Origin of the sequence: Cellulomonas sp. 73-92, assembly GCF_001898175.1 — a bacterium.
GTDB lineage: Bacteria > Actinomycetota > Actinomycetes > Actinomycetales > Cellulomonadaceae > Cellulomonas.
On sequence record NZ_MKTH01000006.1, the window covers coordinates 56,336 to 150,395 of the forward strand.

At 73.5% G+C, this 94,060-nt stretch carries 86 protein-coding genes, 1 tRNA gene and 1 pseudogene (1 of these 88 only partly in view); 37 read left to right on the forward strand and 51 right to left on the reverse strand.

What is annotated here, in order from left to right:
* The 6 genes in view from smc to ileS are tightly spaced (at most 50 nt apart) and all read right to left on the reverse strand, a layout consistent with a single transcriptional unit that may run on beyond the window.
* A protein-coding gene (smc, locus tag BGO37_RS02960; RefSeq protein WP_291752120.1) for a chromosome segregation protein SMC crosses the window boundary here: on the reverse strand, positions 1-1,734 show its 5' end (the start). The gene continues 1,836 nt to the left of window position 1, outside the view; the window shows 1,734 of its 3,570 coding nt (coding positions 1-1,734); the start codon lies at positions 1,732-1,734; its stop codon lies off the left edge, out of view.
* 46 nt (positions 1,735-1,780) lie between these two features.
* Positions 1,781-2,206: a nucleoside-diphosphate kinase gene (gene ndk / locus BGO37_RS02965; protein ID WP_291752121.1), complete on the reverse strand. Its 426-nt coding sequence runs from the start codon at positions 2,204-2,206 to the stop codon at positions 1,781-1,783.
* A gap of 48 nt (positions 2,207-2,254) precedes the next feature.
* On the reverse strand, positions 2,255-2,683 hold the full coding sequence (locus tag BGO37_RS02970; protein WP_291752122.1) for a DUF4233 domain-containing protein: 429 nt from the start codon (positions 2,681-2,683) through the stop codon (positions 2,255-2,257).
* Positions 2,680-3,318, reverse strand: coding sequence for a dihydroxyacetone kinase subunit DhaL (dhaL, locus tag BGO37_RS02975; RefSeq protein WP_291752123.1), 639 nt, complete (start codon positions 3,316-3,318; stop codon positions 2,680-2,682). The genes BGO37_RS02970 and dhaL overlap by 4 nt, the downstream gene beginning before the upstream one ends.
* A gap of 50 nt (positions 3,319-3,368) precedes the next feature.
* The gene (locus tag BGO37_RS02980; protein ID WP_291752124.1) at positions 3,369-4,754 is read right to left on the reverse strand and encodes a folylpolyglutamate synthase/dihydrofolate synthase family protein; all 1,386 of its coding nucleotides are present in this window, start codon (positions 4,752-4,754) and stop codon (positions 3,369-3,371) included.
* On the reverse strand, positions 4,751-8,002 hold the full coding sequence (gene ileS, locus BGO37_RS02985; RefSeq protein WP_291752125.1) for an isoleucine--tRNA ligase: 3,252 nt from the start codon (positions 8,000-8,002) through the stop codon (positions 4,751-4,753). The genes BGO37_RS02980 and ileS overlap by 4 nt, the downstream gene beginning before the upstream one ends.
* An 845-nt stretch (positions 8,003-8,847) precedes the next feature.
* On the opposite strand from ileS, the gene BGO37_RS02990 reads away from it, so the two are divergent.
* Positions 8,848-9,657 (forward strand): helix-turn-helix transcriptional regulator, encoded by an 810-nt coding sequence (locus BGO37_RS02990; protein ID WP_291752126.1) that lies wholly within the window; start codon positions 8,848-8,850, stop codon positions 9,655-9,657.
* 80 nt (positions 9,658-9,737) lie between these two features.
* On the opposite strand, the gene BGO37_RS02995 is transcribed toward BGO37_RS02990, so the two are convergent.
* On the reverse strand, positions 9,738-11,480 hold the full coding sequence (locus BGO37_RS02995) for a glycoside hydrolase family 9 protein (protein ID WP_291752128.1): 1,743 nt from the start codon (positions 11,478-11,480) through the stop codon (positions 9,738-9,740).
* Between the two features lie 62 nt (positions 11,481-11,542).
* Here BGO37_RS02995 and BGO37_RS03000 point away from each other — a divergent pair, with 62 nt between their 5' ends.
* Complete coding sequence (locus tag BGO37_RS03000; protein WP_291752129.1) at positions 11,543-12,208, forward strand: HAD hydrolase-like protein; 666 nt, start codon at positions 11,543-11,545, stop codon at positions 12,206-12,208.
* Here the strand turns inward: BGO37_RS03000 and BGO37_RS03005 are convergent.
* Positions 12,195-12,704, reverse strand: a complete 510-nt coding sequence (locus BGO37_RS03005) for a phosphoribosyltransferase (protein ID WP_291752131.1) — start codon at positions 12,702-12,704, stop codon at positions 12,195-12,197. The genes BGO37_RS03000 and BGO37_RS03005 overlap by 14 nt on opposite strands.
* Before the next feature lie 82 nt (positions 12,705-12,786).
* On the opposite strand from BGO37_RS03005, the gene BGO37_RS03010 reads away from it, so the two are divergent.
* On the forward strand, positions 12,787-13,542 hold the full coding sequence (locus tag BGO37_RS03010; protein WP_291752133.1) for a MerR family transcriptional regulator: 756 nt from the start codon (positions 12,787-12,789) through the stop codon (positions 13,540-13,542).
* 49 nt (positions 13,543-13,591) lie between these two features.
* On the opposite strand, the gene BGO37_RS03015 is transcribed toward BGO37_RS03010, so the two are convergent.
* Positions 13,592-15,430, reverse strand: a complete 1,839-nt coding sequence (locus BGO37_RS03015) for an ABC transporter ATP-binding protein (protein WP_291752134.1) — start codon at positions 15,428-15,430, stop codon at positions 13,592-13,594.
* Positions 15,427-17,160 (reverse strand): ABC transporter ATP-binding protein, encoded by a 1,734-nt coding sequence (locus tag BGO37_RS03020; protein WP_291752292.1) that lies wholly within the window; start codon positions 17,158-17,160, stop codon positions 15,427-15,429. The genes BGO37_RS03015 and BGO37_RS03020 overlap by 4 nt, the downstream gene beginning before the upstream one ends.
* Positions 17,161-17,330: 170 nt before the next feature.
* Here BGO37_RS03020 and BGO37_RS03025 point away from each other — a divergent pair, with 170 nt between their 5' ends.
* The 3 genes from BGO37_RS03025 to BGO37_RS03035 all read left to right on the forward strand — a co-directional run bounded on the left by BGO37_RS03025 (position 17,331) and on the right by BGO37_RS03035 (position 20,577).
* The gene (locus BGO37_RS03025) at positions 17,331-19,013 is read left to right on the forward strand and encodes a cytochrome c biogenesis protein DipZ (protein ID WP_291752136.1); all 1,683 of its coding nucleotides are present in this window, start codon (positions 17,331-17,333) and stop codon (positions 19,011-19,013) included.
* Positions 19,014-19,084: 71 nt separating this feature from the next.
* A complete protein-coding gene (locus tag BGO37_RS03030; protein ID WP_291752137.1) occupies positions 19,085-19,696 on the forward strand; it encodes a sigma-70 family RNA polymerase sigma factor in 612 nt (203 codons plus the stop codon).
* Positions 19,693-20,577, forward strand: coding sequence for an anti-sigma factor (locus BGO37_RS03035; RefSeq protein ID WP_291752138.1), 885 nt, complete (start codon positions 19,693-19,695; stop codon positions 20,575-20,577). Before BGO37_RS03030 ends, BGO37_RS03035 begins: the two co-directional genes overlap by 4 nt.
* On the opposite strand, the gene BGO37_RS03040 is transcribed toward BGO37_RS03035, so the two are convergent.
* On the reverse strand, positions 20,578-21,390 hold the full coding sequence (locus BGO37_RS03040; RefSeq protein WP_291752140.1) for an SDR family oxidoreductase: 813 nt from the start codon (positions 21,388-21,390) through the stop codon (positions 20,578-20,580).
* Positions 21,391-21,550: 160 nt separating this feature from the next.
* On the opposite strand from BGO37_RS03040, the gene BGO37_RS03045 reads away from it, so the two are divergent.
* From BGO37_RS03045 to cofD, 5 genes are all read left to right on the forward strand, one after another.
* Positions 21,551-21,955, forward strand: coding sequence for a nitroreductase family deazaflavin-dependent oxidoreductase (locus BGO37_RS03045; RefSeq protein ID WP_291752142.1), 405 nt, complete (start codon positions 21,551-21,553; stop codon positions 21,953-21,955).
* Positions 21,956-22,198: 243 nt separating this feature from the next.
* Positions 22,199-23,209 carry a putative F420-0 ABC transporter substrate-binding protein gene (locus tag BGO37_RS03050; protein WP_291752143.1) on the forward strand — a complete coding sequence of 337 codons (1,011 nt, stop codon included), beginning with the start codon at positions 22,199-22,201 and terminating at the stop codon, positions 23,207-23,209.
* 3 nt (positions 23,210-23,212) lie between these two features.
* On the forward strand, positions 23,213-24,433 hold the full coding sequence (locus tag BGO37_RS03055; RefSeq protein WP_291752145.1) for a putative F420-0 ABC transporter permease subunit: 1,221 nt from the start codon (positions 23,213-23,215) through the stop codon (positions 24,431-24,433).
* A complete protein-coding gene (locus BGO37_RS03060) occupies positions 24,424-25,248 on the forward strand; it encodes a putative F420-0 ABC transporter ATP-binding protein (RefSeq protein ID WP_291752147.1) in 825 nt (274 codons plus the stop codon). Before BGO37_RS03055 ends, BGO37_RS03060 begins: the two co-directional genes overlap by 10 nt.
* Complete coding sequence (cofD, locus tag BGO37_RS03065; RefSeq protein WP_291752148.1) at positions 25,245-26,231, forward strand: 2-phospho-L-lactate transferase; 987 nt, start codon at positions 25,245-25,247, stop codon at positions 26,229-26,231. Before BGO37_RS03060 ends, cofD begins: the two co-directional genes overlap by 4 nt.
* Positions 26,232-26,280: 49 nt before the next feature.
* On the opposite strand, the gene cofC is transcribed toward cofD, so the two are convergent.
* Positions 26,281-27,000, reverse strand: coding sequence for a 2-phospho-L-lactate guanylyltransferase (cofC, locus tag BGO37_RS03070; RefSeq protein ID WP_291752149.1), 720 nt, complete (start codon positions 26,998-27,000; stop codon positions 26,281-26,283).
* Positions 27,001-27,145: 145 nt separating this feature from the next.
* Positions 27,146-28,498: an HNH endonuclease signature motif containing protein gene (locus BGO37_RS03075; RefSeq protein WP_291752150.1), complete on the reverse strand. Its 1,353-nt coding sequence runs from the start codon at positions 28,496-28,498 to the stop codon at positions 27,146-27,148.
* A gap of 180 nt (positions 28,499-28,678) precedes the next feature.
* Here BGO37_RS03075 and BGO37_RS03080 point away from each other — a divergent pair, with 180 nt between their 5' ends.
* Both BGO37_RS03080 and BGO37_RS03085 read left to right on the forward strand, forming a co-directional pair.
* On the forward strand, positions 28,679-29,245 hold the full coding sequence (locus BGO37_RS03080; RefSeq protein ID WP_291752153.1) for an HhH-GPD-type base excision DNA repair protein: 567 nt from the start codon (positions 28,679-28,681) through the stop codon (positions 29,243-29,245).
* A 239-nt stretch (positions 29,246-29,484) separates the two neighbouring features.
* Positions 29,485-31,104, forward strand: coding sequence for an ABC-F family ATP-binding cassette domain-containing protein (locus tag BGO37_RS03085; RefSeq protein ID WP_291752155.1), 1,620 nt, complete (start codon positions 29,485-29,487; stop codon positions 31,102-31,104).
* 5 nt (positions 31,105-31,109) lie between these two features.
* Here the strand turns inward: BGO37_RS03085 and BGO37_RS03090 are convergent, their stop codons facing one another.
* The 5 genes from BGO37_RS03090 to BGO37_RS03110 all read right to left on the reverse strand — a co-directional run bounded on the left by BGO37_RS03090 (position 31,110) and on the right by BGO37_RS03110 (position 35,374).
* Complete coding sequence (locus tag BGO37_RS03090) at positions 31,110-32,297, reverse strand: glycoside hydrolase family 3 N-terminal domain-containing protein (protein WP_291752157.1); 1,188 nt, start codon at positions 32,295-32,297, stop codon at positions 31,110-31,112.
* Positions 32,298-32,460: 163 nt separating this feature from the next.
* Complete coding sequence (locus tag BGO37_RS03095) at positions 32,461-32,904, reverse strand: hypothetical protein (RefSeq protein WP_291752159.1); 444 nt, start codon at positions 32,902-32,904, stop codon at positions 32,461-32,463.
* A 115-nt stretch (positions 32,905-33,019) separates the two neighbouring features.
* A complete protein-coding gene (locus tag BGO37_RS03100; RefSeq protein WP_291752160.1) occupies positions 33,020-33,397 on the reverse strand; it encodes a YbjQ family protein in 378 nt (125 codons plus the stop codon).
* 73 nt (positions 33,398-33,470) lie between these two features.
* A complete protein-coding gene (locus BGO37_RS03105) occupies positions 33,471-34,283 on the reverse strand; it encodes a coenzyme F420-0:L-glutamate ligase (protein ID WP_291752161.1) in 813 nt (270 codons plus the stop codon).
* Between the two features lie 86 nt (positions 34,284-34,369).
* The gene (locus BGO37_RS03110; protein WP_291752162.1) at positions 34,370-35,374 is read right to left on the reverse strand and encodes a TIGR03557 family F420-dependent LLM class oxidoreductase; all 1,005 of its coding nucleotides are present in this window, start codon (positions 35,372-35,374) and stop codon (positions 34,370-34,372) included.
* 271 nt (positions 35,375-35,645) lie between these two features.
* Here BGO37_RS03110 and BGO37_RS03115 point away from each other — a divergent pair.
* Positions 35,646-36,806, forward strand: a pseudogene (locus BGO37_RS03115) (MFS transporter); the annotation flags it as partial.
* Positions 36,807-36,976: 170 nt separating this feature from the next.
* Here BGO37_RS03115 and BGO37_RS03120 read toward each other — a convergent pair.
* On the reverse strand, positions 36,977-38,059 hold the full coding sequence (locus BGO37_RS03120; RefSeq protein ID WP_291752163.1) for an EamA family transporter: 1,083 nt from the start codon (positions 38,057-38,059) through the stop codon (positions 36,977-36,979).
* A 128-nt stretch (positions 38,060-38,187) separates the two neighbouring features.
* Here BGO37_RS03120 and BGO37_RS03125 point away from each other — a divergent pair, with 128 nt between their 5' ends.
* The 4 genes from BGO37_RS03125 to BGO37_RS03140 all read left to right on the forward strand — a co-directional run bounded on the left by BGO37_RS03125 (position 38,188) and on the right by BGO37_RS03140 (position 44,448).
* Positions 38,188-38,742: a CGNR zinc finger domain-containing protein gene (locus tag BGO37_RS03125; protein ID WP_291752165.1), complete on the forward strand. Its 555-nt coding sequence runs from the start codon at positions 38,188-38,190 to the stop codon at positions 38,740-38,742.
* Between the two features lie 64 nt (positions 38,743-38,806).
* Positions 38,807-39,898: an alpha/beta hydrolase-fold protein gene (locus BGO37_RS03130; protein ID WP_291752167.1), complete on the forward strand. Its 1,092-nt coding sequence runs from the start codon at positions 38,807-38,809 to the stop codon at positions 39,896-39,898.
* 41 nt (positions 39,899-39,939) lie between these two features.
* Positions 39,940-42,579 (forward strand): valine--tRNA ligase, encoded by a 2,640-nt coding sequence (valS, locus tag BGO37_RS03135; protein WP_291752168.1) that lies wholly within the window; start codon positions 39,940-39,942, stop codon positions 42,577-42,579.
* A gap of 48 nt (positions 42,580-42,627) precedes the next feature.
* Entirely contained in the window at positions 42,628-44,448 is a 1,821-nt protein-coding gene (locus BGO37_RS03140; protein WP_291752171.1) for a long-chain fatty acid--CoA ligase, read from the forward strand.
* 13 nt (positions 44,449-44,461) lie between these two features.
* Here the strand turns inward: BGO37_RS03140 and BGO37_RS03145 are convergent, their stop codons facing one another.
* Positions 44,462-45,706 carry a hypothetical protein gene (locus BGO37_RS03145; protein ID WP_291752172.1) on the reverse strand — a complete coding sequence of 415 codons (1,245 nt, stop codon included), beginning with the start codon at positions 45,704-45,706 and terminating at the stop codon, positions 44,462-44,464.
* Positions 45,707-45,760: 54 nt separating this feature from the next.
* A complete protein-coding gene (locus BGO37_RS03150) occupies positions 45,761-46,438 on the reverse strand; it encodes a sigma-70 family RNA polymerase sigma factor (RefSeq protein ID WP_291752174.1) in 678 nt (225 codons plus the stop codon).
* A 146-nt stretch (positions 46,439-46,584) separates the two neighbouring features.
* Here BGO37_RS03150 and BGO37_RS03155 point away from each other — a divergent pair, with 146 nt between their 5' ends.
* Positions 46,585-47,043, forward strand: coding sequence for a hypothetical protein (locus tag BGO37_RS03155; protein WP_291752176.1), 459 nt, complete (start codon positions 46,585-46,587; stop codon positions 47,041-47,043).
* A 12-nt stretch (positions 47,044-47,055) separates the two neighbouring features.
* Here BGO37_RS03155 and BGO37_RS03160 read toward each other — a convergent pair whose 3' ends face one another.
* From BGO37_RS03160 to BGO37_RS03185, 6 genes are all read right to left on the reverse strand, one after another.
* Positions 47,056-47,373, reverse strand: a complete 318-nt coding sequence (locus BGO37_RS03160) for a chorismate mutase (RefSeq protein ID WP_291752178.1) — start codon at positions 47,371-47,373, stop codon at positions 47,056-47,058.
* Positions 47,370-48,635: an ATP-dependent Clp protease ATP-binding subunit ClpX gene (clpX, locus tag BGO37_RS03165; RefSeq protein ID WP_291752181.1), complete on the reverse strand. Its 1,266-nt coding sequence runs from the start codon at positions 48,633-48,635 to the stop codon at positions 47,370-47,372. The genes BGO37_RS03160 and clpX overlap by 4 nt, the downstream gene beginning before the upstream one ends.
* A gap of 179 nt (positions 48,636-48,814) precedes the next feature.
* Positions 48,815-49,522: an ATP-dependent Clp protease proteolytic subunit gene (locus tag BGO37_RS03170; protein ID WP_291752182.1), complete on the reverse strand. Its 708-nt coding sequence runs from the start codon at positions 49,520-49,522 to the stop codon at positions 48,815-48,817.
* Between the two features lie 28 nt (positions 49,523-49,550).
* Complete coding sequence (locus BGO37_RS03175) at positions 49,551-50,168, reverse strand: ATP-dependent Clp protease proteolytic subunit (RefSeq protein WP_291752185.1); 618 nt, start codon at positions 50,166-50,168, stop codon at positions 49,551-49,553.
* A 111-nt stretch (positions 50,169-50,279) separates the two neighbouring features.
* Complete coding sequence (gene tig, locus BGO37_RS03180) at positions 50,280-51,701, reverse strand: trigger factor (RefSeq protein WP_291752187.1); 1,422 nt, start codon at positions 51,699-51,701, stop codon at positions 50,280-50,282.
* Positions 51,702-51,840: 139 nt separating this feature from the next.
* Positions 51,841-52,275, reverse strand: coding sequence for a pyrimidine dimer DNA glycosylase/endonuclease V (locus BGO37_RS03185; protein ID WP_291752189.1), 435 nt, complete (start codon positions 52,273-52,275; stop codon positions 51,841-51,843).
* A 69-nt stretch (positions 52,276-52,344) separates the two neighbouring features.
* Here BGO37_RS03185 and BGO37_RS03190 point away from each other — a divergent pair.
* A tRNA-Gly gene (locus BGO37_RS03190) sits at positions 52,345-52,418 on the forward strand.
* Positions 52,419-52,678: 260 nt separating this feature from the next.
* Complete coding sequence (locus BGO37_RS03195; RefSeq protein WP_291752190.1) at positions 52,679-52,969, forward strand: hypothetical protein; 291 nt, start codon at positions 52,679-52,681, stop codon at positions 52,967-52,969.
* Between the two features lie 145 nt (positions 52,970-53,114).
* Here BGO37_RS03195 and BGO37_RS03200 read toward each other — a convergent pair whose 3' ends face one another.
* The 10 genes from BGO37_RS03200 to BGO37_RS03245 form a co-directional block, all read right to left on the reverse strand.
* A complete protein-coding gene (locus BGO37_RS03200; protein WP_291752193.1) occupies positions 53,115-53,966 on the reverse strand; it encodes a CoA ester lyase in 852 nt (283 codons plus the stop codon).
* Positions 53,963-55,153: a CaiB/BaiF CoA-transferase family protein gene (locus BGO37_RS03205; protein ID WP_291752195.1), complete on the reverse strand. Its 1,191-nt coding sequence runs from the start codon at positions 55,151-55,153 to the stop codon at positions 53,963-53,965. Before BGO37_RS03205 ends, BGO37_RS03200 begins: the two co-directional genes overlap by 4 nt.
* Positions 55,150-57,180, reverse strand: a complete 2,031-nt coding sequence (locus tag BGO37_RS03210) for an SUMF1/EgtB/PvdO family nonheme iron enzyme (protein WP_291752198.1) — start codon at positions 57,178-57,180, stop codon at positions 55,150-55,152. The genes BGO37_RS03205 and BGO37_RS03210 overlap by 4 nt, the downstream gene beginning before the upstream one ends.
* Complete coding sequence (locus BGO37_RS03215; protein WP_291752200.1) at positions 57,177-58,079, reverse strand: ribokinase; 903 nt, start codon at positions 58,077-58,079, stop codon at positions 57,177-57,179. The genes BGO37_RS03210 and BGO37_RS03215 overlap by 4 nt, the downstream gene beginning before the upstream one ends.
* Positions 58,076-59,431 carry an ADP-ribosylglycohydrolase family protein gene (locus BGO37_RS03220; protein ID WP_291752202.1) on the reverse strand — a complete coding sequence of 452 codons (1,356 nt, stop codon included), beginning with the start codon at positions 59,429-59,431 and terminating at the stop codon, positions 58,076-58,078. Before BGO37_RS03220 ends, BGO37_RS03215 begins: the two co-directional genes overlap by 4 nt.
* Entirely contained in the window at positions 59,428-60,603 is a 1,176-nt protein-coding gene (locus BGO37_RS03225) for an ADP-ribosylglycohydrolase family protein (protein ID WP_291752204.1), read from the reverse strand. Before BGO37_RS03225 ends, BGO37_RS03220 begins: the two co-directional genes overlap by 4 nt.
* Before the next feature lie 72 nt (positions 60,604-60,675).
* Positions 60,676-62,001, reverse strand: a complete 1,326-nt coding sequence (locus tag BGO37_RS03230) for an ABC transporter substrate-binding protein (RefSeq protein WP_291752206.1) — start codon at positions 61,999-62,001, stop codon at positions 60,676-60,678.
* A gap of 64 nt (positions 62,002-62,065) precedes the next feature.
* Complete coding sequence (locus BGO37_RS03235) at positions 62,066-62,902, reverse strand: carbohydrate ABC transporter permease (protein WP_291752208.1); 837 nt, start codon at positions 62,900-62,902, stop codon at positions 62,066-62,068.
* On the reverse strand, positions 62,899-63,837 hold the full coding sequence (locus tag BGO37_RS03240) for a carbohydrate ABC transporter permease (RefSeq protein WP_291752210.1): 939 nt from the start codon (positions 63,835-63,837) through the stop codon (positions 62,899-62,901). The genes BGO37_RS03235 and BGO37_RS03240 overlap by 4 nt, the downstream gene beginning before the upstream one ends.
* The gene (locus tag BGO37_RS03245) at positions 63,834-64,817 is read right to left on the reverse strand and encodes a LacI family DNA-binding transcriptional regulator (protein WP_291752213.1); all 984 of its coding nucleotides are present in this window, start codon (positions 64,815-64,817) and stop codon (positions 63,834-63,836) included. Before BGO37_RS03245 ends, BGO37_RS03240 begins: the two co-directional genes overlap by 4 nt.
* A 209-nt stretch (positions 64,818-65,026) precedes the next feature.
* On the opposite strand from BGO37_RS03245, the gene BGO37_RS03250 reads away from it, so the two are divergent.
* The 3 genes from BGO37_RS03250 to BGO37_RS03260 are packed head-to-tail and all read left to right on the forward strand — an operon-like array spanning position 65,027 to position 67,363.
* Positions 65,027-65,662 (forward strand): TetR family transcriptional regulator, encoded by a 636-nt coding sequence (locus BGO37_RS03250; RefSeq protein ID WP_291752216.1) that lies wholly within the window; start codon positions 65,027-65,029, stop codon positions 65,660-65,662.
* A 2-nt stretch (positions 65,663-65,664) separates the two neighbouring features.
* On the forward strand, positions 65,665-66,573 hold the full coding sequence (locus tag BGO37_RS03255; RefSeq protein ID WP_291752218.1) for an ABC transporter ATP-binding protein: 909 nt from the start codon (positions 65,665-65,667) through the stop codon (positions 66,571-66,573).
* 1 nt (position 66,574) lies between these two features.
* Positions 66,575-67,363, forward strand: a complete 789-nt coding sequence (locus BGO37_RS03260) for an ABC transporter permease subunit (RefSeq protein WP_291752219.1) — start codon at positions 66,575-66,577, stop codon at positions 67,361-67,363.
* A 26-nt stretch (positions 67,364-67,389) separates the two neighbouring features.
* Here BGO37_RS03260 and BGO37_RS03265 read toward each other — a convergent pair whose 3' ends face one another.
* Together BGO37_RS03265 and BGO37_RS03270 are read right to left on the reverse strand one after the other, a co-directional pair.
* Positions 67,390-67,863 carry a hemerythrin domain-containing protein gene (locus BGO37_RS03265; protein ID WP_291752221.1) on the reverse strand — a complete coding sequence of 158 codons (474 nt, stop codon included), beginning with the start codon at positions 67,861-67,863 and terminating at the stop codon, positions 67,390-67,392.
* A gap of 161 nt (positions 67,864-68,024) precedes the next feature.
* Positions 68,025-68,711 (reverse strand): helix-turn-helix domain-containing protein, encoded by a 687-nt coding sequence (locus BGO37_RS03270; protein ID WP_291752222.1) that lies wholly within the window; start codon positions 68,709-68,711, stop codon positions 68,025-68,027.
* A 58-nt stretch (positions 68,712-68,769) separates the two neighbouring features.
* Between BGO37_RS03270 and BGO37_RS03275 the strand changes: the two genes are divergently transcribed.
* Positions 68,770-69,528: a uracil-DNA glycosylase gene (locus tag BGO37_RS03275; protein WP_291752224.1), complete on the forward strand. Its 759-nt coding sequence runs from the start codon at positions 68,770-68,772 to the stop codon at positions 69,526-69,528.
* Between the two features lie 98 nt (positions 69,529-69,626).
* Here BGO37_RS03275 and BGO37_RS03280 read toward each other — a convergent pair whose 3' ends face one another.
* From BGO37_RS03280 to mtnA, 7 genes are all read right to left on the reverse strand, one after another.
* A complete protein-coding gene (locus BGO37_RS03280; RefSeq protein ID WP_291752225.1) occupies positions 69,627-69,917 on the reverse strand; it encodes a DUF3040 domain-containing protein in 291 nt (96 codons plus the stop codon).
* Between the two features lie 246 nt (positions 69,918-70,163).
* Positions 70,164-70,586, reverse strand: a complete 423-nt coding sequence (locus BGO37_RS03285) for an RbsD/FucU domain-containing protein (RefSeq protein ID WP_291752227.1) — start codon at positions 70,584-70,586, stop codon at positions 70,164-70,166.
* A 2-nt stretch (positions 70,587-70,588) separates the two neighbouring features.
* Positions 70,589-71,815 carry an S-methyl-5-thioribose kinase gene (mtnK, locus tag BGO37_RS03290; protein ID WP_291752229.1) on the reverse strand — a complete coding sequence of 409 codons (1,227 nt, stop codon included), beginning with the start codon at positions 71,813-71,815 and terminating at the stop codon, positions 70,589-70,591.
* A gap of 21 nt (positions 71,816-71,836) precedes the next feature.
* Positions 71,837-72,922 (reverse strand): ABC transporter permease, encoded by a 1,086-nt coding sequence (locus BGO37_RS03295; protein ID WP_291752231.1) that lies wholly within the window; start codon positions 72,920-72,922, stop codon positions 71,837-71,839.
* Positions 72,923-74,473, reverse strand: a complete 1,551-nt coding sequence (locus BGO37_RS03300) for a sugar ABC transporter ATP-binding protein (RefSeq protein ID WP_291752232.1) — start codon at positions 74,471-74,473, stop codon at positions 72,923-72,925.
* 80 nt (positions 74,474-74,553) lie between these two features.
* Complete coding sequence (locus tag BGO37_RS03305; protein ID WP_291752234.1) at positions 74,554-75,663, reverse strand: substrate-binding domain-containing protein; 1,110 nt, start codon at positions 75,661-75,663, stop codon at positions 74,554-74,556.
* 42 nt (positions 75,664-75,705) lie between these two features.
* Positions 75,706-76,743 carry an S-methyl-5-thioribose-1-phosphate isomerase gene (mtnA, locus tag BGO37_RS03310; RefSeq protein WP_291752238.1) on the reverse strand — a complete coding sequence of 346 codons (1,038 nt, stop codon included), beginning with the start codon at positions 76,741-76,743 and terminating at the stop codon, positions 75,706-75,708.
* A 162-nt stretch (positions 76,744-76,905) separates the two neighbouring features.
* Between mtnA and BGO37_RS03315 the strand changes: the two genes are divergently transcribed.
* The 5 genes from BGO37_RS03315 (at position 76,906) to BGO37_RS03335 (ending at position 81,777) form a co-directional block, all read left to right on the forward strand.
* Positions 76,906-77,622 carry a GntR family transcriptional regulator gene (locus BGO37_RS03315; protein WP_291752241.1) on the forward strand — a complete coding sequence of 239 codons (717 nt, stop codon included), beginning with the start codon at positions 76,906-76,908 and terminating at the stop codon, positions 77,620-77,622.
* A gap of 227 nt (positions 77,623-77,849) precedes the next feature.
* Positions 77,850-79,808, forward strand: a complete 1,959-nt coding sequence (locus tag BGO37_RS03320) for a bifunctional aldolase/short-chain dehydrogenase (protein ID WP_291752244.1) — start codon at positions 77,850-77,852, stop codon at positions 79,806-79,808.
* A gap of 17 nt (positions 79,809-79,825) precedes the next feature.
* On the forward strand, positions 79,826-80,215 hold the full coding sequence (locus tag BGO37_RS03325; RefSeq protein WP_291752246.1) for a cupin domain-containing protein: 390 nt from the start codon (positions 79,826-79,828) through the stop codon (positions 80,213-80,215).
* 24 nt (positions 80,216-80,239) lie between these two features.
* The gene (gene lsrF, locus BGO37_RS03330) at positions 80,240-81,124 is read left to right on the forward strand and encodes a 3-hydroxy-5-phosphonooxypentane-2,4-dione thiolase (protein ID WP_291752249.1); all 885 of its coding nucleotides are present in this window, start codon (positions 80,240-80,242) and stop codon (positions 81,122-81,124) included.
* Entirely contained in the window at positions 81,124-81,777 is a 654-nt protein-coding gene (locus BGO37_RS03335) for a class II aldolase/adducin family protein (RefSeq protein ID WP_291752252.1), read from the forward strand. Before lsrF ends, BGO37_RS03335 begins: the two co-directional genes overlap by 1 nt.
* A gap of 129 nt (positions 81,778-81,906) precedes the next feature.
* Here the strand turns inward: BGO37_RS03335 and BGO37_RS03340 are convergent, their stop codons facing one another.
* Positions 81,907-83,115, reverse strand: a complete 1,209-nt coding sequence (locus BGO37_RS03340; RefSeq protein WP_291752254.1) for an ROK family transcriptional regulator — start codon at positions 83,113-83,115, stop codon at positions 81,907-81,909.
* A 142-nt stretch (positions 83,116-83,257) separates the two neighbouring features.
* Here BGO37_RS03340 and BGO37_RS03345 point away from each other — a divergent pair, with 142 nt between their 5' ends.
* The 5 genes from BGO37_RS03345 to BGO37_RS03365 are packed head-to-tail and all read left to right on the forward strand — an operon-like array spanning position 83,258 to position 87,560.
* A complete protein-coding gene (locus tag BGO37_RS03345; protein WP_291752255.1) occupies positions 83,258-84,289 on the forward strand; it encodes a sugar ABC transporter substrate-binding protein in 1,032 nt (343 codons plus the stop codon).
* Positions 84,286-85,296, forward strand: a complete 1,011-nt coding sequence (locus tag BGO37_RS03350; RefSeq protein ID WP_291752256.1) for an ABC transporter permease — start codon at positions 84,286-84,288, stop codon at positions 85,294-85,296. Before BGO37_RS03345 ends, BGO37_RS03350 begins: the two co-directional genes overlap by 4 nt.
* A complete protein-coding gene (locus BGO37_RS03355; protein WP_291752258.1) occupies positions 85,293-86,129 on the forward strand; it encodes an ATP-binding cassette domain-containing protein in 837 nt (278 codons plus the stop codon). The genes BGO37_RS03350 and BGO37_RS03355 overlap by 4 nt, the downstream gene beginning before the upstream one ends.
* The gene (locus BGO37_RS03360) at positions 86,116-86,796 is read left to right on the forward strand and encodes a nucleoside/nucleotide kinase family protein (protein ID WP_291752260.1); all 681 of its coding nucleotides are present in this window, start codon (positions 86,116-86,118) and stop codon (positions 86,794-86,796) included. Before BGO37_RS03355 ends, BGO37_RS03360 begins: the two co-directional genes overlap by 14 nt.
* Positions 86,793-87,560, forward strand: coding sequence for an SDR family NAD(P)-dependent oxidoreductase (locus BGO37_RS03365; RefSeq protein ID WP_291752262.1), 768 nt, complete (start codon positions 86,793-86,795; stop codon positions 87,558-87,560). Before BGO37_RS03360 ends, BGO37_RS03365 begins: the two co-directional genes overlap by 4 nt.
* 57 nt (positions 87,561-87,617) lie before the next feature.
* Here the strand turns inward: BGO37_RS03365 and BGO37_RS03370 are convergent, their stop codons facing one another.
* The gene (locus tag BGO37_RS03370) at positions 87,618-88,610 is read right to left on the reverse strand and encodes an RNA polymerase subunit sigma-70 (RefSeq protein WP_291752265.1); all 993 of its coding nucleotides are present in this window, start codon (positions 88,608-88,610) and stop codon (positions 87,618-87,620) included.
* A 105-nt stretch (positions 88,611-88,715) separates the two neighbouring features.
* Between BGO37_RS03370 and BGO37_RS03375 the strand changes: the two genes are divergently transcribed.
* On the forward strand, positions 88,716-89,867 hold the full coding sequence (locus tag BGO37_RS03375) for an SDR family NAD(P)-dependent oxidoreductase (protein WP_291752268.1): 1,152 nt from the start codon (positions 88,716-88,718) through the stop codon (positions 89,865-89,867).
* Between the two features lie 23 nt (positions 89,868-89,890).
* On the opposite strand, the gene BGO37_RS03380 is transcribed toward BGO37_RS03375, so the two are convergent.
* The 3 genes from BGO37_RS03380 to BGO37_RS03390 all read right to left on the reverse strand — a co-directional run bounded on the left by BGO37_RS03380 (position 89,891) and on the right by BGO37_RS03390 (position 93,051).
* Entirely contained in the window at positions 89,891-90,838 is a 948-nt protein-coding gene (locus BGO37_RS03380; protein WP_291752270.1) for a sugar kinase, read from the reverse strand.
* Between the two features lie 72 nt (positions 90,839-90,910).
* Positions 90,911-92,221: an alpha-glucosidase/alpha-galactosidase gene (locus BGO37_RS03385; RefSeq protein ID WP_291752273.1), complete on the reverse strand. Its 1,311-nt coding sequence runs from the start codon at positions 92,219-92,221 to the stop codon at positions 90,911-90,913.
* A gap of 74 nt (positions 92,222-92,295) precedes the next feature.
* Entirely contained in the window at positions 92,296-93,051 is a 756-nt protein-coding gene (locus tag BGO37_RS03390; RefSeq protein WP_291752275.1) for a DeoR/GlpR family DNA-binding transcription regulator, read from the reverse strand.
* 219 nt (positions 93,052-93,270) lie between these two features.
* Between BGO37_RS03390 and BGO37_RS03395 the strand changes: the two genes are divergently transcribed.
* A partial coding sequence (locus BGO37_RS03395; protein WP_291752277.1) for an ABC transporter substrate-binding protein occupies positions 93,271-94,060 on the forward strand: 790 nt, incomplete at its 3' end.

Below are 94,060 nucleotides of genomic sequence, written 5' to 3' on the forward strand. Positions count from 1 at the left end.
GGCGTGCGCCTCGGCGTCCGACGACCCGACGAGGAGGGTCGCCCGGCCGGCATCCTCGGTGCGCAGGTAGCGGATCGCGTCGACGGCCGCCTCCACCGACTCCACGGCCACGGCGTCGGCGAGCGGGCCGAGGGCGGCGACGATCGCGTCCTCGTCGCGCTGGTCGACCTGCAGGAGTGCGGCGACCGACCCGATGGTGCCCGTCAGGGCGTCGGCGGCCAGCAGGGCGCCCGCGCCGTCCTTGCGCGACAGGCTGAGCTCCAGCGTCTCGGCACGGGCCGTCAGCGAGCCACGCTCGCGCTCGGCGGCGGCCAGCTCGTCGGACAGTGCCGCGACCCGGGCGTGCGCGTCTTCGAGCGCGGCGACGGCCGACTCGTGCGCGGCGTCGAGGCCTTCCTCGCCCTCCTCCGCGCCCGTGACCTGGGTCTCCAGCTCGGTGAAGCGCGTCGTCGCCTCGTGCGCACGGTTCTCGGCGGCGGCGAGCGTTGCCCGCAGCCGGCCGATCTCCTCGCCGGTCGCCTCCAGGCGGCTGCGGCGCGCGCCCACCTGACCCGCGAGCCGGGCGACGCCCTCGCGACGGTCGGCCGCGGCGCGCAGGGCCGTGGCCAGGTCACGCTCCGCGGCCTGGGCCTCCTGCTCCGCCGCCTGCCGCCCCTCCACGGCCGCCTCGAGCGCGGTGCGCGCGACGTCGACCTCGGCCGCGAGCTCCGCCTCGGCGGCCCGGACCCGCTCCGCCTGCGCGAGCAGCTCGTCGACGTCCTGCCCGGGCGCACGCTCGCCGGCGGACTCGCCGAGCAGGCGGGCGCGGTCGGCGGCGAGCGACGCGGTGCCACGCAGCCGTTCGCGCAGGGCCGAGAGGCGGTACCAGAGCTCGCCCGCCTCGGCGACGTGCGGGGCCGCCTCCGCGGCCTCCCGCTCCAACGCCGCCAGCGTGGTGCGCGTCGCCGTCAGCTGCGCCTCGACCTCGTCGTGCCGCGCGCGCAGCGCGGTCTCGTCGGCGACCTCCTGGGCGAGCTGCGCCTGCAGCTGCGCCAGGTCGTCGGCCAGCAGCCGGGCGCGGGCGTCGCGCAGGTCGGCCTGGACCACCGCCGCCTTGCGGGCGACCTCGGCCTGCCGTCCGAGCGGGCCGAGCTGGCGGCGGATCTCGCCGGTGAGGTCCGTGAGCCGGGTGAGGTTGGCCGCCATGGCGTCGAGCTTGCGCAGCGCCTTCTCCTTGCGGCGGCGGTGCTTGAGGACGCCGGCCGCCTCCTCGATGAAGGCGCGCATCTCCTCCGGCGTCGCCCGCAGGACCTCGTCGAGCTTGCCCTGGCCGACGACGACGTGCATCTGCCGGCCCATGCCGGTGTCGGAGAGCAGCTCCTGGATGTCGAGCAGCCGGCACGTGCGGCCGTTGATCGCGTACTCCGACCCGCCGTTGCGGAACAGCGTGCGGGAGATCGTCACCTCGGAGTACTCGATCGGCAGGTGGCCGTCGGTGTTGTCGATCGTCAGCGACACCTCGGCCCGGCCCAGCGGCGGGCGGGCGGAGGTGCCCGCGAAGATGACGTCCTCCATCGTCCCGCCGCGCAGGGTCTTGGCGCCCTGCTCCCCCATCACCCAGGTCAGCGCGTCGACGACGTTGGACTTGCCGGACCCGTTCGGCCCGACGACGCACGTGATCCCCGGCTCGAGGCTCAGTGTCGTCGCCGAGGCGAACGACTTGAAGCCGCGCAGCGTGAGGGTCTTCAGGTGCACGGGGGCAGCCTAAGCGGACGGGCAGGCGCGATCGGGGAGGCGGGCGTCAGAGGGCGGGGAACCACAGCGCGATCTCGCGGGCGGCCGACTCCGGCGAGTCGGAGCCGTGCACGACGTTCTGGATCGCGGGGGTGCCCCAGTCGCGCGACAGGTCGCCGCGGATGGTGCCCGGCGCCGCCGCGGTGGGGTTCGTCGCCCCGGCGAGCGACCGGAACGCCTCGACCACGCCGTGGCCCTCGACGACGGCCGCCACGACGGGGCCGGACGTCATGAAGTCCAGCAGGCCGGGCAGGAAGGGCTTCCCCGCGTGCTCGGCGTAGTGCTCCTCGAGCAGCTCGCGCGTGGCCGTGCGCATCTCGAGCGCGACGAGCGTGTACCCCTTCGCCTCGATCCGCCGCAGCACCTCGCCGACGTTGCCCCGACGCACGCCGTCGGGCTTGACGATGACGAGGGTGCGCTGCTGCTCGGCCATGGGCTGCACCCTATCGGCCCTGGCCATGGCGCCGGTGCGCGCCCGGGATCAGCGGGGGCGCCGCGGCGACGGCGGCTCGACCGCGTCGGGATGGGCGGCGTCGAACGCCGCGCGCTCCCGGTCGATGCGCCACCCCAGGCGGACCATCGCGACCCACATGACGACGAACACGCCGCCGATGGCGAACATCATCGGCACCACGAACCCGCCCGCCAGCACCGCCGCCTGCGCCACGGAGCCGGCCACGCGGCCGGCCCGGAACCGCTGCAGCCCCGCCAGGATGGCCAGCGCCGCCGCCAGGCCGAGGCCCACCCCCCACACCTCGCCGTTCGGCGCCACCCGCAGCCCGAAGGCCACGAGCGTCGCGAACACGACGAGGAAGGCCTCCAGCAGCAGCATCGCCTCGGCGAAGACGATCGTCGCCGGCCGCTTGCGCCGGATCGCCGGGGTGGACGCCGGCTCCGCGGCGGCGCTCACGTGGACGCCGCGGCCTCGGCGGCCGCCCGCAGGATGAGCTCGCTCGACCGCGCGCCGGGGTCCAGGTGCCCGGCCGAGCGCGGCCCCAGGTAGGACGCCCTGCCCTTGGTGGCCACCAGCGGGATCGTCGCGTGCGCCCCGGCCTCGGCCGCCACGGCCGCCGCGGCGAGCACGCCCGCGGGGGAGGCGCCGTTGTCGGCGGCAGCGACTGCGGCGTCCACCGCGGGCGCCCAGGCGTCGACCATCGTCTTCTCCCCCGGCGACGCGTTGCCGCGCGCGACGATCCCGTCGAGCGCCGCCTCGAGCAGCGCGACGGTCGCCGACGCGTCGAGGTCGGGCAGCGCCGACACCTTCGCGGCGCGCAGGAACGCGGTGCCGTACAGCGGGCCGGACGCGCCGCCGACGGTCGACATCAGCGTGGTCGCCACGAGCCGCAGCACGTCGCCGACCTGGGCGGGTCGCTGCTCGAGGCCGTCGAGCCGCGCCAGCACCGCCGTGAACCCCCGGTCGAGGTTCGCCCCGTGGTCCCCGTCACCGATCTGGCGGTCGAGGTCGATGAGCTCGTCCCGATGCACCGCGACCGATGTCGCCGCGGCGTGGACCCAGTCCAGCGCCCAGCCCACGTCCAGGGTCATGTGGTCCCTCCGGCTCGTCGCATCGACCATAGACGACGAACCGGCCCCGGTCAGGCGCGCCCCAGCAGGACGCGGGCCTCCGCCACCAGGTACAGCGAGCCGGTGACGAGCACACCGGCACCGCGCTCGGCCTCGGCCTCGGCGCGCTCCACCGCCAGCGTGATCGCGTCGTCGAGACGCTCGGCCCGGTGGACCCGGTCGGGGCCGAACACGTCCTCGGCGATCTCCGCCAGCTCGTCGACGTCCAAGGACCGCGACGTCGACGCGTGGGTGACGACGACCTCGTCGAGCACGGGCTCGAGGAGGCCGAGCATCGCCTCGGGGTCCTTGTCGTCCATGATCGCCACGACGCCGACGAGCCGGTCGAACGCGAAGGACTCCTCCAGCGCCGCGACCAGCGCCGCGACACCGTGGGGGTTGTGGGCGCCGTCGACGACGACGGTCGGGCTGGAGCGCACCACCTCCAGGCGCCCGGGCGACGACATGTCGGCGAACGCGGCCTCCACCACCCCGCCGTCCAGCGCGGCGCCGCCGGTCAGCAGGGCCTCGGTCGCGGCCAGCGCGAGCAGCGCGTTGTGCGCCTGGTGCTCGCCGAACAGCGGCAGGTACACGTCCGTGTAGACGCCACCGAGCCCGCGCAGCGTCAGCAGCTGGCCGCCCACCGCCGGCATCCGTTCCACGACGGCGATGTCGACGTCCTCGCGCACCACGCGCGCGCCCTTGGCGGCGGCCTCCGCGAGGATGACCCCCTCCGCGACCTCGTCCTGCCGCGAGACGACGACGGTCCCGCCCTCCTCGATGATCCCCGCCTTGTTGCCGGCGACCTCGGCGAGCGTGTCGCCGAGGTAGCGCTGGTGGTCCATCGCGACGGGCGCGATCACCTGCACCTGCGAGTGCACGACGTTGGTCGAGTCCCACCGGCCGCCCATGCCGACCTCGATGACGGCCACGTCGACCGGCGCGTCCGCGAACGCCGCGAACGCCATCACGGTGAAGACCTCGAAGAAGCTCAGCCGCGGGCCGCCGCGCTCGAGCGAGCGCTGGTCGACGAGGTGGACGTACGGTGCCACGTCCTGCCACACCTCGACGAACCGCTCGTCGCTGATGGGCTCGCCGTCGATCGCGATCCGCTCGGTCACCCGCGTGAGGTGCGGCGAGGTGAACCGCCCGGTGCGCAGCCCGTGCTCCCGCAGCAGCCGCTCGACCATCCGCGACGTCGACGTCTTGCCGTTCGTCCCCGTGATGTGCACCACCTGGTAGTCCAGCTGCGGGTCGCCCAGCAGCTGGCACACCTCGCGCACGCGGTCGAGGGTCGGGTCGATCTCGTGCTCCGGCGCGCGCTCGAGGATCCCCCGGTAGACCTCGTCCGCGGCCTCGCGCGCCCGGCGCTCGGCCTCGTCCCGGTGGTGCTCCGCACCCGACGACGGCTTGCTCATGCGCCCGCGACCTCCAGCTCCACGACGACGTCGTCCGCCTCCCGCACGACGAACGAGGTCGCGAGGGTCTCGCGCGCGACGACGTCCCGGTGCGCCTCGATGGCGGCCACCTGCCCGGCGGGCACGCCGAGCGTGAGCCGGATCCGGTCGGACACGTTGAGCCCGGCGGCCTTGCGGGCGTCCTGCACCGCCCGGATGGCGTCGCGTGCGACGCCCTCCGCCCGCAGCTCGTCGTCGAGCGTCAGGTCGAGCACGACGAAGCCGGCGCCCTCCGGCAGCACGGCCGCCGCCACCACGCGGTCCTGACCGTCACCGCCCCCCGCCACCACGGTGGTCAGCTCGTACTCGCTGGGCTCGAGCGTCACCGGAGAGTCGTCGACCGTGACGACCACGCCGTCGGGCGTCTCGCTCCACGCGCCGGCCTTGGCCGCCTGGATGACGCCCTGCACGGCGCGGCCGAGCCGCGGCCCGGCCGCGCGGGCGTTGACGGTCAGCCGGCGGGAGATCCCGTACCGCGTCGCGGTCTCCTCGTCGTCGTGCACCAGGACCACCTCCTTGACGTTGAGCTCGCCCGCCAGCAGCTCCGTGTAGGCCCGCGACCCCTCCGGGTCGGCGACCGCCACCGTGAGCGTGCGCAGCGGCTGGCGCACGCGGATCTGGTGCGCCTTGCGCAGCCCGAGCGTCGTCGACACGGCCTGGCGGACGCCGTCGATGACGTCCGTCAGCGCCGGCTCGACCGGGGCGACGACGGTCGGCCAGTCGGTGAGGTGCACCGAGCGGCCCCCCGTCAGGCCCCGCCAGATCTCCTCCGCCACCATCGGCGCCAGCGGCGCCATGACCTGCGTCAGCACCGTGAGGGCGGTGTAGAGGGTGTCGAACGCGTCGTCGTCCTCCGCCCAGAACCGGTCGCGCTGCGTGCGGACGTACCAGTTCGTCAGCACGTCCAGGTGCTCACGGACGAGCCCGCACGCGGTGGCGATGTCGTAGACGTCCATCGCGGCCGTCACGGCGTCCACGAGCTCCTGGGTGTGCGCCAGCAGGTACCGGTCCATCGGCCGCAGGCCGGCGGCGCGCTCCGGCGTCACGGTCGTCGCGACGTAGCCGGCGCCGCCCGCCGCCGCACCCGCGTAGAGCGCGAAGAAGTAGTACGTGCTCCACAGGGGCAGCAGCACCTGGCGCACGCCCTCCCGGATGTTCTCCTCGGCGACGACGAGGTTGCCCCCCCGCAGCACGGGCGAGCTCATGAGCGACCACCGCACGGCGTCCGAGCCGTACGTGTCGAACATCTCCATCGGGTCGGGGAAGTTGCGCAGCGACTTCGACGCCTTGCGGCCGTCGTCGCCCAGCACGATCCCGTGGGACACGCAGGAGCGGAACGCCGGCCGGTCGAACAGCCCGGTGGCCAGCACGTGCATGACGTAGAACCAGCCGCGGGTCTGCCCGATGTACTCGACGATGAAGTCGCCCGGGTAGTGGTGCTCGAACCAGTCCTGGTTCTCGAAGGGGTAGTGCACCTGGGCGTAGGGCATCGACCCGGAGTCGAACCACACGTCGAAGATGTCGGTGATGCGGCGCATCGTCGAGCGCCCCGTCGGGTCGTCCGGGTTCGGCCGCGTCAGCTCGTCGATCCACGGCCGGTGCAGGTCCGGCTCGCCCTTGTCGTTGCGTGGCAGCCGCCCGAAGTCCCGCTCGAGCTCGGCGAACGAGCCGTAGACGTCGGTGCGCGGGTGCGCCGGGTCGTCGGACTGCCAGATCGGGATGGGCGTGCCCCAGTACCGGTTGCGGGACACCGACCAGTCGCGGGCCCCGGCGAGCCAGTTGCCGAAGATGCCGTCCTTGACGTGCTCCGGCGTCCAGGTGATCTGCCGGTTCAGCTCGACCATCCGGTCCCGGAACGCGCTGACGCGGATGAACCAGCTCGACACGGCCTTGTAGATCAAGGGGTTCCGGCAGCGCCAGCAGTGCGGGTAGGAGTGCACGTAGGACGCCTGCCGCAGCAGCCGGCCGTCCTCGCGCAGCCGCCGGATGATGGGCATGTTCGCCTCGAACACCTGCAGCCCCGCGAAGTCCGGGACCACCGACGTGAACACGCCGCCCTCGTCGACCGACAGCAGCGTCGGGATGCCGGCGGCGTCGCACGCCTGCTGGTCCACCTCGCCGTAGGCGGGCGCCAGGTGGACCACCCCGGTGCCGTCCTCGGTGGTGATGAAGTCCCCGACGAGCACCCGCCACGCGGTGCCGGTCCCCCAGCGCTCCGCGTCCGCGAAGTAGTCGAACAGCCGCTCGTAGCGCAGCCCCTCGAGCTCGGCACCCCGCAGCTCCCGCGTCGCGGCCGCGAGCGCGTCGGCGGCGGAGGCGTAGCCCAGGTCCTTGGCGTAGCCGCCCACGAGGTCGCGCGCGAGCAGGAAGGGCCCGTCACCGGCGGAGGTGCCGTTCGGGCCGGCGGGCACGACGACGTAGGCGATGTCCGCCCCGACCGCGAGCGCCTCGTTGGTTGGCAGGGTCCACGGGGTCGTCGTCCACGCCACCGCGGACACGCCGGCCAGCCCGAGCGCCTCCGCCTCCGGACCGGCGAACGGGAACGTCACGGAGACCGTCTGGTCCTGACGGTCGGCGTAGACGTCGTCGTCCATGCGGAGCTCGTGGTTGGACAGCGGCGTCTGGTCGCGCCAGCAGTAGGGCAGCACGCGGTAGCCCTCGTACGCCAGGCCCTTGTCGTAGAGGGTCTTGAACGCCCAGATCACCGACTCCATGAAGGTCGGGTCGAGGGTCTTGTAGTCGTGCTCGAAGTCGACCCAGCGTGCCTGCCGGGTGACGTACTCCTGCCACTCCTGCGTGTAGCGCAGCACGGACTCGCGGCACGCCTCGTTGAACGCGGCGATGCCCATCTCGTCGATCTGCGACTTGTCGGTGATCCCGAGGATCCGCTCGGCCTCGAGCTCGGCCGGCAGCCCGTGCGTGTCCCAGCCGAAGCGGCGCTCCACGCGCCGCCCGCGCATCGTCTGGTACCGCGGCACGACGTCCTTGACGTACCCGGTCAGCAGGTGCCCGTAGTGCGGCAGCCCGTTGGCGAACGGGGGTCCGTCGTAGAAGACGAACTCGTTGCTGCCGTCGCGCCCGGTGTCGCGCCCCTCGACGGAGGCGACGAACGTGCCGTCCGCCTTCCAGTAGGCCAGGACGCCGTTCTCCAGAGCGGGGAGGTCCGGCGAGGCGGGGACGGCCTCGGGCCGGTGCAACGGATAGGCCACGGGTGGTTCTCCTCGAGCGTGCGCGTCGGTACTGGGTCGTACTGCCACGCGAGGACGACGAGCCCGACGACAGCTGCGCACCACTCCCGCAGCCGCGCGGCGGACCACCGCGGTACCACCCCGCTTGCCGCTCACGCGGTGTCACCCGCGGTCCCGGCCCCTCTCCGACGGCTGTGACGGGCCTGCCCCGTCCGGTTCTACTGAGGCCGTGTCCCTCAGGCCACGACCCGTTCCTCCGGAGGCTCGCCGGTGATGGCCGGGTCGACGCCTGTGTCGCACAGTCTAGGACCCGTTGCCCGCGCCCCACCGTGACGCGGCGTGCGGCACCGTGCGCAGTCCCGGGCGCCACCGCGACCGGGCGGGATCGCGCACCGGACGACCCCTCCTCGCGACGTCCGCAACGGCGAGTCAACAATGACGCCGCCGCGTTGCGGGTCGCGCGAGAAGACCGCGGCCGCCGAGGACCTGGCTAGTCGGCGCAGATCGCGCACCGGACGACCCCTCCTCGCGACGTCCGCAACGGGGAGTCAACAATGACGCCCCCGCGTTGCGGGTGGCGCGAGGAGCACGAGGTCGACGAGCCGGCCGCCAGCCAGCCAGACGGCGCGTCGGGAACGGCCGAGGGCGCGAGCATCACCGGGCCAGGGGCGCCGACTGCCCACCCGCGGTCGGCGCGGGTCACGGCCGGCGGCGCAGGGTCAGGCCGGCGGCGCGAGGTCACGGCCGGCGGCGCAGGGTCACGGCGGGCGGGGGTAGTGGCCACGCCGGGGCGGAGCCGGCGCCTGTCCACAGGCGCGGGCATCGCTCCGGGAGTCGAGGCCGGTGCATCCGCCATGATCGCCACCATGGACCCTGCGGCCCTGGTGAAGCGGGCTCGCCGTGAGGCGGGTCTCAGCCAGGAGTCGCTCGCGGCACGGGCCGGAGTGACGCGCCAGGCGGTCGCGCTGATCGAGTGCCGCGCGCGGCATCCGTCCCTGCGCATGCTCACCGCCCTTCTGGCGGCAGCCGGGGTGCAGATGCGTGTGGAGCTCGAGCCGCTGGATGCCGACGTTCGCCGGGAGATCGAGGCGCGACGCGCGGACCCGGAGGGCGCGAAGGACGTGCTCCAGGTGTGGGGAAGCCTGTTCGCGATCGACGAGGTCGTCTGTCGGGTCGAGGGTGTCGCGGCTGCGGCCCTGCTCGGCGCTCCTGTCTCGGTCCCCGCGATCGACGTGGCATTCGCCGACACCGACGCGACCTATGCCTGGCTGGCGGACCAGATCCGCAGCGCGGTGAAGGTACGAGCCGACGGGGCGGACCGGCCGATCGACTTCGGGCTGCCGCGCGATGCGCGTCCCGCGGACCGCGAGCGCGACGGCGACCTTGTCCGGGCACGTATCGCGGCGGCGTGCCCGGACGGGCGATTCCTGCTCGACGCGTGGTTCGACACGTTGCGGGCGCGCATGACGACACCTGAGGAGGTGGCACGCCACGTCGTCGTGGCGACGAGCCGAGGCCCGATATCGGTGCAACCGCTCGACGAGATCGTGGCCACGGACGGTGACGTCGCGCGGGTGCTGCGCGTGATGCGGGAGCCCGGGGCTCCCGCGCGCGGCGCACCGGGGTCAGCGCGCGGGACCTCCTGGGCGGGACCTCCTGAGGGCGGGACCTCCTGAGGGCGGGAACCCCCGAGGGCACGAGGAGCCCTGAGGGCACGAGGGCACCCGGGCCAGCGCGCCGGACCGCGGGAGCGGCCTCAGGCGGCGGGCAGGCCGTCGCCCTGGGAGGCCGCGAACGCCACGAGCCACGCGAGGGCCGAGTTCCAGTTGACCGCCATCTCGTTGACGCCGAACGCCTGGACGTCGTCGACGTAGCAGCGCTGCGCGGGGCGGCCGGCGAGGGGTGCGCTGACGGGGTCGGGGACGTCGGAGTTGGGGCCACCCGACAGGGTTCCGGGGGGTGGGTCGGGAAGCGACGGGTCGAGCGACCGGGCGTACCAGCGGGAGTGCTGGTGGTGGGCGTAGGCGCTGCCGTGACCGGTGACGTAGGACAGTCCCATGGCGTTGCGGCCCAGGAGGTAGTCGATGCCGGCGAGGGCGCCGTCGCGCAGGCGGGGATCGCCCGAGACGTCGGACGCCGCGGCGACGATACCCGCGCAGTTCGCCACCATGCCGTTGGAGCCCCACGCGTACCGGCCGTCGGGCGGGGAGTACAGGTGGCCGAACGGTTCGTCGTGAGCCAGGAGGTGCTCGGCCGCGCCAACGAGGCTGACGCGGACCTCGTCGCGCTCGGGCAGCGGCGAGTCGACCACCGCCAGCTGCATCCGCGCCCATGCCGCCACGTCGCGCCAGTCGAAGCCCTGCGGCACGAACGCCGGCTTGGCGCCGCCGAGGTGGTACGGGTTGTCGCGCAGGTCGGCGAGGTAGCCCGCCTCCCCCGTCGTCAGGTACAGCTCGGCGGCGGCCCAGTAGAACTCGTCGTCCACCTCGGAGTCGTTGTACGGCCCGCCGCCGAAGTTGGCGATGACGTTGGTGTCCGGCGCGAGCAGCACCGGGTTGGCGCGGGCGGCCCGGTAGGCGGTGCGCGCCACCTCGAGCATCCGCGCGGCGTACTCGGGGTCGGCGACGGCCATGAGGCGCGCCACCTGCGCGGCGACCGCGGCCAGGTTGAGCGTCGCCGCCGTCGACGGGCGATGCACGAACCGTCGCTGCGGGTCGAGGGCCGGCAGCGTCGGCAGGGGCGTCCAGCGCTCGTCGTGCAGCTTGTGGTGCACCATGCCGGCCAGCCGCAGGCCCGGCGCCACCTGCATGCGGACCATCCAGTCGAGCTCCCAGCGCGCCTCGTCGAGCGCCAGGGCCGCGGGTGTGCCGGGACCGGCGTCCTGGCCGGCACGCAGCGCGCGCTCGACGAGTCCCAGGAGCTGGGCGACCGCGATGCCGCCGTTGACGACGTACTTGCCCTGGTCGCCCGCGTCGTACCAGCCGCCGCTGCCGTCGACCACGTAGTCGCCGGACCAGCCGGCGTACAGGTCGGCGCCGTGGTTGGTGAAGGCCGCACCCCGCGGCAAGGGGCTGACCTGGGTGTCGCCGAGGTTCGGCTCCATCCCGAGGTGCCCCGCGGCGCGCGCGTACTGCGCGCCCGCGACGTCCGCGCCGATCGCCACGCCGCTGCGCTGGAGCGTGAACACCGTGAGCGCGTCGTGCAGCAGGCGGTCGTAGAGGCCGCCGCCGATGGCGAAGGACGGGCTCGTCGCCCCGTCGGCCACCAGGTGCACCCGTGCCGCCGGCGTGCGCACCGCCGAGAAGTCGACGGTGTGCACCCGCGAGCCGGAGCTCGGGTCGAGGCCGCGCGGGACGGTGTCCCCCTCGGCGAGGACCTCGCCGGTCGCGGCGCGCAGCTGCCACTGCTGCGGGGAGTCCTCGGCGCAGACGAGCGTGGCACCCTTGGGGCCGCCGGTGAGGTAGCCCACCTGGTTGACATGCACCCGCGAGGTGATCATCGTCGCGAGGCTACCGGCGCCCCGTGCGGGGAGGCCACGAAAACGCCGAGGACAATGGTGGGATGACCGTGCGGCCCCTCGTCCTGCTCGACCTCGACGGCACGCTGACCGACTCCGCACCCGGGATCGTCGCGTCCGCGCGGGTCGCCTACGCGGCGCTCGGGCTGCCCGTGCCGGACGACGCGACGCTCCGGACGTTCGTCGGGCCGCCGCTCGTCGGCTCGTTCCGGGCGCACGGCGTTCCCGAGGCCAGGATCGGCCAGGCCATCACGGCGTACCGCGCCGAGTTCGCCGCGCGGGGCATGTGGGACAACTCGGTGTTCGAGGGGATCCCGGCGGCGCTGGCCGAGCTGCGGGCCGCAGGAGCCACACTGCTCATCGCCACCTCGAAGCCGACCGTGTACGCGGTGCCGATCGCGGAGCGGTTCGGGCTCGCCGCGGCGGTCGACGGGGTCTTCGGCGCCCCGGCGGACCTGGTGGCGTCGGACAAGGCGTCCGTCATCGCCGCGGCGCTCGCCTCGCTGCCCGCGGTCGACAGCCGCCACGCGCTCATGGTGGGCGACCGCGAGCACGACGTCGCGGGGGCCAGGGCGCACGGCATCGACACGCTCGGCGCCGCGTGGGGCTACGCGCCCGACGGCGAGCTCGAGCGGGCGGGGGTCGTCGGCATCGTCGGGCGGCCCGACGAGCTCGCCGCGGCGGTGCTGGCCCGCCTCAGCGCCGCGTGACGGGCGGCAGCGCGGACCACGGGAAGGTGATCCAGCGGTCGGTGCGCCGCCAGACGTAGTCCGGGTCGACGACCGACCGGGACTTCGCGTAGAGCACCGCGGTGCGCGCCTGCTCGCAGTGCGCCGCGATGAGCCGCTGCACGAGGGCGAGCGTCTCGCCCGTGTCGGCCACGTCGTCGACGACGAGCGCGCGCAGCCCGGCCAGGGCGTCCGTGTCGAGCAGCGGCGGCAGCACCTGCGGCTCGGCCAGCCGCTCGTCGACGCCCGTGTAGAACTCGACGTTGAGCGTGCCCACGGCCTTGGTGCCGAGGGCGTAGGACATCGCACCGCCGACCGGCAGGCCGCCGCGCGCGACGGCGACGACGACGTCCGGCGCAAACCCGGAGTCGGCCACCGCCTGCGCCAGCTCCCGGATCGCGGTGCCGAACAGGTCCCAGTCGAGGACCTCCCGGTCCGCCGGGAGCTCCTGACCCGCCGCCGCCTCCGCGATCGCCATGCCGGAACGGTAAGGCGTCCCGAGGGCCTTCTCGCAACCCCGGCTTGACCTTGACGCGACGTCAAGATCTACCGTCGTCGACATGGAGGCATCGATCCAGGAGGTCGCCCGCCTGGCGGGCACGACGAGCCGCACGCTGCGTCACTACGACGACATCGGGCTGCTGCCACCGAGCCGCGTCGGGGCCAACGGCTACCGCTGGTACGACGACGACGCGCTCGTCCGGCTCCAGCGGATCCTCCTGCTGCGCGAGCTCGGCCTCGGGCTGGACCCGATCCGGCGGCTGCTCGACGAGCAGGCGGACGAGCCGGCGGCGCTGCGCACCCACCTGGAGTGGCTGCGCTCGGAGCGGAACCGGATCGGCCGGCAGATCGCGTCGGTCGAACGGACGATCGCATCACGCGAGAAGGGAGAGGGGATCGTGGCAGAGCAGGTGTTCGACGGGTTCGACCACACGCAGTATCGCGAGGAGGTCGAGGCCCGCTGGGGCAAGGACGCGTACGCGTCGTCCGACGCCTGGTGGCGCGGGCTCGGCGCGGAGGGGCAGGCGCGGCACAGGGCGGTGCAGGAGCAGCTCTCGGCGGACTGGCGCGCGGCCGCGGCGTCGGGCGCCGACCCGGCCTCCGACACCGCGCAGGGGCTCGCGGCACGGCACGTGGCATGGCTGGGGTCCATCCCCGGCACGCCGGGCGCCGGCGGCACCCCGGAGCGGGCGTACATCGAGGGGCTCGCCGACATGTACGTGGCCGACGAGCGGTTCGCCGCGCACTACGGCGGGGCGGCGGGCGTCACATTCGTGCGCGACGCGCTGCACGCCTGGACGGCGCGCCACCTCTGAGCCGGCAGCGGGGCCGCACGACGAGCAGGCGCCGCTCGTCGTGCGGCGCTCAGCGCAGCGACGCCTGCCAGTCGGCGTGCAGGCCGGCGAAGTGGCCGCCGGCCGCGACCAGCTCGGCGGGCGACCCGTCCTCGACGATGCGCCCGTCGTCGACGACGAGGACCCGGTCGACGCCCATGACGGTGGACAGCCGGTGGGCGATGACCACGGCCGTGCGGCCCGCGAGGAGCGTGCGGAGCCCCTCCTGCACCAGCCGCTCCCCCGGTACGTCGAGGGAGCTGGTCGCCTCGTCGAGCACCAGGAGCGCCGGGTCGGCGAGGAACGCCCGCGCGAACGACACCAGCTGACGCTGCCCGGCCGACAGGCGAACGCCGCGGGTGTCGACGAGCGTGTCGTAGCCGAGCGGCATCGCCGCGACGACCTCGTGCACGCCGACGGCCCGCGCGGCGGCCTCGACCTGCTCGCGCGAGGCCGAGGGGTTGCCCAGGGCGATGTTCGCCGCCACCGAGCCGGAGAACAGGTACGCCTCCTGCGTCACCATGACGACCGCGCGGCGCAGGTCGACGGGATCGATCTCGCGCAGGTCGACGCCGTCCAGGCGCACCGCGCCGGACCGCACGTCGTAGAACCGCGCCAGCAGCTTGGCGATCGTCGACTTGCCGGCGCCCGTCTCGCCGACGAGCGCGACCGTCTGACCGGAGGGGATGTGCAGGTCGAGCCGCGGCAGCACCACCGGCCCGGACCCGTACCCGAACTCGACGCCGTCGAACCGGACGTCGCCGGTGGCGACCGGCAGACGCACCGGGCGCGCCGGGTCGGGGACCGTCGGCTCCTCGGCGAGCAGCCCCGCCAGCTTCTCCAGCGCCGCGGTCGCCGACTGGAACGCGTTGTAGAACATGCCGATCTGCGCCAACGGCGCGAAGAACCGCCGCGCGTACAGCACGGCGGCGGCCAGCACGCCGACCGCGAGTCCGCCGTCGAGCACCCTCAGGCCGCCGACGACGAGCACGGCGGCGACCGTGACGTTGCCGATGAGCGTCAGCCCGGTGCTGAACACGCCGTTCACCCGGATGGCCTCGGCGTTCACCGCCCGGTAGTCGTCGGCCAGCCCGTGGTAGACCCGCGCGACCTGCGGCTCGCGGCGGAACGCCTGCACCGCCCGGATCCCGGCGGCGGTCTCGACGAACCGGACGATGAGCCGGGCCGCGGCGGTCCTCGTCCGGCGGTACTGGACCTGCGAGCGCAGCTGGAACCACCGGGTGAGCGCGGCGCCGGGCAGCACGGCGACGAGCAGCACCACGCCCGAGTGCCAGTCGAGGAGCGCGAGCGAGACCGCGGTCAGCAGCATCGACAGCACGCTCTGGGCCAGCGTCGTCACGCCGCCGTCGAGCAGCTCGCGCAGGGCGTCGAGGTCGGAGGTCTGCCGGGAGATGATCCGGCCGGACGTGTAGCTCTCGTGGAACTCCAGCGACAGCCGCTGCGTGTGCCGGAACACGCGGCGCCGCAGGTCGAGCAGGATCGCCTGGCTGCCGACGGCGGACAGGCGCACGGTCCACGCCGTCAGGGCACCACCCCCCAGGGCGGCGACGAGGTAGGTCCCGGCCGCCAGCAGCACCGGCGCGGGGTCACCGGCCCGCAGCCGGGGCAGCGCCGAGTCGATGCCGAACGCGACGAGCGCGGGGCCGGCGACCGCGGCGACCTGCGCGACGACGACGAGCGCAAGCGTGCCCTGGACCAGGCGCTTCACCGGGCGCAGCAGCGAGCCGAGGAGGGCGAGCGAGCGGCGGCGGATGGCGCGGGCGTGCTCCTTGTCACGGCGCTCCTCGCGGTCCTCCGGCAGGCGGGCCGCCGTGGCGCGGCCGACGCGGGGCGGGGCGGGCGCGCTCATCGGGCCACCGCCGGCGTGGCGGCGCCGTCGTGCCCGGCACGCGCCGCCGTCAGCACGTACCGGTAGTGCGCGTGGGTCACCAGCAGCTCGCTGTGCGTGCCGACGCCCGTGATGCGGCCGTCCTGCAGCACGGCGACCCGGTCGGCGAGCGCGACCGTCGAGGGCCGGTGGGCGACGACGAGCGTCGTGGTGCCGGCGAGCACGGTCCGCAGTCGGCGGGTCACCTCGGCCTCGGTGGTGACGTCGAGGGCCGACAGCGGGTCGTCGAGGACCAGCACGCGCGGCCGGGTGGCGATCGCCCGGGCCAGGGCCACCCGTTGGCGCTGGCCGCCGGAGAGGCTGAGGCCCTCCTCGCCGATGACCGTCTCGAGCCCCTCGGGGAGCCGGTGGGCGAAGCCGGCGCGGGCGACGTCGAGCGCCTCGCGCAGGATCCGCTCGCCCTCGGGCGAGTCCGCGACCTCGTCGGGCACGCCCATGAGGACGTTCTCGCGGACCGAGGCGGAGAAGAGGATCGGGTCCTCGAACGCGACGGCGACCGCGGTCCGCACGTCGCGGCGCGTGAGGTCGCGCACGTCGACGCCGTCGATCCGCACGGCGCCGCCGGACACGTCGTAGAGCCGCGGCAGCAGCGCGAGCAGCGTGGTCTTGCCGCTGCCCGTCAGTCCGACGAGCGCGGTCGTGGTGCCCGGCTCGAGCTCGAGGTCCACGCCGTCGAGGACGTCGGCGGCCGACGCCCCGTGCCGGAAGCGGACGTCGTCGAACGTCACGCGGCTGCCGCCGGGAGGCGGCGGAGGCAGCAGCTGCGGCCGGTCCGGGTCGCGGATTCCGGGCGAGGTGTCCATGACGTCGAGGAACCGGTCGGTCGACGCCTTGGCGTCCAGCGTCATCGCCAGGAGCTGGCCGAACGCCTCGACGGGGTTGTTGACGAGGGCCGCCGTGGCGAAGAACGCGACGAGCGCCCCGACCGAGAGCCGGCCGCTCGCGGCGAGCGGGACGCCGATCGCGAGCTCGACGGCGAGGATGCCCTCCGGCAGGGCGCCGAGCGCGAAGGAGACGCGCGACAGCGTGCGGGCCTTGGCCACCTCCGTGTCGCGCAGCTGCTCGGCCTGCGCGACGAAGTCGTCGAGCGCGTCCTCGCCGCGGCCGAACGCCTTGAGCACGCGGATGCCGTGCACCGACTCCTCGACGGTCGTCGCCAGGTCGCCGGCCTGGTCGCGGGCCCGCCGGGCCACCACCTTGTAGTCCTCGCGGAACCGGAACCCGAGCCACACCATGGGCACCGCGCCGGCGACGTAGACGAGTCCCAGCACCCAGCTCGTGGCGAGCATGAGGACGATGCCGATGACCGCCGTCGCGCCCGACACCACGAGCATGACGAGCCCGAACACGAGCCAGCGGCGGATGAGGTTGAGGTCGCTCATGATGCGGCTGAGCAGCTGCCCGCCCGACCGCCGGTCGTGGAACGCCACCGGCATGTCGAGGAGGTGGACGAACATGGCGTCCCGCATCTCGCGCTCCATCGTCGTGCCCGGCGTGGCGATGAGCGCCCGCCGGCACCAGACGAGGAACGCCTCCACGACGCCCAGGCCCAGCACCACCGCGCCGGCCTCGAGGACGGCGGCGCGCGTCCCGGCGGTCAGCAGCGGGCCGTTGACGAGCCGGCGCAGCACCTGCGGCACGACGAGCGAGACGACGCTCGCGCCGAGGGCCGCGACCCCGCCGAAGACCATCGGCCGCAGCGCACCCTTGGTCCACCCGACGAGCCGCAGCAGCACACGGGTCGTCGAGGTCTCGCGGGGGGGCACGTTCGTCACCTTAGGCACGGGGGGCCGGGCGCCGTCCACCACGATCGCGTGCCGGGCGGACCCATCCGATCCGCGGCGGCGTGCGAACGTCCGGCATGACGACCCTCGTCCTCGTCGGCCTCGTCTCCGGCGTCATCACCGCGGTGTCGCCCTGCGTGCTGCCCGTGCTGCCCGTGGTGCTGACGACCTCCGCCGCCGGCGGCGCGGCCTCGCGCCGGCGGCCGTGGTTCGTCGTCGGCGGGCTGGTCACGTCGTTCGGGGTGTTCACCCTGGTCGGAGGCGCGCTGCTGACGCTGCTCCACCTGCCGCAGGACCTGCTGCGGTGGCTCGGCATCACCGTGCTCGCCGTCGTCGGGCTCGGCATGCTGTGGCCCCCGCTCGGGCACCTCATCGAGCGGCCGTTCGCCCGGCTGCGGGTGCCGCGGCTGGACCGCGACGGCAACGCGTTCTGGCTCGGCGCCGCGTTCGGCCTGGTCTTCGTGCCGTGCGCCGGGCCGGTGCTGGCCGCGATCACGGTGCTCGCCGCGACGGCGCGGATCGGCTGGGGTCTCGTGCTGCTCACCGCCGCCTTCTGCGTCGGCATCGCGATCCCGCTGCTCGTCCTCGCGACGGGCGGCCGGGCGCTGGCCGGGCGCGTCCGGGCGGTGCGGCGGCGCACGCCCGCGGTGCGGGCGGTGGGCGGGGTCGTCATGCTCGCGACCGCCCTCGTCATCGCGACCAACGTCGCCGAGCCGCTGCAGCGCGCGGTCCCGGGCTTCCTCTCCTCGCTGTCCGACCGGATCGAGTCCGGCTCGCGCCAGCAGCTCGCGGCACTCGGCGGCGGTGGTGGTGGTGCCGGGGCGCAGTCGTTCGACCAGTGCGCCAACGACCCGACGACGCTGCACGACTGCGGCCCGGCCCCCGAGCTGACCGGCATCACCTCGTGGCTCAACTCCGGGCCGCTGACGCTGGCGGGCCTGCGCGGCAAGGTGGTGCTGGTCGACTTCTGGACGTACTCGTGCATCAACTGCCAGCGCACGCTGCCGTACACCGAGCAGTGGGCCGCGCAGTACGGCAAGGACGGGCTGGTGGTCATCGGGGTGCACACGCCCGAGTTCGCGTTCGAGCACGTCGAGGCGAACGTCCGCGACAACGCCGCACGGCTCGGCGTGACGTACCCGATCGCGCTGGACGACGCCTACGCCACCTGGAATGCGTACGACCAGCAGTTCTGGCCGGCGCACTACCTCGTGGACCGCACCGGCGAGGTGCGGCAGGTGCACTACGGCGAGGGCGACTACGCGCAGACCGACGCGCTCATCCGGCAGCTGCTCGGGACGTCGGCACCCACCGGTCTGCCGACCGAGGTGTCGCCGCCGCCCGACTGGGCTGGCACCACGGCGAACCAGTCGCCCGAGACCTACCTCGGCTCGGACCGGATGGGGTCGATCGCCAACGCCGACGTCACGGTCGGCCGGCCGGCGGTGTTCCACTCGTCCGGCACCCCGGCGCGGGACTCGTACGCCCTGGACGGGACGTGGACCATCCAGGGCGAGCACGCGGACGCCGGAGCCGGAGCCGCGCTGGCGTACCACTTCTACGCGAGCCGGGTGTTCCTCGTGCTCGGCGGCACCGGGACGGTGGACGTGAGCCTCGCGGGCGACCCCGCGTTCCATCGGACCGTGACGGTGGGCGGCGCCCCGACGCTGTACACGCTGTACGACCAGGGCGTCCGCGACGACGTGCTGCGCCTGTCCTTCTCCCCCGGCGTCGAGGCGTACGCCTTCACGTTCGGGTGAACGGGGTGAGGAGGGCCGATGATGAGCGAGACCGCCGGCGGCCGCCGGCGGGACACCGACCGGGGAGCGGCGTGGACGACGACCGCCTGCACGCCGTGCCCGACGCGGCGCCGGGCGCGTCCGCGACGGGCGGCCCCGCCGCGGACCTGCTGCTCGCCCAGGTGGGACGCGGCGACGGCGCCGCCTTCGATCGGCTGTACCCCCTGGTCGCGGGCCCGGTCTACGGTCTGGCGCTGCGTGTGGTGCGCAACCCTGCCCTCGCCGAGGAGGTCAGCCAGGAGGTGCTCGTGGACGTGTGGCGGCAGGCGCCGCGCTTCGACCGGACCCGGGGCAGCGCCATGGCCTGGGTGCTGACCATGGCGCACCGCCGCGCCGTCGACCGGGTGCGGCGGGAGGAGACCCTGGCCCGGGCGACGCGCGCCGCCGCGCTCGCCGTGCCCGACGAGGAGCCGCGGGACGTCGTGGTGGACGAGGCCGAGCGCACGTGGGACGCCGCCCGCGTCCGGCACGCGATGGCGGGCCTGACGGGTCTGCAGCGCGACGCGATCGAGCTGGCGTTCTTCTCCGGGTACACCCACCAGCAGGTCGCGTCGGTGCTCGGCGTGCCGCTCGGCACGGCCAAGACCCGCATCCGCGACGGGCTGATCAGGCTGCGCGACACCCTGGGGGTGGAGCCCTCATGAACGGCGATGCGAACCTGCACGCGCTCACCGGCGCGTACGCGCTCGATGCCCTCGAGCCGGCCGAGCGCGCCGCGTTCGAGGCGCACCTGGTCACGTGCGCGGAGTGCGCGGAGGAGGTCGCGGGGCTGCGGGAGACGGCCGCCCGGCTGGCGGGTGCCGCGCGGCTGGCGCCCCCGGCCGCGCTCCGGGAGCGCGTGCTGGCGCAGGTGGCGCTCACGCCGCAGGTCGCCCCGGCGGCGGGCGTGCCGGCCGAGCCCGCGGCGGTTCCGGGCGGTCCCGCGGTGGCGAGCGGTCCGGCCGGTGCCACGGCGGCGACGGGCTGGTCGCCCGCGGCCGCACCGGTCGGGCTCGCAGCGGGCGACGATGCGTCGGCGGGCATCGGGGCGCCCGCCAGGACGGGCGGCCGGCGGGTGCCCGCGCGCCGGCCCACGTGGTGGGGGTGGGCCGCGGCGGCGGCCGCGGTGGTGCTCGTCGTCGGCGGCGTGCTGGGCGGCTCCCTCGCGGTGCGCCAGCACCGGGCGGACCAGGCGCTGGCCGCGGCGCAGGCGCACATGATGGTCATCGCCACCGCGCCGGACGCGGTGAGCCACCAGGTGGCGCTGGGCACCAGCCACGTGGTGATGAGCCATGCGATGTCGGCGGCGGCGCTCGTCGGGGAGGACGTCCCCATGCCCGGGGAGTCCGGGATGACCTACCAGCTGTGGATGGTGCACGCGGACGGCTCGACGGCGCCCGGGCCGACGTTCGTGCCGGACCGCGGGCGCGTGCTCGCCTTCGTCGAGGGCGACCTGGCGGCGGTGACCGCGTTGACCGTCACCGAGGAGCCGGCGGGTGGGTCGTCGGCGCCGACCGGCCCCCTCGTGGCGAGCGTCGCGCTCTGATCAGACCCCGCGGCGCGCCGTCTTGGTGTTGCTCACCTGGGCGACGGGCCGGACGACGAGCAGGTCGACGTTGACGTGCGGCGGGCGCGTCAGCGTCCAGGCGATCGCGTCCGCGACGTCGTCGGCCACCAGCGGCTGGTAGCCCGCGTAGACGGCGGCGGCGCGCGCCTCGTCGCCCGCGAAGCGGACCAGCGAGAAGTCGGTCTCCACGGCGCCCGGCGCGATCTCGATGACGCGGATCGGCTCCCCCGCCAGCTCCCAGCGCAGCGTCGTCGCCAGCATCCGCTCGGCGTGCTTCGCACCCGTGTAGCCGGCGCCGCCCTCGTACGCGCCGTGCGCGGCGGTGGAGGTGAGGACGAGCACGTCGCCGCCGCCACGCTCGCGCAGCAGCGGCAGCAGCGCCTTGGTGACGCGCAGCGTGCCGAGCACGTTGGTCTCGTACATCCAGCGCCAGCCGTCGACGTCGCTCCTCTCGACGGGGTCGAGCCCGAGCGCGCCGCCGGCGTTGTTGACGAGCGCGTCGAGGCCGCCGTTCGCGCGCACGTGCGCCGCGAGCGCCGCGACCTGGTGGTCGTTCGTCACGTCGACCTCGAGCCAGGTGGCGCCGGTCTCGTCGGCCAGGGCCTTGAGGCGCCCCGCGCGGCGCGCCGTGGCGAGCACGTCCCAGCCCTCGGCCCGCAGCCGACGCACGGTCGCCTCGCCGATGCCCGACGAGGCGCCGGTGACCACCGCTCGACGCGGCCCCCGTCGGCCTGACGCCCCGCTCGTCGTGCCCTCGGTCGTCGCGTCCACGCTCGTCGTGCCCTCGTCCATCTCGTTCCCACTTCCCGGCCGGCGTCGATCGGCGCTCGGGGCGCCAGGTGTGATCGTGCCAGTCCCGGCGCCCGTCATCACGGCCGTCCGTCGACCGCACGGTCGCGCGCCCGCGCCGCCCCGTGATGCGTCGCCGGCGGTCGATGCGCAGGATGGGGCGATGGCCGTCCCCCCACGCCTTCGCCCGCAGGTGCAGCGCTTCAACCGGTTCGCCCGCCGGTTCGCGGTGCGCGTGCCGCCCTTCGTCGTCGTGCACAACGTCGGCCGCAAGAGCGGCCGCGCCTACGAGACCCCGGTCGTGGCCTTCGCGGGGTACGACGGAGGCACCCGCCTGGTCGCCACGCCGCTGGCGTGGGGCCGGGACGCCGGCTGGTGCCTCAACATCCGTGCGGCCGGCTCGTACACGCTGACGCGGCGCAACCACCGGTACCTCGTCGACGAGCTGCGGATCGTCGCGCCGGCCGAGGCCGCACGGATCGTCGGCGGCGGCGCCCGGCTGACGAACGCGGTCGTCCGGCCGCAGGAGTGGATCGTCGGCCGGCTGCGGCGCGCCCCCACCGGCTGAGGCGGGACCCGCCGGAGCGGGGCCGTCGCCGTGACCAGGACTTGCACGGCGGGGCCGGTGCGTGCCTAGGGTTGTCGTGGAACCCCGCCGGCGTCTGGCGTGGGTGGCACCGCCCCGGCATGGGCGGCCTTCCCGGGAGCGACGTGCTCCCGATCCCCCTTCTCGGCGCACGGCCGCGCCCGCCTCCGGCGCGCGCCGGTGGCGCCGGGCCGTGCGGTCGCCGCGTGCACCCCAAGGAGCCCCGTGCCCGTTCGTCGTCCCACCGCCGTCGCCGTCGCCCTCGCGGCGCTCGTCGTCCCGCTGGCAGCGTGCGCCGGCCCGGCCACCGGCGCCGCGCCCTCGGGCGGCACCACGACCACGACGACGTCGACGTTCCGGCCCGTGACCGTCGACAACTGCGGCACCACCGTCACCGTGACGTCCCCGCCGCAGCGGGTGGTGACCATCAAGTCGACCCCGACCGAGATGATGCTGGCGCTCGGGCTGGGGAGCCGGATCGTCGGCGAGGCGTACCAGGACGGACCCGTGCCCGCGCCGTGGGCGGCCGCGGCCGCGTCGATCCCCGTCCTGTCCGACAAGATCCCCGGCCAGGAGTCCGTGCTCGCGCTGAGCCCCGACCTCGTGTACGCCGGCTGGGAGTCGAACGTCAGCGCGAAGGGCGGTGTCGGCGACCGGTCCGCGCTGGCCGCCCGGGGCATCGCCACGTACGTGTCTCCGTCGGCGTGCAAGGAGGCCGCCTACCAGCCCGACCCGCTGACGTTCGACGACGTGTTCGCCGAGATCTCGCAGGTGGGCGACCTCTTCGGGGTGCCCGACCGGGCGGCCGCGCTCGTGGCGCAGCAGAAGGCCGCCCTGGCGGCGATCACGCCCGTCTCGGGGGTTCGGGCGTTCTGGTGGTCGTCCGGCGAGGGCACGCCGTACGCCGGCGCGGGCATCGGGGCGCCGGAGATGATCATGCGGGCGGCCGGCGTCACCAACGTCCTGGCCTCCGTGCACGACACGTGGACCTCCGCCGGCTGGGAGGACATCGTCAAGGCCGACCCGGACGTGCTGGTGCTCGTCGACGCCTCCTGGAACACGTACGACGCGAAGGTCAAGGCCCTCGAGTCCAACCCGGCCCTGTCGCAGCTGACGGCGGTGAAGGAGAAGCACTTCGTGCGGCTGCCCTTCGCCTCGACCGAGGCCGGGGTGCGCAACGTCGAGGCGGCCGCGTCGCTGGCGCAGCAGGTCCGGGCCCTCGGGTTGGGTGGGTAACTGATGGCGAGGACGGAGCCCGACGACCGCGTACGCGGCGTGGCGGTTCCGGGCGTGCGGGCCGCGCCCGACGAGCGCACGACGCGCGACGACGGGCTCGCGCCCGACGCTGACCGGACGCACGCCGGCCGTGTCGCACCGACCGGTCGCGGCGCGCACGAGCAGCCGGCCGGACCCGACCCCGCGGCGGACCGCGGTGGGCGCGGACCGCGCCGGCCGGCGCTCGGGGTGCTCATCGGGACCGGGGCCGCCGTCTTCGTCGTGACCCTCGTCGTCGCGGTCGCGATCGGGCCGGCACACCTCGGCGTGGGCGAGGTGGTGCGCTCGATCGCCGGGCACCTCGGCGCCCGGGTGGCGCCCGTGCCGGCGCTGCACGACGCGATCGTGTGGGACCTGCGGCTGCCGCGGGTGCTGACGGCCGCCGCCGTCGGTGCCGGCCTGGCCGTCGCCGGCGGCGTCATGCAGTCGCTGACGCGCAACCCGCTGGCCGATCCCTACCTGCTGGGTCTCTCGTCGGGCGCGTCCCTGGGCGCGGCGGCGGTGCTGCTGCTGGGGCTCGGCGTGCTGCTGCCGGTCGCCGCGTTCGTCGGCGCCATGCTGGCGCTGCTCGCCGCCCTGACGCTGGCCCGCGTCGGGGGCACGCTCACCCCGACGCGCGCGGTGCTGGCCGGGCTGGCGATCTCGCAGCTCGCGGCGGCGGCGACGTCGTTCGTCATCTTCTGGACCGCCAAGGGCGACTCCTACCAGGAGATCGTCGCGTGGCTGCTCGGCTCGCTCGCCGGGACGACGTGGCAGTCGGTGGCGATCGCCGTCGGCGCGTGCGTCGTCGCCTGCCTCGTCCTGGTCGCGGCCGCCGGCCGGCTCGACGCCTTCGCCTTCGGTGACACGGCCGCGGCCTCGCTCGGCGTCGACCCGAACCGCACCCGGTGGGCCCTCATGGCCGTCGTCGCGCTGCTGACCGGGGCGCTGGTGTCGGTGAGCGGGTCGATCGGCTTCGTCGGGCTCCTGGTGCCGCACGCGGTCAGCCCGGTGACCGGCCCGTCGCACCGCCGGCTGCTCCCCGTCGCGGCGCTGGCCGGGGGCGTACTGCTGGTCTGGGCCGACACGCTGGCGCGGACGGTGTTCGAGCCGCGCGAGCTGCCGGTCGGGATCGTCACGGCGCTGCTCGGGGCGCCGGTGTTCGCGTGGCTGCTGCGCCGGGCGCGGGGGGCGGCATGGAGCTGAGCCTCTCCGGCGTCGGGACGCGGCTCGGCGGCCGCTGGGTGGTCGACGGCATCGATGCGACGCCGCCCGCGGGAGCGGTGACCGGCCTGCTCGGGCCGAACGGCGCGGGCAAGACGACGCTGCTGCGCCTCATCGCCGGGCTGCTGCCGCCCGCGGCCGGGGCGGTGCTGGTGGACGACGAGGTCACGGGCGCCCCCGTCCCGGTCGACTCCCTCCCCCGGCGCCGCCGGGCGCGGCGGATCGCGCTGCTCGAGCAGGAGTCGTCGGCGACGGTGCCGCTCCTGGTGCGGGAGGTGGTGGCGCTCGGACGCGTGCCGTACCGCTCCTGGTGGGGCACGGATCCCGACGACTCCGCGGTGGCGCGGGCGCTGGCGGCCGCCGACGCCTCCCACCTGGAGCACCGGGCCTGGGACTCGCTCTCGGGGGGCGAGCGGCAGCGGGTCCACGTCGCCCGGGCGCTGGCGCAGGAGCCGGAGCTGCTGCTGCTCGACGAGCCGACGAACCACCTCGACGTCTCGGCGCAGCTGTCGCTGCTGACGTTCGTGCGCACGCTCGGGGTCACCACCGTCGCCGCCCTGCACGACCTCAACCTCGCGGCGTCCTACTGCGACCACGTGCTGGTGCTGTCGAAGGGGCGACTGGCCGCCGCGGGCGCCCCGGCCGACGTGCTGACGCCGGCCCTGGTCCGGGACGTCTACCACGTCGAGGCCGACGTGCTGTCCCACCCGCGGACGGGCCGGCCGGTCATCGCGTTCACCGCGCCGACGACGTCCAGCGGCCCCCACCCTGTCCTGGCCACGAAGGGGCACGCATGAGGGTCACGGTCCTGTCCGGCGGCGTCGGCGGGGCGCGCTTCACGCGCGGGCTGCTGGCGCTCCTCGCGCAGCGGCTGCCCGACGACGCCGGCGGCACCACCGCCGAGGTCACGGTGATCGCCAACACCGGCGACGACATGTGGCTGCACGGCGTCCGCGTCTGCCCCGACCTCGACACGCTCATGTACACGCTGGGCGGCGGCGTGCACGAGGGCCAGGGCTGGGGACGCCGCGACGAGTCGAGCCGGGTGAGCACGGACCTGGCGGCCTACGGCCTCGGCTGGGAGTGGTTCACGCTCGGCGACCTCGACCTGGCGACGCACCTGGCACGCACGGAGCTGCTGCGGGCCGGGCAGCCCCTGTCGTCGGTCACGGAGCGCCTCGCCTCCCGGTGGCGGCCTGGCGTCCGCCTGCTGCCGATGTCCGACGAGGAGGTCGAGACGCACGTCGAGCTGGCCGACGGCCGGCTGATCCACTTCGAGGAGTGGTGGGTGCGGCACCACGCGACGGTGCCGGCCCGGCGGTTCGTGCAGGTGGGCCTCGCGGGCGCCGCGCCGGCGCCCGGCGTGCTCGACGCGCTGGCGCGGGCCGACGTCGTCGTGCTCCCGCCGTCCAACCCGGTGGTGTCCGTCGGCACGATCCTGGCGATCCCGGGCATCCGCGACGCGGTGCGCGACGCGCCGGCGCCCGTCGTCGGCATCAGCCCGGTGATCGGCGGGGCGCCCGTGCGTGGCATGGCCGACGCCTGCCTCACGGCGATCGGCGTCGAGACGAGCGCCGCGGCCGTCGCGCGCCACTACGGCCGGCGCGCCGAGGGTGGCGTGCTGGACGCCTGGCTGGTCGACGAGGTCGACGCCGACGCCGTGCCCGGCCTGGCCGACGAGGGCTGGGCCGTCGCCGCGGCGTCGACCCTCATGTCCGACGTGCCCGCCACCGCGGCCATCGCCGCCCGAGCCCTCGCCCTGGTCGACCGTCTGCCCTGATCGCGGGGTGATCTAGGCCGACGATCGTTGCGCTCCGGCCCGTCGTGGATCAGGCGCCCGGCTCCGCGCCGGGCGTGCGACCCGTGGCGGGTAGAAGCCGGTCGAGCAGCCGGGCGGTGCGCGGCCCTGGAAGGAGCGTCAGCAGCGTCCCGAGGTCGGCCGGGAGGTCGATGTCGCGGCGCAGTGTCGACGTCGCCGGGATGTCGAGCAGGACGTAGCCGAGCTCCCGGTGCGCCCGCGCCGAGCCCGCCCCGAACCGCGAGTCGAACGTCGCTGCTCCGGACACCGTCAGCAGCGTCGTGCCCGTCCCGGGCTCGTCGGCCACCATCGCCCGCCCGTGGGGACCGGCCAGCACCAGGGCGGACTCGAGGTCGGCCGGCCGCAGGGCCGGCAGGTCACCGAGCAGCACGGCGACGGGTGCGGCCGGTGCGAGCCGTCGCGCCTGCTCGACGCCGGCCACCGCCGCCGCGTCGAGACCCGAACGAGCCGTGGCGTGCGAGGGCTCGGGCAGGACCTGCACCGCGGCACCCGCCGACGCCCCTCGCGCCGCCACCCGCGCGGTCTCGGCCGCGTCACGCGCGACGACCTCGTCGGACGTCACCACGAGCACGAGCCCCACCGCCGCGCACGCGGCCGCCGCCGCGATCGTGTCGAGCGCCATCGCCCGGGCCAGCGTCGTCCGCGACCGGTCGTCGAGGGCGCCACTCAACCGAGTCTTCCCCGCGGTGGCGTCCTTGACGGGCACGACGACCACCCAACGCCCCGGCACCCGTCCACCCTAAGGTCCACGCGCATCGCCCCGAGGCGGCCGGTCCCGGCGCGGGGTCCACGTCCGTCCGTCAGGTGGGCAGGCCCGAGCCCTTCGGCACCGCAGACTCCTCGTCGCCCCCGCATGCGCGCATGCGGGGACGGCCTCAGAGCGCCGGCTTGGCGCGTCCCATCGACCGGACCTCGCGTGCGGGAGCGGTGCCGTAGTGCCGACCGGTCGGCGAGGTCCAGGTGATGCGCCCTCCGCCGTGATGCTCGAGCTGCCACCCGACCTCGTGCTTCAGGCGGTGGTGCTTGCGGCACAGGTGCTCGAGGTTGTCGATGTCGGTGCGACCGTTCCGGTGCCATGCGTGGGCGTGGTCGATGTCGCAGCGCACCGCCCGGCGGCGGCAGCCGGGGAACCGGCACGTCTCGTCCCGGATCGCCAGGGCCGTCTTCAGGTCGGCGGGTACGCGGTACCGCTCGCGCCCGACGGACAGCACCGCGCCCGTCTCCGGGTGCGTCAGGACGCGGATGAACGACGGCGCCTGCGACGCCAGCCGTCGCGCGGTCTCGATGTCGATCGGCCCGAAGCCCTCCAGCTCGGCCGGCTCGTCGCAGTGGCCGAGCAGGGACAGCACGGGCACCGTCAGGACGACGGTCGGGACGATGCCTCCGAGGCCGTCGCCGACGCCGGCCGATGGCGAGTCCGCGCAGGCCAGCAGCGTGTCGCACAGGGCGTCGGCCCGCAGCTGGTCGAGCGTGCGGGGCTCGTCGGGCCCCGCCGCGCGCGCGGCGACGTCGCTGAGCCGGTGATAGATCGCCATCGCCTGCGCCGCCGGGAGCAGCGCGGTCAGCCAGCACAGGTCGTCGTCGGCCGGGCTCACCGCGACGTGCCGGGCGGCGAGGTTGCGGCGGCGCTCGTCGTCGGTCTTCGGCACGTGCCTGGCGCGCCAGCGCCTGGCGGGCACGCGCAGCTCGGAGGGCGTCAGCTCCAGCGCCTTGCCGATGAGTGCCTCGTCGGCCGCGGCAAGCGCGGCCTCGTCGTCCACGTGGCCGAAGACGTCGAGCATCACGTCGCAGTGCCACGAGGAGACGAGCCCGGCGGCATGCGCCTCGCGGAAGCGCGGGAACGCCGCGAGCGCGGCCTGACGCGCGAGCCGCTTCGCGAGCGTGCCCTCGGGCAGCCGCAGCGCACACGCCAGCTCGGCGAGCATCGCCCGAGCACCCCACTCGCGACGCTCCGCCGGAGGGAGGTCCGTGAGCCGCGCCGCGTACTCGGCGGCACCCTCGCGGTAGGCGGTGGCGACGAGCTCGTCACGGAAGGCGGCGGCGACGGTGGCCAGGCGATCGGCCTGGGCGACGGCGGACGTGAGCCTGCCGATCGGATCCGACGAGGCGTCCTCCGGCGCCATGTCGCCACCGAGGTCCAGGAGCGGCGGCCGCTGCGGGTCGAGCTCGGGCAGCGGCAGGGCGGCGAGCTCGCGGCTCGAACCGGGGACCAGCGCCACCATCTCCATACCGCTACCCCACCACCGACCACTGACATCGCCGCAGGTCAACAGGGGTGTAGATCACCCATTCGGGTGCATGTGGCGTTCGCCCGGAAGGGTGATCTTCGACGGGCCGGCCGGGCGCGCCTCGCGTCGGCGCCGCCGACCGCGCGGGCGGCCCGGCCGCCCCTGCCGCACGATGGACCCATGTCCCTCTGGCTCACGGGCGACGCCGACGCCGACCACCTGCTCGACACCGACCCCTTCGCGCTGCTCACCGGGATGCTCCTCGACCAGCAGGTGCCGATGGAGGCCGCCTTCTCCGGCCCCAAGAAGCTCGCCGACCGCATGGGCGGCCTCGACCCGCAGCGCATCGCCGACATGGACCCCGACGAGTTCGCCGCGCTCGCCGCGCAGCCGCCGGGGATCCACCGGTTCGCCCGCTCGATGGCCGGCCGGGTGCAGGGCCTCGCGCACCACGTCGTCGACGAGTACGACGGCGACGCCAGCCGCATCTGGACCGACGGCGACCCCGACGCCGCCACGGTGCCGCGTCGCCTGCAGGGGCTGCCCGGCTTCGGCGAGGAGAAGTCGCGCATCTTCCTCGCCCTCCTCGGCAAGCAGCGCGGCGTGACGCCGGCCGGGTGGCGCGAGGCCGCCGCGCCCTTCGGTGAGCCGGGCACGACGAGGTCGGTGGCGGACATCACCGACAAGGCCTCGCTGCTCGAGGTCCGCGCGACGAAGAAGGCGATCAAGGCGGCGGCCCGCGGGTAGCGCCCGGGGAAATCCGCTTCCCAACCCCAGGGCCGGCGTGCGTACCATCGGCCGACCCCACTGATCGGCGCCGGGAGACCGGTGTCCGTGCGCGAGGAGTGCTGACATGACAGGCGACGGCTTCTCCGGTTGATCCCGGAGAGCGCGGGCGCGACGACGCGCCGCCGCGCGCCTCGTCGTCCCCTGCCAGCCCCGCCCCGCCTGACGACCGGGCGCGGCCACTCCCCGAGCGAGGACCCATGGCCATCGTCCTGTCCGCCGTCACCTTCGCGTGGCCCGACGACACCCCCGTCTTCCGGGACCTCACCTGGGCGGTCGGCGACGGCCGCACCGGGCTCGTCGCCCCCAACGGCGCCGGCAAGAGCACGCTGCTGCGGCTCGTCGCCGGCGAGATCGCCCCGCGTGCGGGCTCGATCGTCGTCGACGGCCACCTCGGCTACCTCCCGCAGGACCTGCCCTTCACCGCCGACCGCACCGTCGCCGACGTGCTGGGCGTCGCACGGGTGCTCGCCGCGATCACCGCCCTCGAGCGGGGCGACGCGTCCGACGAGGTCTTCACGGCGATCGGCGACGCCTGGGACGCCGAGGAACGCGGCCGCCTCCAGCTCGACCGTCTCGGCATGGCCGACGTCGCCCTCGACCGCACCCTCGGCACCCTGTCCGGCGGCGAGGTCGTCACCCTCGGCCTGGCCGCGCAGCTGCTGCGCAACCCGGACGTGCTCCTGCTCGACGAGCCGACGAACAACCTCGACGCCCGCGCACGCCATCGGCTCTACGACCTGGTCGACGAGTGGCGAGGCGCGCTCCTCGTGGTCAGCCACGACAGGGCGCTCCTGGACCGCATGGACCGCATCGCCGAGCTCCACCCCGGCGACGTCCGCACCTACGGCGGCGGGTTCACCGCGTACGACGAGGCCGTCCGCGCCGAGCGGGAGGTCGCCGAGCGCACCGCCCGCTCGGCCGAGCTCGACCTGCGTCGCGAGCGGCTGCAGCGGCAGGAGGCGCGCGAGCGCGCAGCTCGTCGTGCCTCGACCGCGGCCCGGACCGTCGCGGACGCCGGGCTGCCGAAGATCGTCGCCGGCGCGCTGCAGCGCAAGGCCCAGGTGTCGGCCGCACGGTCCGACGACACCCACGCCGCCCGCGTCGGGGCCGCCCGAGCCCGCCTCGACGCCGCGAACGATGCGCTGCGCGACGACGACCTCCTGGTCCTCGACCTGCCCGACACCGCCATCCCGGCCGGCCGGACCGCCGTCGAGGCCCACGGCCTGCAGCTCCGGTTCGGCGGGACGCCGGTGTTCGCCGAGGGCGGCGTGGACCTCGTCGTGCGCGGCCCGGAGCGGGTGGCGCTCACCGGGGCCAACGGCAGCGGGAAGTCGACGCTGCTGCGCCTGCTGACCGGAGACCTGGCTCCCGACGCGGGCGCCGTCCGGCGCCTCGACGGCCGCATCGCCTACCTGTCGCAGCGCCTCGACCTGCTCGACCCGGACCTCTCGGTCGCGCAGTCCCTGGCCGCGGCCGCCCCCTCCCTCCCGGACGCCGAGCGCATGAACCTCCTGGCCAGGTTCCTGTTCCGCGGACCTGGCGCGCACCGGCCGGTCGGCACCCTGTCCGGCGGCGAGCGCCTGCGCGCCACGCTCGCGTGCGTGCTCCGGGCCGAGCCCGCGCCGCAGCTCCTGCTGCTCGACGAGCCGACCAACAACCTCGACCTGGCCAGCCAGCGCCAGCTGGAGAGCGCGCTGGCCGCCTACCGGGGCGCGCTCGTCGTCGTCAGCCACGACGAGCGGTTCCTCGACGCCCTCGGCATCACGCGCCGGCTCCGCCTCCAAGGCGGCCGCCTGCACGACGAGGCCGCGGCCTGACGCGATCAGCCCAGCAGCTGCGCCTTGAGCGCGAGCACGCGCCGCGCCGACTCGTCCACCCGGGCGGCGAACGCCGGGTCGGCCTTCGCCTTCGCCACGACCGCGGCGACCGCGGCGTGGACCACGGTCGGGTCCTTGGAGAACAGCACCATGTCGCAGCCGGCGGCGATCGCGTCGATGGCCCGGTCCCCCGGCGACCACGCGGCGACCTGCGTCGCGCCCGACAGGTCGTCGGTCACCACGACGCCCTGGAAGCCCAGCACCTCGCGGACCCCGTGCTGCACCACCTTCGACGAGAAGGCCGCCGGCGCGGTCGGGTCCATCCGCGAGTACACGGCCGTGGACATGAGCACCGTGCCGGCCCCGGCCTCGACCCCGGCGCGGAAGACGCCGACCGCCGCCGAGTCGAAGCCGGTCACCGTGTCGGTGACGCCGGCGGTCGCGTCCGTGTTGGCGGTGACGTACCCCAGCCCGGGGAAGTGCTTGATCGCGGTGGCGACACCCGCGCTCGACATGCCGCCGATGAACGCCCCGGCGTGCGTGGTGACCGACGCCACCGTGGTCCCGTAGTTGCGCTGCAGCGCCCCGACGGGTGGGTTCTGCGCGGCCGACGAGGCCGGCACCAGGTCCATCACCGGGGCCAGGTTCCAGTTGACGCCCGCCGCGGCCAGCTGTCGGCCCCAGGCGGCCGCCTGCTCCCGAAGCTGGTCCGGCGCGACCGTGGCCTGCACGGTCGCCGCGGGGATCGTCGAGAAGCCGGGTCCCGAGAGCGACTGGACCTTCCCGCCCTCCTGATCGACCGCCACCAGCATCGGTTCGCCATGGGTCGTCGCCCGGGAGACCAGGGCCGTGAACGCGGCGACCTGGGCGTGCACGGCGGCGACGCCCGCGGTGGACCGGCCGTGGAGGAACACGTTGCCCACGTGGTCGCCGGTCACAGCCTGTGTGCTGACCGGCTTGCCGGCCCCCAGGTCGAGGCCGACGACGAAGAGCTGGCCCACCTTCTCCTCGACCGACCAGCCCGCCAGCGGGTCGGCGGGGGGCGACGACGTGCTCGGCGCCGGCGTCGGCGTGGGCGACGCCTGGGTGGGGCTCACCGTGGGCGTCGACGAGGCGGTCGGCCCCGCCGTCGGCGGCGCCGAGGGGTGGCGCACCGCCGCCCACGTCGCGACCGCCGCGCTCAGCGCGAGCACCGCCACCACCGCCGACGCCCACGTCGCGGTGCGACGACGACCGCGCGCACCACCACCCGGGCGAGACCCCCGTCGAGCCACCTGGCCACCTCCCCGGGCCACGATGCCCGACGAGCCCGGGCCCAGGCGTGCCGACACCCCGCGCGGTCAGCCCGCCGGCGAGTCAGCGGCCGGTGGCGAGGCGGGCCAGCGTGAGCGCGACGGCGTCCTCGGCGAGGGCGGCGGGCCAGTCGGGCCCGCGGCGAGCGGCCCACCGCCGCCACGCGGCACCGCCCCAGGTCCCCGCGACCGAGGCCCCCGCCGCCAGCGCCGCAGGCAGCAGCACCCCGACGCCCGCCCGGCGGGCCAGCAGCACGCCGCCGACCGCCGCCGTGGCGGCCCGTGACTGCGGCCCCGGCGGCCGCAGCCGGCTCGGCGTGATCGGCAGGAGGTCGCCGACGAGCTCGCCCACGACGCCGAGCAGGGCTGCCACCCGCACCGCCCGTGGTGGCCCGGACACGGCCGACCGCCCCGCGAGCAGCGGCGCCGCCACCCCGAGCGACGCGCGGCTGCCCGCGGCGACACCCAGCAGGACGGCTCGGCACGCGAGCGCAGCTCGAGGGTTCACAGGGCGACGCTCACCCCGCGGACGGCCGGCCGCAACCCGGCCCGCTCTCCACCGGGCCTCGCGAACGGCCAGGCACCCCCACGTGGGACTCGCGGCGACGCCGAGAGTCGCACCGTCAGGACCGGGGCGCGCCCGCCTGCTGGGCCGACTGCGGGGTCGAGCCGGCCTCGCCGGCGGCGATCGGCTCGACCACGACGGCCGTGCCGTAGGCGCACACCTCGCTGAACTGCCCGATCGCCCCGTTGTCGAACCGGAACATGAGGATCGCGTTGGCGCCGCGCTGCTCGGCCTCGGTCACCATGCGGTGCATCACCTCGGCCCGGCTCTCGTACATGATCTTCGTGAACTCGGTGATCTCGCCGCCCCCGATGGACCGCAGCCCGGCCACGAAGGTCCCGCCGATGTTCGTCGAGCGGACCGTCAGCCCCATCACCTCGCCGAGCACGGCCTTCACGCGGTAGCCCGGGATGTCGTTCGTCGTCACCACGATCACGGCGACGATCCTGGCAGGAGCGGCGCGGTCCCGGCGGGAGGTGCCGAGCGACACACGAGCGGGCCGGGCGGCCCTACCCGTCGTCGCGGACGACGAGACCCGGCGCGCCCGACCCGTCGCCGAGCACCGACCGGCGGCCCGCCTCGAACGCCTCCGCGGTGCCCAGGCGGAACATGTCCTTCTCCGGCGCGCGCACCAGCGGCCGGGCCCCCGGCCCGTCCTCGTCGGTCACGAAGCCGCCCGCGCCGCGCACCACCGCGACCGGCCGCCCGGACACCTTCCCCTTGACGAGCTCGGCGGCGGCCGCCACCTCGTCGGCCACCGCGGCGACCGTCATCTCCAGCGTGCGTCCGAACGTGTCCGTGGTCCCGCGCAGGTCGTCGAGCACCCGCACCCCGGCGGCGCCGACGGTGATGTCGGTCAGTCCCTCGCGCCACGCGCGCCCGGCGGTGTCGGTGACGAGCACGCCGAGGCGCACGCCGAACCGCGCCTGCAGCCCGGCCCGGAGCGCCCGTGCCGACGCGTCCGGGTCCACCGGCAGGAGCAGCACGGTGCCGTCGGGCGTGTTGGAGGCGTCGACGCCGGCGGCCGCCATCACCAGGCCCAGCCGGTTCTCGACGATGCGCGTGACGCCGTGGTCGTGGGCGCGGGTCGCCACCACGCGCACGGTCTCGTCCGTGATGGCCTGCTCGCGGTCGTCGGCCGCGACGGCCCGCCCCTCGGCCTTCGACACCACCTTGGACGTCACGACGACGACGTCCCCGTCGGCGAGCCGATGGCCGCGGTCGTCGTCGGCTGCCAGCGCGTCCGCGACGAGCGTCACGAGGTCGTCCCCGGCGCGGACCTCGGGCACCCCGCCCGGCGCCCACACCCTGAGCTCGACCACGTCACCTGCCCGGCTCGTCGGCCCGGCAGCCGGGTCGTCGGTGGGAACCGCCGAGTCGGCGTCAGACCGACGACCTGGCGACCGGCTCACCGGTGCAGGGCCGGGAGCACGTCGCGGCCGAACACCTCGATCCACTCGCGCTGGTTGCGCCCGACGTTGTGCAGGTAGATCCGGTCGAACCCGAGGTCGACGTACTTCTGGATCTCCGCGCGGTGCGCGTCCGGGTCGGCCGAGATCACCATGCGGCCCTCGAAGTCCGCCGGACGCACCATCTTGGCCATCGCCTCGAAGTCGAACGGCGAGCGCACGTCGCCCTTCCCGAACTTCATGCCGCCGTTGGGCCACTCACGCACCGCATTGGCCAGCGCCTCCTCGTCGGTCGGCGCCCACGACAGGTGCAGCTGCAGCAGCTTCGGCATCGTGTCCGGGTCCCTGCCCGCCTCGCGGGCACCCTCGGCGAACTTCGCGAACAGGCCGCCGATCTTCTCCAGGGGCGCGCCCACCGTGATGAGGCCGTCGACGTGCCGGCCCGCCCGCTTGGCCGTCACCGGCCCGGCGGTGGCGACGTAGATCTCCGGCGGCGTCGCCGGCATGGTCCACAGCCGGGTCGACTCCAGCTTGTAGTACTGCCCGGCGAACTTGGTGTCCCGGCCCGCGGCGGACGACGAGAACAGCTTGCCGATGATGTCGATCGCCTCGAACATCCGGTTGATCCGCTCGGGCGCCTCCGGCCAGTACTCGCCCGTGATGTGCTCGTTGAGCGCCTCCCCCGAGCCGAGGCCGAGCCAGTGCCGCCCCGGGTACATCGCGGCCAGCGTCGCCGAGGCCTGCGCGACCACCGCCGGGTGGTACCGGAAGGTCGGCGCCGTGACCCCCGGCCCGAAGTCGCCGCGCGTGCGCTCACCGACCGCCGTCAGCACGTTCCAGACGAACGCGGACTGGCCCTGCGCCGGGACCCACGGCTGGAAGTGGTCGGCGGCCATGACGCCGCTGAACCCGTGCTGCTCGGCGTAGGCCGCGAGCTCGACCGCCTCGGTCGGGTGGAACTGCTCGAGGGCGGCCGCGTACCCGATGGTCAGGTGGTTCGCCACGGGGGCACCTTCTTCTCTCGTCGACGGGCGCCGGCGTCCGGGCTCGTCGGGCGGCGCATCGCGAGACTAACCCCGCGACGCACGACGACGGGCGGGCGGGGTGCCCGGGCAAACGGTTTCCCACGCTCCGGGCAACACTTGGGCGATGCCCGCGGGCGGGCATACGGTGCGGACGGTCGAATCGATACGAAACCAGCCGCACCCGAACCAGGACCCCACCGTGCCCCCGGCTCCCACCGCACCGACGCGCCCTCTGCCCTCCCCCGCCCGCATGCCCCTGCGCGACTCGTTCGGTCCGCTGCAGGTGCGCAACTACCGGCTGTACGTCCTCTCCCAGATCCTCACCAACACGGGCGGCTGGGCCGCGCGCGTGGCGCAGGACTGGCTGATGCTGACGCTGACCGGCTCCACCGCGATGGTCGGCCTGACGGTCGCCCTGCAGTTCGCGCCGATGGTGGCGTTCGGCCTGCTGGGCGGCGTCGTCGCCGACCGGCTCGACCGCCGCACGGTCCTCATGGTCACGCAGGCGGTCTTCGGCGTGTCGACCGGCATGGTGGGCCTGCTCACGCTGTCGCACCACATCGCCGCCTGGCACATCCTGGCTGCCGCCCTGCTGTCCGGCACGGCCACCGTGTTCGACAACCCCGCGCGGCAGGCGTTCGTGCACGAGGTCGCCGGGCCGAAGAACCTGCGGCAGGCCATCAGCCTCAACTCCGCGGTGTTCCAGCTCGGCGCGCTCGTCGGCCCCGCCGTGGCCGGCGGGCTCATCAGCGCCTTCGGCAACGGCTACGCGTTCGTCGTCAACGCCGCGGCGTGCCTGGTCGCCGTCGTGCTGCTCGGCGCGATGCGCCCCGACGAGCTGACGCCTGCCCCCGCGGTGGCGCGGGCCAAGGGCCAGCTGCGCGAGGGGCTCGCCTACGTGCGCCGCACGCCGACGATCCTCTGGCCCGTGGTGCTCATCGGCTTCGTCGCCATCACCGGGGTCAACATGGCCACCGTCCTGGCCTCGTACACCGACACGGTGTTCCGCAACGGCTCGTCCGGCTACGCGCTGCTGACCTCGATGCTCGGCCTCGGCGCCATCACCGGGGCCCTCGCGTCCACCCGCCGGCGCCGCGTGCGGCTGCGCCAGCTCGTGGCGCTCGCCGTGCTCATCGGCGCCGCCCAGCTGGTGCTCGCGTCGCTGTCCGCGCACGGACCCTTCCTCGTGGTGCTCGTCGCGCTCGGCACCGTGATGCTGCTCTACATCACGGGCGGCAACACCCTCGTCCAGACGACCGTCGCAGGCGAGCTCCGCGGCCGGATCATGGCGCTCTACATGCTCACGTCGCTCGGCGCGCAGGGCGCGTCGGGACTGATCGTGGGCTGGGTGTCGGAGCACGCCGGTGCGCACGTGGCGATGGCGGTGTGCGCCGCCGGCCCGCTGCTCGGCGCGGCCGTCGTGGGGATCGGCGTGGCGCGCACGGCCGGCCTGCGTCCGCGGGACGCGGTGGCCGTCGCGGCGACGCGGGTGCGAAGGGTGCGGCGGTCCGGCCCCGCGGCCGCGGCCCGCACGGCGGCGTGTCGCACGGCCGGTCGACCCGCCCCCGTCCCGGCGCAGGGTCAGACGGCCAGGGTGTCCAGCGCGCCCTCGTCGTCGTCGTCCGTCTCGTCGTCGAACGCGGCCGTTGCGGCCGCCCCTGCGCCGCGGTGGCCCGGGGACGGAGCCGGCCCGGCGCCCATCGCGCCCGGCAGCACCGCCGCCCGCGAGACGAGCGCCCCCGCAGCGACCTCGTCCTGCGTGCCGGCGCCCTGCCGCACGAGCGTCACGCCGACGACGACGAGCACCGCCCCGAGGACCTGAACCGGCAGCGGCGCCTCCCCGAGCAGCAACCAGGCGAGGACCACGGAGAACAGCACCTCGGCGAGCCCGACGAACGACGCCACGCGCTCCCCGAGCATCCGGACCGAGATCGCGCTGATGCCGAACGCGATCGCCGTCGCCACGGTGCCGACGACGAGCACGGGCACCAGCCACGAGAGGTGAGCCCCGAGCACCACCACCTGCACGGCCGGCATCGCCACCGGCAGCACCCCGGCCACGCCCAGCAGGCCGACCGCCACCGCTCCGATGACCATCCCGGCGCCCGCCAGGGTCACGGGAGGAACCGTCAGCGGCTTGGCGGTCAGCGCCCAGTACGACGCGTTGCCGACCGCCGCGACGGCGGCGTAGGCGAGGCCGATCGGGTCGAGGCGGAGGTGGCCCGAGACGTCGAGCACCAGCACCAGGCCCGCGGCGGCCACCGCGGCGCCGGCGAGCACCGCCGCGGGCGGGCGGCGCCGCGTGCGCAGCCAGGACAGCGCGAGCAGGAGCAGCGGCGCGGTGTACTCGACGAGCAGGGCCACGGCCACCGGCAGCCGGTCGACCGCGAGGTAGTACAGGGTCGAGCCACAGCCGATCGACAGCACGCCGAACAGGAGCAGCGCCCGCCACTCGTCGCGCAGCAGGTGGTACCGGCCGTGCAGCGCCCGCAGCGCGGGGACGAGGAGGAGGACCGAGCCGATGCCGAGGCGCACGAGCATCGCGCCGCCCGGGGACCAGCCGGCCTCGAGCAGGGGCTTGACGGCGGGGCCGCTCGTCGAGAACCCCAGCGCGGCGAGGAGCGCGACGGTCAGGCCGATCCGACGGTTGCCGTCAGCGGGCACCGCGCGCCTCCTCACCCAGAGCGACCCAGAGCGACCCGGAGCGCCCGGTCGTCCGCGTAGGATCGCGCGTCAGGCGTCAACCATCCGTTCGTCCGTGACACTATGAGGTCCGGAATACAGGAGTCAACTTGACTTTTGCCCCTGACACCGAGGCGGCGCTGCAGGCAGCGGTCACGCTCGTCAACACCGGCCTGCGCCGGGACGGCGTCGACGCGATGGCCTCCGTGGCCGACCTGGACCGCTTCTACCTCGAGTACGGCTACACCGGCCGGCACGACCGCAGCGACGACGAGGTCGCCCAGGTGCGCGCCGTGCGCGACCGGCTGCTGCCGCTGTTCTCCGCGGGGCGCGACGAGGCGGCCGAGCTGGTCAACGGCATGCTCCGCGAGGCGATGGCGCTCCCCTACCTGACACGCCACGACCAGTGGGACTGGCACCTGCACGCCACGCCGCTCGACGCCCCCGTCGCCCAGCGGATCATCGTCGAGGCCGCCATGGCCTTCGTCGACGTCATCCGGTCCGACGAGTACGGCCGCGTCGCGGTGTGCGCGGCCCCCGACTGCCGGGCGGTGCTCATCGACCTCTCCCGCAACCGCTCGCGCCGCTTCTGCGACGTCAACAACTGCGCGAACAGGGCCCACGTCGCGGCCTACCGCGCCCGCCGCGCGGCCGACACCGCCTGAGCTCCTGGCGAACGTCCAGCCGTTTCATGGGCGCCGCACAGTCGCCTGGCCTAGCGTGGAACGCATGTGGGGGCCGCAGAGCTCCGCCGTCCTCGTGCTGGGCATCGTGCTCGCCGTGGCGGCCGTGGGGGGCACGCTCGTGGCGTGGAGCCGCGTGCGGGGCCCCGCCGCGCTCCGGGTGCTGCAGCGGGTCGGCCTCGTCCTGCTCTGCCAGCTCACGGCGGTCGGCGTCGTCGGCGTCACGATCAACCGCCTCGACGGCTTCTTCGCCACCTGGACCGACGTGGCCGGCATCCTCAGGGACGTCGGCGGCGCCGTGCCGACCGTCACGGCGTCGCCGCAGGTCCACACCGCGGGGGCGGTGAGCACGCACCCGGCGACGGCGGCCGACGCCACCCGCGGCCCCTTCACCTGGTCGGGCGGGCTGTGGCGGGCGCACGCGCACGGCGCCGCCTCCGGGATCACGGGCGACGTCCTCGTGTGGACCCCTCCGGGGTACGACCCGCACCGGGCCGGCGGCTACCGCGTGCTGCTCGCGCTGAGCGGCTACCCAGGCACGCCGGTGACCACCATCAACGGCCTCGACCTGCCGGCGGCCGTGACCTCCCGGGTGGCGGACGGCAGGCTGCCGGCCACCATCGTCGTCACCGCGTCGACCAACCTCGACGGGCGGAACTGGGACTGCGCCGACGTCCCCGGCGGCCCGCGCGTCACCACGTGGCTCACGCACGACGTCGCGCAGCTCGTCGGCCAGAGCTTCGACGTCGCGCCCGGGCGCTGGACGACGATCGGCGTGTCCACGGGCGCCTACTGCGCCGTGCGCCTCGCGGTGACCGAGCCCGCGGACGTCGGGGCGGCCATCGCCCTCAGCGGGGACGACGCGGCCGACTCCCCCGCCCTGGCCGGGCGCCTCGCCCACGCGAACGACCTGCGCACCCTGGTCGCCGAGGGCGCCACCCCGCCGGTGTCCCTCTTCGTGGGCGCCAGCCGCCAGGACGGCACCACCGCGGCCGATGCCGAGGCGCTGCGGGCGGCCGCCGGCCACGGCATCACCACGACCGTGCACGTGCGCGACGTCGGTGGCCACGTCTGGCCGGTGTGGGCCGCGATGGCGGCCGGCGGCCTCGACTGGCTCGGCACGCACGAGCCCGGCTGACGCGGCACGGGTGGTCCCGGCCGTCTGCGAAAATGGCGGCCATGTCCGACGCGACCCCTCAGCCGACCTCTGCCCCCGCGACCCTCGTCGCGCGCGCGGTACCCGAGAAGGTCTCGCTGGACGGGATCGAGGACCGCTGGGCCGGAGCGTGGCAGGAGCGCGGCACCTACGCATTCGACCGCTCGAAGCCCCGTGAGCAGGTCTACTCGATCGACACCCCGCCGCCCACTGTCTCGGGGTCGCTGCACGTGGGCCACGTGTTCAGCTACACGCACACGGACGTCGTCGCGCGCTTCCAGCGCATGCGGGGCGCCGACGTGTTCTACCCCATGGGCTGGGACGACAACGGCCTGCCGACCGAACGCCGGGTGCAGAACTACTACGGCGTGCGGTGCGACCCGTCCCTGCCGTACGTGGAGGGCTTCGCCCCGCCGCACGAGGGCACCGACGGGAAGGCCGTCAAGGCGTCCGAGCAGGTGCCCGTGTCGCGCCGCAACTTCATCGAGCTCTGCCTCCGGCTCTCCCAGGAGGACGAGCGCCAGTTCGAGGCGCTGTGGCGCCGGCTCGGGCTGTCGGTCGACTGGTCGATGACCTACCAGACCATCGGCGACCACGCCCGCGCGGTGGCGCAGGCGGCCTTCCTGCGCAACCTCGCCCGCGGCGAGGCGTACCAGGCCGAGGCGCCGGGCCTGTGGGACGTCACCTTCCAGACGGCCGTGGCGCAGGCCGAGCTCGAGGCGCGCGACTACCCCGGCTTCTTCCACCGCGTGGCGTTCCACCGGCCCGACGGCTCGCCGGTCCACATCGAGACCACCCGCCCCGAGCTGCTCCCCGCGTGCGTCGCGCTCATCGCCCACCCGGACGACGAGCGCTACCAGCACCTGTTCGGCACCACGGTGACCAGCCCGGTCTTCGGGGTCGAGCTGCCGGTGCTCGCGCACCACCTCGCCGAGCCCGACAAGGGCGCTGGCATCGCCATGTGCTGCACCTTCGGCGACCTCACCGACGTGCAGTGGTGGCGCGAGCTGCAGCTGCCGACGCGCTCGGTCGTCGGCCGCGACGGCCGGCTCCACCGCGACACCCCCGACTGGATCACCTCGGAGCAGGGCCGGGCGGCGTACGACGAGCTCGCGGGCAAGACGACGTTCTCGGCCCGCGAGGCGGTCGTCGCCCAGCTGCGCGCCGCCGGCGACCTCGACGGCGAGCCGACCGCCACGCAGCGCAAGGCCAACTTCTACGAGAAGGGCGACAAGCCCCTCGAGATCGTCACCAGCCGGCAGTGGTACATCCGCAACGGCGGGCGCGACGAGGACGTCCGCGCGGCGCTGCTGGCGCGGGGCGCCGAGCTGGACTGGAACCCCGAGTTCATGCGCGTCCGGTACGAGAACTGGGTGGGCGGCCTCACCGGCGACTGGCTCATCAGCCGGCAGCGGTTCTTCGGCGTGCCCTTCCCGGTCTGGTACCCCGTGGGCGAGGACGGCGAGCCGGACCACGACCACCCGCTGGTGCCCGACCAGGCCGCGCTGCCCGTCGACCCGTCGTCCGACGTCCCGGCCGGCTACACCGCCGACCAGCGCGACGTGCCCGGCGGCTTCACCGGCGACCCCGACATCATGGACACCTGGGCGACCAGCTCGCTCACGCCCCAGATCGCGGGCGGCTGGCTGGCCGACGAGGACCTGTTCGCCCGGGTGTTCCCCATGGACCTGCGGCCGCAGGCGCAGGACATCATCCGCACCTGGCTGTTCTCCACGGTGGTGCGCTCGCACCTCGAGTTCGACGAGCTGCCGTGGCGGCACGCCGCCATCAGCGGGTTCATCCTCGACCCCGACCGCAAGAAGATGAGCAAGTCCAAGGGCAACGTCGTGACCCCGATGGACCTCCTCGTCGAGCACGGCTCGGACGCGGTCCGGTACTGGGCCGCCTCCGCCAAGCTCGGCACCGACGCGGCCTTCGAGGTCGGCCAGATGAAGATCGGCCGCCGGCTGGCCATCAAGGTGCTCAACGCCTCGAAGTTCGCGCTCTCCTTCGGGGACGTCGAGCTCGACCCCACGCTCGTCACCAACCCGCTCGACCGCGCGATGCTGGCCGGGCTGGCCGACGTCGTCGACGGCGCGACGGCGTCGCTCGAGGCGTACGACCACACGCGCGCGCTCGAGCTGACCGAGTCGTTCTTCTGGACCTTCTGCGACGACTACCTCGAGCTGGTCAAGGACCGCGCGTACGGCGCCGACGGCGACGAGGCGGCGGCGCAGTCCGCGCGCGCCGCCCTCGGCCTGGCGCTCGACGTGCTGCTGCGGCTGTTCGCCCCGGTGCTGCCCTTCGCGACCGAGGAGGTCTGGTCGTGGTGGCGCGCCGGGTCGGTGCACCGCCAGCCCTGGCCCGAGACGGACGGCCTGCGCACGGCGGCCGCCGGCGCGGACCCGGCCGTCGTCACCGCCGCCGGTGGCGCGCTCGCCGCGCTGCGGAAGGTGAAGTCCGAGGCGAAGGTGTCGATGCGCACACCCATCGTGGCCGTGACGCTCGCCCTGCCCGCCGCGCTGCGGCCCGGGGTGGAGGCGGCCCTGGCCGACGTGCGCGCCGCCGGCCGCGTCGTCGGCCCCCTCGAGCTGGCGGACGACGACGTCGAGGCGCCGGTCGCACGCGCCGCGGAGCTCGGCGAGGCCGAGGCGCGGTCCTGACCACCGGCTCCGCACTAAGGTCGTCACACCCGCTTCACAGGAGCCCTCATGGACGAGTTCGCCTCCCCCTCGCTCGGCACGTACACCCCCGCCCTGTCCATCCCCGGGATGCTGGCCGAGCGCCTGGCACGTGACCCGGACGACGTCTTCCTCGAGCGCGCCGCCGGCATGGGCGGCTCCTGGGTTCCGATGACGGTCGCGGCGTTCGTCGCCGAGGTCACCGCCGTCGCCAAGGGCCTCGTCGCCTCCGGGATCGAGCCGGGCGACCGCGTCGGGATCATGAGCCGCACCCGGTACGAGTGGACGCTCGTCGACTTCGCGTGCTGGGCGGCCGGGGCGGTCGGCGTGCCGATCTACGAGACCTCGGCGCCCGAGCAGGTGAGGTGGATCGCCGGTGACTCGGGCACGAAGCTCGTCGTCGTCGAGACCGCGGCGCACGCGGCCGTCGTCGCGCAGGTGCGCGACGAGCTGCCCGACCTGGCGGACGTCCTGGTCCTGAACGAGGACGCCATCACGACGCTCGTCGCCCGGGGCGCGACGGCCGGCGTCACGGACGCGGAGATCGAGCGCCGATCGGCCCTCGCCGACGGCTCGACGCTGGCGACGATCATCTACACCTCCGGCACCACGGGCCGGCCCAAGGGCGTCGAGCTGACGCACGGCAACTTCGTCGCGCTCTGCCGTGAGGGCGCCGTCGGGCTCCGGGACGTGTGCGCCAAGCCGTACTCACGCACGCTGCTGTTCATGCCGTTGGCGCACGTGTTCGCGCGGTTCATCGAGGTGCTGTGCGTCACGACGGGCGCCACCCTCGGGCACACGCCGGACACCCGCAACCTCATCGCGGAGCTCGGGACCTTCAAGCCCACGTTCGTCCTGGCCGTGCCGCGCGTGTTCGAGAAGGTCTACAACTCGGCCGAGCAGAAGGCCGGCTCCGGGGTCAAGCTCCGCCTCTTCCGTTGGGCCGCGAAGGTGGCGATCACCTACTCCCGGGCGCTGGACACCGAGGGCGGCCCGAGCGGCGCGCTCAAGGCGCAGCACGCGCTCGCCGGTGCCCTCGTGCACCGCAGGCTGCGCGAGGCGCTCGGCGGCCGCGCCGAGTTCGCGGTCTCGGGCGGCGCGCCGCTGGGCGAGCGGCTCGGCCACTTCTTCCGCGGCATCGGCGTGAACGTGCTCGAGGGCTACGGGCTCACCGAGACGACCGCGCCCACGGCCGTCAACCGGCCCGAGCTGACCAAGGTCGGCACGGTGGGGCCCGCGTTCCCGGGGACCGCGCTGCGCGTGGACGACGAGGGCGCGATCTGGGTCAAGGGACCGCACGTGTTCCGCGGCTATCGCGGCATGCCCGAGGAGACCGCCGCCGTGCTCGTCGACGGCTGGTTCCAGACGGGGGACCTCGGCTCGCTCGACGCGGACGGGTACCTGACCATCACGGGTCGCAAGAAGGAGATCATCGTCACGGCCGGCGGCAAGAACGTCGCCCCCGCGCTGCTGGAGGACCGGCTGCGCGGCCACCCCCTCGTCAGCCAGGTGGTCGTCGTCGGCGACCAGCGGCCGTTCATCGGCGCGCTCGTCACGCTCGACGCCGACATGCTGCCCGGCTGGCTGTCCATGCACGGCCTGCCTCCGATGGACGTGACGACGGCCGCCCGCGACCCGCAGGTGCTCGAGGCCCTCGACCGCGCCGCGGAGCGCGCCAGCCAGGTGGTCTCCCGCGCCGAGTCGATCCGCAAGATCCGGGTCCTCACCACGGACTTCACCGAGGCGAACGGCTACCTGACGCCGTCGCTCAAGGTGAAGCGCGCCGCCGTCCTCAAGGACTTCGCGACCGAGATCGACGAGCTCTACGTCGACACCCGGCCGGGGCGCTGACCGCGCGCTACAGCTAGCCGAGCGAGCGCAACCGGCTCCGGTCGGCCGACTGCGACAGCAGCGAGCCGCTCGGCGTCGAGCCGTCCGACCAGCGCAGCAGCGCGCCGACGCCGTCCCGTGGTGCGGCGTCGCCCTCCTCGGCGAGCGTCACCCCGGCGTCCTGGCCCAGCGCGGCGCGGACGAGGGCGACGTGCGCGGTCATCTTCCGCGGTGCCGCCGACAGCCCGAGCCCGTCGAGGTCCCCCGCCGAGACGCCCAGCTGGAGCGGCTCGGCGCCCACCCACAGCTCGCGCGTGCTCAGGGCGCCCTCGATCGCCCCGATCGCCAGCACCAGCTCGGCCACCTGACCGCGTCGCAGCACCTCCACGACGTCGCCCAGCCCGCTGACGGCGCCGTCGCCACGGCCCGTCGCCTCGGCGAACCGTGCCAGCACGGCCTCGCGTCGCCTGGCGCGGAACGCCGCCGCCGCCTCCCGCAGGTGCACCTTGAAGGCGCCCTCGTGCACGCCCTCGCCGCGGCCGCCGCCCGGCACGTCGACGGCACGGTCCCGGACGGCCTGCCCCACGCAGTCCTTGACGAACCCGAGGGTGCGCAGGTCGCCGGTGAGGACCACGAGGTCGGGGGCGTCGTCGGCCACCGCCTTCTCCAGCGCGTGGGCGATCACCTCGGCGTTGCGCTGCCAGGAGTCCTCGGCGCGGGTCTGCGCGCGGCGCGCGAGATCGCCCTCGCGGGTCTTGTGCACGTCGTCGTGCCCACCGGTGACGGTCGTCGTCTCCGGGGTCCGGTTGCGCTCGCCGCTCGTCAGGCGCGTCAGGTCGGCGCCCGTCCGGTCCACCGCGACGACGAGCAGGCGCACGGCCTCCTCCGCCGCCCGGACCACCGGCAGCAGCGCCGGTGCCGGCCCGACGTCGAGGCGGGAGGTCGCCGGTGGCACCGACAGGATCCGGTCGACGAGGACCTCGTGCGCGTCCGCGACGAGGACCCGCCCGTGCGGGTCGTGCCGGCCGTCCGGGACGGCGAGCCGCGCGCCGATCTCGTCGAGCACCGCCGGGTCCACCCCGGGGGGCGCCGACCGGCGCAGGCCCTTCCACCGCTCCGCGGTGTCCAGCTCGATCCCCGTGCCCGCCGGCGTCGCATCGACGTACACCGTGGTGAAGGGACCGGGCCGTCCCAGCAGGGGCTTGAGCGCGTGCAGCTGCATCGGCACCTCCGCGACGAGGACGCCCAGGCCGGCCGCCCGGCGAGGCGTTCCCCCCACCTTGGGCCACCGGCGCCCGGCCCGCCACCGCAGGGCCCCACGGCGACCGTCCCGTCAGTCGAGGAGACGACGGAGCTCGGCCTGCGCGCGCTCCACGAGCGTCCGGGCCGTGTGGTCGGAGGTGCCGAGGTGGCGGCCGATCCTGCGGTACGACCACTCCGCGCCGTCGTCGAGGCCGTAGCGCAGGACCAGCGCCTCGGCCGCGCGCGGGTCCATGCGGACCAGGCCGCTGCGCACCGCACTGACGAAGTCCCGCGCGACCGCGACGTCCTGCGGGTCGGCCAGGGGGTAGCCCGGCGCCGGCAAGTCCTCGTCCTCCTCGACGGGATCCGTGCGCAGCTGCCGATGGAGCGCGGCGACGGTCGCCGCCGAGATGCCCAGCGCGGCGGCGGCGAGGTTCAGGCTGTCCGCGTTCTCGTCGAGCGCGCGGCGTACCGCGACCGTGCGCCCGACCAGGTCGCTGGGCACGACCGCGGGGAACTCCTGCCGCGCGATGGCCCGCTGGATCTCCTTGCGCACCCAGGTGTGCGCGTAGGCACCGAACGGCACGGCACGGTCCGGGTCGAACCGCCCGGCGGCGATGAGCAGCCCGAGGATCCCCGCCTGACGCAGGTCCGCCCGGTCGACCCGCCACGTCCGGTACCGCGCGACCTCGCGGTCGACGAGGCCGGAGTGCGCCGCGACCAGCCGCGCCCGGTCGGCGGCGCCGGGCACCGCGTGCTGACTGCTCACTGCCGTGGTCTCCCGGGGCTCGTCGCCGTGGTGCCTGCCGATCCTGCGATACCGCACGGGACGCCGGGTGCGAGGCTCGCACCGCGACCCGAAGGCGGTATCCCCTGGGGCGACCGACGACCACCGCACCCGAAAGGCCCCGCACCATGCCCGATCTCGACAGCACTCCCTGGACCGCTCTCCCGATCGTCCCCTACGGCGCCGTCCTGCACGTGCCGGGGGGCTGGGAGGCACTGCCGCCCGTGCCGGCCAACGGCCCGGAGGTGCTGCGGGCCACCGGGGGCCCGCGCGAGAACCTCATCGTCTTCAAGGTGCCGACGAGGGGACGCAGCGCCGTGCAGGTGGCGGACACCGCGCAGGAGAGGCTGGCGGCCCACGGCTACGACGACTTCGTCCGTACGCAGGTGACCTTCGCCGGCCGGCCCGGGGTCGCGCTCGACTTCGTGACGGTCCGCGACGCCGACGGCGCCGTGGTCTACCGGACCCGGGAGTACTTCGCCGTGCGCGGGCATGCGGCGTTCATCCTCGGCATGGGAAGCGCGACGTGGGAGCAGCACCTGCCGCTCATCGAGGCGATCGCCGAGCGGTTCGAGCTCACCGACTGACCTGCGACGGGCTCACACCTGCTGCGAGCGGTCCAGCGCGATCTCCTCGTGGTGCCGGATCACCTCGGCGACGAGGAACGCGAGGAACTTCTCGGCGAACTCCGGGTCGAGGTCGGCCTCGCGCGCCAGCGCGCGCAGCCGCGCGATCTGCACCGCCTCACGCTCGAGGTCGGACGGCGGCAGCCCCAGCTCGGCCTTGAGCACGCCGACGCGCTGGGTCGCCTTGAACCGCTCGGCGAGGATGTGGACCAGCGCGGCGTCGATGTTGTCGATGCTGTGCCGCAGGCGGGCCAGCTCCGGCGGCACGCCGCCGGGGGACGCCTCCGTCACGCGCTCTTCTCTCGTGGCGTGCGCTTCTCCCGCGGGACGTCGCGCGGCACCAGCGTCGGGTTGACGTTCTTCAGCACCACGTCGCGCGTGATGACGACGCGGGCGACGTCGTCCCGGCTCGGCACCTCGAACATCACCTGCTGGAGGACCTCCTCCATGATCGCCCGCAGCCCGCGCGCGCCGGTGCCGCGCAGCAGCGCCTGGTCGGCGATGGCGCCCACCGCGTCGTCGTCGAACTCGAGCTCGACGCCGTCGATCTGGAACATCCGCTGGTACTGCTTGATCAGGGCGTTGCGTGGCTCGGTGAGGATCCGCACCAGGGCGGCCCGGTCGAGCGGCGACACGGTGGTGATGACGGGGACGCGGCCGATGAACTCCGGGATGAGCCCGAACTTCAGCAGGTCCTCCGGCATGACCTCGCCGTAGACGTCGACGTCGTCGGCGGTGTGCAGCGCGGCGCCGAACCCGATCCCCCGCCGCCCGGCGCGGCTCGTGATGATGTCGTCCAGCCCGGCGAACGCGCCCGCGACGATGAACAGCACGTTCGTCGTGTCGATCTGGATGAACTCCTGGTGCGGGTGCTTGCGGCCGCCCTGCGGCGGCACGCTCGCCGTGGTGCCCTCGAGGATCTTCAGCAGAGCCTGCTGCACGCCCTCGCCGGAGACGTCGCGCGTGATCGACGGGTTCTCGCTCTTGCGGGCGATCTTGTCGATCTCGTCGATGTAGATGATCCCGGTCTCGGCCTTCTTGACGTCGTAGTCCGCGGCCTGGATGAGCTTGAGGAGGATGTTCTCCACGTCCTCGCCGACGTAGCCCGCCTCGGTGAGGGCCGTGGCGTCGGCGATGGCGAACGGCACGTTGAGCATCTTCGCCAGGGTCTGCGCCAGGTACGTCTTGCCGCAGCCGGTGGGGCCGATGAGCAGGATGTTCGACTTGGCGATCTCGACGTCGTCGGCCGACCGGTCACCGGCCTGCACGCGCTTGTAGTGGTTGTAGACGGCCACGGCGAGCGACCGCTTGGCGGGCTCCTGGCCGATGACGTACTGCTCGAGGAACTCGAAGATCTCCTTCGGCTTCGGCAGCTCGACCATGCCGGTCTCGGTGGCCTCGGCGAGCTCCTCCTCGATGATCTCGTTGCACAGGTCGATGCACTCGTCGCAGATGTAGACACCAGGTCCTGCGATGAGCTTCTTCACCTGCTTCTGCGACTTGCCGCAGAACGAGCACTTGAGGAGATCGGCTCCGTCTCCGATACGGGCCACTGGCCATCCCCTTCCTGGTGGTCGCCGCCGGTCGGTCGGTCGTCGTACGCCCCATTGCACACCACCCGGGGCCCGGTGTCAGCCTAGGTCGGCCGAACGCCCGGCGTGTTGCCGTACCGGGCGCGGCGCGGCCCCGGACGCCACGCGGTCGCGCCGCGGGTGCCGGGGCCGCCCGTGCGTCAGACGCCCTGCGCGGTCGCGGCGACGACACCCTTCCGGCTCGCCAGCACCTGGTCGACGATGCCGTAGGCCACCGCCTGCTCGGCCGTGAGGATCTTGTCGCGCTCGATGTCCCCACGGACCTGCTCCACGGACTGGCCGGTGTGCTGGGACAACGCCTCCTCCAGCCACTCACGGATGCGGATCAGCTCGTTGGCCTGGATCTCGATGTCCGAGGCCTGGGCGTAGCCGCCACCCTCCATGGAGGGCTGGTGGATGAGCACGCGCGCGTTCGGCAGCGCCAGGCGCTTGCCGGGCGTGCCGGCCGCCAGCAGCACCGCGGCCGCCGAGGCGGCCTGGCCCAGGCACACGGTCTGGATCTGCGGCTTGATGTACTGCATCGTGTCGTAGATGGCCGTCAGGGCCGTGAACGAGCCGCCGGGCGAGTTGATGTAGAGGATGATGTCGCGGTCCGGGTCGGTGCTCTCCAGCACCAGGAGCTGGGCCATGACGTCGTCGGCCGAGGCGTCGTCCACCTGCACGCCGAGGAAGATGATCCGGTCCTCGAACAGCTTGGTGTACGGGTCCTGGCGCTTGAAGCCGTAGGCCGTGCGCTCCTCGAACTGGGGCAGCACGTAGCGGCCCTGTGGCGATGCGGCGAGACCGCCGAAGCCACCGGCCCCGGCCATCCGCCCGGCCCGCGCGACGAACTGCGATTCGGTGCTCACTGGATACTCCTCGTTCGTCGGGCGCAGGTCAGTTGGTGCCGCCGCTGCCGGTCACGGAACCGGCGGTGGCGACGACGTGGTCGATGAACCCGTACTCGAGCGCCTCCTGCGCCGTGAACCAGCGGTCGTGGTCCGCGTCGGCGTTGATCTGCTCGATCGTCTTGCCGGTCTGCTCGGCGGTCAGCTCGGCCAGCACCCGCTTCATGTGCAGGATCAGCTCCGCGTTGATCCGCACGTCGGTCGCGGTGCCGCCGAAGCCGCCGGACGGCTGGTGCATGAGCACGCGCGTGTGGGGCGTGGCGTACCGCTTGCCCTTGGCGCCCGACGAGAGCAGGAACTGCCCCATCGACGCGGCCATGCCCATGGCGATGGTGGCGACGTCCGGCTTGATGTACTGCATGGTGTCGTAGATCGCCATGCCCGCCGTGATCGATCCCCCCGGCGAGTTGATGTACAGCCAGATGTCCTTGTCCGGGTCCTCGGCGGCGAGCAGCATCATCTGGGCGCAGATCGCGTTCGCGTTCTCGTCGCGCACCTCGGAACCGAGCCAGATGATCCGCTCGCGCAGCAACCGGTTGTAGATGTGGTCGTTGAGGCCGAACCCCGGGGTCTCGGTCCGGGCGATCGCCGGCACCAGCTCGTTCACGACTCGCTCCTTACGCTCGCGTTGGCAAGGACACTAACGCCCGCGCGGGGAGGGACTTCCCCGCGCGGGCGTCGTTTCGCTGTCGGCGCAGGACGCCGCCCAGCGGTGGTGTCAGGGGCGCAGCAGCGACGAGATGTCGGTCGCGGCGTCGGTGTCGACCGGCGCCAGGTCGGGCTCCCCGGCCTGCGAGGCGGCGGCCGCCTGGACCACCTGGTCGACGGCCGAGGCGGTGGCCGCGTCCTCCTCGTCGGTGCCGATGTACTCGGACAGGTCGACCGGCTCGCCCTTCGGGTCGACGACCTTGACGTGCCGCAGGCTCATCGCCAGCGCCTTGCTGCGGGCGACCTCGGCCACCATCGAGGGGATCTGGCCCTGCTGGTCGATCGTCTGGATGAAGGTCGACGGGTCCATGCCGTACTGGCGGGAGGCGTTGACCAGGTAGTCGACGAGCTCGCCCTGGCTGACCTTGACCTCGAGCTTCTCGGCGAGCGTGTCGAGGAGGATCTGGTTGCGCAGCACCGTGGTGGTGTCGGCGCGGACCTCGGCCCCGTGCTCCTCGTCGCCGACGCGGTTCTCGGCCTCGAGGTGACGCACGACCTCGGCCTCGACGACGCCGGTCGGCACCGGGATCTCGATGCCGGCGACGAGCGCCTCGAGCAGCTTGTCGCGCGCCTGGATCGCGCGGTTCGAGCCCTTGATGCGGGCCACCTGCTCGCGCAGGTCGGCCATGAGCTCGTCGAGCGTGTCGAACTCGCTGGCCAGCTGCGCGAAGTCGTCGTCGGCCTCGGGGAGCTGGCGCTCCTTGACGGTCGAGGCCGTCACCGTGACCTGGGCCGTCTCGCCCGCGTGCTCGCCGCCGACGAGCGCGGACTCGAAGGTCGTCGTCTCCCCCGCCGACAGCGAGGTGAGCGCGTCGTCGAGACCCTCGAGCATGTTGCCGGAGCCGATCTGGTAGCTGACGGCCGAGACCTTGTCGATCTCCTCGCCGTCGATGGTGGCCACCAGGTCGATCTGGACGAAGTCGCCGTCCTGCGCCGGGCGGTCGACGCCGACCAGCGTGCCGAAGCGCTCGCGCAGGGAGTCGAGGCGGCCGGCGACGTCCTCGTCGGACACCTCCTCGCTCTCGACCTCGACCGTGATGTCGTCGAGCGACGGGACCTCGATCGTCGGGCGGACCTCGACCTCGGCGGTGAAGTGCAGCTCACCCTCCTCGCCGGGCGCCGTCGCCGTGAGGCCGGGGACCTGCGTGACGTTGACGTCCGGCTGGCCCAGGGGGCGCAGGTTGTTCTCGCGGACGGCCTCCGCGTAGAAGGTGCCGAGGCCCTCGTTGACGGCGTGCTCGATGACGGCCGGGCGGCCGACGCGCTGGTCGATGATGCGCGGCGGGACCTTGCCCTTGCGGAAGCCCGGGACGCTCACCTCGGCGGCGATGTGCTTGTAGGCCTCGTCGATGTTCGGCTTGAGCTCGTCGTAGGTCACCTCGACGGTCAGCTTGACCTTGGTGGGCTCCAGGGTCTCGACGGCGCTCTTCACGATGCTGCTCTCCAACTGGCTCGGGGGGTGCCGGTGCTCCGTGCTCCGGCGGGCGCTGCGCGGCCTACGACGAGCACGCGCGGCCGCGCGCAGGCGACCACCGATCCTACGTCCTGCCGGTCACCCGCCCAACCGACCTTCAGCCTTCCCCTGCCCGCTCCCACGACGCCACCGGGCCTGGGATCACCACGAAGAGGGGGTGCGGCGCCGGTGCGGCCGTGCTCCAGCGCTCCGCGTCCTTCGGGCTCCGCGCCGCGAGCTTGGCGCCGAGGTGGCGCCACTCCAGCGCGAGCTGGCCGTCGGTCACCGTCAACCGCACCGGCTCTCCCTGTCGGAGGATGCGCCCCGCGTCGAACCGGTAGCCGCGGGCCGTCGCCTCGTCGCGCAACCCGGCCAGGTAGGCGCCGATGGCCGCCATCGGGTCCGGCTGCTCGCGGAACCGGTCCAGCTGCGGATGGTGCTGGTAGCCCTTCGTGGCGCCCACCAGGACGGCCTGCGCGAGCAGGGACTCGCGCCAGCAGGCCAGCAGGCCCTGGCGGTCCAGGTACCGGGGGTGGAGCGACCACATCCGCACGGGACCAGGATGCCCTCCGATACGATCTGGCGGTCCCGCCGCCCGTGCCATGCGCGCGCCGGGGGGCGCGCGGCCGTAGCTCAATGGCAGAGCCCCAGTCTTCCAAACTGGCTACGCGGGTTCGATTCCCGTCGGCCGCTCCAGTAGATACCCAGGTCAGATGGCCTGTTCCGAGGTCAAACCTCACCGGCGGCGCCCGGAAGACCGAAGCAAGGCGGCCGGGGCGCCACTGCCCAGGCCGCCTCGCGGGTCGGTCACTTCTTCTTCTTGTCCTTCTTCTTGTCCTTCTTCTTCGCCACGGCGACGCCCCTCCTTCCACCTGGTCACGTTGACCCAAGAGTCAACCCTCAGTTGACGCGACCGTCAACTTCTCGTTGTCGTCCGGCCGCCCTACGATGGACTCGTGGCCGGATCGGAGCGGGACGCGCGAGCGAGGCGACGCGGCGCGCTCGAGGCCACGGCCGACTCCTTGACGGTGCTGGCCGCCGCCCGCCGGCGACGTGAGAGCGCCGAAACCCGGGAGCTGGACGCTGTGCGGGCAGCACGGGACGCCGGGGCCTCCTGGGGCGACATCGGCGACCTCTACGGCCTGACCAAGCAGGGCGCCCAGCAGCGCTTCAAGCCCCTGCTCGGACGCATCCACCCCTTCCCGGACGACTCCGGGACCAACCGGCCCGACGCCGCGCCCGCCTGAGAGCCGGGAGTCCGACAGGAGCTCGGCGCGCGTGTACTCGAACGCTGGCACGGCCTTGTCCGCGGTGGCCGGACCCCGCCCTGGCGGTGCGCCCGTCCCCTGTCGTCGACGGACGAGCCGTCCACGCGCGCGAGCGACACGAGGATCAGTCTTGCCGACCACCGCCGCCATCCGCCGTGGCGGCGACGAGCGCCAGGATGAACCGAGCATGCTCGACCATCGCGATGTCGAGGAACGTGCCATCCGCGAGGAGGACGACGCCGACGCCGGCATCCCCCGCGGCACCCACGCTGTCGATCACGCGCTGGGCGTGCGCGACCTCATCCGGTGCCGGGGCGAAGGCTGTCCGGATCACGTCCAGCTGCCCGGGATGGATCGCCGCCCGGCCGCAGAACCCGAGCCGTCGCCCGACGAGGCACGAGTCCCGAAGCCCATCGCGGTCTCGCACGTGCGGGTAGACGGACATCGTCGGCGAGGGAAGCCCGGCGGCACGTGCCGCGACGATGATGCGCGAGCGGGCGAAGGCAAGTCCCTCCTCCGCGGTGCAGCGCATGTCCGAGAGCAGGTCCGCCTCGCCTAGGCCGACGGAGGCGACGGTGGACGCTGCGGTGGCGAGCGCGAACGCGTTCTCGACGCCCAGCGCGCTCTCGATGAGCAGGTGCAGCGGCCGGCCTGGAAGCCGCGCCGCGACCTTCACGACGTCATCGGACGTCTCCACCTTCGGCAGGCGCACGCCGACGTCCGTCCGCAAGGACGACACCAGGGTGAGGTCCTCGTCGTGCCACGGCGTCGCGGTCGCGTTGACCCTGACCTGGACCGGGCGCGTCGAACCGGCGACCAGCTCTCGGACCGTGTCACGGGCGGCCGCCTTGTGCGCGGGGGCGACGGCGTCCTCGAGGTCGAGCACCACGACGTCGGCAGAGGAGCGCAGGGCCTTGGCGACGAGGTCGGGCCGATCGGCCGGCGCGTAGAGGAGGGTGACGACGAGCGCGTTCATATGTCGCCGCCGGCCCGCAGCGCGGCGATGCGCTCGTCGCTGAAGCCGAGGTCGCGCAGCACGGCAGCGGTGTCCGCGCCGTGTGGCCGCCCCGTGTGGGCGATGACGGCGTCGGCGTCCGAGAGCCGGAAGAGAGGGCCCTGCATCGTCATCGGCCCGAGGTCCGGGTCGTCGATCTCGTGGATCGTGCCGAGCGCCCGGAACTGGGGATCCTCGACGATGTCGTGGGCGTCGTAGATCGGCGCGACGGCGGCGTCGGCCGCCTCGAAGGCCGCGACGACCTCGTCGCGGGTCCGGCGCCGGATCCAGCTGCCGACCACGGCGTCGAGCTCGTCGGCGTGCTCGGCGCGGGAGGCACCCGCGGCGAACCACGGCTGCTCGGCCAGCTCGGGGTGCCCGACGAGCCGGACCACCCGCTCCGCGACGGACTGTGCCGACGTGGACACGGCCACCCACCGGTCGTCGGCCGTGCGGTAGGTGTTGCGCGGGGCGTTGTTTGACGACCGGTTGCCGGTGCGGGCCTGCACGGTGCGCAGCTGGTCCCATCGGGTGATCTGTGGGCCGAGCATCGCCAGGATCGGCTCGATGATCGCCAGGTCGATCTGTTGGCCGCGCCCGGTCCGTTCCCTGGCGTGCAACGCCACCATGACGGCGTACGCGCAGGCCAGGGAGGCGACGCCGTCGGCCAGCCCGAAGGGTGGCAGGGTCGGTGGCCCGTCGGGTTCGCCGGTGAGGCTGGCGAACCCGGACATCGCCTCGGCCAGCGTGCCGAAGCCCGGACGTCCTCGGTAGGGACCGGTCTGCCCGAAGCCGGTGACCCGGGCCAGGACCAGGCGGGGGTTCGCCGCGGACAGCACGTCGTAGCCCAGGCCCCACCGTTCGAGCGTCCCCGGGCGGAAGTTCTCGATGACGACATCCGACCTGCGGGCGAGCGCGAGGAACACCTCGCGGCCGCCGGGCCGCGACAGGTCCGCCGTGACGGTCGCCTTGTTGCGGCCCAGCGTCTTCCACCAGAGGTTGACACCGTCCTTGGCCACCCCGTGCCCACGGGAGGGGTCGGGCTTGCGCGGGTGCTCCACCTTGATCACCTCGGCCCCCATGTCGCCGAGGTGCATGGCGGCCATGGGGCCCGCGAACAGCGTGGACGCGTCGACCACGCGCAGGTCCGCCAACGGATGCGCCTTCATGGTCGTGCCTCCTCGATCGCCCACGCGCAACGGAACCCGACCCACCGGCTCCGCGCCAGTCCGAGGCCGGGCACCAGCAGCTTCGCGGTCAGCTCCGGCGGCTGCGGCCCGCCGTCGAAGTACCACTCCGACCCGAGTGCCGCGTGGTCGCAGCCGCCCTTGAGCATCGCGAACCGGGTGCGGCCGTCGGTGTGCTCGCTGTCGGTCCAGTTCCACACGAGCGGCGGACGGCGCCGCAGCGCACCGGTCTGCGCCGCGAGCTGCCACTCGTCCTCCGTGGGCAGCCGGCCGCCTCGCCACGCGCAGTAGGCGCGTGCGTCCGCGAGGTCGACGAACACGACCGGGTCGTCGTCGTGACCGGCCGGGGGCCGACCGCCGGACCAGTGGGCCAGGAAGCGGTGCGGCACCGCCGGCCGGTAGCGGGTCGCGCCCAGGAACTGCGCGAACTGGGCATTGCTGACCTCGAGGGCCCCCACCGCGACCGGGGCGGCGGAGGCGCCGTCACGCTGCAGCGTGCGCGTGTCGTGCAGCCGTGGCGGCAGCGGCTTCCACTCGTCGACGTACGGAGCGCCCTGGTACATGCCCGTCTCACGGGCCCGGTACCGCACGGTCAGCACCCACGGGCCTTCGGGCACGACGACGGTCTCCTCGGCGATCGCCGCACGGGGCACCGGCGGCGGCGCCGGTGGACCGACGCGGGTGGCCACCCGGTGGTGGAACCGCGCATCGGGCACGTGGTCGAGCCCGCGCATGGCGGCTCGGAGCGCGGGCAGCCAGGCGGGTTCCGGTGTCCCGGGCTCAAGGACGAGGACGGCCGCGATGCCGTGCGCCGGGACCAGGACATCCTCGCCGCCGGCGGGCTGGTCCCGGTCGGGTGTGGCCGTCAGGTCCACGGCCGTGCCCGGGGTGCCATCGGGGAGCACGCGGCCGGTGACATCGTCGTCGCCGCGATTGACCAGCGCCCACAGCTGGACGCCGCCCTGCGCGAAACGTGAGGCGTGCAGGCCCTGCGGCGCCCCTGCCGCGAGCGGGGCCAGGGGCGTCCAGTCACCGGCGAGCAGCAGGTTGTCCGTCGCTCGCTGCACCGTGAGCATCCGACCAGCGGTGCCGGCGTCACGCGCGTTCCACCCCACCCAGACGCCGAAGACGACCTCCCAGACCATCACCCCAGCGCCGTTGAGCCAGGCAGACTGGAGCTCCTCGGCATGGTCGCGGTGCCAGCGGCGGGTGTGGTGCTGCATGTGCCGACGCTCGAACCAGTGGGCGCGCAGCACCCCCGGCACAGGTGAGTCCGCGAAGTACTGGGCCCAGGACGCCGCGTGGTCGCCGATCCGTTCGACGGCGAGCTTCGACTCGCCCTCCAGCACGATCCCCGGTCGCACCCGCCGCAGCGCTCCGACCAGCTCAGGGTCGGCCTTGCGCAGCGTGTCGAGGAAGACGCCGTCGACGCCGAGGTCCGCGACCAGCGAGGCGAGCTCCGTGACGTCGTCGCCGGCCCGACGGGTGCCGACGTCCCACGGGTTGTAGTCGACGAAGACGTGCAGACCGGCCGCGTGCAGGTCGTCGACCAGGGTGCGCAGCCCCGGGACGTCGCGGTACCAGTCCCACTGGTTGCGTTCGTCGATGCCGATCACCGGGTAGGCGTGCCAGAGGACGACGGCGTCCAGGCCGCCGAACCGCTCGCGCGCGTCCGCGAGGAACCGATCGGGCGTGAACCTGCCCTGCTCGGCGTCGTAGAGCAGCTCGTCCCAGAGCCACACCTGGGCGACCGCGTGGCAGCGCGCCGCCCAGGCCGCCGCCGGTTCGTCGTAGATCCGGCCGTCGTAGTCGATCCGGTCACGGGAGGCGGTGCGCCACTCGGCAAGGCGCGCGCGCCAGGCGGGCAGGTCGCCGGGGTCGTCCGGGGCGGCGAAGATCTTCGCCCCGTCGAGGTGAGCGACGAGCGCCGGGGTGAGCGGCGCGCGCAGGTCCACGACGGTCGGCAGGTCGATCGACCGCGGGACGAGTGCGTCGAACGCCTCGCTCATGCGAGCCGCCCCAGGGCGGCCAGGACCTCGGCGGCCGTCGGGATCCCCGACTGTGCGCCCCGGCGCGTGACCGCCAGGGCGCCCGCCACGACGGCCGCCCGCGCCGCCGCGACGACCTCCACGCCGTCGGCCAGGCGAGCCGCGAGGACGCCGCAGAACGTGTCCCCCGCTCCGGTGGAGTCGACGGGGTCGACGTCGAGAGAGGGCACGTGCACCACCGGAAGGCCGCGCCGTGCGACGAGCGCACCCAGGGCACCCATCGTCACCACGACGGTCGGCACCGTCGCCAGCAGGTGCTCCACCGCGGTGTCGACGTCGCCGCCGCCGGGGCCCAGGTCGATCGCCTCGTGCTCGTTGACCACGAGCACGTCGACGGCGTCCCACAGCTCGTCGGGCAGCGGCCGCGACGGTGCCGCGTTGAGCACCAGGAGGCACGCGGCCCGGCGCGCCGCTGCCGCGGCGAGCACCACCTCGAGCGGCACCTCCAGCTGGGCCAGGACCACGTCCGCGCCGGCCACGGCGGCGGCCGCCGCGGGGGTCAGGGCGAGCCGCGCGTTCGCGCCGGCCGCGACGACGATCGAGTTCTCGCCATCCGGCGTGACGGTGATGAGCGCGGTGCCGGTCGGCACATCCACCCGGCCGACCGCCTCGGTGGCGACGCCCGCTCCGTGGAGCGACTCCAGCAGGAGCTCGGCCGCGTCGTCACGGCCGAGCGCGCCGACGAACACGGTCGCCGCCCCTCCGGCGCGGGCCGCGGCCACGGCCTGGTTCGCCCCCTTGCCGCCGGGGCTGCGGCGCAGGTCGCCGCCGAGCACCGTCTCGCCCGGCCCGGGGTGGCGGTCCACGTCGACCACCAGGTCGACGTTCGCCGAGCCGATCACTGCCACTCGCCCGGTCATCGCGTCCGCCGCAGCTCGTCAGCCAGCAAGGACGTTCGGGCGGCGAGGTCGACGATGCGCTGCTCGCCCCCGGGCAACGACGTGGCGATCCGCCCCGCGATGGGCCCGGACCACTCCTCGCCGATCCCCTGGACACCAACCAGGGCACCGACCACCCCGCCGACCGTCGCACCGACCGAGTCGGTGTCCCACCCGGCCGTCACGGCGGCGCACACGCTGTCACCGTAACGACCGCCGCCACGCTCGAGGGCGAACGCGATGGTCGCCGCGTTCGGCAGCACGTGGACCCAGTGCAGGTGGCCGTAGTGGCGGTGCAGCTCGTCGAGGCCGTCGGCGAGGGTGCCGCCGTGCCGCCCGGTGCGACGACCCAGCTCGATCGCCTCCGCGAGCGCACTCTCCGGTGGCACGACGGCCGATGCGGTGTCCAGCACCGCCTCGACCGAGTCGGCCACCACGGCCGTCGCGGCGAGCGCGGCGGCCCACATCGCACCGTAGAGGCCGTTGCGGGTGTGGCTCAGCCGGGCGTCCCGCCAGGCGAGCTCGGCGGCCCGGAGCGGTTGACCCGGCGCGGTCCAGCCGTAGACGTCCGCGCGGATCAGCGCGCCGATCCACTCCCGGAACGGGTTGCGCAGCCGGGCGGTCTCCGGCGCCGCGTACGCCTCGAGAAGGTTGCGGTATGCGGCTCGTTCGGCGGTGAACACCCGCCCGGCGGGGAGCTGGTCCAGCCAGAGCTGGGCCACGTCGTCCGTGGTGAACCCGAACCCGTGCCGCTCGAGGAGCAGCAGCCCCAGCATCGGGAAGTTCAGGTCGTCGTCCTCCGGGGCACCGGAGATGTTCTCCTCGAGGCTGGTCGGCGCGCTGCGGCGGTTCCAGGGCCACCGGGCCGCCACGTCGGCGGGCAGGCCCACGGCGGTGAAGTAGCGGTCCAGCGGCCAGCGACCGGTCGACCGGAGGATCTCCTCGATGCCCTGCCGAGGGATCTTCTCCACCGGCTTGCCCAGCACGCACCCGGCGGCGCGGCCCGTCCACGCACCCTCGAGTCGCTCGCCGAGGTCGCGGCCCGGCCGCACGACGGTGGCGGCTCCGACCAGGCGCGCCAGGTCCGCCCACTCGGCGGGCTGCGAGGGGTCCGGCGGGGCAACGGTCGCGTCCAGCTCGTCGAGGAGCACGCCGGCCAGCGTCCGCAGCCGCCGCTCGGCGCGCGCCTCGGACGCGCCCGAGACCCTTGGCGTCGGGTCGCCGCCGGCCGCGACCCACCGGTCGAGCACGCCGGACACGTCCTTGCCCTCGGCCTCCGACTGCACAAGCTCGTGGGCCAGGAGGTCCTCCGGCTGGGCCCAGGTGAGCCTCATCGGTGCTCCGTGGATGCCTGGCGCGACAACGCCGCCAACCGCGCGGCGCGCTGCGCGGCACGGCGTGCGTCGGCGGTGACCAGGTCCGCGGTGACCTCGGCCATGAGGCGCCCGGTCGCGTGCAGGTCGATGCGGCTCGCCTGCTCGATCTCGTCCAGCCACTCGGCCGGCACCGCCGCGGTCCCGCCCAGGCCCGCCGCGAGGGCGCCCGCCATCGACGCGATCGAGTCGGCGTCCCGGCCGTAGTTCACCGCGGCCAGCACTGCGCCCCGGTAGTCGCCCCGGTGGGCGGCGAGCAGCGCCAGGGCCACCGGGAGCTCCTCGATCGACTTGGTGCGCGAGGGGCGGCGCGCATCCATCGCCGGCGCCCGGTAGTCGTCCCCCACGCTGTCGAAGGGAGCGACAGCGGCGCGCACCCGGTGCGCCAGCCCGCGCTCGGCGTCGTCGCCCACCGGCGGCGGCACGGTGGCCACCGCGTCGAGGACCGCCTCGATCGCCGCCGCGGTGCCGTCGTGGGCGAGTCGGCGCGCGGCGTCGAGGACGGAGTCGAGGGTCGCGTCCGGTGCGACGGAGGCCGCGACGGCTGCTGCGAGCACCCCCGCCGCCTCCCGTCCGTAGCTGGACTGGTGCGCGCCCGCCACGTCGATCGCCTCGGCGTACGCGGCCGCGGGCTCCCCCGGGTTGGCCAGCCCCACGGGGGCGATGAACATCGCGGCGCCGCAGTTGACGATGTTGCCCGTCCCGGCCTCACGCGGGTCGACGTGCCCGTAGTGAAGCCGCGCCACCAGCCACTTCTCGGCGAGGAACACCCGCTGCAGCAGCAGCACGGTGTCCTCGAGCTCCGGCACCCACTGCGGTTCGCCGATCATCAGGGGTACCAGCGACTCGGCGATCGCGTACGCGTCCAGGTGGTCGCGTCGTCGGGCGTAGACCTCGACCAACGCGCAGGTCATGAGGGTGTCGTCCGTGACGTGGCCGTCGCCCTTGTGGTACGGGGCGATCGGCCTGGCGGCTCGCCAGTTCTCGTGGAACGGCCCGACGATCCCGCGCACCCGGCCGCCGTACCGCTCCTCGATCTGCCGGGGCGTCCAGCCCTCGGTCGCCCCGCCGAGGGCGTCCCCCACGGCCGAACCCGTGATCACCGCCGTCACGCGGTCCTTCAGCCCGTCCACCCCATCCTCCTCCTGCCACGATCACCCGACTCGCTCGGGGCGGCCACGCCTGGTGGCCGCCCCGAGGTCAGCTCATCCCAGCTGCTTCCATCCGCTGGTCAGCGCGTTCGCGAGCCCGGCGTCGTCGATCTGGTTCGCCAGGTACTTCTGGAAGGCCGGGGTAGCCACGGTGCTCTTCCACTGGGCGTACTTGTCGACGAACAGGAACGGTGCCGACTGGAAGTCCTTGCCGCTCTTGAGGATCTGGTCCCAGCCGTTCTGCGATCCGAGCTTGGCCGCCATCGCCTGCTGCGCCGACGTCGTGGCGGGGATCAGGGCGTCCGCCTCGTTGACGGCTTCCAGGTTGTCCGTCGAGGTGAAGTACTCGAGGAACTTCACCGCCTGCGCGACGTGCTTGGAGTCGGCGCTGACCGAGAGCGTCTGAGGGTCGGCAGCCTGCGCCGCACCGTCCGGACCGGCGAGCGGCGGGAGCACGACCCAGTCGAAGCCGGCCGGCGCGTCCTTGGACATGCTCGCGGCGAGGTACGAACCCTGGACGGTCATGGCGACCTTCCCGCCGTAGAAAGCCGCGAGGGCCTCGGAACCCGACTGGGTCAGCGTGACCGGCAGGATCGACTTGTCGTCGTAGGCCATCTGGTGCACCAGCTTGGGCAATGCCATCTCGCCGTCGCCCACGTGGATGGTCGCGGAGGTCCCCGTCCCGTCGAAGTACGTGCCTCCGGAGCCCAGGCCGAGGGTCATGAACGTCGCCACAGGGCTCTTGAGGCCCCAGCCGACCCCCGCCACCCCGTTCTTGGTGGTCGCCTTGGCGATCTGCCGGAACTGGTCCCACGTCATGGAGTCGCCGGTCGGGATCATGACCCCTGCCTGGTCGAGGAGGGTCTTGTTGGCGAACACCATGTAGGACTGCACCTCGGTCGGGTAGGCGATCACCTTGCCGTCGACCGTCACCGAGGCCAGCAGCCCCTTGCCGATGTCGTCTTTCTTCGCCTGCGACATCTGGCCGGTCAGGTCGGCCAGGTACCCGTCGGACGCGAACGAGACGATCGACGCGGCGTCGTCGTGGATGATGTCCGGCGCGGTGCCGCCGGCGAACTGCGTCGTCAGCTTGTCGTTGATCGAGTCCCAGCTCGCCTGGACCACCTGCACCTGGATGTCGGGGTTGGCGGCGTTCCAGCTGTCGACGACCTTCTTCGTCGCCGCGATGGTGGCCGGCTGGTCCGACAGGGACTGGAAGGTCAGCGTGACCGGCGTACCAGCCGGTGTGGATGCCCCGGCGGCGCCGGAGGCGGTGGCACCGCCGGTGGTGGCCGCGTTGCCTCCCCCGCTCGAGCAGCCGGCGAGGGCGAGCACAGCCACGGCCGCCGCGACGAGCGGCATGCGGTGAACGGTCTTCATCGACGTTCCCTTCTCTCGGTTGGTGTCGCGGGATGCGACGTTCTGCCCCCTGGGGGCCGGAGGGTCATCCCTTCACGGCTCCCGCCATCAGGCCGCCGACCAGGCGGCGCTGCAGGATCGCGAAGAAGACGATGCTGGGGATCGCGGCCAGCACCGAGCCGGCCGCGAGGGGGCCGAGCGCGACCTTCCCCTCCCCGCCGACGAACATGCTCAGGGCGATCGGCAGCGTGTAGTGCGCCGGTGACTGCAGGAGCACGAGCGCGAAGAAGAACTCGTTCCACGAGGACACGAACGCGAACATCGCCGTCGCGGCGACGCCGGGCATCAGCAGGGGCAGCACGATGTGCCGCAGCACGCGCAGCCTGCTCGCGCCGTCGATCGCGCCGGCCTCCTCCAGATCGCGGGGGATGGCGGCCACGTACCCCTGGAGCATCCACAGCCCGAACGGGAGCGTGTAGGTCGTGTGGACGAGGGTCAGCCCGAGGAGGGAGTCGGTCAGGGCGATCGTCCGCAGCACCAGGAACAGCGGCAGGATGATGAGGATCACCGGGAACACCTGACTGACCAGGATCCAGCCGGTCCCAAGGCTTCGCACGGCTCCTCGCACGCGTGCCAGCGCGTACGCGGCCGGCATGCCGATGAGCACCACGAGCGCCGTCGAGGCGAGCGCGACCGCTGCCGAGTTCCCCGCCGAGTGGATCAGGCCTTGCCGCGCCAGGGCGTCGGCGTAGTTGCCCCACCTCCAGCCCCGGGTCGGGAGCAGGGACACGGTCAGCGAGTTGAGCTCGCCGGACGACTTGACCGAGGACGAGATGAGCCACAGCAGGGGGAAGCCCAGGAAGAGGACGTAGCAGACGAGCGCGACGTACTGCGCCGGGCGGACCAGCGCCCGGCGCCTCATGGCTTGTCCTCGGCCCGCAGCTGGGACCACAGGTACAGGCCGAGGAGCGCGACGACCACCACGACGAGCACCACACCCATGGCGGCGGCGTACCCGATGTTCCGGTTCTGGAACGCCTCGATGTACGTGAACAGCATCGGCAGCATCGTCTGGCCGCCCGGGCCGCCCTCGGTCAGGACGTACACCAGGCTGAACGAGTTGAAGTTCCAGATGAAGTTCAGCGACGTGATCGACGTGATGATCGGCCGAAGGCTCGGGACGGTGACGGCCGTGAACCGTCGCCACGCACCCGCACCGTCGATCGCCGCCGCCTCGTAGGTGTCGGGCGGCACCTGCTGCAGCCCGGCGAGCAGCGTGACGGTGGTCTGGGGCATCCCCACCCAGACGCCGACCGCGATGACGGCCGGCAGCGCGGTGGTGAAGGATCCCAGCCAGTTGATGTCGTTCGGCAACCCGATCGAGCCGAGCAGGGCATTGAGTGGGCCCGCGTTCGGGGAGTAGATCATCCGCCACATGATCGAGACGACGACCGGAGGCATCGCCCAGGGGATCAGCGCCAGCACGCGCGCCAGGCCGCGAAGCCTCAGATCGGCGTTGAGCAGCAGGGCCAGACCCATGGCGGCGACCAGCTGGAGCAGCGTGACCGAGACCGCCCACACCATCCCGATGCGGAAGGACGCCCAGAACATGCTGTTGGCGGCGAGCTTCGTGAAGTTCTCGACGCCGACGAACGAGTAGTGCGGCGTATGCACCAGGCGGGCGTCCGTGAACGCCAGCGCGAGCCCCGCGAGCAGCGGGGCGACCGACAGCACGACGATCAGCAGCACCGACGGCAGCACGAGCACGGCCGTCTCCCGACGCTGCCGAGTGACGACACCTGCGGGCCGACGCACGGCGACGCGCGCCGGTGACGAGGCGAGGGTGCGACCGGTCACGCCGGACCACCCGAGGACTCACGCACCACGAGCCTGGGAGCGACGTGCACCCGTTGCGCCGGGCCCTGCTCGCCGCCGATGCGGCGCAGGAGGAGCTCCGCCGCGGCCTTGCCTCGTTCCCGCGAGCCGAGCGCGACGCTGGTGAGGCTCGGGGAGAACACGGCGGCGATCTCCGTGTCGTCCATCCCGGTGACTGCGACGTCGCGCGGGACGCTCAGGTGGCGCCGGCGCAGCGCCTGGATGCAGCCGATGGCCAGCAGGTCGTTCGCCGCCACGATGGCGTCGGGCCGTTCGGCCGCGCCATCGTCGAGCAGCGAGTCCACGGCCCGGGTCCCGGCCTCGACGGTGAAGTCGTCGGCGACGAGCATCCCCAGGAGGGGCAGACCATGGCGGGCGACCGCGGCGTCGAAGCCCTGGAGACGACGAGAGGCGGGAGTGGTGCCCAGCGGGCCGTTGAGGAAGAGCAGACGGCGCCGACCCGCGCCGACCAGCTGGTCGACCGCCATGCCGATGCCCGCGGCGGAGTCGGCCCACACGGAGTCGAGCGTCGTGCCCTCTGCCACCCGGCCGATGACCACGACCGGGATCGGTGCGTGCTCCATCTGCTGGGCCAAGGCCTCGTTCGACCGCAGCGGGCTGATGACGAGACCGTCGACGACGCCCGAGCTCAGCGCGCGGATCACGTCCGCGGTCGACGTGACGTCGTTGCCCGTCGTCGCCACCACCACGTGGTAACCCTGCGGGCCCACCACCTCGTGGATCGCCTTCATCATGTCCACATACACGGGGTTGCCGATGTCGGCCACGGCGAACCCGACCTGGAAGGTGCGCCCCATCCGCAGCGAGCGGCCGGCGGCATCCGGGTAGTACCCGAGCCGCTTGGCGGCAGCCTGAACCTTCTCGATCATCTCCGGGCTGGCGCCGTTGCCATTAAGCGCACGGGAGGTCGAGGCCAGCGACGCCCCGGCGAGGTTTGCCACCTCGTGCAACGTCGGGCGACGACCCATTGCCGACCTCCACCCTGAGACGGAAACGTTTCCAGCGACCATCGGATACGTTTCCAGGCCGCATCGGCCTTGTCAAGGGAGCGCGCGTGTATTCGGCCCCCGCCTCGCGCCGGCCCGGAGCGGCATCCGCCGCAGCCTGCATCTCGGTTCCATGCCCTGCACAACTGTGCTATGAACTACACATGCGTGCAGTCGAGGGCGATCTGACGGCGGCGGCGCGGATCCGGGCCGCCGCCATGCGGCTGTTCGCCGAGAAGGGCTTTGCCGCGACCTCGATCCGCGAGGTCGCAGCGGCGGCCGGGGTCTCGTCGTCCCTGGTCGTCCATCACTTCGGCAGCAAGGCTCAGCTCAAGGCCGCGACCGACGCACGGCTGATCAGCAGCCTCACGTCGCTGCTGTCGGAGCTGCCCACGACCGAAGGCGCCGACTTCAACCAGGCGGCCGGGTCCCTTGCGGCCATGCTGCGGGACGAACCGGACCTCCTCGGCTACCTGCGCCGCACGCTGGTGGACGGCGGCGAGGCGGCGAGCTCGCTGTTCCTCGGACTCGTGGAGGCGACGATCGCCGAGCTCGCGGCCCAGGAGGTGGCCGGGGTGCTGCGGCCGTCGGTCGACCCGCGCGCACGAGCGGTGTTCTTGCTGGTCAACGACCTGGGCCAGATCGTGCTGCGCGACCTGGTGGCGCAGGCGATCGGCGCGGACCCGCTCAGCCCCGACGGCATCCGCACGCTGGGCGCCGTCCTCATGGAGGTCTACACGGGCGGCATCTACGCCACCGACGCACCACGGCCGACTGCCGGGGGCGGGGAGAGGAGCTGATCATGGCATCGACGGTGATCCAGACGCACGCACTGACACGGTCGTTCGGTCCGCGCCGCGGGATCGTCGACGTGGACCTCGCCGTGGAGCCGGGTCAGATCTTCGGGTTCCTGGGCCCCAACGGCGCCGGGAAGTCGACGACCATCCGGATCCTCATGGGGCTCTACCACGCGTCGTCCGGCAGCGCGCGGGTGCTCGGCCTGGACCCGTTCGCCGACGCCGTCGAGGTGCACCGGCGCACGGGGTACCTGCCCGGCGAGCTGGCGGTCTATCCGAGGCTGACCGGCCGGCAGGTGCTCGACCGGTTCGCCTCCGTCCGCGGGCTGCGCGGCACCCGTTACCGCGACCAGCTGGTCGAGCGGTTCGGCGCCGAGGTGGACCGGCCCACGCAGACGCTGTCGAAGGGGAACAAGCAGAAGCTCGGCCTGGTCCTGGCCTTCATGCACCGGCCGGAGCTGCTGGTGCTCGACGAGCCGACCTCGGGCCTGGATCCGTTGCTGCAGCTGGAGTTCGCCACGCTGCTGCAGGAGACCACGGCTGCCGGCCGCACCGTGTTCCTGTCCTCGCACGACCTCGACGAGGTGCAGCGCGTGGTGCACCGCCTGGCGATCATCCGCGAGGGTCGCATCGTCGTCACGGACACCGTCGAGGGCCTGCGCCGCCACGCCCCGCGCACCGTCGAGCTCACCTTCGACCACGACGTGGACGCGAGCGCGCTCGACCGGGTCGACGCGGTGCAGGCCTCGGCGTGGACGGACCCAGGGCACCTGCGGCTGACCGTCGCCGGGCCGATGGCACCGGTGCTCCGCGCGATCGCGCCGCTGGACCCCGTGGACCTGTTCGCGCGGCCGGCGGACCTGGACGAGCTGTTCCTCGGCTACTACCGCTCCACCGACCTGCAGGAGGCCTGACGTGCACGCGGACATCGCCCGGATCGACCTGAGGCTGCGCCGCCGCTCGATCCTCTGGTTCGCCGGCGGGCTCGCGTTCTACGCGTTCATCCTCGTCGCGATGTACCCGTCGGTGCGCTCCGACAGCTCGCTGGGCGACCTGACGGCCAACAACCCGACCGTCGGCGCGCTCCTGGGCGTCAACGGGTCGCTGACCTCACCGACGGGCTGGGTCAACGGCAACCTCTACGCCAACTTCCTGCCGCTGATGATCCTGCTGCTCACCATCGGCTACGGCGCCTCCTGCATCGCCGGTCAGTCCGAGGACGGCACCCTCGGCCTGGTCGCGGCGCTGCCCGTCAGCCGCCGCCGACTGGTGCTGGAGAAGTCCGCGGTCCTGGCCCTGATCGCCCTGCCGGTGGCCGTGGTCACCATGGCGTTCATCCTGCTGGGACGGCACTACGACCTGACGCTGCCCACATCGGCGGTGGTCGGCACCACGGTGGCGGTGCTGGTCATGGGCGTCGACTTCGGGCTCGTCGCCTTGATCATCGGCGTGCTCACCGGCAGCCGCGGCATGGCGCTCGGACTGGCGTCCGGCCTCGCGGCCGCGTCGTACCTGGTCAGCTCTCTGGCGCCAGTGATCGGCTGGGCCCGCACCGTCCGTCCGGCCTCGCTGTTCTACTGGGCGGTCGGCAGCGACCAGCTCACCGCCGGGCCGTCCTCCACCGCATGGGCGGTGCTCCTGATCAGCGCGCTGGTGCTGAACGGACTCGCGGTCGTCCTGGTGCAACGGCTCGACATCCGCTGAGACGGCGGACGGCCCGGCCCGGCCGTTCACCGAGCCTTGATGCACACCCATCCCTCGGGCAGCCCGGTGGCCTCAAGGAGCGCCCGGAGCCTCTCCAGTGCCGCGTCGTTCAGGTCGGTGTCCGCGCGCGGGTAGAGCACCCGCTCCTCCTTGAGGTTGTGGTGCAGCAGCCGAGCCGTGAGCTCTCGGCAGACACCAGCCGCGGCCTCGTCGTCGGAGTCGGAGTCCAGCGCTCGGTCCAAGGCGTCGAGCGTCGTCCAGATCTGTGCGTGCTCGCGAAGCATCACGAGCACCGTGGCCGTCAGCGCGTCCTCCATCGTGCTCAGGAGCGGGAACAGGAACTCCTCTTCGAGGTAGATGTGGTGGCGCAGCTCGTGCAGGGCGGTCCTGAGACCGCTGCGCCGGCCTTCGTCGTCCGGCTCGCGCAGGAAGGCGGTCACCGCTTCGTCGATCTCGCGGTGCTCCCGTTCGAGTGCCGCCGCCGGCGTCTCGATCTCCATCTCGGTCCCTCCTCGAGCGACAGATGTGCCCGGACGACATCGTCTGAACGGATGGCCCGCTCCCCCGCGGCCGGAAGCGCGGTCAGCTGCCGCGCGAGGTCGGCACGCGGCCCGGCTCGCGCGGCGAGGACTCGGCGAGGATCGGCGCCCCGCCGGAGCGGTCATGCCGCGGGGCCCACGTGCGCGAGGCACAGGCTCGGCTCGACGAACGGCTCGAGCCGGCCGGCCTCCAGCGGTGCACGCATCGCCTCCAACGAGCCCTGCATGAGGCCGAGGTGCAGCGAGCACACCACCGACTGGTGGCGCTCGGCCACCTCCCGGAACGGGCAGTTGCGGAGCTCGATGGGGACGTCGCCGTCACCAGGCGCCTGGGCCCGGGGCGCGAACCCGATCTCGGCGAGGACGTCGACGAGCCGCCGCGTCGCCTCCGACCGGTCGACCCGTTCGGACGGTGCCGGGCGCTCGGTCAGGTACTCACCCCAGGTACGGCCCGCCTCGCGCGCGAGGCGCTCGGGCTGCGCCACGCTGTCAGCGACCAGGGTCGTGAGGATCTCGGCCAGCAGCCGGTAGCTGCGCCGGCCGGCCGTCACCGTGCCGGCCACGGCCCGATAGACGGTGCGTGGACGTCCCGGCTGGTCCCGGTCCTCGGTGGCCCGCTCCGCATAGCCCTGGCCGACGAGGCCGTCCAGGTGGAACCTCGCGGTGTTCGGGTGCAAGCCGGTTCTCGCGGCGACGTCCTGCACACCCAGCGGGCCGGCCGCAGCGTGCAGGAGCTCCAGCACCCGCGAGCGACTCTCGCCGAGAGCCGCCGCAGGAGCCGGATCGCTCAGTGACCGCTCCCCCGCCATGGCCACCATTTTAGACCATCTCTTATAGTGGAAACCAAAGGATGTCGGAAGGGCTCTCATGCACGCGTCGAGCGATCCGCGGACGAGCGGCACCCTGGGCAGCCTGCTCGAGCTCGACACCGCGATCAGCGACTGCCGGGCCTGTCCAAGGCTCGTGAGCTGGCGTGAGCAGGTCGCCGTCACGAAGCGGCGTGCCTATCTGGACTGGGACTACTGGGCGCGCCCGGTGCCGGGGTTCGGCCCGCCGGACGCTGCGATCGCGCTGGTGGGACTGGCACCGGCCGCGCATGGCGGCAACCGCACCGGCCGGGCGTTCACCGGCGACGCGGCCGGGGACTTCCTCTACGCCGCCCTGCACGCCGTCGGCCTCGCCTCACGCCCCACCTCCACGCGGCGGGGCGACGGGCTCGAGCTGCGCGGCGTCCGGATCACGATGCCCGTGCACTGCGCTCCGCCGGAGAACAAGCCGACCCCCGCCGAGCGCGACACCTGCCGCCCCTGGCTCGTGCGCGAGCTGGAGCTGCTTCGTCCGACCCTCCGCGTCGTCGTCCCGCTGGGGGCCTTCGCCTGGCAGGCCCTCATGCCCGCCCTCGGCGAGGCCGGGTGGGTGGTGCCCCGGCCACGCCCGACGTTCGGTCACGGTGCCCACGCGGTCATCGGCGACGACGAACGCGCCCTGCACCTGCTCGGCTGCTACCACCCCAGCCAGCGCAACACCTTCACCGGCACGCTGACCGCGGACATGCTCGAGGACGTGCTGCGTGAAGCCGTTCGGCTCGCCGGCGGAGTGCGTCGACCACCTGCCGACGAGGGCTGACGTCCCCGAATCAACGGCATCCTGCGAGACGGCCGGAGACGGGACGAGCGCGCCCTCCTCGTCGGCCGCCGCGCTGCACGGCGTCCCTTCTTCAGGGGTCAGCTGCGGCTCTCGCTCCAGCCGCCGCCCACGATGGCGATCGCCACCAGCGGCTCCGCCACCGCCAGGGCCACCGCCGGGTCGAGGAGCGCCTCCGAGCCGGTCAGCACTCCGAGGGCGACGAGGGCGAGCAGCGCCACCTCGACCGCGAGGAGCACCCTCACGATGCGGCGATGCCCCGCGGCGCGGACGGGCAGGAGCGCGAACCGGGCCGCGAGGAAGCGGTCCTCGTGGCGCAGCCCACTCTCGATGTCACGCAGGACTCGTCGTTCGCGTTCGGTCGAGGGCACCGCCGACTCCCTTCCCCTCAGCACGGGGCGACGAGGTCACGTGCACGCGGCTGGGAAGCACTCGCCGCCGCGGACGAAAGGCTCGCGCGCGTGCGAGCCTTTCCCACGAGGCTCAGTCGTAGAAACCGAGCCGCCCGTTGGCCTATTCCCGGCACGGGTCCGGGTGCCGGGCACGGTCGCGCCACGTCGACAGGGAGGTGCCGCTTCGAGTCGAGGGGTCAGCGAGCAACCTGCGCAGGGGGGGCGCTAGAGAACGCCCTTGGCGACGAGGAAGCACGCGTAGGGGCGATCGTCGCTCGTCTGGACGACCACACGGGCGGACCGCGCCCCCTCGTAGAAGTCGAACCGCTCGATGCCACGCATCGGCACCTCCCGGCCGGCGGCGGCGACGAGCGTCGCGTGCACCTCGTCGACGGCGGGACCGGGCTCGCCGTCGATGGTGAGCATGTGCGCGACGGGCGTCGCCTGGAACTCGACGTCGATCGGCAGGAGGGCGCAGATCGCCCGCAACGCCTGCGTGGCGTCAGCACCCGGCAGGTCGATCACCGGCACTCCCGTGGAGTGCGCCGGGAAGTTCCGGTCCACGACGCCGATGACGTCGCCATGGCCCGCTGCGGCGAGCGCACGCAGCAGGTCGGGCGTGAGCAGCGGGTCGATCCCCTTCAGCATGGTCACCGCCCCGTGCGGTGCGCGACCAGCTCGCCGCCGCAGACCTGGGCGAACAGCGCCGCGCGGGTGTCGGGTCCGACGCGAACCGCGGCTCGCGCCGCGGCGAGCACGCCACGGGCGGCCCCCTCGCGCAGGTCCGGAGGCAGCGTCTCGACGTCCGTCACCTTGGCGTAGCCGACGATGCGACGGGACATCTTCGCGGCCGCGAAGAGCCAGCTCTGCGCCCGCCACGCCGCCAGACGCTCCTCAAGGAAGGTGTCACGCCACACCCGCGCGTCCCGCCGCTCCGGCCAGCGGCGGCGGAACTCGTCCTCGAAGCCCCGCCAGGTCTGCTCGACGAGCCCGAGCGCCCACTCGGCCCGCGCATCCTCGCCGAGCGCGTACGCCCGGGAGGCGGCGAGCACGTAGTTGGCCCACGTCGCGCCGATGTCGAAGGCCACAGGGCCGAAGAAGGCGAACTCGGAGTCGAAGACCTTGACGCTGTCGGCGTCCGTCCCGTCCCCCGCCCCCCGGACCATGACCGACCCGGTGTGCAGGTCGCCGTGGATGAGCGCCTCGGCGCACGTCATGAACCAGTACTTGGCACGGCCCATGGCGTCGACGAACACGGTGTCGGCGCTGAGGGCAGCCGCGTCCGCCTCGTTGGCGGGCAGCACGGCGTTCCGGCCGGCGTCCACCGACGGCTCGGTGAAGACGAGATCCTCGGTGATCGTGCAGAGCTCGGGGTTGATCGCGGAGGCCTGGGAGTCGGCGAGCTGCTGGCGGTCGAGCGCGAAGAGGGACGTGCCGAACGCGACCGCTCCGATGTAGGTCCCGACCCGTTCGGCGACCCCGTTGTGGACCTTGCCCACGTTGAGGGCGGGTCGCCACACGCTGTGGTCCGAGAGGTCCTCCATCGCGAAGATGTGCCGCTTCTCGTCGTGGTGCAGCACCTCGACGACGAGGTCCGGGACGAGGGCCCGGTGGGCCGTCAGGGACTCGACCTCGTGGCGCTCCCGCTCGGGGGTCATCGACCAGCTGCCACCGGACATGCGCACGTACGGCAAGGCCTGCTTGAGCACGACGCCGCGCCCCGCCTCGTCCTTCACGAGGAAGACCAGGTTGAGGTTGCCGTCGCCGATCTCGTCGACCGACGCGATGCGCTCGACGTCGATCCGGGCGGCGAGCTCGGGGTAGGCGGCGAGGTAGGCCGGGACCTCCGCGACGCTGAGGAACTCGTAGTCGGCCATGGTGCAGATCTCCTCGGAAGGTCAGGTGGCGGGCGTGTAGCGGACCTTGCGCCGCGAGATGGTGAACGAGAACAGGAGGGCGACGAGGAGCACGAGTCCCTTCGCGGTGTCCTGGTGGTAGTACTGGAAGCCCTTCATCGTCAGGCCGGTCAGCACGATGGAGACGAGCAGGGCGCCGAGCAGCGTGCCCCAGGCATTCGGCTTGCCCATGCCGAGCACGGACGTGCCGACGAGCGCCACCGCCACGGCCTCGAGCAGGCTGGACGCCCCGGCGTTCACGTCACCCTGGCCGATGCGGGAGACCAGGATGAGGCCGCCGATCGAGGCGAGCAGGCCGGAGATGACGTAGGCGAGGCCGTGGTAGAAGCCCACCCGGACCCCGGCCAGGCGGGCCGCCTCGGGATTGGCGCCGATCGCGTACATCACACGGCCCCACGTCGTGCGGGAGAGCACGAACCACGCGAGCACCACCAGCACCAGCATGATGATCACCGGCACCGGCACCTTCCCGATGAACCCGCGGTCGATCTTGAGGAAGTCGGCCGTGAACTTGCCGGGCGCCGTGTTCCCGTTGCGCAAGGTCATGCCGCTGGAGATCGACTGCCCGTTGACAGGGATGAGCTTGGCGCCCTGGATGACGAACATCACGCCCAGGGTCGCGAGCAGGTCGGGGATCTTGCAGACCACGATGAGGAAGGCGTTCAGCAGCCCGACGACGAGGCCGCCGACGATGACGACGGCGACCGCCGTGGACCCCGTCAGGTTGTAGAACACCATCGTCATCGCCGCCAGCTGCACGGACAGCCCGGCGGTGGAGCCGATCGATAGGTCGAGCCCGCCGACGACCATCGTGAACATCACGGCGAGGCCGAGGATGGCCGTCACGGCGGCGCCCTTGAGCATCTGGAAGATCGACACCTGGGTGGCGAACGCCGGCTCGGTCGAGGCGAAGTAGATGAACAGGATCACCGTGACGGCGATGAAGCCGTACTTCACCACGGAGTCCTGGATGCGCTGACCCGTGGTGAGGCCGCTCGCCCCGGCGACCGCCTTCTTCCCGACCGCTGCCTCGCGGGGCTGCTCCACCTTGGTCGTGTTCCCGGACACCTATGCCACCTCCGACATGCTCGTGATGATCGCGTCGTCGCCGATCTCGCTCGTGTAGTTGTCCAGGTGGACCTCGCCCTCGGCGAGGACCACGATGCGGTCTGCGACCCCGCGGGCCTCCTCGACGTCGCTCGTCAGGACGACGACGCACGCGCCGGCCGCGGCGAGCTCGTGGGCCTGGTGGGAGATGTCGCCGCGGGCGCCGATGTCCACGCCGCGGAACGGCTCGTCCAGGAGCAGCACCCGCGGAGCGGCGCGCATCCAGCGGCCGACGACGACCTTCTGCTGGTTGCCGCCCGACAGCGCGTCGACCGGCTGCGACGGGCCCGTGGCCACGACACCGAAGCCGTCCACGACGTCCCGCCCGACCTTGTTCTCCTTGGCCGCGCTCAGCACCTTCGCCCGGCTGACGCTGCCGAGGAAGGGCAGCGTCGACGTCCAGGCCAGCGACCAGCCGGGCAGCATCGCCTCGGCGGCACGGTCCTCCGGGACCAGGTAGACGCCCCGCCGGACGGCGTCCTTCGAGTGCCGCGGCCGGTAGGGCCGTCCCTCGAAGGTCATCGAGCCCGACCGCAGGTGGTCGACGCCGAAGATGCCGCGGGCCAGCTCGGACTTGCCCGCCCCGATCAGTCCTACGATGCCGGTGACCTCGCCGTAGCGCAGGTCAAGGTCGATCGCCGCGCACCGCGGCAGCAGCTGCACCCCCCGGAGCCCGATCGCCACGACCTCGCCCCGCTGCTCGACGAGGTCGTGGCTCTGCTCGAGCACCGACTCGCTCAGCATGGCGCGCACGACGGCGGACATCTCGAAGGGCGCCTCCTGCCGGTTGGAGATCCTGCCGTCCCGCAGGACGACGACCTCGTCCGCCAGCTCGCGCACCTCGCTCAACCGGTGCGTCACGTACAGGACCGCGACGCCCTCGGAGCGGAGCCGCCGCACGAGCGCGAACAGTCGCTCGACCTCCGAGGCGGACAGCGTCGACGTGGGTTCGTCGAGCACGAGCACCTTGGGTCGCTGGCTCAGCGCACGCGCGAGGAGGAGGAGCTGGCTGTCGGCGATCCCGAGCTCGAAGACGTCCTTCGTCAGGACGGAGTCGGGCCAGCCGAGGTCCAGGGTGGCCGCGATGTCGCGAGCGCGCGGCAGCAGGCGCCGCAGCGAGCGCACCGGCGGGATCTCGCCCCGGATGATCTCCTCGAAGACGAGGTTCTCGGCCACGGTAAGCCCGGGGACGATGTTCTCGTCGATGCGCTGGTGGACGGTCTGGATGCCGTGGCGCGCCGCGGCGAGCGGTGACTCCATGACCACCGGGGAGCCGGCGATGCTCACCGTCCCGCCATGGTCCGGGTAGACGCCGGACAGCACCTTGATGAGGGTCGACTTGCCGGCGCCGTTGGCGCCGAGGAGGGCCGTGACCCGGCCTGCGGTCAGCGCGACGGTGACGCCCTTGAGCACCTGGTTCGTCCCGAACGCCATCGTGATGTCGTCGAGCTCGAGCACCGGGCTCCCTGTGGCGGGGGCCCCTGCGACGGTGGCCGCTCCGAGATCAGGCATGCGCAACTCCTCCGACGTCGTCGTCGTGGGCCGTGGGGTGGGCGGTGCGACCGCCCACCCCACGGTAGGGCCGTTCGGGATCAGAACGTGACCGACGGGATCCAGTCGGCGCCGGAGACGTCGGAGATGTTGAGCGACGGCTCGGCGGCCCGCAGGTCGTTCATGTTCTTGATGTTCTTCGACTTGAGCATGTCCTGGGTGATGAGGATCGGCGGGAACTGGACGTTCTTCTTGTCCAGGTGGCCGGCCATGTCGAGGAACAGCGTGCGCAGCACCGCGGCACCGATGGCGTTCGGGTCCGTGGCACCCGTGGCCATCCACGGGCTGCCGGCGGCCGTCATGAGCTCGATGTCGGCGTTGGAGATGTCGGCGCCGTAGACCTTCACGTCCTTGATGCCGAGCTGCTGCAGCGCGGACAGCGTGCCCTTGGACAGCTCGTCGTACGGCGCGTAGATCGCCTTGACGCCCGGGTTCGCCTGGAGCGCGGCGACGACCATCGGCGCCGTGTCGGTGGCGCTGGAGTCGGTGTACGTGCCGGTCTTGAACAGCTGCTTCCAGCTGTTGTCCTTGAGGGACTGCTGCCACACCAGGTCGCGCCGGTCGAGCGGCGCGATGCCGGCGACGTTGACGTACCCGACGTCGACGCCCGAGCCGACGTCCTTCACCATCTGCTTGAGGACGAGCCCCGCCATGTCGGCGTCGGACTGCTGCGTCTGCACCGCGTCCGGGGCGCACTTCTGGATCTCGACGTCGTAGATGACGATCGGGATCTTCTTCTGGATGGCCTCGTTGACGCCCGGGCACAGCGTGTCGGCGAAGCCGTGGCGGACGACGATGCCCTTGACGCCGGAGGCGATCGCCTGCTCGAGCTGCTGCGCCTGCGTGGCGTTGTCGCCCTTGGCGTCGTAGACGTCGAGGTCGACGCCCAGAGCGGCGGCCTGCTTCTTGGTGCCGTTGAGGTACTGCTGGAAGTAGTCGCCCTGCCCGCTGTTCTGGACGATGGCGACCTTCACGCCGGGCTTGTCGAACGGCGCGGGGGCCTTGGCCGTCGTCGTGCCCACCGTGCCCTGGTCGCTGGCGCCCGTCGTGGCGACGGGAGGGTTGCCGGTCGAGCCGCTCTGGCTGCAGGCAGCCAGAGCGAGCATGGTGGCCCCGGCGATCGCCGCCATCAGGACCTTGGTGTTCCTCATGGTGCTCCTCTCGATGGCGCAGCGTCGATGCTGCGCGGTCTGTCAGCCCGCGATCCGCGCGAGCAGCTGGGGATGAGGCTCTGTGGCCGGTTCGACCACGCCCCGTTCCGTGACGACCGCACTGATGAGATCGTGCGGTGTCACGTCGAACGCCGGGTTGAAGCCGAGCGCACCCGCGGGCGCGCTCGGGGACCCGCTGAACGCCGTCACCTCGGACGGATCGCGCTCCTCGATGACGATCTGGTCTCCCGTCGCCGTCGACAGGTCCACCGTGGACGACGGTGCTGCGACGACGAACGGGATGCCGGCCCGCCGGCAGGCCAGCGCCAGCGCGACGGATCCGACCTTGTTGGCGGTGTCGCCGTTGGCGGTGATGCGGTCGGCGCCGATGATCGCGACGTCGACGAGGCCGCGCAGGATCGTGCTGGAGGCGGCGCCGTCCACCTCGACGACGTGATCGATGCCGTCCTGCGTCAGCTCCCAGCTGGTGAGCCGGGCGCCCTGCAGCAGCGGGCGCGTCTCGTCGGCGTAGACGAGGCCGAGCCGGCCACGCCGGTGCAGCTCATGGATGATCCCGTAGGCCGTCCCCCACGCGGTCGTGGCGAGGGCGCCGGTGTTGCAGTGCGTGACGACACGCACCCGCTCCTTGCCCGTCGCCGCCAGGATCCAGTCGGCTCCCCGCCGGGACAGCTCCCGGTTGGCGGCACCGTCCTCCTCGACGATGCGCCGAGCCTCGGCGAGCACCGCGTCGACGCCTTGCCCGACGAAGGGCCGGACACGGTCCGCGCCCCACGCGAGGTTCACGGCTGTCGGGCGGGCGTCGCGGATGCGCCGCACCTGCGCATCCAGGGTCTCGTCGTCCCAGCCCTCGTCCTTCGCCTGGAGCATCGCGACGACGACGCCGAGCGCGCCGACGGCCCCCAGCGCGGGGGCACCGCGCACGGCCAAGGTGGCGATGGCGTCGACCAGCGCGTCGACGGTCGTGATCTCCAGGTACGCCTCGTCGTGCGGGATGCGCGTCTGGTCGATCAGCCGGATCATCGGCCGTGGCTCCTCGAGCCACTCCACTGCCACCACCATCGTCAGGCGCCCTCTCGAACCTCGTTGTCCGACAACTGCGTGGGAACCGTAGGCTCGATTCGCCAGAGATGTCAATCAACTGAGACCGAGTTGTGACAACAGAGCGGTGCCGGGCGCTAGCCTTCTCCTGTCCAGCCACCGGTCGAGCGGGGAGAGCCCAGCATGGGGAGCAACGGCACGCTCGTTTCACGGGTCTCCGAGGATCTGCGCAGCCGGCTGGCGGCCGGCGATCCCCCGCCCGGCGCCCGCCTGCCCACCGAGAGCGAGCTGTCCACCGAGTTCCGAGTCTCTCGTCCCACCGTGCGCGCGGCGCTGCGCGAGCTCGAGGCGCTCGGGCTGGTGCGGACGCAGCACGGCGTGGGCACGTTCGTCACGGAGCCGCCCGCCGTGCGGGCCGGCCTCGAGCGGCTCGACTCCATCACCGAGTCGATCCGTGCGACCGGGCACGAGCCGGGGATGACCTATGTGAGCCGCATCGTGCGACCCGTGCTCCCCGAGGAGGCGGCCACGATGGGCGTGCCGGGCGACACGGTCGCGCTCGAGGTCAGGCGCACGATCCTCGCAGACGGCGAGGTGGTGGCGTACTCCTACGACCTCATGCCGTTCGACATCTTCCCGCCGGGCTTCGACCCTGCCGAGCTGGAGGGGTCGATCTTCGGCTTCTTCCGCAAGCGGCTCGGGGTCACCCCCGACCACGCGCTCGGCGACGTGCACGCGGTGACGTCCAACCACGTCGGGTGGGGCAGCGAGGCCGCGACCCACAACCTCTTCGTCCTCCTCGTGCAGCGGCACTACGACAAGGCGGACCGGCTGCTGCTCTACTCGCGCACCTACTTCATCGAGGGCCGGTACTCCTTCACCATCGTGCGCCACGACTGACACCCTCACGGCGGCCGCGTGGCCCGTGGTCCGGTCGACGAAGCGCTCACCTGACCGCCCGGTGCCCACCGCCTCCTGACCCCCTGACCGCCAGGGTCGCTGCGCGCCGGCTGCCCGCGCGGCCCTCGCTGCCACGCCTGCGCCGGGGACGACGAGGCACTTGGTTGTCTGGGCACAGCCTGGTAGGTTGTCCGACAACTGCTCGACCGTTGTTAGAGAGGTCAACGATGCTTCCCAGTGGTGACGACGCCACCAGCGCGCTCGTGGAGGACCTCGTCGCCGTCTCGCGTCAGGTGGGGCGTGACCCGCGCTTGGTCCTGCACGGCGGCGGCAACTCGTCCCTCAAGGTCGAGCGGACCGACGTCACCGGCCGAGCCGTCCCCCTGCTCCTCGTCAAGGGCAGCGGTCACGACATGGCGGTCATCGAGCGCGACGGGTTCACCCCGCTGCGCCTCGAGCGGCTCCGGGAGCTGCTCGAGGCGCTCGACGCCCTCGACGACGCCGGCCTGGCCAACGAGCTGCGCTGCGCCTCCGTGGACGCGGCGGCACCCGACCCCTCGGTCGAGTGCCTGGTCCACGCTCTCGTCCCCCACGCCTGCGTGCTGCACTCGCACGCGGACGCCGTCCTGACCCTCACCCATGCCCCGGGGGGCGGCGCGCTGGTCCGCGAGGTCTACGGCGACCGGGTGGTCGTCGTCGACTACGCCCAGCCCGGGCCGGCGCTCGCGGCGGCGTGCGCGGCCGCGTGGCGGGAGCAGGCCCACGACGCGACCGAGGGCATCGTCGTCCTGGACCACGGCATCTTCGCGCTGGGCGCGACGCCGCAGGAGGCGCTCGACCGCCACACCGCGCTCATCGCGACCGCGGACGCCGCGATCGCGGCGGCGGCGTCTCCGTCGTGGCGGCCCGCGCCGCCCGCCGCCGCGGTCGACCCGGTGGAGGTCGCCACGCTGCGCCACCGGCTGAGCGCTGCCGCGGGCCGGCCCCTCGTCGTCCACCGAGCCGCCGACGACGACGTGCGCTCGTTCGTCGCCGAGCCGGACCTCGTGGCTGCTGCGCGGCACGGCGTCGCGACCCCCGACCACGCCATCTGGACCCGGCGCGTCCCCCTGATCGGGACGGACGTCGACGCCTACGCCGCGGCGCACCGCGCCTACGTCGCCGAGAACGCCGCGCGCCGCGGCTGGGACGTCGCGGCGGACGACGCCGCGCCACGGATCGTCCTCGACGAGCGGCTCGGGCTGCTCGCCGCGGGCCGCAGGGCAGGAGAGGCCACCGCCGCCGAGGCGATCTACCGGCACACGATGGGCGTCATGCGCGACGCCGCGCGGCTGGGCGGTTACCAGCCGCTGGCCGCCGAGCACGTGTTCGACCTGGAGTTCTGGCCGCTGCAGCAGGCGAAGCTGCTCCGGTCCGCCCCGGGCGGACCGCTGGCGGGCAAGGTGGCGGTCGTCACCGGCGCCGCCTCCGGCATCGGGCGGGCGTGCGCCGCCCAGCTGCTCGCCCAGGGGGCGGCTGTGGTCGGGTGGGACCTGGCGCCCACCGTCGCCACGGCCTTCGAGGGCCCGGCATGGCTCGGCCTCCAGGTGGACGTCACCGACGAGGACGCCGTGAGGGCTGCCATCGGGGCCGGCGTGGACGCCTTCGGCGGCCTCGACATCCTCGTCGTCGCGGCCGGCATCTTCCCGAGCGCGGCACCCCTCGGCGTCATGACCCAGGAGACGTGGCGCAAGGTGATGAGCGTCAACGTCGACGCGGTCGCCCTGCTGTACGGGATCGCGCACCCGCTCCTGGCGCTGGCCCCGGGCGGCGGCAGCGTCGTCCTCATCGCGTCGAAGAACGTGCCGGCCCCCGGGCCCGGCGCCGCCGCCTACTCGTCGTCCAAGGCCGCGGTGACCCAGCTCTCGCGGGTCGCCGCGCTCGAGTGGGCGGGCGAGGGCATCCGCGTCAACATGGTCCACCCCGACGCGGTGTTCGACACCGGGCTGTGGACACCGGAGCTGCTGGCCGCGCGGGCCGCGCACTACGGCCTGAGCGTCGACGACTACAAGCGGCGCAACCTGCTGCACACCGAAGTGACCAGCGCCGACGTTGCCCGCCTCGTGGCCGCGATGGCGGGCGACACCTTCGCCAGGACGACGGGGGCGCAGGTTCCCATCGACGGCGGCAACGAGCGGGTCGTCTGACCCGAGGAGGGCGAACCATGCACCGCGCGACGACGACCGACCCCGCCTACCGCAACGGCGACTGGGGACCGGCGTACCTCATCCAGGGCCCGAGCAGCGACATCGGCGTGCTGCGCCTGGGGCCGGGCCAGGCGATGACCAACCACTACCACGCGGCCTGCGACGAGTCGTTCGTCGTGATCGAGGGCCAGGCCTCGCTGTGGCTCGACGGCACGACGCGCGTCGACCTCGGCCCGGACGCCGTCGTCCGGTGCGAGCCGGGCGAGATGCACTACCTGGTCAACGACACCGCGGCGGACTTCCGCTGCGTCTTCATCAAGTCGCCGGCGAGCCCCGGCGACACCCACAACGTCCCCTGGGTGCCGGGTGAGCCGGCACCGCAGCGCCCAACCGACACGCCGGCCTAGCCCGGCTCGATCCGAGGAGCAGCAGTGGCAGATCTCGACAGCATCGTTGAGGCCAAGGACTACGGCGTCGGCCGGCCTCAGACCGTGCCCGCCTCACCCGTCAAGGGGTCCGACCAGCTCGACTTCGGGATGCGGCACCGCCTCGGCCGCATCTTCCGCGAGGACGGCCGGACCGTCATGCTCGCGTTCGACCACGGCTACTTCCAGGGCCCGACGCGCGGGCTCGAGCGGGTCGACCTCAACGTCGTCCCGCTGGCCCCGTGGGCCGACGCGCTGATGGCGACACGCGGCATCGTCCGCACCGTCGTCCCCGCGGCGAGCCCCAACGCGCTGGTGCTGCGCGCCTCCGGCGGTCCGTCCGTCCTCAAGGAGCTGTCCGACGAGCGGGTCGCGATGGACATCACCGACGCGGTCCGGATCGACGCGGCCGCCGTGGCGGTCCAGGTGTTCATCGGCGGCGAGCACGAGACCCAGTCCGTCCACAACATGACGCAGCTCGTCGACGCCGGACTCGCGGTCGGCATCCCCGTGGTGGGCGTCACGGCCGTGGGTCGCGACATGGTGCGGGACTCCCGCTACCTCGGGCTCGCCACGCGCATCATCGCCGAGCTCGGCGCCCAGGTCGTCAAGACCTACTACTGCGACGAGGACTTCGAGCACGTCACGGCGGCCTGCCCGGTCCCGGTGATCATGGCGGGCGGCAAGAAGCTGCCTGTGCTCGAGGCGCTGACCATGGCCTTCAACGCGGTGGACCAGGGCGCCTCCGGTGTGGACATGGGGCGCAACATCTTCCAGCGCAAGAACCCGATCGCCATGATCCAGGCGGTGCGCTCGGTGGTGCACGACCACGCCAAGCCGGCCGAGGCCGCCGACCTCTACGCCGAGCTGTCCGGCGGGGCGACCGACTGATGGCCGAGGACCGCGACGAAGCGGGGCTGCGGGCCGAGGTGTGTCAGATCGGCCGCGCCCTGTGGCAGCGCGGGATGGTGGCCGCCAACGACGGGAACATCTCGGCCCGACTGCCGGACGGCACGATCCTGTGCACCCCGACCGGGGTGAGCAAGGGCTTCCTCACCCCCGAGATGCTCACCGTCGTCGGGCGGGACGGCGCGGTGGTCCGCGGGAGCCGACGGCCGTCGACCGAGGTGCGCATGCACCTGCGCGTCTACGCCGAGGATCCGGCGGTCGGGGCGGTCGTGCACGCGCACCCCGTCCACGCCACGGCGTTCGCGATCAAGGGCGAGCCGCTCGTCGGGCTCATGATGCCGGAGAGCGTCGTGGCCATGCCGGAGGTGCCCCTCGCCCCGTACGCGACGCCGTCGACGCACGAGGTGCCGGACTCGGTGGCTCCGTTCGTCGGCACGCACACGGCCTGCCTCCTCGAGCACCACGGCGCGCTGACCTGGGGACCTGACCTCATGATGGCGTACCTGGCGATGGAGCGGCTGGAGTACACGGCCCAGCTGACGACGATCGTCCGGGCGATCGGTGGGGAGCGCGGGCTCTCCACCGATCGCATCGCGGAGGTCAGGCGGATCTTCGGGATAGCGGCGCCCCGCTGACGGACGCTCGTGAACGTCGTCGGTCCGATCCGCTCGACCCAACAACGCCGCGGAACACCATCGTCCAGGTCCACCCGTAGGGGCGGCCTCGGCGATCGCGGTGCCCGGCCACCGGCGCGACGACGGCGATCACGGCCGCGGCGCGCCCGCCAGCCGTGCGTCGATCGCGGCCGGGTCCAGCACGTGGTCGCGCACGAGGAGGCTCGCCCCGGCGATGCCCGCGCGAGACCGGAAGTGTGTCGGGACGATCCGCAGCTGCCGAGTCGCCAGCGGCAGGGCCCGCTGGTAGATCACCTCCCGGACGCCCGCGATGAGGTGGTCGCCGGCCGCGCTCAGGGCCCCGCCGAGCACGATGACGCTCGGGTTCAGCATGCTCGTGGCGAAGGCGGCCGCCTCGCCGAGGATGCGGCCCGCGGTGCGCAGCAGGGCGACGGCGTCGCTGTCGCCCCGCTTGACGAGGCCCGCGACGTCGCGGGCGCTGCGCAGGCCCGGGCGGTCCGCCCGGAGCGCCTCAGCCAGCGCCCAGCCCCCGACGAGGGCCTCGAGGCAGCCCCGGTTCCCGCACCGGCACAGCGGGTCGTGGTAGCCGCTGATGTGCGCGTGCCCGATGTCCCCGGCCGCGCCCTGGGCGCCGCGGTGGATCGCCCCACCCACGACCATGCCGCTGCCGACGCCCGTGCCGGCCTTGATGTACAGGAGGTGGCGCTCGTCGGGCCAGTGCGTGCGCTGCTCGGCCAGCGTCAGCAGGTTGACGTCGTTGTCGATGACCACCGGCACGGGCCAGTCGCGCCCCAGGGCCGAGCGGATGTCGAAGCCGTCCCAGCCGGACATGATCGACCACCCCTGGACCTGACCGGCCTCGTAGTCGACGGGCGCGGGAAGCCCCAGGCCCAGCCCGACAACCTTGTCCGCGCTGAGGCCCTCGTCCGCGAGGACCTCCCGGGCGATCGCGCTCACCCTGCTCAGCAGCGCCTCGGGACCGTCGCTGAGCTCGAGCCGCTCGACCCGCTCGCCGCGGATCTCGGCGCCCAGGTCGGTGACGGCGACCCGCGTGCGCTCCTCCCCGATGTCGACGGCGATGATCAGCCGTTCCTTGGTGTCGAGCCGGAGCACCTGGGACGGCCGCCCGCGACCGGAGACGACCTCTTCGGTCTCGCGGACCAGGCCGGCGCCGATGAGGAGCCCGAGCCGGTCGAGCACAGTCGACCGGGACAGGCCGAGGGCCTCCGCGATCGCACCCCTGGTCACCGCGCGGCCGGACGCGATGAGCTGCAGCACGGCGCCTGGGCCGTCCTGGGGGCGCCAGACCGGAAGCGACGGTGCATCGGCGTCGTTCATCGGTGTCCTTTCGTCGATCATCACGCATATAACCGCGACTAGTGATTGACAGTCAACATATCCGCAGACCACGATCGTCAATGTTGGCAGTGGGAGGGCGCGACGATGCGCATCCCGTGCCCCGGCAGCTCAGGAGGCAACGATGAAGTTCGTTCCACGGGGCCGCGTCGCCCTGGCAACGGCCGCGGCGGCGGCGCTCATGCTCACGGCGGCTGCGTGCAGCAGCAGCTCGACACCCGGCGGATCGTCGTCCACCAACGGTGGTGCGGCCGGCGACGTCACCATCGGGATCGTCAACCTGAACCTCGACAACCCGTTCTTCAGCACGCTCGGCAAGGGCACCGAGGACGCCGCCAAGGCGCTCGGCTGGAAGGTCATGACGGCGGCCGCCAAGCAGCCCGGCGACTCCGCGACGCAGGTCACCGCGATCGAGAACATGATCACCAGCAAGGTCAAGGCGATCGTCCTGACCCCGGCGAGCGCCACGGCGCTCAACGACGCCGTCAAGAAGGCGCGGGACGCGGGGATCCTCGTCATCACCGTCAACGGCACGCTGGACCCGATCGACACCGCGGACGCCACCTACGCGACGGACAACGTCCAGGCCGGCAAGCTGATCGGTCAGTGGGCCAAGGCCGCCGGACCGGCCGACGCCAGCATCGCCCTGCTCGACTTCGACCTGTCCGATGGCCCCGCCAAGGGTCGGCACGACGGCTTCCTCGCGGGCTACGGCATCGCGGAGAACGCCTCGCAGGTCGCCGGTGAGGCACTCACGAAGGGCACCATCGACACCGGCCAGTCGGCCATGGAGAACCTGCTGTCGGCGCACCCGGGGATCAACCTGGTGTACACGATCAACGAGCCCGCCGCGCACGGCGCGAGCACGGCGATCCAGGCCGCCGGCAAGTCCGGCGTCACCATCGTCTCCGTCGACGGCGCCTGCTCCGGCGTGCAGGACGTGAAGGACGGCATCATCGGCGCGACGGCCATGCAGTTCCCCGACCGGATGGGCTCCAAGGCCGTCGAGGCGATCGCAACGTTCCTCAAGGACGGGACCCGGCCTCCGTCGGGAGTCACCGACTCCGGCACCGAGCTGATCACCGATCACGCCGTGAGCGGACTGGCGTCCCAGGACTCCACCTGGGGCCTGGCCCACTGCTGGGGCCAGAAGTGACCCCTGCCACCGCACGGGTGGCTGCTGCCGACCTCGACACCGGGGTCGGCAGCAGTTCGTGGTGGCGCGTCGCGCTGACGGGCCAAGTCACGGGGCCGCTCGCTGCGCTGATCCTGGCGGTCGTCATCTTCTCGACGACGACCGAGAACTTCTTCAGCGGTGCCAACCTCGCCCTCGTCGTCCAGCAGTCGGTCGTCGTGGGGACGCTCGCCATCGGTCAGACGCTGGTCGTCCTCACCGCCGGCATCGACCTCGCGTGCGCGGCGATCATGGTCATGGGTTCGGTCGTCATCGGCCGGATCGCGGTGAGCGGCAACGTGTGGTTGGCGCTGCTCGCCGGCGTCGTCGTCACCGTCCTGCTGGGAGCCGTGAACGGCTCGCTCGTCTCGCTCGCGTCGCTCCCGCCGTTCATCGTCACGCTCGGCGTCCTGACGGCGCTGACCGCGGGGGCGCGGCTGTTCACAGACTCGGCGAGCTACCCGATCAAGTCGACACTGCTCACGGCGCTCAACCACGGGCCCCGGGTCGGAGGCGTGACGATCACGTACGGGGCGATGGCCTGGATCGGCCTGACCGTCCTCATGGCCTACGCCCTGACCCAGACCAAGTGGGGCACCCGTATCTACACCGTCGGCGACAACCCGCATGCCGCCGAGCTGGTCGGCATCAACGTGAAGCGCGTGCTGTTCGGCGTGTACGTCGTGGCAGGCCTCATCTACGCGATCGCCGCATGGCAGGCCCTCGGCCGGACGCCGACGGCCGACCCCGCTGGGTACCCGACCGCCAACCTGGACAGCATCACCGCCGTCGTCATCGGAGGCACGAGCCTGTTCGGCGGACGCGGCGGCGTGACCGGCACCCTCGTCGGCACCCTCATCGTTACCGTCCTGCAGAACGGGCTGACGCACGCGGGCATCGACTCGCTCTACCAGCAGGTGGCGACGGGTGTGCTCGTCGTGCTGGCCGTGGCCGTGGACCGACTGACGCGAACGAGGCAGTCACGATGACGACTCAGACCGTGCTTCAGGCCCGCGGGCTCAGCAAGCGCTACGGGCACGTGGTGGCGATGGCGGACTGCGACTTCGACCTTCGCGCTGGCGAGATCCTCGGCGTCATCGGCGACAACGGTGCCGGCAAGTCGACCCTCATCAAGGCCCTCACCGGAGCGCTGGTCCCCGACACTGGGGTCATTCACCTCAACGGGGAGCCGGTTAGTTTCCGCAACCCTCTCGAGGCCCGCCGGGCCGGTATCGAGACGGTCTACCAGGAGCTGGGCGTGGCACCAGCTCTCGAGGTGTCGCAGAACCTCTTCCTCGGTCGCGAGCAACGCCGCCCCGGGCTGAGGGGATCCCTCTTCCGACAGCTGGACAAGCCCGCGATGCGACGCGCCTCCGCGGAGCACATGGCGGACCTCGGGATCCGGATCCAGTCCATCCGGCAACGGGTCGAGACGCTGTCCGGCGGCCAGCGCCAGGCCGTCGCCGTCGCCCGTGTCGCGGCGTGGGCTACGCGGCTCGTCGTCATGGACGAGCCGACGGCCGCGCTGGGGGTGCGGGAGACGCACCAGGTCCTGGACCTGATCTTGCGTGTGCGTGACCGAGGCCTGCCGGTGGTCCTCATCAGTCACGACATGCCCAACGTGTTCCAGGTCGCGGACCGGATCCACATCCATCGCCTCGGCAGGCGTGTCGCGCTGGTGAACACGGGCGACGTGACGATGGACGACGCCGTCGCGGTCATGACGGGGGCCCGCTCCCCCGCCGACGTGCCCCAGGTGCAGGTCTCGACACCGGACGAGGACGCCTCGAGCCCGAAGGGCACGGATCATGGCGAGCGTTGAAGCGATCGAGGCCTCGTTCGACGAGCTGGCGGCGCGGGCCGAGGCGTTGGCGACCGGCGGCACCCGGCGCATCCTCGGCATCACGGGAGCACCAGGGTCCGGCAAGTCGACCCTGGCCGAGCGCATCGTCGCGCACGTGGGTGACGATGCGCGCCTGGTGCCGCTCGACGGCTTCCATCTCGCGGACCCCGAGCTGCGACGGCTCGGGCGGTGGGAGCGCAAGGGGGCGCTCGACACGTTCGATGGGGCCGGCTACGTCAATCTGTTGCAGCGGCTCCGGGACCCGGACGAGCACCTGGTGTACGCCCCGCACTTCGACCGTGACCTCGAGGCGGCGATCGCAGGCTGGATCCCGGTCCCCCACGACGTGCGCCTGATCGTCACCGAGGGCAACTACCTCCTGGTCGACGCCGATCCGTGGCACGCCGTGCGCTCGCTCGTCGACGAGGTCTGGTTCGTCGACCCCGGCGACGCAGTGCGGATGGGACGGCTGATCGCGCGCCACCAACGGTTCGGGCGCACCGAGGAGCAGGCGATCGAACGCTCCTACGGCAGTGACCAGCGCAACGCCGAGCTCATCGACTCGACACGACCCAAGGCCGACCGGGTCGTGCGGCTGACCGACGGACTGGCCGGCTCGGACCCATCTCAGGAGGAGATCGCATGAGCGTGCTCGACAGCTTCCGCCTCGACGGGAAGGTGGCCGTCGTCACAGGGGCGAACCGCGGCATCGGCAAGGCGATCGCCGCCGCCCTGGCCGAGGCCGGGGCCACGGTGGCGATCGCCGCGCGCGACGACGAGCGCAGTGCCGCGGCTGCGGCCGAGATCCGGGACCGCGGCGGCAAGGCGGCGCCGTTCCACGCGGACGTCACGTCCAGGAGCGACCTGATCGCGCTGCGGGAGGCCGTCAGCCGCGACCTCGGCCCCGTCGACGTCCTCGTCAACAACGCCGGCATCGGCATCCACGGCGCCTCCCTGACGCTCGACGACGACTCCTGGCGCGGCGTGCTCGCGACGAACCTGGACGCCGTCTGGCGCTCGTGCCAGGTGTTCGGCGAGCAGATGGTCGCCCGCCGAAGCGGCGCGATCGTCAACGTCGGGTCGATGTCCGGCTACATCGTCAACCGTCCGCAGTGGCATGCCCCGTACGCGGTGTCGAAGGCCGGCGTCCACCACCTGACGAAGTCGCTGGCGGCCGAGTGGGCGCCGCACGGCGTCCGCGTCAACGCCATCGCCCCGGGCTACACGAAGACCGAGATCGCCGACATCGACAAGCCGGAGTACCGCCACTACTGGATCGACGAGGTCCCCATGCAGCGATACGCGCAGGCGTCGGAGATCTCACCGGGCGTGCTGTACCTCGCCTCTCCAGCGGCGTCCTTCGTGACCGGCGAGGTGCTCGTCGTCGACGGCGGCTACACGCTCTGGTGACACCCCCGGCCGGGTGACGACCCGTCGGCTCGCCGAACCTCGGCCGCCGAGGGCGCCTCAGTCGAGCGTCCTCGGCAGGCCCAGGGCGGCGGCCGTCGCGGGCTCGAAGTGCGTCACCTCGTCGACGAGGCCGTCGCGGACGCGCACGACGAGCACCCCGACGAGGTGCAGGCCGCCGGCGACCGGGTCGCGGACGTACTCGCCCCAGGCCGGCTGGCGGTTCGCTCCGACGGGCACCATCCGCTCGATGGTGCGCCGGTGCGCCGACATCGCGGCGAAGAAGCCGGCCGCCGCTCGCGGACCGTGGTACTCGAACGGCAGCGGCGGCATCCGCACCCAGACGTCGTCGGTCATGAGCGCGACGAGCTCGTCGACCGCGCCGGCCGTGAACGCGGCGACGAAGCGCTCGAGCAGCTCCGGGTCCGGCTCCCCGGCGGCCGGCGTGCCGGTGCCCGCGAGCGCGGCCCGCGCTCGCTTGAGCGAGCCGTTGAGCGAGTCGACGGTCACGTCGAGCAGCTGCGCCGCCTCGGCCGCGGGGTAGCCGAGCACGTCGCGCAGGAGCAGCGCCGCACGCTGAGCCGGCGGCAGCAGCTGGAGGGCCCGGACGAACGCGAGCGAGATCGCCTCGCGGGACTCGTAGCGGGCCTCCGGTCCCGGGACGTCGTCCGCGATCTCGGCGAGCGCCTCGTCGGGGTACGGCTGGAGCCAGCGGACCGCGTCCTGGCCGGTCGGCGGCGCGGCCGGGGCGGGATCGGCGCCCGCCGGTCGGCGCTTCGCGGACCGCAGCTGGTTGAGGCACTGGTTGGTGGCGATGCGGTACAGCCACGTCCGCACCGAGGAGCGCCCCTCGAAGCCCGGCAGCGCGAGCCACGCCTTGAGCAGCGTCTCCTGCACGGCGTCCTCCGCGTCCTGCAGCGAGCCGAGCATGCGGTAGCAGTGCGCCTGCAGCTCGGCCCGGTGGGGGTCCACCAGCGCCCGGAACGCCTCCCGGTCCCCCTGCCGCGCCGGCACCACCAGGTCGTCGTCCATCCCGGTCCCTTCGTCGCTCATGCCCGTACCGACACCGAGAACGCCCCGGACTGGTCGCGACCAGTTTCCGCCGTCGTCCGTGTCTACCCGGATCGACCAGCTCGAGCACGACGAAGGAGCGACACCATGAGCATCGACCACACCCTCGACGGCAGCACCGTCCTCGTCACCGGGGCCAACCGCGGGCTCGGGCGCGCGCTGCTGGAGGAGGTCCTCCGCCGCGGCGCGGCCCGCGTCTACGCCGCGGCCCGCACCCGCCTGGCCCACCCCGACGACCGGGTCGTCCCGCTGGTCCTCGACCTGCGCGACCTCGTGAGCATCGAGGCCGCGGCCCGTGCGGTGAAGGACCTCGACCTGCTCGTCAACAACGCGGGCATCGGCGCCGTGGGCGACGACCTGACGGACGTGCCCCTCGTGCTCGAGCACCTGCAGGTCAACGTGCTGGGCCCGCTCGCGCTGACGAACCACCTGGTCCCGGCGCTGAGCGCGTCGCGCGGCCGGGTGCTCAACGTCGGCTCGGTCGCCGCGCTGGCGTCCCTGCCCGTCATGCCGTCGTACTCGATCTCGAAGGCGGCGGCGATGTCGCTCACCCAGTCGCAGCGGGCCCTCCTGGGGCGCCACGGCATCCGGGTGCACCTCGCGGTGGCCGGCCCCATCGACACCGACATGTCGCGCGGCCTCGGGATCCCCTCGGCGGCGCCCGAGACCGTCGCCGCCGCGATCGTCGAGGGTGTGCTGCGCGGCGACGACGAGATCTTCCCGGACCCGGTGTCGGCCACGCTCGCGGCCGGCTGGGACTCGGGCGTCGTCAAGACCCTCGAGCGCGCCAACGCCGCGCTGCTGCCGCCGGCGGACTTCACCACGACGTTCGTCGTCTCGAAGCCGCCGGCCGACGTCGTCGCGGCGATCAGCGACCCTCGCGGCTGGTGGGACGGGGAGATCACGGGCACCGCCGACCGGCCCGACGCCGAGTTCACCTACCGCTACGCCGACATGCACACGAGCGTGCAGCGCGTCGCCGAGATCGTCCCGGGCGAGCGCGTGGTGTGGGACGTGACGTCCAGCCGGCTGTCCTTCGTCGACGAGCCCGAGCCGTGGACCGGGACCCGGATCGCGTTCGACGTCGCGCCGGACGGCGACGGGAGCCGCGTGACGCTGGTCCACCACGGGCTGGTGCCGGAACGCGAGTGCTACGACCAGTGCTCGGCCGGGTGGGAGCACGTCGCCGGCCGCAGCCTGCGGGAGTTCATCGAGACCGGGCAGGGCGTGCCGTTCTGAGACCCAGCGGTCGCCGGCGCCCGTCAGGCGGGCGTCAGCGACCGCTCGACGGCCTGCAGCTCCGCGAACGTCCGGTTGCCCGACATCGGCCCCCGCCGGGTGACCGCCATCGCGCCCGCGACGTTCGCGTAGCGCAGGGCCTCCGCCGCGTCCATGCCCCCCAGGTGCAGCGCGAGGAACGTGCCGCCGAAGCAGTCGCCGGCACCGGTCGGGTCGACCTCGTCGACCGCCAGACCCGGCACGCGCACCTCGTCGGCCCCGCGCCGGAAGAGGCTCGCACCCGCCGCGCCGCGCTTGACGACGACCAGCTCGGCGCCGCCGGCCAGGAGCCGGGCCGCGCACCGCGCGTCCGTCCCGTCGCCGAGGAGCGCCGGCAGCTCGCCCTCGCTGGCCAGGACCAGCCACGCGCGCCCGAGGATGCGGCGCAGCGCCGCGACGTACTCCGGCCGATTCAGCATCTCGGGGCGGAGGTTGGGGTCGAACGAGGTGCGGACGCCGAGCGCGGCGGCGGCGGCGTCCACCTCGAGCAGGGCCTCGACCGCCGCCGGGCTGAACGCGCTGCTGCCCATGAGGTGGACGCAGTCCACGCCGCCGAGCGCCGCCTCCGGCTCCGTCAGGCGGAACCGGCCCGACGCCGTTTCCGGCAGGTGGAAGACGAACGAGCGCTCCCCCGAGCTGCGATAGCTGACGAACGCGACACCCGTCGTCCCGGTCTCGTCGACCCGCACCCGGTCGAGGCCGACACCGCTCGCACGCAGCCGAGCCAGGCAGGCCGCGCCGAAGTCGTCGGCGCCGACGCTCCCGACGAGCGACACCTCGGCACCGCACAGCGCCGCCTGGTCGGCCAGGATCGCCGGCGCCCCCGAGGGGTACGGGCCGCGCCAGCCTCCCGGGGCGAGGTTCGACTGGTCCACCTCGTCGGCGACCATCTCGACGAGGATCTCGCCGATGCACAGCAGCCGCGCCGTCACGGTCACCTCCCGAGGGCTCAGCGTCGAGGGCGTGCCCGGCGCGCCGTCGCCGACACGCCGGGCACGTCCCCGCTACAGGGTGACCTGGACCCGCAGGGGCTCGGGTAGCAGGTCGCCGTGGGCCTCGACCATGGCGTTGCACAGGTCCCAGATCTGCTCGACGGTCAGGCTGGCCGACGTGTTGGCGTCGACCATCGCGGCCTGCCGCAGCAGCCGCGGGTCCCCCTGGACGGCGGCGGCGACGGTCAGCGTCCCGGTGCCGATGTAGGCGGCGTTGACGGCGGCGAGCTGCGGCGGCAGCGCCCCCATCGCCGTGGGGTGGATGCCCGCGCCGTCGACGGTGGCGGGCACCTCGGCGGTGAAGCCCGCCGGCATCCCGTCGATGAGGCCGGCGTTCGGCACGTTGACGACGATCGTGCGCGGCGTCCCGGTGACGATGCTGTGGACGATCTGCGGCGCGTACTCCTGCGCCTCGTGCTCGCGCTCGCCGATGTCCTCGCCGGCCAGCAGCTTGTCCCGCGTCTGCTCGTACTCGGCCACGTTCTCCCGCGAGATGCCCAGGTAGTCGCCGACGGGGATGCGCAGGCGCTCGATCTCGGCGTCCGAGTGCATGTACCAGGGCAGGTACTCGGCGGAGTGCTCGCTCGACTCCGTCGGGAAGTAGCCGAGCCGCCGGTACATGTCGACGCGCACCCGGCGGCGCTGCTGCTCGTCCTGCGCGATCCGCTCGTCCAGGCGCGGGTAGAGGTCGACGCCGTCGTGCTCGAGGCGCAGGATCCACGCCTGGTGGTTGACGCCGAAGGAGCGGTACGTCACCTCGTCGAAGGGCACCCCGACGAGCTCGGCGAGGCCGCGGACCGTCCAGTAGACGGAGTGGCACAGCCCGACGGCCTTGAGGGCGGGCGCCACGGCGTGCAGGTAGGCGATGTTCATCGCCATCGGGTTGGTGTAGTTGAGGAACCACGCGTCCGGGCAGACGTCCAGCACGTCCCGCGCGATGGCGGCGAGCACCGGGAAGGTGCGCAGGGCGCGGAAGATGCCGCCGATGCCGACGGTGTCCGCGATGGTCTGGCGCAGCCCGAACCGTGCCGGCACCTCGAAGTCGACCACCGTCGACGCGTAGCCGCCGACCTGGATCGAGTTGATGACGAAGTCCGCACCCTGCAGCGCCTCGCGCCGGTCGAGGTGGGAGGTGATGACCGGCGCCGCGCCGCGCCGCGCGGCCGTGGCGCGCGCGATGCCCTCGGCGGTGGCGAGGCGGTCGGGGTCGATGTCGTGGAGCCTGATCCGCAGATCGGGCAGGTCGTCGAAGGCCAGCAGGTCGGCGAGCAGGTCGCGGGTGAAGACGACGCTGCCGGCACCCAGGAACGCGATGGTGGTCACGGGGGACGACCCTGCACCAGGTCGCGCAGTTTTGCAAGATCCGCGCAGAACTGATCAGTCCGGGTGAGCGGAGGCTAGACCGCGTGGATCCGGACGCCGCTCTCGGCGAGCTCACGCAGCTGCTGCGGGTCGGCGCCCGTGTCGGTGACGATGTCGTCGACCCGGGCCAGGGGCACGATCCGGGCGAAGGTGACGTGGCCGATCTTCGAGCTGTCGGCGATGACCACGCTGCGGCGGGCGCGCTCGAGGAAGTTCCGATCCGTCTGCGCCTCCATCTCGTGGTACGTGGTGCACCCCTCCTGCGCCGAGAGGCCGTCCACCCCGATGAAGGCGATGTCCAGGTGGTAGTTGTCGAGCATCATCTCGGCCGCCGGCCCGACCATCTCGTAGCTGGGCCGCGCGACGCCACCGATGACGACGAGCGTGATCTGCGGACGAATGGCCAGTTCAGCGGCGATATTGATGGCGTTGGTCACGACGGTGATGCCGCGCCGGTCCGCCAGCGCGCGCGCCAGCTCGGTCGCCGTGGTGCCCCCGGTGAGGCCGACGACGGCGCCGTCCTGCACCAGCGCGGCCGCGGCCCGCCCGATGCGGCGCTTCTCGTCCTGGTTGCGCGTCGACTTCACCAGCACGGACAGCTCCTGGCCGGTGTCCCCGACGACCGCGCCGCCGTGGGTGCGGACCAGCAGGTGCTGGGCCGCCAGGGTCTGCAGGTCGCGCCGGATCGTCGCCCCGGACACCCCGAGGAACGAGGCCAGGTCCGCGACGTCGACGCTCCCGGTCTCGGCCGCACGCTTGAGGATCGCTGTCATCCGATCGGTCTTCCGCACAGCCGGATGCTAGAACACGCAGTCCGATTGCGCAATTGAGCGCCGTGCTTCCGACTTTCGCGCATCTTGTCCGCGCGCGTTGACGTTCGGCCGGTCCTGGATCTAGCGTCCTGCGTGAAGTGCGCAGAATCACGTCGCAGTCGAGCGCACACCTGCGCAAATGATCACACCGCGTCCGAGGGACGCGTGTGGACCGGACCCAAGGGAGGGCCGAGGACCATGACGACAAGGCGATCACGGGCGGCGTGGCAGGGAGCCGCCGGGCTCACCGCCGTCGCACTTCTCACGGCGGCGTGCAGCAGCGGCGGTGGCGGGACGCCGGCCGCGACCGGGGGGTCGACGCAGACCTCCGGCGTCACCATCACGGTCGCGCTGCCGACCGACCCGCCCCCACAGGCAGACCTCGACGCGTTCACCAAGGCCACCGGGATCAAGGTGACGTGGTCGTCCTCCGACTGGGACAGCCTGCAGACCAAGATCTCCGCCGCCGCCACCGCGAACACGTACTTCGCCGACGTGACGAACGTCGACTGGTCGCGCGTGGGCCAGCTGGGCAAGCTCGGCTGGTTCCTGCCGCTCGAGACCTACCTCGACGCCAACAGCCTCAAGTCCGACATGCCGCAGCTCGCGTCGTTCACGCTCGACGGCCACATCGTCGGCGTGCCGTACGACTCGTCGTACATGGTCACCACCGTCAACACCGAGCTGTTCGCCAAGGCCGGGATCACGACGATGCCGACCACCATCGACGAGTACACGAACGACCTGAAGCAGATCAAGGACAAGGGCGTGGTGCAGTACCCGCTCAACATCCCGTTCGCCGCGGCCGAGGGGCTGTCGACCTACTGGTACGAGACCACCCAGGCGTTCGGCGGCACCGTCCTCGACGCGAAGGGCAAGCCGCAGTTCACCGACCCGAGCTCCCCCGGCTACAAGGCCGCCCAGTGGATGGTCGACGCCGTCAAGAACGGGCTCGTGCCGCCCGGCAACATCAACGTCAACGACAGCC

Coding starts and splice junctions, on each gene's coding strand:
- BGO37_RS03055 (WP_291752145.1), top strand. CDS start 23,213: ATGGCGAGGACGGAGCCCGACGACCGCGTACGCGGCGTGGCGGTTCCG.
- BGO37_RS03010 (WP_291752133.1), top strand. CDS start 12,787: ATGGAGGCATCGATCCAGGAGGTCGCCCGCCTGGCGGGCACGACGAGC.
- BGO37_RS03360 (WP_291752260.1), top strand. CDS start 86,116: ATGGCGAGCGTTGAAGCGATCGAGGCCTCGTTCGACGAGCTGGCGGCG.
- BGO37_RS03020 (WP_291752292.1), bottom strand. CDS start 17,160: ATGGTCTTCGGCGGGGTCGCGGCCCTCGGCGCGAGCGTCGTCTCGCTC.
- dhaL (WP_291752123.1), bottom strand. CDS start 3,318: ATGACCCTGGACGTGGGCTGGGCGCTGGACTGGGTCCACGCCGCGGCG.
- BGO37_RS03210 (WP_291752198.1), bottom strand. CDS start 57,180: ATGAGCGAGGCGTTCGACGCACTCGTCCCGCGGTCGATCGACCTGCCG.
- BGO37_RS03215 (WP_291752200.1), bottom strand. CDS start 58,079: ATGACCGGGCGAGTGGCAGTGATCGGCTCGGCGAACGTCGACCTGGTG.
- BGO37_RS03130 (WP_291752167.1), top strand. CDS start 38,807: ATGTGGGGGCCGCAGAGCTCCGCCGTCCTCGTGCTGGGCATCGTGCTC.
- BGO37_RS03255 (WP_291752218.1), top strand. CDS start 65,665: ATGGCATCGACGGTGATCCAGACGCACGCACTGACACGGTCGTTCGGT.
- BGO37_RS03285 (WP_291752227.1), bottom strand. CDS start 70,586: ATGCTGAAGGGGATCGACCCGCTGCTCACGCCCGACCTGCTGCGTGCG.
- BGO37_RS03270 (WP_291752222.1), bottom strand. CDS start 68,711: ATGGCGGGGGAGCGGTCACTGAGCGATCCGGCTCCTGCGGCGGCTCTC.
- mtnK (WP_291752229.1), bottom strand. CDS start 71,815: ATGGCCGACTACGAGTTCCTCAGCGTCGCGGAGGTCCCGGCCTACCTC.
- BGO37_RS03265 (WP_291752221.1), bottom strand. CDS start 67,863: ATGGAGATCGAGACGCCGGCGGCGGCACTCGAACGGGAGCACCGCGAG.
- BGO37_RS03075 (WP_291752150.1), bottom strand. CDS start 28,498: ATGGAGATGGTGGCGCTGGTCCCCGGTTCGAGCCGCGAGCTCGCCGCC.
- BGO37_RS03365 (WP_291752262.1), top strand. CDS start 86,793: ATGAGCGTGCTCGACAGCTTCCGCCTCGACGGGAAGGTGGCCGTCGTC.
- BGO37_RS03200 (WP_291752193.1), bottom strand. CDS start 53,966: ATGAACGCGCTCGTCGTCACCCTCCTCTACGCGCCGGCCGATCGGCCC.
- BGO37_RS03375 (WP_291752268.1), top strand. CDS start 88,716: ATGAGCATCGACCACACCCTCGACGGCAGCACCGTCCTCGTCACCGGG.
- BGO37_RS03140 (WP_291752171.1), top strand. CDS start 42,628: ATGGACGAGTTCGCCTCCCCCTCGCTCGGCACGTACACCCCCGCCCTG.
- BGO37_RS03060 (WP_291752147.1), top strand. CDS start 24,424: ATGGAGCTGAGCCTCTCCGGCGTCGGGACGCGGCTCGGCGGCCGCTGG.
- BGO37_RS03035 (WP_291752138.1), top strand. CDS start 19,693: ATGAACGGCGATGCGAACCTGCACGCGCTCACCGGCGCGTACGCGCTC.
- BGO37_RS03025 (WP_291752136.1), top strand. CDS start 17,331: ATGACGACCCTCGTCCTCGTCGGCCTCGTCTCCGGCGTCATCACCGCG.
- ndk (WP_291752121.1), bottom strand. CDS start 2,206: ATGGCCGAGCAGCAGCGCACCCTCGTCATCGTCAAGCCCGACGGCGTG.
- BGO37_RS03250 (WP_291752216.1), top strand. CDS start 65,027: ATGCGTGCAGTCGAGGGCGATCTGACGGCGGCGGCGCGGATCCGGGCC.
- BGO37_RS02980 (WP_291752124.1), bottom strand. CDS start 4,754: ATGAGCAAGCCGTCGTCGGGTGCGGAGCACCACCGGGACGAGGCCGAG.
- BGO37_RS03305 (WP_291752234.1), bottom strand. CDS start 75,663: ATGAGGAACACCAAGGTCCTGATGGCGGCGATCGCCGGGGCCACCATG.
- BGO37_RS03085 (WP_291752155.1), top strand. CDS start 29,485: ATGGCCATCGTCCTGTCCGCCGTCACCTTCGCGTGGCCCGACGACACC.
- valS (WP_291752168.1), top strand. CDS start 39,940: ATGTCCGACGCGACCCCTCAGCCGACCTCTGCCCCCGCGACCCTCGTC.
- BGO37_RS03015 (WP_291752134.1), bottom strand. CDS start 15,430: ATGAGCGCGCCCGCCCCGCCCCGCGTCGGCCGCGCCACGGCGGCCCGC.
- BGO37_RS03345 (WP_291752255.1), top strand. CDS start 83,258: ATGAAGTTCGTTCCACGGGGCCGCGTCGCCCTGGCAACGGCCGCGGCG.
- BGO37_RS03230 (WP_291752206.1), bottom strand. CDS start 62,001: ATGAAGACCGTTCACCGCATGCCGCTCGTCGCGGCGGCCGTGGCTGTG.
- BGO37_RS03300 (WP_291752232.1), bottom strand. CDS start 74,473: ATGCCTGATCTCGGAGCGGCCACCGTCGCAGGGGCCCCCGCCACAGGG.
- BGO37_RS03080 (WP_291752153.1), top strand. CDS start 28,679: ATGTCCCTCTGGCTCACGGGCGACGCCGACGCCGACCACCTGCTCGAC.
- BGO37_RS03235 (WP_291752208.1), bottom strand. CDS start 62,902: ATGAGGCGCCGGGCGCTGGTCCGCCCGGCGCAGTACGTCGCGCTCGTC.
- BGO37_RS03335 (WP_291752252.1), top strand. CDS start 81,124: ATGGCCGAGGACCGCGACGAAGCGGGGCTGCGGGCCGAGGTGTGTCAG.
- BGO37_RS03355 (WP_291752258.1), top strand. CDS start 85,293: ATGACGACTCAGACCGTGCTTCAGGCCCGCGGGCTCAGCAAGCGCTAC.
- BGO37_RS03045 (WP_291752142.1), top strand. CDS start 21,551: ATGGCCGTCCCCCCACGCCTTCGCCCGCAGGTGCAGCGCTTCAACCGG.
- mtnA (WP_291752238.1), bottom strand. CDS start 76,743: ATGGTGGTGGCAGTGGAGTGGCTCGAGGAGCCACGGCCGATGATCCGG.
- BGO37_RS03340 (WP_291752254.1), bottom strand. CDS start 83,115: ATGAACGACGCCGATGCACCGTCGCTTCCGGTCTGGCGCCCCCAGGAC.
- BGO37_RS02995 (WP_291752128.1), bottom strand. CDS start 11,480: ATGATCACCTCGCGGGTGCATGTCAACCAGGTGGGCTACCTCACCGGC.
- BGO37_RS02990 (WP_291752126.1), top strand. CDS start 8,848: ATGGACCCTGCGGCCCTGGTGAAGCGGGCTCGCCGTGAGGCGGGTCTC.
- BGO37_RS03325 (WP_291752246.1), top strand. CDS start 79,826: ATGCACCGCGCGACGACGACCGACCCCGCCTACCGCAACGGCGACTGG.
- BGO37_RS03155 (WP_291752176.1), top strand. CDS start 46,585: ATGCCCGATCTCGACAGCACTCCCTGGACCGCTCTCCCGATCGTCCCC.
- BGO37_RS03000 (WP_291752129.1), top strand. CDS start 11,543: ATGACCGTGCGGCCCCTCGTCCTGCTCGACCTCGACGGCACGCTGACC.
- BGO37_RS03005 (WP_291752131.1), bottom strand. CDS start 12,704: ATGGCGATCGCGGAGGCGGCGGCGGGTCAGGAGCTCCCGGCGGACCGG.
- BGO37_RS03220 (WP_291752202.1), bottom strand. CDS start 59,431: ATGAGGCTCACCTGGGCCCAGCCGGAGGACCTCCTGGCCCACGAGCTT.
- cofD (WP_291752148.1), top strand. CDS start 25,245: ATGAGGGTCACGGTCCTGTCCGGCGGCGTCGGCGGGGCGCGCTTCACG.
- BGO37_RS03040 (WP_291752140.1), bottom strand. CDS start 21,390: ATGGACGAGGGCACGACGAGCGTGGACGCGACGACCGAGGGCACGACG.
- BGO37_RS03320 (WP_291752244.1), top strand. CDS start 77,850: ATGCTTCCCAGTGGTGACGACGCCACCAGCGCGCTCGTGGAGGACCTC.
- BGO37_RS03315 (WP_291752241.1), top strand. CDS start 76,906: ATGGGGAGCAACGGCACGCTCGTTTCACGGGTCTCCGAGGATCTGCGC.
- BGO37_RS03370 (WP_291752265.1), bottom strand. CDS start 88,610: ATGAGCGACGAAGGGACCGGGATGGACGACGACCTGGTGGTGCCGGCG.
- BGO37_RS03205 (WP_291752195.1), bottom strand. CDS start 55,153: ATGAAGGCGCATCCGTTGGCGGACCTGCGCGTGGTCGACGCGTCCACG.
- BGO37_RS03275 (WP_291752224.1), top strand. CDS start 68,770: ATGCACGCGTCGAGCGATCCGCGGACGAGCGGCACCCTGGGCAGCCTG.